This window comes from Haloferula rosea (assembly GCF_016595525.1).
GTDB classification, from domain to species: Bacteria; Verrucomicrobiota; Verrucomicrobiia; order Verrucomicrobiales; family Akkermansiaceae; genus Haloferula; species Haloferula rosea.
The window spans coordinates 113,867-229,209 of sequence record NZ_JAENII010000005.1 but is presented as its reverse complement, the minus strand read 5'-3'; the positions used below and the strand labels follow the sequence as shown (position 1 = coordinate 229,209).

At 61.0% G+C, this 115,343-nt stretch carries 95 protein-coding genes (2 of these 95 running past the window's edge); 60 read left to right on the top strand and 35 right to left on the bottom strand.

The window, feature by feature from the left end; genetic code table 11:
* Positions 1–171, bottom strand: the 5' end (the start) of a protein-coding gene (locus tag JIN81_RS08900) for a hypothetical protein (protein WP_200278581.1). The gene continues 255 nt to the left of window position 1, outside the view; only the first 171 of its 426 coding nucleotides appear in the window; the start codon lies at positions 169–171; the stop codon falls past the left edge of the window.
* Positions 172–234: 63 nt separating this feature from the next.
* Positions 235–4,077, bottom strand: a complete 3,843-nt coding sequence (locus JIN81_RS08895; protein WP_200278580.1) for a DUF7133 domain-containing protein — start codon at positions 4,075–4,077, stop codon at positions 235–237.
* A gap of 139 nt (positions 4,078–4,216) precedes the next feature.
* On the opposite strand from JIN81_RS08895, the gene ftsY reads away from it, so the two are divergent.
* The 4 genes from ftsY (at position 4,217) to JIN81_RS08875 (ending at position 7,712) form a co-directional block, all read left to right on the top strand.
* A complete protein-coding gene (gene ftsY / locus JIN81_RS08890) occupies positions 4,217–5,068 on the top strand; it encodes a signal recognition particle-docking protein FtsY (protein WP_200278579.1) in 852 nt (283 codons plus the stop codon).
* Positions 5,065–6,147 (top strand): beta-ketoacyl synthase N-terminal-like domain-containing protein, encoded by a 1,083-nt coding sequence (locus tag JIN81_RS08885; protein ID WP_200278578.1) that lies wholly within the window; start codon positions 5,065–5,067, stop codon positions 6,145–6,147. Before ftsY ends, JIN81_RS08885 begins: the two co-directional genes overlap by 4 nt.
* A complete protein-coding gene (locus JIN81_RS08880; RefSeq protein WP_234044607.1) occupies positions 6,140–7,246 on the top strand; it encodes an HAD-IB family phosphatase in 1,107 nt (368 codons plus the stop codon). Before JIN81_RS08885 ends, JIN81_RS08880 begins: the two co-directional genes overlap by 8 nt.
* Before the next feature lie 76 nt (positions 7,247–7,322).
* The gene (locus JIN81_RS08875; protein WP_200278577.1) at positions 7,323–7,712 is read left to right on the top strand and encodes a hypothetical protein; all 390 of its coding nucleotides are present in this window, start codon (positions 7,323–7,325) and stop codon (positions 7,710–7,712) included.
* 73 nt (positions 7,713–7,785) lie between these two features.
* On the opposite strand, the gene JIN81_RS08870 is transcribed toward JIN81_RS08875, so the two are convergent.
* The 7 genes from JIN81_RS08870 to JIN81_RS08840 form a co-directional block, all read right to left on the bottom strand.
* Complete coding sequence (locus JIN81_RS08870) at positions 7,786–8,292, bottom strand: 8-oxo-dGTP diphosphatase (protein WP_200278576.1); 507 nt, start codon at positions 8,290–8,292, stop codon at positions 7,786–7,788.
* Positions 8,293–8,319: 27 nt separating this feature from the next.
* The gene (gene gcvP, locus JIN81_RS08865) at positions 8,320–11,154 is read right to left on the bottom strand and encodes an aminomethyl-transferring glycine dehydrogenase (protein WP_200278575.1); all 2,835 of its coding nucleotides are present in this window, start codon (positions 11,152–11,154) and stop codon (positions 8,320–8,322) included.
* A gap of 83 nt (positions 11,155–11,237) precedes the next feature.
* Positions 11,238–11,618, bottom strand: a complete 381-nt coding sequence (gene gcvH / locus JIN81_RS08860) for a glycine cleavage system protein GcvH (RefSeq protein WP_200278574.1) — start codon at positions 11,616–11,618, stop codon at positions 11,238–11,240.
* A gap of 11 nt (positions 11,619–11,629) precedes the next feature.
* Positions 11,630–12,718 carry a glycine cleavage system aminomethyltransferase GcvT gene (gcvT, locus tag JIN81_RS08855; protein ID WP_200278573.1) on the bottom strand — a complete coding sequence of 363 codons (1,089 nt, stop codon included), beginning with the start codon at positions 12,716–12,718 and terminating at the stop codon, positions 11,630–11,632.
* 54 nt (positions 12,719–12,772) lie between these two features.
* A complete protein-coding gene (locus JIN81_RS08850) occupies positions 12,773–14,218 on the bottom strand; it encodes a hypothetical protein (protein WP_200278572.1) in 1,446 nt (481 codons plus the stop codon).
* Positions 14,215–14,949: a hypothetical protein gene (locus JIN81_RS08845; RefSeq protein WP_200278571.1), complete on the bottom strand. Its 735-nt coding sequence runs from the start codon at positions 14,947–14,949 to the stop codon at positions 14,215–14,217. Before JIN81_RS08845 ends, JIN81_RS08850 begins: the two co-directional genes overlap by 4 nt.
* A gap of 44 nt (positions 14,950–14,993) precedes the next feature.
* Positions 14,994–15,293, bottom strand: a complete 300-nt coding sequence (locus tag JIN81_RS08840; RefSeq protein ID WP_200278570.1) for an FmdB family zinc ribbon protein — start codon at positions 15,291–15,293, stop codon at positions 14,994–14,996.
* Between the two features lie 129 nt (positions 15,294–15,422).
* Between JIN81_RS08840 and JIN81_RS08835 the strand changes: the two genes are divergently transcribed.
* From JIN81_RS08835 to dtd, 3 genes are read left to right on the top strand one after another with little or no spacing between them, the layout of a single operon-like run.
* Positions 15,423–16,034 carry a L,D-transpeptidase family protein gene (locus JIN81_RS08835; protein ID WP_200278569.1) on the top strand — a complete coding sequence of 204 codons (612 nt, stop codon included), beginning with the start codon at positions 15,423–15,425 and terminating at the stop codon, positions 16,032–16,034.
* Positions 16,031–16,393 carry a rhodanese-like domain-containing protein gene (locus tag JIN81_RS08830; protein ID WP_200278568.1) on the top strand — a complete coding sequence of 121 codons (363 nt, stop codon included), beginning with the start codon at positions 16,031–16,033 and terminating at the stop codon, positions 16,391–16,393. Before JIN81_RS08835 ends, JIN81_RS08830 begins: the two co-directional genes overlap by 4 nt.
* A 7-nt stretch (positions 16,394–16,400) precedes the next feature.
* Positions 16,401–16,856 carry a D-aminoacyl-tRNA deacylase gene (dtd, locus tag JIN81_RS08825; protein ID WP_200278567.1) on the top strand — a complete coding sequence of 152 codons (456 nt, stop codon included), beginning with the start codon at positions 16,401–16,403 and terminating at the stop codon, positions 16,854–16,856.
* Between the two features lie 68 nt (positions 16,857–16,924).
* Here dtd and JIN81_RS08820 read toward each other — a convergent pair whose 3' ends face one another.
* The 7 genes from JIN81_RS08820 to JIN81_RS08790 all read right to left on the bottom strand — a co-directional run bounded on the left by JIN81_RS08820 (position 16,925) and on the right by JIN81_RS08790 (position 26,997).
* Positions 16,925–18,025: a DUF4332 domain-containing protein gene (locus JIN81_RS08820; RefSeq protein ID WP_200278566.1), complete on the bottom strand. Its 1,101-nt coding sequence runs from the start codon at positions 18,023–18,025 to the stop codon at positions 16,925–16,927.
* A gap of 58 nt (positions 18,026–18,083) precedes the next feature.
* The gene (locus JIN81_RS08815; protein ID WP_200278565.1) at positions 18,084–20,777 is read right to left on the bottom strand and encodes a valine--tRNA ligase; all 2,694 of its coding nucleotides are present in this window, start codon (positions 20,775–20,777) and stop codon (positions 18,084–18,086) included.
* A gap of 410 nt (positions 20,778–21,187) precedes the next feature.
* Positions 21,188–23,026, bottom strand: a complete 1,839-nt coding sequence (rho, locus tag JIN81_RS08810; protein WP_200278564.1) for a transcription termination factor Rho — start codon at positions 23,024–23,026, stop codon at positions 21,188–21,190.
* 37 nt (positions 23,027–23,063) lie between these two features.
* Entirely contained in the window at positions 23,064–23,816 is a 753-nt protein-coding gene (locus tag JIN81_RS08805; RefSeq protein WP_200278563.1) for a YebC/PmpR family DNA-binding transcriptional regulator, read from the bottom strand.
* A 306-nt stretch (positions 23,817–24,122) separates the two neighbouring features.
* On the bottom strand, positions 24,123–24,464 hold the full coding sequence (locus tag JIN81_RS08800; RefSeq protein WP_234044606.1) for a hypothetical protein: 342 nt from the start codon (positions 24,462–24,464) through the stop codon (positions 24,123–24,125).
* 42 nt (positions 24,465–24,506) lie between these two features.
* The gene (gene trpS / locus JIN81_RS08795) at positions 24,507–25,472 is read right to left on the bottom strand and encodes a tryptophan--tRNA ligase (protein WP_200278561.1); all 966 of its coding nucleotides are present in this window, start codon (positions 25,470–25,472) and stop codon (positions 24,507–24,509) included.
* A 58-nt stretch (positions 25,473–25,530) separates the two neighbouring features.
* Complete coding sequence (locus JIN81_RS08790) at positions 25,531–26,997, bottom strand: alpha/beta hydrolase family protein (RefSeq protein WP_200278560.1); 1,467 nt, start codon at positions 26,995–26,997, stop codon at positions 25,531–25,533.
* A 232-nt stretch (positions 26,998–27,229) separates the two neighbouring features.
* Here JIN81_RS08790 and JIN81_RS08785 point away from each other — a divergent pair, with 232 nt between their 5' ends.
* From JIN81_RS08785 to JIN81_RS08765, 5 genes are all read left to right on the top strand, one after another.
* Positions 27,230–28,165 carry a thioredoxin domain-containing protein gene (locus JIN81_RS08785; RefSeq protein WP_200278559.1) on the top strand — a complete coding sequence of 312 codons (936 nt, stop codon included), beginning with the start codon at positions 27,230–27,232 and terminating at the stop codon, positions 28,163–28,165.
* On the top strand, positions 28,162–28,869 hold the full coding sequence (locus tag JIN81_RS08780) for an SDR family oxidoreductase (RefSeq protein ID WP_200278558.1): 708 nt from the start codon (positions 28,162–28,164) through the stop codon (positions 28,867–28,869). Before JIN81_RS08785 ends, JIN81_RS08780 begins: the two co-directional genes overlap by 4 nt.
* Before the next feature lie 116 nt (positions 28,870–28,985).
* On the top strand, positions 28,986–30,173 hold the full coding sequence (locus tag JIN81_RS08775; protein ID WP_200278557.1) for an AraC family transcriptional regulator: 1,188 nt from the start codon (positions 28,986–28,988) through the stop codon (positions 30,171–30,173).
* A gap of 264 nt (positions 30,174–30,437) precedes the next feature.
* Entirely contained in the window at positions 30,438–31,940 is a 1,503-nt protein-coding gene (locus JIN81_RS08770; RefSeq protein WP_200278556.1) for a S10 family peptidase, read from the top strand.
* A gap of 163 nt (positions 31,941–32,103) precedes the next feature.
* Positions 32,104–33,366, top strand: a complete 1,263-nt coding sequence (locus JIN81_RS08765) for an alginate export family protein (protein WP_200278555.1) — start codon at positions 32,104–32,106, stop codon at positions 33,364–33,366.
* Between the two features lie 95 nt (positions 33,367–33,461).
* Here the strand turns inward: JIN81_RS08765 and JIN81_RS08760 are convergent, their stop codons facing one another.
* The 4 genes from JIN81_RS08760 to JIN81_RS08745 form a co-directional block, all read right to left on the bottom strand.
* The gene (locus JIN81_RS08760) at positions 33,462–33,749 is read right to left on the bottom strand and encodes a 4Fe-4S binding protein (protein ID WP_234044605.1); all 288 of its coding nucleotides are present in this window, start codon (positions 33,747–33,749) and stop codon (positions 33,462–33,464) included.
* A 153-nt stretch (positions 33,750–33,902) separates the two neighbouring features.
* On the bottom strand, positions 33,903–34,706 hold the full coding sequence (locus tag JIN81_RS08755) for a nitrate reductase cytochrome c-type subunit (protein WP_200278553.1): 804 nt from the start codon (positions 34,704–34,706) through the stop codon (positions 33,903–33,905).
* Between the two features lie 15 nt (positions 34,707–34,721).
* A complete protein-coding gene (locus JIN81_RS08750; RefSeq protein ID WP_234044604.1) occupies positions 34,722–37,115 on the bottom strand; it encodes a molybdopterin-dependent oxidoreductase in 2,394 nt (797 codons plus the stop codon).
* Positions 37,108–37,347 (bottom strand): hypothetical protein, encoded by a 240-nt coding sequence (locus JIN81_RS08745; RefSeq protein ID WP_234044603.1) that lies wholly within the window; start codon positions 37,345–37,347, stop codon positions 37,108–37,110. Before JIN81_RS08745 ends, JIN81_RS08750 begins: the two co-directional genes overlap by 8 nt.
* Positions 37,348–37,556: 209 nt before the next feature.
* Here JIN81_RS08745 and JIN81_RS08740 point away from each other — a divergent pair, with 209 nt between their 5' ends.
* The 5 genes from JIN81_RS08740 to JIN81_RS08720 are packed head-to-tail and all read left to right on the top strand — an operon-like array spanning position 37,557 to position 41,137.
* A complete protein-coding gene (locus JIN81_RS08740; protein ID WP_234044602.1) occupies positions 37,557–38,186 on the top strand; it encodes a hypothetical protein in 630 nt (209 codons plus the stop codon).
* Positions 38,179–39,138, top strand: a complete 960-nt coding sequence (locus JIN81_RS08735; RefSeq protein WP_200278550.1) for a 4Fe-4S dicluster domain-containing protein — start codon at positions 38,179–38,181, stop codon at positions 39,136–39,138. The genes JIN81_RS08740 and JIN81_RS08735 overlap by 8 nt, the downstream gene beginning before the upstream one ends.
* Before the next feature lie 4 nt (positions 39,139–39,142).
* Positions 39,143–40,417: a sulfate reduction electron transfer complex DsrMKJOP subunit DsrP gene (gene dsrP, locus JIN81_RS08730; protein ID WP_200278549.1), complete on the top strand. Its 1,275-nt coding sequence runs from the start codon at positions 39,143–39,145 to the stop codon at positions 40,415–40,417.
* A gap of 14 nt (positions 40,418–40,431) precedes the next feature.
* On the top strand, positions 40,432–40,821 hold the full coding sequence (locus tag JIN81_RS08725) for an RrF2 family transcriptional regulator (RefSeq protein ID WP_200278548.1): 390 nt from the start codon (positions 40,432–40,434) through the stop codon (positions 40,819–40,821).
* 4 nt (positions 40,822–40,825) lie between these two features.
* The gene (locus JIN81_RS08720; protein ID WP_200278547.1) at positions 40,826–41,137 is read left to right on the top strand and encodes a hypothetical protein; all 312 of its coding nucleotides are present in this window, start codon (positions 40,826–40,828) and stop codon (positions 41,135–41,137) included.
* Between the two features lie 311 nt (positions 41,138–41,448).
* Here the strand turns inward: JIN81_RS08720 and JIN81_RS08715 are convergent, their stop codons facing one another.
* Positions 41,449–42,366, bottom strand: a complete 918-nt coding sequence (locus JIN81_RS08715) for a LysR family transcriptional regulator (RefSeq protein ID WP_200278546.1) — start codon at positions 42,364–42,366, stop codon at positions 41,449–41,451.
* Positions 42,367–42,453: 87 nt separating this feature from the next.
* Between JIN81_RS08715 and JIN81_RS08710 the strand changes: the two genes are divergently transcribed.
* The 13 genes from JIN81_RS08710 (at position 42,454) to JIN81_RS08650 (ending at position 63,058) form a co-directional block, all read left to right on the top strand.
* The gene (locus JIN81_RS08710; RefSeq protein ID WP_200278545.1) at positions 42,454–43,485 is read left to right on the top strand and encodes a CmpA/NrtA family ABC transporter substrate-binding protein; all 1,032 of its coding nucleotides are present in this window, start codon (positions 42,454–42,456) and stop codon (positions 43,483–43,485) included.
* Positions 43,486–43,876: 391 nt separating this feature from the next.
* The gene (locus tag JIN81_RS08705; protein WP_200278544.1) at positions 43,877–45,220 is read left to right on the top strand and encodes a CmpA/NrtA family ABC transporter substrate-binding protein; all 1,344 of its coding nucleotides are present in this window, start codon (positions 43,877–43,879) and stop codon (positions 45,218–45,220) included.
* Positions 45,221–45,451: 231 nt separating this feature from the next.
* The gene (locus tag JIN81_RS08700; protein ID WP_200278543.1) at positions 45,452–48,841 is read left to right on the top strand and encodes a transglutaminase family protein; all 3,390 of its coding nucleotides are present in this window, start codon (positions 45,452–45,454) and stop codon (positions 48,839–48,841) included.
* Positions 48,842–48,896: 55 nt separating this feature from the next.
* Positions 48,897–51,422 (top strand): circularly permuted type 2 ATP-grasp protein, encoded by a 2,526-nt coding sequence (locus tag JIN81_RS08695; RefSeq protein ID WP_200278542.1) that lies wholly within the window; start codon positions 48,897–48,899, stop codon positions 51,420–51,422.
* Positions 51,423–51,431: 9 nt separating this feature from the next.
* Positions 51,432–52,304, top strand: coding sequence for a transglutaminase family protein (locus JIN81_RS08690; RefSeq protein ID WP_200278541.1), 873 nt, complete (start codon positions 51,432–51,434; stop codon positions 52,302–52,304).
* 12 nt (positions 52,305–52,316) lie between these two features.
* Positions 52,317–53,057 (top strand): sulfite exporter TauE/SafE family protein, encoded by a 741-nt coding sequence (locus JIN81_RS08685; RefSeq protein WP_200278540.1) that lies wholly within the window; start codon positions 52,317–52,319, stop codon positions 53,055–53,057.
* Between the two features lie 183 nt (positions 53,058–53,240).
* Positions 53,241–54,866, top strand: a complete 1,626-nt coding sequence (locus tag JIN81_RS08680) for an ABC transporter permease (RefSeq protein ID WP_200278539.1) — start codon at positions 53,241–53,243, stop codon at positions 54,864–54,866.
* Positions 54,867–54,899: 33 nt separating this feature from the next.
* Complete coding sequence (locus JIN81_RS08675) at positions 54,900–55,805, top strand: ABC transporter ATP-binding protein (RefSeq protein ID WP_200278538.1); 906 nt, start codon at positions 54,900–54,902, stop codon at positions 55,803–55,805.
* A gap of 22 nt (positions 55,806–55,827) precedes the next feature.
* On the top strand, positions 55,828–56,718 hold the full coding sequence (locus tag JIN81_RS08670) for an ABC transporter ATP-binding protein (RefSeq protein WP_200278537.1): 891 nt from the start codon (positions 55,828–55,830) through the stop codon (positions 56,716–56,718).
* Between the two features lie 131 nt (positions 56,719–56,849).
* Positions 56,850–58,616 (top strand): NirA family protein, encoded by a 1,767-nt coding sequence (locus tag JIN81_RS08665; protein ID WP_234044601.1) that lies wholly within the window; start codon positions 56,850–56,852, stop codon positions 58,614–58,616.
* Between the two features lie 89 nt (positions 58,617–58,705).
* Positions 58,706–60,268, top strand: a complete 1,563-nt coding sequence (locus JIN81_RS08660) for a DmsC/YnfH family molybdoenzyme membrane anchor subunit (protein WP_200278535.1) — start codon at positions 58,706–58,708, stop codon at positions 60,266–60,268.
* A gap of 4 nt (positions 60,269–60,272) precedes the next feature.
* Positions 60,273–62,465 (top strand): molybdopterin oxidoreductase family protein, encoded by a 2,193-nt coding sequence (locus JIN81_RS08655; protein ID WP_200278534.1) that lies wholly within the window; start codon positions 60,273–60,275, stop codon positions 62,463–62,465.
* Between the two features lie 107 nt (positions 62,466–62,572).
* Positions 62,573–63,058: an MOSC domain-containing protein gene (locus JIN81_RS08650; RefSeq protein ID WP_200278533.1), complete on the top strand. Its 486-nt coding sequence runs from the start codon at positions 62,573–62,575 to the stop codon at positions 63,056–63,058.
* Positions 63,059–63,111: 53 nt separating this feature from the next.
* On the opposite strand, the gene moaA is transcribed toward JIN81_RS08650, so the two are convergent.
* Positions 63,112–64,164: a GTP 3',8-cyclase MoaA gene (gene moaA, locus JIN81_RS08645; RefSeq protein ID WP_234044600.1), complete on the bottom strand. Its 1,053-nt coding sequence runs from the start codon at positions 64,162–64,164 to the stop codon at positions 63,112–63,114.
* 65 nt (positions 64,165–64,229) lie between these two features.
* Here moaA and JIN81_RS08640 point away from each other — a divergent pair, with 65 nt between their 5' ends.
* The 4 genes from JIN81_RS08640 (at position 64,230) to JIN81_RS08625 (ending at position 67,330) form a co-directional block, all read left to right on the top strand.
* Positions 64,230–65,402 carry a molybdopterin molybdotransferase MoeA gene (locus JIN81_RS08640; protein ID WP_200278532.1) on the top strand — a complete coding sequence of 391 codons (1,173 nt, stop codon included), beginning with the start codon at positions 64,230–64,232 and terminating at the stop codon, positions 65,400–65,402.
* 1 nt (position 65,403) lies between these two features.
* Positions 65,404–65,892 (top strand): cyclic pyranopterin monophosphate synthase MoaC, encoded by a 489-nt coding sequence (gene moaC / locus JIN81_RS08635; protein WP_200278531.1) that lies wholly within the window; start codon positions 65,404–65,406, stop codon positions 65,890–65,892.
* A 166-nt stretch (positions 65,893–66,058) separates the two neighbouring features.
* Entirely contained in the window at positions 66,059–66,877 is an 819-nt protein-coding gene (locus JIN81_RS08630) for an NTP transferase domain-containing protein (protein WP_200278530.1), read from the top strand.
* A 27-nt stretch (positions 66,878–66,904) separates the two neighbouring features.
* On the top strand, positions 66,905–67,330 hold the full coding sequence (locus tag JIN81_RS08625; RefSeq protein WP_200278529.1) for a molybdenum cofactor biosynthesis protein MoaE: 426 nt from the start codon (positions 66,905–66,907) through the stop codon (positions 67,328–67,330).
* Between the two features lie 135 nt (positions 67,331–67,465).
* Here JIN81_RS08625 and rplQ read toward each other — a convergent pair whose 3' ends face one another.
* Together rplQ and JIN81_RS08615 are read right to left on the bottom strand one after the other, a co-directional pair.
* Positions 67,466–67,918: a 50S ribosomal protein L17 gene (rplQ, locus tag JIN81_RS08620; protein ID WP_200278528.1), complete on the bottom strand. Its 453-nt coding sequence runs from the start codon at positions 67,916–67,918 to the stop codon at positions 67,466–67,468.
* Between the two features lie 19 nt (positions 67,919–67,937).
* Complete coding sequence (locus tag JIN81_RS08615; RefSeq protein ID WP_200278527.1) at positions 67,938–69,026, bottom strand: DNA-directed RNA polymerase subunit alpha; 1,089 nt, start codon at positions 69,024–69,026, stop codon at positions 67,938–67,940.
* Positions 69,027–69,453: 427 nt separating this feature from the next.
* Between JIN81_RS08615 and JIN81_RS08610 the strand changes: the two genes are divergently transcribed.
* The 4 genes from JIN81_RS08610 to JIN81_RS08595 all read left to right on the top strand — a co-directional run bounded on the left by JIN81_RS08610 (position 69,454) and on the right by JIN81_RS08595 (position 73,018).
* Positions 69,454–69,714 carry a hypothetical protein gene (locus tag JIN81_RS08610; RefSeq protein ID WP_200278526.1) on the top strand — a complete coding sequence of 87 codons (261 nt, stop codon included), beginning with the start codon at positions 69,454–69,456 and terminating at the stop codon, positions 69,712–69,714.
* A gap of 73 nt (positions 69,715–69,787) precedes the next feature.
* Positions 69,788–71,212, top strand: coding sequence for a cryptochrome/photolyase family protein (locus tag JIN81_RS08605; RefSeq protein ID WP_200278525.1), 1,425 nt, complete (start codon positions 69,788–69,790; stop codon positions 71,210–71,212).
* A gap of 51 nt (positions 71,213–71,263) precedes the next feature.
* Positions 71,264–72,151 (top strand): sugar phosphate isomerase/epimerase family protein, encoded by an 888-nt coding sequence (locus JIN81_RS08600; protein WP_200278524.1) that lies wholly within the window; start codon positions 71,264–71,266, stop codon positions 72,149–72,151.
* Between the two features lie 84 nt (positions 72,152–72,235).
* Positions 72,236–73,018 carry a tRNA threonylcarbamoyladenosine dehydratase gene (locus tag JIN81_RS08595; protein ID WP_200278523.1) on the top strand — a complete coding sequence of 261 codons (783 nt, stop codon included), beginning with the start codon at positions 72,236–72,238 and terminating at the stop codon, positions 73,016–73,018.
* A gap of 73 nt (positions 73,019–73,091) precedes the next feature.
* On the opposite strand, the gene ykgO is transcribed toward JIN81_RS08595, so the two are convergent.
* The 6 genes from ykgO to JIN81_RS08565 all read right to left on the bottom strand — a co-directional run bounded on the left by ykgO (position 73,092) and on the right by JIN81_RS08565 (position 79,568).
* Positions 73,092–73,256 (bottom strand): type B 50S ribosomal protein L36, encoded by a 165-nt coding sequence (ykgO, locus tag JIN81_RS08590; protein WP_200278522.1) that lies wholly within the window; start codon positions 73,254–73,256, stop codon positions 73,092–73,094.
* 278 nt (positions 73,257–73,534) lie between these two features.
* The gene (locus JIN81_RS08585) at positions 73,535–74,848 is read right to left on the bottom strand and encodes a TRAP transporter large permease (protein WP_200278521.1); all 1,314 of its coding nucleotides are present in this window, start codon (positions 74,846–74,848) and stop codon (positions 73,535–73,537) included.
* Positions 74,845–75,345: a TRAP transporter small permease gene (locus tag JIN81_RS08580; RefSeq protein ID WP_200278520.1), complete on the bottom strand. Its 501-nt coding sequence runs from the start codon at positions 75,343–75,345 to the stop codon at positions 74,845–74,847. The genes JIN81_RS08585 and JIN81_RS08580 overlap by 4 nt, the downstream gene beginning before the upstream one ends.
* Positions 75,342–76,373, bottom strand: a complete 1,032-nt coding sequence (locus JIN81_RS08575) for a TRAP transporter substrate-binding protein (RefSeq protein WP_200278519.1) — start codon at positions 76,371–76,373, stop codon at positions 75,342–75,344. The genes JIN81_RS08580 and JIN81_RS08575 overlap by 4 nt, the downstream gene beginning before the upstream one ends.
* A gap of 3 nt (positions 76,374–76,376) precedes the next feature.
* Complete coding sequence (locus JIN81_RS08570) at positions 76,377–78,785, bottom strand: glycoside hydrolase family 3 N-terminal domain-containing protein (RefSeq protein ID WP_200278518.1); 2,409 nt, start codon at positions 78,783–78,785, stop codon at positions 76,377–76,379.
* A 249-nt stretch (positions 78,786–79,034) separates the two neighbouring features.
* Positions 79,035–79,568 carry a cob(I)yrinic acid a,c-diamide adenosyltransferase gene (locus JIN81_RS08565; RefSeq protein WP_200278517.1) on the bottom strand — a complete coding sequence of 178 codons (534 nt, stop codon included), beginning with the start codon at positions 79,566–79,568 and terminating at the stop codon, positions 79,035–79,037.
* Between the two features lie 93 nt (positions 79,569–79,661).
* Between JIN81_RS08565 and JIN81_RS08560 the strand changes: the two genes are divergently transcribed.
* The 4 genes from JIN81_RS08560 to hpf all read left to right on the top strand — a co-directional run bounded on the left by JIN81_RS08560 (position 79,662) and on the right by hpf (position 82,335).
* Positions 79,662–80,414 carry a 7-carboxy-7-deazaguanine synthase QueE gene (locus JIN81_RS08560; protein ID WP_200278516.1) on the top strand — a complete coding sequence of 251 codons (753 nt, stop codon included), beginning with the start codon at positions 79,662–79,664 and terminating at the stop codon, positions 80,412–80,414.
* A gap of 59 nt (positions 80,415–80,473) precedes the next feature.
* Complete coding sequence (locus JIN81_RS08555) at positions 80,474–80,854, top strand: hypothetical protein (protein WP_200278515.1); 381 nt, start codon at positions 80,474–80,476, stop codon at positions 80,852–80,854.
* A 74-nt stretch (positions 80,855–80,928) separates the two neighbouring features.
* Positions 80,929–81,567, top strand: coding sequence for an HAD hydrolase-like protein (locus JIN81_RS08550; protein ID WP_200278514.1), 639 nt, complete (start codon positions 80,929–80,931; stop codon positions 81,565–81,567).
* Positions 81,568–81,741: 174 nt separating this feature from the next.
* Entirely contained in the window at positions 81,742–82,335 is a 594-nt protein-coding gene (gene hpf / locus JIN81_RS08545) for a ribosome hibernation-promoting factor, HPF/YfiA family (protein WP_200278513.1), read from the top strand.
* A gap of 80 nt (positions 82,336–82,415) precedes the next feature.
* Here hpf and JIN81_RS08540 read toward each other — a convergent pair whose 3' ends face one another.
* The gene (locus JIN81_RS08540) at positions 82,416–85,409 is read right to left on the bottom strand and encodes a UvrD-helicase domain-containing protein (protein WP_200278512.1); all 2,994 of its coding nucleotides are present in this window, start codon (positions 85,407–85,409) and stop codon (positions 82,416–82,418) included.
* On the bottom strand, positions 85,406–88,087 hold the full coding sequence (locus tag JIN81_RS08535) for a PD-(D/E)XK nuclease family protein (RefSeq protein WP_325100864.1): 2,682 nt from the start codon (positions 88,085–88,087) through the stop codon (positions 85,406–85,408). The genes JIN81_RS08540 and JIN81_RS08535 overlap by 4 nt, the downstream gene beginning before the upstream one ends.
* A gap of 557 nt (positions 88,088–88,644) precedes the next feature.
* Here JIN81_RS08535 and JIN81_RS08530 point away from each other — a divergent pair.
* The 9 genes from JIN81_RS08530 (at position 88,645) to JIN81_RS08490 (ending at position 102,158) form a co-directional block, all read left to right on the top strand.
* Complete coding sequence (locus JIN81_RS08530; protein ID WP_200278510.1) at positions 88,645–91,437, top strand: PSD1 and planctomycete cytochrome C domain-containing protein; 2,793 nt, start codon at positions 88,645–88,647, stop codon at positions 91,435–91,437.
* 113 nt (positions 91,438–91,550) lie between these two features.
* Positions 91,551–94,298, top strand: a complete 2,748-nt coding sequence (gene glnD, locus JIN81_RS08525) for a [protein-PII] uridylyltransferase (protein WP_200278509.1) — start codon at positions 91,551–91,553, stop codon at positions 94,296–94,298.
* 44 nt (positions 94,299–94,342) lie between these two features.
* A complete protein-coding gene (locus JIN81_RS08520; protein WP_234044599.1) occupies positions 94,343–94,687 on the top strand; it encodes a hypothetical protein in 345 nt (114 codons plus the stop codon).
* 155 nt (positions 94,688–94,842) lie between these two features.
* Positions 94,843–96,615, top strand: a complete 1,773-nt coding sequence (locus tag JIN81_RS08515) for a tetratricopeptide repeat protein (RefSeq protein WP_200278507.1) — start codon at positions 94,843–94,845, stop codon at positions 96,613–96,615.
* Positions 96,612–98,066 (top strand): UbiA family prenyltransferase, encoded by a 1,455-nt coding sequence (locus JIN81_RS08510; protein ID WP_200278506.1) that lies wholly within the window; start codon positions 96,612–96,614, stop codon positions 98,064–98,066. Before JIN81_RS08515 ends, JIN81_RS08510 begins: the two co-directional genes overlap by 4 nt.
* Entirely contained in the window at positions 98,063–99,358 is a 1,296-nt protein-coding gene (locus JIN81_RS08505; RefSeq protein WP_200278505.1) for an FAD-binding oxidoreductase, read from the top strand. The genes JIN81_RS08510 and JIN81_RS08505 overlap by 4 nt, the downstream gene beginning before the upstream one ends.
* Positions 99,355–99,756, top strand: coding sequence for a GtrA family protein (locus JIN81_RS08500; RefSeq protein ID WP_200278504.1), 402 nt, complete (start codon positions 99,355–99,357; stop codon positions 99,754–99,756). The genes JIN81_RS08505 and JIN81_RS08500 overlap by 4 nt, the downstream gene beginning before the upstream one ends.
* On the top strand, positions 99,753–100,493 hold the full coding sequence (locus JIN81_RS08495) for an SDR family NAD(P)-dependent oxidoreductase (RefSeq protein ID WP_200278503.1): 741 nt from the start codon (positions 99,753–99,755) through the stop codon (positions 100,491–100,493). The genes JIN81_RS08500 and JIN81_RS08495 overlap by 4 nt, the downstream gene beginning before the upstream one ends.
* Before the next feature lie 51 nt (positions 100,494–100,544).
* A complete protein-coding gene (locus JIN81_RS08490) occupies positions 100,545–102,158 on the top strand; it encodes a hypothetical protein (protein WP_200278502.1) in 1,614 nt (537 codons plus the stop codon).
* A 41-nt stretch (positions 102,159–102,199) separates the two neighbouring features.
* On the opposite strand, the gene JIN81_RS08485 is transcribed toward JIN81_RS08490, so the two are convergent.
* Genes JIN81_RS08485 through purM form a run of 3 tightly spaced genes read right to left on the bottom strand, consistent with a single transcriptional unit; the run spans position 102,200 to position 107,140 of the window.
* Positions 102,200–104,206, bottom strand: a complete 2,007-nt coding sequence (locus JIN81_RS08485; protein ID WP_200278501.1) for a sulfatase-like hydrolase/transferase — start codon at positions 104,204–104,206, stop codon at positions 102,200–102,202.
* Positions 104,207–104,211: 5 nt separating this feature from the next.
* Positions 104,212–106,137 (bottom strand): amidophosphoribosyltransferase, encoded by a 1,926-nt coding sequence (locus JIN81_RS08480; protein WP_200278500.1) that lies wholly within the window; start codon positions 106,135–106,137, stop codon positions 104,212–104,214.
* Positions 106,138–106,144: 7 nt separating this feature from the next.
* On the bottom strand, positions 106,145–107,140 hold the full coding sequence (gene purM / locus JIN81_RS08475; protein WP_200278499.1) for a phosphoribosylformylglycinamidine cyclo-ligase: 996 nt from the start codon (positions 107,138–107,140) through the stop codon (positions 106,145–106,147).
* Positions 107,141–107,473: 333 nt separating this feature from the next.
* On the opposite strand from purM, the gene JIN81_RS08470 reads away from it, so the two are divergent.
* The 9 genes from JIN81_RS08470 to JIN81_RS08430 all read left to right on the top strand — a co-directional run.
* Positions 107,474–108,124, top strand: coding sequence for an ATP-binding cassette domain-containing protein (locus JIN81_RS08470; RefSeq protein ID WP_200278498.1), 651 nt, complete (start codon positions 107,474–107,476; stop codon positions 108,122–108,124).
* Between the two features lie 15 nt (positions 108,125–108,139).
* On the top strand, positions 108,140–108,907 hold the full coding sequence (locus JIN81_RS08465) for a hypothetical protein (RefSeq protein ID WP_200278497.1): 768 nt from the start codon (positions 108,140–108,142) through the stop codon (positions 108,905–108,907).
* A gap of 34 nt (positions 108,908–108,941) precedes the next feature.
* Complete coding sequence (locus tag JIN81_RS08460; protein WP_200278496.1) at positions 108,942–109,973, top strand: hypothetical protein; 1,032 nt, start codon at positions 108,942–108,944, stop codon at positions 109,971–109,973.
* Between the two features lie 95 nt (positions 109,974–110,068).
* Positions 110,069–111,268, top strand: a complete 1,200-nt coding sequence (locus JIN81_RS08455) for a type IV pilus twitching motility protein PilT (protein ID WP_200278495.1) — start codon at positions 110,069–110,071, stop codon at positions 111,266–111,268.
* Positions 111,269–111,331: 63 nt separating this feature from the next.
* Positions 111,332–111,739, top strand: a complete 408-nt coding sequence (locus JIN81_RS08450) for a hypothetical protein (protein WP_200278494.1) — start codon at positions 111,332–111,334, stop codon at positions 111,737–111,739.
* 135 nt (positions 111,740–111,874) lie between these two features.
* On the top strand, positions 111,875–113,662 hold the full coding sequence (locus JIN81_RS08445) for a hypothetical protein (protein WP_200278493.1): 1,788 nt from the start codon (positions 111,875–111,877) through the stop codon (positions 113,660–113,662).
* A 4-nt stretch (positions 113,663–113,666) separates the two neighbouring features.
* Complete coding sequence (locus JIN81_RS08440; RefSeq protein WP_200278492.1) at positions 113,667–114,200, top strand: hypothetical protein; 534 nt, start codon at positions 113,667–113,669, stop codon at positions 114,198–114,200.
* On the top strand, positions 114,197–114,919 hold the full coding sequence (locus JIN81_RS08435) for a hypothetical protein (protein WP_200278491.1): 723 nt from the start codon (positions 114,197–114,199) through the stop codon (positions 114,917–114,919). Before JIN81_RS08440 ends, JIN81_RS08435 begins: the two co-directional genes overlap by 4 nt.
* Positions 114,920–114,939: 20 nt before the next feature.
* Positions 114,940–115,343 carry the beginning of a type II secretion system protein GspD gene (locus JIN81_RS08430; RefSeq protein WP_200278490.1) on the top strand. Its footprint extends 1,480 nt past the window's final position, so the window shows 404 of its 1,884 coding nt (coding positions 1–404); it begins with the start codon at positions 114,940–114,942; the stop codon falls past the right edge of the window.

The following is a 115,343-nucleotide window of genomic DNA, read 5'->3' as shown; positions in this document are numbered from 1 at the left end:
GTTCGCCCCATCGAGGCCAAAGCCATTCACCCATCCCATCAGCGCGTGATCGACGGGTTTCAGCACCCCGAGGTAGTCGAGCATCCACGCCAGTACCAACCCCATCATCGCGATCGCCAGACCGGCGATGCCGGGATGGGGTTCAGGCTTGGGATCGGTGCGTTGGGTCATGGGGACAAGGGCGAAGCTAGGGCTGGGTCGAGCCAGCGACAAGCCCCAGCCAAGCGATCGGGCTCATTCCTCGCTGAGGCTGGCCAACCATGCCACAAGGTCGCGCAATTCCTCGGGATTCAGCAGGGCTCCCATCGGCGGCATCGCGGAAACCGCATCGGTCATCGACTGGATCTCATCGCGCTGAACCGTCCGCAGCTCGCCCGCCACATCGATCACCACCCGATCGCCGCCCTCTTCACGCAGTATACCACCGAGGGTCGTGCCGTCCTTGAGCTCCACCGAAACGATGCCGTAACCCGCCGCGACCTTGGCCGCCGGCTGAACCAATGACTCAAGCAGGAACTTCCGGTCCCCCCGTTTCGCCACACCTGCTAGATCAGGCCCCGCCAAGGCCGCGCCGTGTCCACCATCCGCGACATGGCAGCGCATGCACTGCCCGCCAGGATGACTGCGGAACAGTTTCTTCCCGCGCCCGACGTCGCCTCCCTCGAGACTCGGGTAATGGACTGCGAGCGGGTCTTCCGATGCCGCAATCAACGCATCGAACTCGCCAACCACTTCCTGGATCACCGGCTCATCCCGTTTCCGCGCCGTGGCGATCAACTCGATCGCAGCGGGCCCGGCGCCCTTGCTTTCTAACAGTGCATTCATCCGCTCCCCGATGAGGGCTACCACATCATCCTTCACTTCGGCTGCAAGCTTCCATCCCGCCTGCTGGCGGCGCACGGAAGGAGAACCCACCGCCTTCTCGATCGCCGCGGCGGCAAACGAGCTGCCGGATTCCACCAGCCGGCGAAGTGCCGCGAGCGCGAGTTCGTCATCGTCCATCCCGGACAGTTCAACCAGGAAGGTCTCCATCTGCTGAGGGTTGCGGTCCAGATACAACTCGAGCGTCTTCGCTCTCGCATCACCCGGCAGGTCCGCATTGCGAATGGCGGATTCCAAATCCTTGTCGGGCACTGCCGTGGTATCGAGCCCGTGCGTCCGGATGGTCTCGATCGCCTGGGCCCGGAATGGTCCGGCGATCTTCATCAACCGCTGCAACGATCCACCCAGTGCCTCCCTGGCAACCTTCGGATCGCGCTCCGGCAACGGATCATGGCGCCCGATCGACTGATCGACCGGGTGAGGTTCATTCCACTGCGAGAGCAGGCGCAGCGCCTCCTTGCGGATCGCCGGCGGTACCTCATCATCCAATGCCACCTCCAACACCCGCCCGACCTGCTCCGCCGTGCCAAGCCGGTACGAGCTGTGCAGTAGCCGGACCCAGTTCATCGCCGACCACGTACGTCGGTCCTTCCGATCCAGCAACTTCGCCACGAGGGGCCGGACCGACTCCATCCCGCGATCGTGGATCGTACAGATGACTTCCTCCACGATCTTCGGCTCGGGGTCTTCCAGATACCAGGCGATCCCATCATCCCGCATCCGCCCGAGGGCAACCACGGCCGCGAGGCGGAGCGCCTTGCTCGGGTGACTGTGGAGCACCTGAAGTTGCCTTGGATTCGACAAGCGTTCGAGAGCGAATGCCCCGGCATGACGGAGGTAGGGATCCTGATCATCATTCTGGATGATCATCTCCCACAGATACGGCAGCGAACCGATCGCCTTGGTCCGCCCCGCCGCAATCGCCGCCAACATCCTGACCCGGGGCGATTCGTCGTTGAACAACGCGCCGAAATTGATCCGGTCACCCACCACTCCCGACTCACCGAGCACCTTCACCACCTGCGCGCGTACCTCCGCATCTTCATCGGCCAGCAGCGAGATGAGTCGGCCCCATGCCACTTCACTCAGCTTCCTGTCGGGGAGATCCACGAAGTCATCCCGCTCGACCACCGGCCGCGCCGCCGCACCCCGGCGCGCGATCACGCCGAGTCCCCAGATCGCATGCAGTCGGGCGAAGGCCTCGCCCTCCTCCGCAACTTCGATCAACTTCTTGAGGCCTTCTTCCTTCCGTGTGAGTGCCAGATGGGCACGCAGGCGGACCCGCATATCGGGATGCTCCAGCAGCTTCCCAAGTCCCTCGACCGAACGCTGGTCAAACCCCTCGCGGATCAGGACCGCTGCCTCCACGGCGGCCTCGGCGAGGAACGGCTCTTCCGCTTCGATCTGATAGATGCGCCCTGCTTCATGACTGCGCCAGCCGCCGATGAAATCACTGACCACCACCTTGCCATCCCATGAGTAGGTGATATCCGTCGCCGCCGTGCCCCACTGGAACTTGCGTGCGTCGGTCAGCTTCATCCCCCCACCCGCTGGCTCGATGGCGAACGACCAGATCCCGGAAGCCGCAGCCCCGCCACGGTAGTCGCAGATCAGGAAGCGGCCGACCTCATCTTCGAGGAAACCCGCCCCCGGATGATAGCTCAGACCGGAAGGCCCGGAAGTCAGGTTTGCGACAGGCGGCAGCAGGTAGGCCGGTTGATCTTCATTAGCGGGCTCCCACATCCTCTCCTCCATCCACCGGCCGAGCGGTCGTTCATCCAGTCCGATCTGGCGGTGAAAGGTGTGCATCGCCTGATGCTCCATCCTCCACCCCGAATCGGCACCATCCACGACATACACGATCCGTGCCTCGTCCCCCTGGTCGGAGTTGTTGTCCACGGAAAAGGCATTTCCATAGGCATCGAAGGCGATCTCCTTCGGGTTCCGGAGTCCGGTGTGGATCACCTCGAACTGGGTCCCATCCGGTTCAAACCGGAACACGGCCCCTTCGTTCGGCATCTCGTAAACAACACCCTCGCTGGTTCTCAGGTTGAATCCCCGGTCGCCCACCGTTCCATACAGCCGCCCATCCGGACCCAGGGCAAATCCGTTCAGATCATGACCGGAAAGCGAGAAACGCACTCCGAATCCATCCTGCACGACGCCGCGTTCCTCAGCGACACCATCGCCGTCGCGATCCGCGAGGCTGTGGATCTTCGGAATGCTCGCCAGATAGACGACTCCATCCATCGCAAATACGCCGGCCGCCGTACCATCAAGCGGGTCATTGAATCCATCCGCAAACACCGTCGACTTCTCAAACGAACCGTCTTCCTTTCGTCCGGCGAGGCGACGGAGCACCTCCGATTTCCGGGTGAAGTATCCATCGGGGAACTTTCCCTTCCACTTCTCAATCAAGGCGGAGCGGTCATCCACCGTCCGGGCCGCCAAGTCGTCGAGATACCAATCCAGATGATCGCGATCGTCCTCGATCCCATTCCTGAATCGATGGGTCTCACTCACATAGAGGTTCCCCTGCTCATCGAAGGCGAGCGCGGTGGGTGACGTCACCTGATGCGATGCATGATCCGCCAACACCGCGAGCCGGGTGCCGGCGGGAATGCTCGCACCGGGGATCACGTCCGTGGCGACCAAGGATCCAGCATCCGAATCCGTGCGACCCACCGGCATCACCGGAGTCGACGAATCACTGGCGATGAAATGATCCGCGGCAATGATCCCCCAAGTTTCAGCCGAGGCATCGATCAACCGCAATTGAACTTTCATTCCCTTCCACTTCCGCACATCCCACACGACCTGCCGGCACACCAGGGAGTTATCCCCCCTTGCCTCCAGCACGACCTCGCCGTCGACGAGCAACTGGACCGCGGTCTTCCCCGGATGATTCCCACCTGCAATGAGGAAGGCGAGATGGTCGCGTGAAACCACGATCGCTCCGGACGTCAGCGATCCCATCCCTGAATCTCCACCATGCGCAGAGCACACCAACGAATCGCCGGCGAAGCCGGTCAGGCGACCGTTCAAACCCTCCATTTCTCCAGGAACCGGAGCCGCCCCGAACGCAGACCCCTCGACTTTCCAATCGCCGAAGCCATCGCCCTCAAAGGTTTCCAATATGACGTCCTCGGAACCACCCCACAGCGGCGTCGCCACGAGCGTCATCCATGCCATCATTCGCAAGATCATTGCCGCGGAAACTAGCCGATTCCCGCCCCATGGCAACGCTCAGGGCTCGCCATCCACCGGGCTTCCCCGAAGCCAGTCGTGCGATTGGCTTGCCCAATGCCCCCGCCGCCCCTAGAAACCCCGCGCCATGGCAGGGTTCTTCTCCTCGCTCTACAACAAGATCGCCAACAAGGCGGAAGTCGACTGGGACGAACTCGAAGCCGAGTTGGTCGCCGCCGACCTTGGCCCACGTCTGGCGATGGAGATCGTCGATGAGCTCCAGTCGCTCGGACGCCAGGTCTCTGCGGACGACGTCATCGAAGTGGCGCGCGCCAAGGTCGCCGACCGGCTTCCGCCCGACGCCCCTCCGCCCCTGCCTCTGACTTCCGACAAACCCTTCGTCTTCCTGGTCGTCGGGATCAATGGTGTCGGCAAGACCACCTCATGCGCCAAACTCGCGCACTGGCTGCAAGGACGCGGCGCACCCACCGTTCTCGCCGCTGCCGACACCTTCCGCGCCGCCGCCACCGAGCAGCTCCAGCGCTGGGGCGAAAGGCTGGACATTCCCGTGGTCACCGGCGCGCCCAACTCCGACCCGTCCTCGGTCTGCTACAACGCACACCAGCAAGCGATCGCCAGTGGCGCACGCTATCTCATCTGCGATACCGCCGGCCGCCTTCACACACGGCATAACCTGATGGAAGAGTTGGCTAAGATCCGCCGCACTCTTGCCAAGCAGGACGAGTCCGCCCCGCACCTCACCCTGCTGGTCGTGGATGCCACCACCGGAACCAACGCCCTGCAACAGGCCAAGGAATTCCACAAGGCCTCCCCACTCGACGGACTCATCATCACCAAGATGGACGGTTCCGGCAAAGGAGGCGTGGCCGTGAACATCCACGATCAGTTGAAGATCGCTCCCCGCTTCCTCGGCACCGGCGAAGAACCCGAGGCCTTCCAGTTGTTCAACCGGAAGCGCTTCATCGACGAAATGCTTTGAAGCGGACCGTTCCAATCGGCATCACCGGATTGGGCTGCCTCAGCACGCTCGGCCACACTCCGCAGGCTCACCTCGAGGCCCTCGACTTGGCACCCGCGCCATTCAGGCAGCTGGGTTCGCTCACCGAGGTTCCCGAACCGCTGGCCGATGTTCTAGCAGCATGGATCGATCCTCGGTCCCTGCTGTGTCACCGAAAATGGTCACCGGCCACCTGTGCCACCCTGCACGTTGCGCGCCAGGCCGTCGCGGCGGCCGGATGGTCCGCCAGCGATTGCGATGAAGCCGCCATCATCTTCGGGACCAGCCGCGGGACGGCTGCCGGTTGGCTCGAGCCATGGCCCGAACGTCGCCCGTTTCCCATCATGGCGGCCAGCAACTCACTGGCCTCCGAGCCTGCCGCCGCCGTCAGCCATGAATTGGGGATCCACGGCGACTGGCATGTGGTTTCCAATGGATGCTGCGCGGGACTCGATGCGCTCACCACCGCCGCCATCTGGCTCAGGGCTGGCATCGTACGAAAGGTCCTCGTGCTCGCCTGCGACCTCCCGCTCGTGCGTCCGGTCCTCGATGCCTTTCATTCCACCGGCATTCTCGCCACGCCCGGGAATCCGGGCATGATTCCTGCCGAAGGAGCAGCCGCGCTCTGCCTCGAAAGCGATGCCCCGCCCCGCGCGCCCCGTCTGGTCACCCATGACAGCATCGCCGAGCCGAATGCCACCTTGGGATCCACCACCGACCTCCCCGCACTCAGGAAACTCCTGTCGCGCGTCCTCAACGCCCAAGGGTCACCCACCTTGTGCATCCCACACGCCAGCGGGACTCCGATGCATGCGCTCAGTGAGAACCAGATTCTCGACGACCTGCTTTCCTCCGACTCCGTCCGCCTTCCCCTGAAGCACCATACCGGTCACTGCATCGGAGCGAGCGGCCTGCTCGAAACCGTCATGGCCTGTGCCGCCTTGAAACGAGGAAGCCCGCTGCAAGGCACCGACCTCCCCGCCGGATCGACCATCCTCAAGATCGCCTCGGCCATGGGCGGCAAACACACCGTAGCCCTCATCCAATCTCCTCATGTCTGACTTATCCATCGAGATCTCCATCGACGATCAAACGCTCAGTCTGATTCGTGGAACCGAACGCATCCAGTCATGGCCCGTTTCCAGTGCACGCAAGGGCGTCGGAAACCAGCCCGAAAGCCACCGCACCCCCACGGGAACCTTCCGGATCTGCGAGACGATTGGAGCGGACGCCGATCCCGGGACGATTTTCCAAGGTAGACAGCCGGTAGGCGTCTGGTCTGGCGATGCCGACGATCATGACTTGATCCTCAGCCGCATCCTCTGGCTCGACGGCACCGATCCGGAGAATGCCAATACCCGGGAACGTTTCATCTACATCCATGGCACCAACCATGAATCCCTTCTCGGTCAGCCGGTGAGCTGCGGCTGCATCCGGATGAGCAATGAAGACATCATCGAGCTCTTCCAACATGTGGGTGTGGATACCGAAGTCCGGATCCTGGCACCGACCCGTCCCCGCCAGAACCTCATCTTCTTCGACTGCGACTCCACCCTTTCCACGATCGAGGGGATCGATGAGTTGGCGAGAGCCAAAGGCGAATCCGTATTCCATCAGGTTGAAGCGCTCACCCATCAGGCGATGAATGGTGAGGTTCCCGTGGAGGAAGTATTCGGTCGAAGAATGGAAATGATTCATCCCGATCGCGAACTGTGCGAGGCCGTGGCCCGACAATATGTGGAAACCCAGACCGAGGGAGCCAAGGAACTCATTGAACGATTGAAGCAGGCCGGTTGGCATCCGGTCATCCTGTCGGGAGGCTTCGCTCCACTGATCCAGCCACTGGCCGAGGAGCTTGGAATCCAGGATATCGAGGCCGTCCCCCTCCATCTGAACCCGGACGGGAGCTACAAGGGCTTCGGTGAGAATTACCCGACTACTAGAAACGGCGGAAAACCGGAAGTGATCCGCGAGTGGAAGCAGGCTCTTCTCCCAAAGCGTATTCTGATGGTCGGAGATGGTAATTCAGATCTCGAATCACGTAGTGAATGTGAAGCCGTGATAGGTTACGGTGGTGTGGTTTCCAGAGCGGCGGTGAAGGAGGGTGCGGACCATTGGATCACCTCACTTCGCGACTTTCCTGAAGAGTTGATAGGATGATTCATCATCCATCTCCAACAACTCACTTATAATTAACACTTGCCACTGGGTAGATATCTGAGAAAAGACCCGCGTTATGAGCACCAAGGCTAAAAAAACATCACGTGGCAAGCGCTACTCCGACCAGGAGAAGGCCGAGATCATCGACTTCGTCAACAAGATCAACAGCGAGAAGGGCCGCGGAGGCCAGTCCGCTGCATCGAAGAAGTTCAAGATTTCTCCTCTCACCATCTCCAGCTGGCTGAAGAAGTCCGGTGCACCGAAGAAAGCCAAGAAGGCCCCCGCAAGGAAAGCTGCCGCCAAGAAGCGCGGTGCACGCGCAGCCAAGGCACCAGCAAGCACCTCGTCCGCTCCGATCGGCCGCAAACTTGCCAAGCTTCAGTCGCTCTACAACAAGATCGAACGCGCTGAATCAGACCTGAACAAGATGAAGGCTGAGTTCGAAGCGCTGAAAGGCTCACTCTGATTTTCCACCAGGAAAAATCCCGAAAACATGCCCGCATCCCTACCAGGGTGCGGGCTTTTTCATGTCTCTGTCCTCAGCCTTCCGACTTCCAGAAGACGTCCTTCTCCATCTCGAACCACCCGACCTCTTCCCCGTCGAACACAAAGCGCCCAAGGAAGGTCCTGCGGTCCAGCATGAGGGGCAACCAGTGAATGTCGTCACTCCACATCCGGTCGTAGGGGATGTCATCAATCCGACACCACAGCGGCTTCGCCTCGTCGGTTTCCGTCGGACGACCGTCGAAGTCATGCGCCAGATAGACATGGCAGAGGATGTCCGGCACATCCGACATCGCGAAGTGCAGTTCCCCCATCTTGCGTGGACGCTTCACATGAATGTGAAGTTCCTCCTCGGTTTCCCGAACCGCGCATTCCAACGGCGTTTCGCCCGGATCGATCTTACCACCCGGCCCGTTGATCTTCCCCGCACCGAGACCCCGCTTCTTCTCGATCAGAAGGATCTCACCGTCGCGGACGACGAACATCAGCGTGGCATGCGTGGGCGCGGACCAACTGGCCCAGTCAATCGGTGAGGCATTCATGAGGAAATCGCCGGAACCCGACCACGCCTACGAACTCGCTGCAGCGTAGGCTTCCACGCTGTCGCAGGTGCAGACCAGGTTGCGGTCTCCGGCGACATTGTCGACTCGACCCACCGATGGCCAGAACTTGTGCCTGCGAAGTCCGGGCAGCGGATAAGCCGCACTTTCCCGCGAGTAGGAATGATCCCACTCATCGGCACAGACATCCTCCGCCGGGTGCGGCGCGTTCTTGAGCACATTGTCGACCGGGTCCGCCTCGCCATTCGCGACGGCCATGATCTCCCCGTGAATCGAAATCAACGAATCGCAGAAGCGATCCAACTCGCTCTTCGCCTCTGACTCGGTGGGTTCGATCATCAGGGTGCCCGCCACCGGCCAACTCATCGTCGGCGCGTGGTAGCCGTAATCCATCAGACGCTTGGCCACATCCTCGACGGTCACCCCGCTCTTCTCGGCTAGCGGACGAAGATCGATGATGCATTCGTGCGCGACCAGGCCCTTGTTGCCAGTGTAGAGAACCGGGAAGAAATCCTGCAGACGACGGGCGATGTAGTTGGCATTGAGGATCGCCATCTCGGTGGCCTTCGTCAGACCATCCGGCCCCATCATCGCGATGTACATCCACGAAATGGTGTTGATCGAGGCACTCCCCCATGGAGCGGAACATACCACTCCATCGGTCTGCTCGAGCGTTTCATGACCCGGCAGGAATGGCACCAGTTGCTCGGCGACACCGATCGGCCCCACACCCGGACCGCCACCCCCGTGGGGAATGCAGAAGGTCTTGTGCAGGTTGAGGTGGCAAACATCCGCACCGATCAGGCCCGGACTAGTGAGGCCAACTTGGGCATTCATGTTGGCTCCATCCATGTAAACCTGCCCACCGGCGGCGTGAATGCGCTCGCAGATATCCACGATCGTGTTTTCGAACACCCCGTGAGTGGACGGATAAGTCACCATCAAAGCGGACAAGCGGTCCTCGCTCGCCTCGATCTTCGCCTGAAGGTCCTCGACGTCGATGTTTCCGTCGTCATCACATCGCACACCCACCACCTTCATTCCGGCCATTACGGCGGACGCCGGATTGGTGCCATGCGCGGACAGCGGGATCAGACAGATGTCCCGCTGTTCATCTCCCCGGGATTGATGGTATCGGCGGATTGCGAGAAGCCCCGCATACTCGCCTTGTGAACCGGCATTGGGCTGCAACGACACCGCAGCAAACCCGGTGATCTCCGCCAGCCAGTTCTCCAGTTGCGACAACATCTCCCGGTAGCCGATGCTCTGATCGTCCGGTGCGAAGGGATGGATGGACGAAACTTCGGGCCAACTCAGCGGCATCATTTCGGCGGTCGCATTCAGCTTCATCGTGCATGATCCCAAGGGAATCATCGACTCGTTCAATGCCAGGTCCTTCGATTCGAGACGCTTGATGTAGCGCAGCATCTCGGTCTCGGTCTGATACTGGTTGAAGACCTTCTGGGTCAGGAACGCGGACTGCCTCGTGAGCCCGGCTTCCCAGTGGAAGGCTCCATCCTCCAGCGAAACCAGCGGTACCCCGAATGACCCACAGATCGAATACAGATCCGCTTCGGTGGTCGTCTCGTCGAGCGCGATTCCGACGTGATCCTTGTCGACCAGACGCAGATTCACCCCATTGAGGCAGGCTGTTTCACACACGCCGGCCGCGTCGTCCGCCACCTTGACGAGCAAGGCATCGAAGAACGAGTCACCGACCAGCTCAAAGCCTCCATCGCGCAATGACTTCGCAAGTCGCGCCGTGGCCCGGTGCACCCGTTTGGCGATGTGCACGAGCCCTTCCGGGCCATGATAGACGGCATACATCGAAGCCATCACCGCCAACAGAACCTGCGCCGTGCAAATGTTCGATGTCGCCTTGTCACGACGGATGTGTTGCTCACGCGTCTGCAGCGAAAGCCGCAGACCGGGCCGCCCTTTCGAGTCGGCGGATACCCCGATGATCCGACCGGGCAACTTGCGCTTCAGCTTGTCGGTGCACGCCATGAAGGCGGCGTGAGGACCACCAAAGCCCATCGGTACTCCGAAGCGCTGGCTCGAGCCCACGCAGATGTCCGCACCAAACTCACCGGGCGGCTTCAGCAATGTCAGCGCCAGCAGGTCCGCCGCCGCGATCGCCATTCCACGGGCCTCCTTCACCTTCGAGAAAAACGCTTCCACATCATCCACCCGACCGTGGGTGTCCGGATACTGAACCACCGCGGCGAAGAATCCCTCCGCCGTAGCGGGGTCATAACTCCGCCAGTCTCCGACCTGCACTTCGATGCCCAATGGCTCGGCCCGGGTCCTCACCACATCGATCGTCTGGGGATGACAATTCTCGGCGACAAAAATGACCTTCCCTTTCGGCGCACCAGCAAGGGCCAGACTCATCGCCTCCGCCACCGCCGTCCCCTCGTCGAGCAGGGACGCATTCGAAACCGGCAGACCGGTCAACTCAGCCACCATGGTCTGGAAGTTCAACAATGCCTCCAGCCGCCCTTGGGCGATCTCCGCCTGATAGGGTGTGTAGGCTGTATACCAACCCGGATTCTCCAGAATGTTCCGCTGGATCACCCCGGGCACATGGGTGCCATGATACCCCTGGCCGATGCAGTTCTTCTTCACCTGGTTCCGCGACATGATACCCCGCAGCCGATCAAGCGCCTCGGCTTCCGAAGCGGCTTCGGGCAATTCTAGTACTTCCTTCGAGCGGATCGCCGGAGGCACGGCATCATCAATCAATCCGGCAAGCGATTCGTAACCCACCTGTTCGAGCATGGCGGCGGTATCATCGCCCATCGTGCCGAGGTGACGGCTGAGGAAATCAGTGTGTAGGGACATGGCTATGGAATGAATGGGAATGGTATGAAGAAAAATGGACCCGGGGGCAGGCGCCCACCGGGTCCGGAAAGATTCGGCTCCGGTCAGCCGCCAAGGAGGGCCTTGTAGCCCGCCGCATCAAGCATGGCCTCGACCTGTGCCACATCCTTGACCTTCATCTTGAAGATCCAGCCTTCGGCATACGGATCAGTGTTCACCAAGGCAGGGTCGGCTTCGACGCCTTCGTTGGCTTCGACGATTTCCCCGGAAATCGGGGCGTAGATGTCGCTCGCCGCCTTCACGGATTCCACGACCGCCACCGGGTCTTCGGCATCGACCTCCTTGCCCACCGGCGGGAGCTCAACGAAGACCACATCGGTCAGTTCTTCCTGCGCGTGGTCGGTGATACCAACGGTGACCACGTCACCCTCGAGGCGGACCCATTCGTGCGAGGTATTGTATCGGAGATCGTCTGGAACATTCATGAACGGAAAACTTATGAATTTTTGGCAGCTGGTTTGTAAAACGGTTTCTTCACGACCTCGGCGGGGAATGGCCGTCCGCGGACGTCGACCTGGACCTTGGTGCCGATCTTGGCGTAGGCAACAGGAAGGTAGGCGAGGCCGATCCCCTTGCCGAGACTCGGCGAAGGCACCCCACTGCTCAGCTCACCGAGCACCTCCCCGGATTCGCTGAGGACCTGGTAGTGGGCACGTGGAGGAGCCCCCTTCCCGGTGTAGGCGATCGCGACCAAACGCTCCTTGAGACCCTCTTCCTTCTGGCGGGCCAGAACATCGCGTCCGACGAAGTCCCCCTTCTCCAAATCGACGAAGAACCCCAGTCCCGCCTCGATCGGTGTCCTCGCCGGGCTGAGATCACTGCCATTCAGCGGGTAACACATCTCCAGACGCAGGCTGTCCCGGGCACCCAGGCCGCAAGGCTTGGCGCCGGCATCGCAGAACTGCTTGAACGCCGTGATCCCGTCAGCCGATGGGCAGAAGAACTCGAAGCCATCCTCCCCGGTGTAGCCGGTCCGACAAACGATTTGCCCACCGCTCAGTCGGGCGATCCCATTCCTTGGCGGCAACGGCTCGTCGGGAAACAATTTCGCGAATGCGGCCGCCGAGTCAGGTCCCTGAACCGCCATGCCCGCCCAGCTTTCACTCTCGTCCAGAAGCTCGACGCCGTCAGGACGCTGCTTCTCAAGCCAGGTAAAATCCTCGGGGATCATCGATGCATTCACGACGAGGAAGAACTCGTTCGCACCGGTCCGATAAACGATCAGGTCGTCGATCACGCCACCCTGCTCGTTGAGCATGAAACTGTATTGGCCCTGTCCGTCGGCGAGCTTGGCCAGGTTGTTGGCAAGCATGCGGTTCAGCCACTCGAGCGCGCCCTCGCCCTTCACGATGAACTGGCCCATGTGGGAAATGTCAAAAATCCCGACCGATCCACGCACGGCCTGATGCTCGTTCAGGATGGAGTCATACATGACCGGCATGTTCCATCCCGCGAAGGGAACCATTCGCCCGCCCAGTTCGACGTGAAGCGGTTCAAGAGGAGAGTGCTGCAGAGGTTCGGACACGCGGGGAACCTGAGAACCCGTCATGAAAAAGTCAATTAAGGCAACGTTTTGTGCCTATTTTCGACTTCTGTTTCGCTCATACACCGCTTCCAGGGTGTCGAGATACTTGGAAACCGGATCATCCTTCACCACCCGCGGCTTCTCCTTCAGTTCCTGCTTGAGGCGCATGTAGTCGTCGAAGCTACCGCTGAGTTCCGTCGCCCCCGCGATTTCCATGTAGTCGAGGTAGTCCCTCCCTCGCGTGGCTCGCTCGAGCATTCGCGCGCGGAGTTCGTTCAACTCGACGAGATCCATCATCATCTTGTCATTCCGACCATCCCGAGCCCATTCCATGAGGATCAGTTGGTAGTCGGAAAGCAGCGACCGGTAGGATGGGAAACAACGGTAACTCAGACGATTCAGCGCATCCTGAGCCGGCCTCACCGCCGCATATCTAGCGCTCGCCTCTTCCGGGTCTGGTCCCTGCCACTCCTCCAGCGTTACATTCACATTGACCCCTTCCTCATCGCGGAAATGCAGCACCAGGGCATCCGCCAGCGCCCGTTCGGTCTCCAGGACGTTCATCACTTCCGTGATCGGCGCCTCCGCGAGCCGCGCCATCGTCAGGGCCCACCACTTCGCCAGGCTCTTCTCGGAAAGGTTCATCTCCGGGAAATGGGTCCGCAACAGGATCGGCATTTCCCCCTCGAAAACCGCCACCTCATCGCAGAACCCGGCAAAGGCCTCCTTCCCCTGTGGCTGCTCAATCAGGGCCATCACCATCGCCCCCGACTGCGCCCGGAACATGGCTCGTGAAACCCCATCCGATCGCCAGAATTCTTCCTCACCGACGGCGAACAGCTGGTCCAGCGTGAAGCGCCCCCCTTGCTGGAACACGCCCTCATACAACTTCCGGTCACCCCGACCCTGCCTCCAAGCATCGGCCTCGGTGATGCCCTGCACCAACCACACCGGCGCCTTCAACGCGGTCTGAACCGACCCGGGCTCCTTCCCGTGAAGCGCCCGCTGAAACAGCAAACCACGAATGATGGCGCCCTCCATGCGCTCCCGGTCGAGCCCACGCGAGAAGTCCACGTGGATCCGCAGAAGGTAGGTGTCGGCGGTATAGCGGAGCTCATGCGCCACCGGACGTGCACGCGGCGGGTCGCCGGGCTTCCCGTGCAGCAGGATCTCGATCGGCACGGACACCGGCGCATCCGGTTGATCGAGGAGCGCGTTGAACCGGCGCCTGATATCGTCGGCCTGGATCGCAATCGACGCCCGCTGCGCCCCTTGCCCCCCGTTGACTCCGAACTGGCCGCTTTCCGAACGCACCCGTTGGTCGCGGGGAAACTCGACCGCCTGCTCGGCCTCCACCTCGGTCCAGACCTCCGCCGTCCCTTGCTCGGTGGGATCGAGCGCCTCGAGATCCAAGAGCGGGATCGCTTTCCGGGGTTCATCGCCGACAGCGATCCCCAGCATCAGACACCCGCCCAGCACCCATGGACGGAAACCACTCATCCGCCGGGCATCAGCATTTCCCGCGTATTCGGCCGGGGATCGAGCAGCAACTTGCCGTCCGCGATCGAAATGCGGGCCATGTCCTCAATGAAATCCACTTCCTTGACCGGCTTCCCCCGTTTTCCCGACTCCGGGACCTCACGGTAGACTCCGACCAGTTGCTGGAAAGACGGCATCACCGTCAGCAGAAACCCCTCAGGCACCGGCAGTTGGCCGAAGCGTCCACCGATGCCCGGTTTCGGCAGCCATTCCTGATACGGTCCCCCATTGCGGAATATCCGCGTCGTGATGCGCCCGTCGGGCTGCTCGATCTGCTCGATCCGGATGTACATCGACAAGGTCAACGGGTATCCCGCGACCGACCTCACGATGACCACTTCAGCGCGATCCTCCTCCAGCCGCACAGCCACGTCCTCGATGTCGACCCACTCTCCGAGGAATCCGGCTTGCTTGAAGGCCAGGGTATCACGGAGATACAGATTGATCTCCTCCTCACTGAGTTTCAGCGGATACGCCCCGTCCGAAGAGTTCTTCAGCACCTCCTTCAAATTCCGGGAAGACTTCCCGACCGCCGCAGGTCCCCGACCGTCGATGTCCGACAGATCCTGAGGCTGGGCCACGAAATAGAGGGCCGCGCCGAGTCCCGCCAATCCGAGGAACACCACGAATGTCATCAGCTTGCCGAGGCAACTGCCCTTGGCTTTCGGCGGCGGTGATTCCTTTTCTCCCATGACCTAGCGCTATCAGAGATCCGATGACCTTGGAAAGCCCCGGATTATTTCGAATCCCCGCCGGATGGCTTGGCGGCAGGCTTCGAGTCTCCCGATTTGCTCTCGGACTTCGGCTTACCCCCCTCCTTGTCCTTCTTGGCCCCCTGCTTGTAGGAGTCCGAGCGGTAGTCGGTCTGATAAAAACCACCACCCTTGAAGATCACACCTGCGCCCGTTCCGAGCAGTCTCCGGACCGGGCCTGCGCACCCTTCTTCAGGACAATCGGTGAGTTTGGCATCGTTCATACTCTGGAACACCTCGAAGCGGTGTCCACATTGCTCGCATTCGTAATCGTATGTCGGCATGGCGTGTGGCGATTGAGATAGCAGTTCTTTCCGACTCTGCAATCCCTGTGTGAACCGCTCACCGAGCACCTCCCACCCTTGACCGCCGCCGACTCCGCGCTATCAATCCCGGTCATCGGATTGAACCTCATGACTCCACGCCTCATCGTCGCCCTGCTCGCTCCGCTGTCGTTCAGCGCCTGCTCCCTCGATTCCGCCTCCCAAGGTAGCGGGTACCTCTCCCACTACGAGAAGAGGCAGGTCCAGCGGGCATCCACCGATCCGGGAGCCGCCCTCCCTGACGACGTCTCCTACTGGGCAGGAGACGGAGTGAAAGGCTCACCGCAGATCACCATCGACCTCAGCCAGCAGAAGGCGTTCTTCTACAAGGACAGCACTCTGGTCGGTGTTTCCCGCATCTCGACGGGCAAGGAAGGCCACGACACCCCGGCGGGCACCTACAAGATCACCCAGAAGAACAAGAACCACCGGTCCAACCTCTACGGCATCATCGAGGACAAGACGACCGGCCAGGTCGTCAATGACGATGCCGACTCACGGGTCGACAAGGTGCCCCCCGGATGCAAGTTCGTCGGGGCCCCCATGTGGAACTTCATGCGCTTCAACGGCGGCGTCGGCATGCATACCGGCTACCTGCCCGGCTACAACGCCTCCCACGGCTGCGTCCGCATGCCGGACCACATGGCGAAGAAGTTCTTCGAGCACTCCAAGGTCGGAACCCCGGTGATTGTCGAGCGATGACCCCGGAGGACCTCCCGGATCCGGACACCTCGATGGAGGTCCTGCCCGGCGACGTCGCGGCACTGGCCGAAGCCATCGAACACGGCAAGTGCCTGCTCATCGACTGCCGGGAGGACGATGAGTGGAGGATCAACCGACTGCCCGGCGCCCGACTTGCGCCACTCTCCGCCTTCGCCACCGAGGCCGCCCGACTCCTTCCCGCCCCCGACATCCCGTGCATCATTTACTGCCACCACGGCATGCGCTCGCTGCGGGCCGTCGAGTGGCTCCGCAGCCACGGCCATCGCCCGTGCTGGTCCATGGCCGGCGGCATCCACGCATGGTCGGAGACCATCGACCCATCCGTCCCGAAGTACTAGGAACACCGTGCGAGCCGTCATCCAGCGAAGCGGACCTGCCGAGGTCACCAGCGACGGAGAGTCACTGGCGCGCATCGATGGCGGCCTCGTGATCCTCCTCGGCATTGAGGAGCGCGACACCCACGAAGACGTCGACTGGCTCGTCGGCAAGATCACGAAGATGCGGATCTTCGGAGACGACGAGGGCAAGATGAACGATTCCCTTCTGGACCAAGCGACGCCCCAGGCCCTCGTGATCAGTCAGTTCACCCTGCACGCGAATACGCGCAAGGGGAACCGCCCGTCCTTCATCCGTGCCGCCCGCCCAGAACAATCCGAGCCACTCTATCTCGCATTTTGCGAGGCCATGAGCGAAGTCATCGGCAACGCGGTCGGCCGCGGCAGGTTCGGCGCCGACATGCAGGTCTCCCTCGTCAACGACGGGCCCGTGACCATCACCATCGACTCCCGCGCACGGGAGTAGGACCTTCCCCTCGATTCATCGGTTGGCGCGAACCCGGACGGTCATCCCTCCTGCGGAAGCCCTCCCGGCTACTCCTTGATCCGCACCGAAGTCCCGCAGAAGGTGCAGTTGAACCAACGGAAAAGCAGCGTGTGGACCGCCAGTGGGAGGATGTAGCCAAGACCCGGCACATGGTGGGCCTTCACATTCTTGCGGCAATGCCTCGGCAACAGGACCTTCTGACCGCACACCCGGCATTTCACCCGGCAGGAAGTCATCAGACAGAGCAAACCCGCCACCGGCACCGCAATCGGGAAGGCGAGGATCCACGACGGAACCCAGCTGAATTCCTCCGGCTTCTGATCGGACAGGATCAGCAAGGGAGCCGAAACGATCGCAAGCGGCACCAGAAGCTGAAACAAGACCACGAAAAAGCACCCGAACCACACCTGCACCGGCAGGTCGTGCAGCACGCCACGAACAAAGGAACGGGATTCCGGGTTCTTGCCGCGGTTCGTCTTCTCCCGCGCGGTTCTCAACAACCGGATCCGATCGTCTTCGTCCGCAGGTTGGGGGGCCTGCAACGGCTGCACCGCCGTGGTACCGGACCGCGCATCCTCCAGGGACCGCACGCGCCCCGCATCAATGCCCCGGCGTTCCACATTCCTGAAATTGGCAACCTGCACCACACCGGACTCCTTCGCGCGCGGCGTCAATCCGGGGTCCGACTTTTTCTTCTCCGCCGCCCCCGTGGACACCCGGACATCGAGATCTCCCGCCGCCCGATTCAGCACCGGGGCAATCCCCACCTCGGTCGGTGGAATCCCGCGCTCCGCCAGCTGGCGGTTGGGAATCGGCAAGGCGACCGGTGCCTTCTCGATCATGTCCTGCACATCCGGGTCCGCCTCGTAGTTCACCCACTCGACCGGAGCATCAGGATCCGCAGCCTCCTCTTCCATCTCCTCCGCCGGCACCTCATCGTCGCCACGTGCGCGGGCCACCCACGTGCGCACCTCATCAAGGTCAGGTGCCTCGTCCAGAATCGCCAACATGTCGTTGGCCTTCTTCAGCTCACCATGCAGCACCTCGGGATCCACCTCCACCAGATGCCTCAGCTCGACATAGCCCGCCGCCTCGAGCAGCTCAAGCTGCCCGCTTTGGATCTCCTTGATGGATGTTAGCTCGCTCATGTCGTCCCACCCCGTGGAAAAAGCGGAGGATATCCCCCACCGTGTGACGCACAAGCCATCATCCGAGGGATGCCAGCATCTCTCCGAGTTGCTCGAGCTTGCTGTGCCACTCGGCGAGGCGCGCCTTCTCCTGCTCGACGACGGCCGCCGGAGCACGGTCAACGAAGCTGGCATTGCCCAGCTTGCCTTCCGACTTCTTCACCTCGATCTGGATCTTCTCGATCTCCTTGTTCAGACGGATCTTCTCGGATTCCACATCGATGAGCCCTTCCAGTGGCATGGCCACTTCGCCCACCGGCGTGAGCGATGCCGGGGTACCCCGCGGAGGCTCGAAGGAATCATCCAGCTCAATCGCACCGGCACCCGCAAGCAGGGCCAGGACCGGAAGCTCGGCCTCAAGCCACTCCGGTGCATCCTTGAACACGAAACGAACATCCTTGCGGCTCGCCACGCGATACTCGGCCTTCAGATTCCGCAGGCGGCTCGCAGTGTCATAGAGTGCCGAGGAACGGCTTGCCGCCGTCTCGACCGCCTCATCATCCAGTCCCGCAAGCAGCGGCTCGGACGGAAGTTCCTCTTCCATCAGGAAAGAACCTTCTTCGACAAATCCCATCCGCGCACTGAGTTCCTCCGTCACATGGGGCATGTAGGGATGAAGAAGTTGCAGGTAGCGGCTCATCACCGCGTCGAACACCGTGAGCGTCACCGCCCTCGATTCCGGATCCGCTCCATCACGCAGGTCGGTCTTCACCGCCTCAAGGAAACGGTCGCAGAACTCGGACCAGAGGAATTCATAGAGGCGCTGGGCGATCTCACTGAAACGATACTCACCGTAGAGACGCTCCAGATCGGCCGAGAGCACGTCCAGCTTGGCCATGATGTCCACGTGGAAACAACGGGCCTCGCCCTGCACGTCCTCCTCGTGAAGGGATTCAATATCGCCCGCCATCTGCCTCAGACGGCAGGCGTTGTAGAGCTTGTTGGCGAAGTTCCGGCCCTCCTCGATCTGGGTTTCATCGAACCGGATGTCGGCACCCACCGGAGCGATCCTGAGCAGACCGTAGCGCAAGCCGTCCGCGCCATACTTGTTCATCAGGTCGATCGGGTCCGGAGAGTTCCCGAGCGACTTGCTCATCTTGCGCCCCTTCATGTCGCGGATCAGCGCGGTGAAGTAGACATTCTTGAAAGGCAACTCGTCGGCAAAGCGATACCCGGCCATGATCATACGGGCGACCCAGAAGAAGATGATGTCCGGCCCGGTTACTAGATCCGACGTAGGATAGAATTTCTTGAGCGTCTCGCTTTCCTCACCCACTCCCGACATCGTGGCGAACGGCCACAGCCAGGAACTGAACCAGGTGTCCATCACGTCCTCATCCCGCTCCCAGTTGTCACCGTCTGCGGGAGGCTCCACGCCCACATGGATGTCACCCTTCTCGAAGTCGGACATGTCGAGTGCCTCCGCCCCCTTCAGGGCGTCCAGCTTGTCTTTGCGATACCAGACCGGGATCTGGTGACCCCACCACAACTGGCGACTGATGCACCAGTCCTGCAGATTGCCCATCCAGTGGGCATAGGTCTTGCGCCAGCGATCCGGACGGAAGGCGATATCGCCGTCCGCAACCGCCGAGGCGGCCTGATCCACGCAGGGATAACGCAAGAACCACTGCATCGAGATCCGCGGTTCGATCGGCACATCCGCACGCTCGGAGAAGCCGACATTGTTGTCGTATTCCTCCACCTTGAGCAGCAAGCCCATTTCCTCGAGCATGGCCGCCGCCTTCTTGCGCGCACGGAACCGGTCCAGGCCGTCCAATTCAGGACAATCCGGGCAGTTCACCGTGCCGTCGGGATGGAAGACATCGATGATCTCCAGATCGTGCTTCATGCCGATCTCGAAGTCGGCCTTGTCATGGGCCGGGGTGATCTTCAGCGCGCCCGTTCCGAACTCGATGTCGACGTGTTCGTCGGCGACCACGGGAATCTCGGCAGCGGGAAACGGACGACGCACCTTCTTGCCGATGTGCGCGGCATGACGGGGATCCTTCGGGTTCACGGCCACCGCCACGTCGCCCATCAGGGTCTCCGGGCGGGTCGTTGCGATCTCCAAAAACTCGCCCGGGGCATCCACCAGCTCATACTTCATCGTGTAGAGCTTCGAGCGCTGCGGCTTCATGATCACCTCTTCGTCCGACAGCGCGGTCAGCGAGACCGGACACCAGTTGACCATGCGCTTGCCCCGATAGATGAGACCTTCCTTGAACAAATCCACGAACACCTGGCTGACCCACTGCGTGTAGTCCGCGTCCATCGTGAAACGCTCACGCGACCAGTCACAGGAACAACCGAGTCGCTTGAGCTGCTTGATAATGATGCCGCCGTGCTTCTCCTTCCACTCCCACACCTTCTCCAGAAACGCGTCCCGACCGATGTCCCGACGTCCCTTGCCCTCCTCATCGCGGAGCTGGCGCTCGACCTTCGTCTGGGTGGCGATGCCCGCATGGTCCGTGCCCGGCAGCCACAGCACTTCATGCCCCGTCTGACGCGCCCGTCTTGCCAGAATGTCCTGCAGCGAATTGTTCAGCACATGGCCCAAGTGAAGAATCCCGGTCACATTTGGCGGAGGAATGACGATCGAGTAGGCCGGCTTGTCGGACGAAGGATCCGCTTCGAAACACCGACCCTCCAACCAGGCCTGATACCATTTCTCCTCAACCGCTTGGGGCTCGTATGCTGTAGGCAATTCGGACATCGCCGCGGAGGGATGCCAGAGCCCCCGGGTTTTGTAAAGAAGCGTGGATTCCCGATGCCCTCCTGAATTGCCAACGCCCTCCCGGACTGGAATTCGCGCATTCCCCCTTCCCTCATTCGCTGAGGAACACCCTTCCATGCTAATGCTTGGTCGCCGAGCACTCCCCCACGCCCTCGAAAGGCACCCCCGGAAAAAAAGCGAGGGCCCGGTCGAAACTCACCAGGAAAAAACCCAAAAACCTGACGAATTCGAAACCGAGCCCTCTACCTTTGGGCTTTGGGCCTTCAGGCGAAATCTTGCTGCCTTGCGGCAGTCGATCTACACCCCTAAAACGTCGCAGCGGCCGGATTTTTTCAGTAAAACTTCGTTTTCCCGAAGAGACCCTTCGGAAAAACCCATGACTCGAATCGCTACCCTTTGATTTCCAACAACATCTGAGGATTGTTGGGGAAGCGTTTCAGGAAGAAAAGAAGCCGCTCCATGGCCTCCTCAGGGCGGTGTCCTGATAGACCACGCCGGATCATGTGGATCTTGTGCAGCGTGTGCTCGGGAAGCAGAAGCTCCTCCCGGCGGGTCCCCGATTTGAAGATATCAACCGCCGGATAGATGTAGTTTTCCGCGATTTTCCGGTCCAGAACGAGTTCCATGTTCCCCGTTCCCTTGAACTCCTGGAAGATCGCCTCGTCCCCCCGGCTGTTGGTCTGAACCAGCGCGGTCGCCAGAATCGTCAGCGACCCGGCCTCCCGGGTGTTCCGCGCTGCCGCGAACAAGCGACGCGGCGTCTCAAGCGCCCCCACCATGATTCCTCCGGAACCCACACCACGGCCCTTGCTGCGCATGCCACCGTTGTAGGCACGGGCGAGGCGCGTGATGGAATCCATCAACAGGAAGACATGCTTCCCTGCCTCGACCAGGCGCTTGGCACGCTCGATCGCAATCTCCGCGATCCTTGTATGGTTGCGCGGATGCTCATCGTTCGAACTCGCATAAATTTCGGCCCCGGGCAGGGATCGACGGAATTCCGTCACCTCCTCCGGACGTTCGTCCACCAGGAGGACCATCAGGTGCAGGGTTTCATCGTGAAGCTCGCGCACCGCTTCCGCGACATGCAGCAGGAGCGTCGTTTTGCCCGAGCGCGGTGGGGAAACAATCAATCCACGCTGCCCCCGACCCACCGGAGAAATCAAATCGACCACCCGGGTCGTGTAGCGGTCCTGGGTCGTTTCAAACGAAATCCGCTTCTCCGGATTGATCGCCTTCAGTTCCTCGAAGGCCGGTGCCTTCCTCGCTTCTTCAGGCGGCAGGTCGTTCACCGTGGTGATGTCCACCAATTGGGGACCACGTGGCCCCTGCTGCGTGAATCCTTCAATCCACACCCCCACCCTCAAACCATGCTTTCTCACCAGATCGGGTGAGACAAAGGCATCATCCTTCGCCTGCTCGAAGTTCTTCTCGGGGAGTCGAAGGAAACCGAATCCCTTCGGGGCCATCTCCAACAATCCGCTGATTGCCTCCTTCGGCCCCTCAAGCACCACCGGTCGGTCCTCGTAGTCATCACGCTGATCGCCATTGCCGCGACCTTCCTCACGGCCACCACGATCTCCGCGATCTCCACGGCGACGACGACGACGGCGGCGCTTGTTGCGACCTCCACCCTCCTGACCACCTTCTCCACCGCGATTCTGTCCTCCTTGGCGATTCTGGCGGTCCTGACGATCCTGATTGCCCTGCCCGCCCTGACGGTCCTGATTGCCCTGCCGGTCTTGATTCCCCTCACGACGTCCCTCGCGACGATCATCGCGGCGGTCGTCGTCACCACTGCGGTCCACCGGACCTCCACCAGGCACGCGGCCATAGCGAACCTTCTCGCCCCCCTCTCCGGAATCCTGACGCCCCCTGTCATCCCTGGTCCGGCGCTCCTTCGGCGGAGCCGATGAGTCCCCCTTGGAGGATGGGCCGTCGTAGGTTGATGACTCCTTGGATTCGGGCTTCCTTGCCTTCACCTCGGTGGCCTCGGACTTGTTGGAGGCCTTCGGTTCATCCTTGGCGGCAACTTCGTCCGAACTCTTCGCGACGTTCTTGGTTGCCTGCTTCGCGGCCTTCTTCGCCACTTTCTTGGTCACCTTCTTGGCAGCCTTTTTCGCCACCTTCTTGGCGGCTTTCTTCGCCGCTTTTTTCGCAGTCTTCTTGGCCGCCGGCTTCGGAGAATCCGCAAAAAGTTCAGGCTGGTGAGTCGGGTCGTCGCTCATGGATAGGTCGGTTTGGGGAGAAAATGTTGGAGAGGGACTACGCGTTGAGTTGCTCAAGCACGGCGTCGCTGATTTCGAAATTGGTGAAAACGTTCAGGGTGTCCTGATACTCGTCGAGGCGCTCGTAGAGCTTCATCACCCGCTGCGCCAGCTCCTCGTCCTCCACCACACTGGGAGTCTGGGCGATGGAGATGAGCCGCTCGGACGTCGGCTCGAATCCAGCTTCCCGGAGCTTGCCGGCCACAGCCGCGAGTTCAGTTGGCGAGGTAAGCACGTCGTGTTCCTCCTCGTCGAAAAGCACGTCGTCGGCTCCTGCAAGGATCGCCGACTCCATCAGCGAATCCTGATCGACCCCGGCGGCGGGAATCCGGATCTCACCCTTGCGGTCGAACTGATAGGACACGCTGCCCTGGGTCGCGACACTGCCACCATTCTTGGTGAAGATTTCACGCATGTCGGCTGCCGTCCGATTGAGGTTGTCGGTCGCCGTCTCGATGATGAAGGCAATGCCCTCGGGACCGTAGCCCTCATAGGTGACCTCTTGGATCGCATCGCCCCCCAACTCGCCGGTCCCCTTCTTCACCGCACGTTCGATCTTGTCCTTCGGCATCGAAACCGACTTGGCGTTGTCGATGGCCGTGCGCAGGCGTGCATTCATGCCCGGATCTCCACCTCCATCGCGGGCTGCGATGGCGATTTCGTGGGCACACTTGCTGAATACCTTACCCCGGATGACATCCACCCGGGCCTTGATATGCTTCACCTTCGACCACTTGTTGTGACCTGCCATTGAAGTACTCTTGGGAAACGTGGGGTTGCTCCAGAAATCACCCGAATCATCCGGGTTCGCTCTGATGGAGCCGTTACGATTGCGTCAGGCCGGGGAAATCAGGGTTCCGGGCACACAAATCGGCCGATTGGAACTTTCAAAACCCGGAGTGTCTGGAAACCATCACAGACACGTCCTCGCTCGAACGGGGCCACTCTGCGTCCCCGGACCCTCCTTGGCAAAGGAATTCTTCGGCCACGGGAATCGCCCACGAGGACCCCATATCCTCCAAATCTCCCCCTTCCCGCCCGGCAGTCGCTCCCCGGGTCACTCACCCATCCGCGGTCGCACACCGGGAACGGCCCGCGGCCTGGAGGACGAGTCGTCATCCTCGGTGCCGAAGACCCGATCACGGCCCGCGGATGTCACCACTTCCTCCCCGATCTCCAGAGGAGTCCCCCAGACATCGACCAACTCTCCTGCATGATTCCGATCCACCAAGCCCCTGCCTTCGAATTCCTCGAGGAATGAATCGAGTTCGAAGCGACGGCCAACCGATTGGCGGGCACGCTCGATCTCCGCGGCCAGCACGCTGCATTGGGACCTCATCTTCGCCTGCTTCAGTCGGCCGGCAAACCACCATGCACCCGTTCCGAGAAGGACGGCCAAGACAACCAGGCAAGCCCCAAAATTGCCTCGTCCCTTCATCCGCTACTTGAGGCCGACCGCCTTCCTCACTCGATCAATCACCTTGGTCGCCTCCTCACGAGCCCGGGTCGCTCCTGCAGCCAACACGGAATCGACGTGGTCGATGTTGTCGATCAACTCGGCGCGGCGCTGACGCATCGGCTCGAAGTACTCCCAGTAGGCCTCGGCCAGGCGCTTCTTCAGATCGCCGTAGCCACAGCCACCTTCTTCGTGCGAGCGGATCATGTCCTGATAGGCGGCGTCATCCGCAAACAAACGGAACAGAGGCAGGATCAACGAACCCTCGACCGGCTTGGGATCCTCCACCGGCGTCGAGTCGGTCTTGATGCGCATGATGAGCTTCTTCGATGGCTTCTCATCACCGAAGAGCGGCAGCGTGTTGTTGTAGCTCTTGCTCATCTTCTGGCCGTCGAGACCGGGGATCACCCCCGACTCATCGCGAATCATCGGTTCTGGAACTACTAGAGTTCCCTCACCATACGCTTCGTTGATCTTTCCCGCCAGATCACGCGTCACCTCGAGGTGCTGCTTCTGATCCTTCCCCACTGGCACGAGGTTGGAATCGTAGAGCAGGATGTCAGCGGCCATCAGTACCGGGTAGGCGAACAACCCGTGGTTCGGGGAAATGCCCTTGGCCGTCTTGTCCTTGTACGAGTGACACTTTTCCAGCAGACTCATCGGACAGACCGTCGACAGGATCCACGCCAGTTCATTCACCTCGGGCACATCCGACTGGCGGAAGAAAACCGCCCGCTCGGGATCCAGTCCACAGGCGAGGAAATCCACTGCCAGCTCACGGGTGTAGTCCCTGAGGTCCTGGGGGTTTCGGACGCTCGTCATCGCGTGGTAGTTCGCGATGAAGTAGAACGCCTCTCCCTCATCCTGCAACTTCACCGCAGGCTCCATCGCCCCGAAGTAGTTGCCGACATGAAGTTTCCCGCTCGGTTGGAGACCCGTCAGAATTCGCATGCGGCGGACCATGGAAACTCCCGGCCTCCCGGTCAAGGGGGCTCTACCTCATCCACGACTACGGTGGAGAAACGGATGGCCCGGCGAGGCGATAGAAACGTCGTCCGTAGAGCGCCGTGTCGGGATCACTGAAAACCCAGTTCGCCGAACCCAGGGTCTGTGATGCCACCGCATCCCAGCCACTCATGTCCTCGCTGGCCTCGACCACCACCTCGGTGCCCGGAGTCCCGCTGACTTCGAATCCAAACAGCCCGTTCACCAATCCGGTGGTTCCCGCCACGATCTCCATCGGCATGGGAGCCGCAGTAATGACCACTCCCTCCGCCGCATGGAAGTGCCGCTGCCTGCCACCCTGAGACAGGGTCAACAATACCGCATAGGAACCTACTGGAACCCCCGTCGTATCCGCGCTTCTCACCTCGTTGAGCACGGCGAAGGCTCCGGCCGCAGGCACAGTGAATGCCTCGAGGGTGATCTCGTTCCCGTTCCACGGATTGCGGTCGGGATCCAGAGAGACCGTCAAACCAGGATCCAGGGCCGACGCACCGTCTTGATAGAACATCTCCACCTCGAGGTCCGATCCCGCCTCAAGCGGGCCTGCCGTCGTACGGCGTGCGATGATCAAGTTGGGCCAGACGTCGGTCTTCGAACCGAGCAACTCCCGGTTTACTCCACCCGACACACCGAAATCATAGGTCTGGTTCAAGCCGTCCCGAATCTGACTGCCTCCACCGGGCTGCGCCGTGCTCGTGCGGTCGCCACCGCCGATCCGGCTGTAGAGGAATCCCGTGTCCGCTCCCTGATTCTCTGCCGGCGTCCACCAGGACGTCCTTTGAGAAACCCCGATCGTCTCCTGCGTGTCGGTCGCCGGCGTCGAGAGATCGATCGTTCCATGATACCAGAGATGGGTATCACTGTGAGCTGAGGAGTAACCACCGCTCAGGCTGGTGAGCTTGCGGTTGTAGGCCCCGGAAATGTCAGAACCGTCCGGGAAATCCATGTCCTGCCAGTAGCTCTCCATGTACAGCACGTTCTCCCAACTTCTCGCTGGGACATCCCCGAAGAGGCTGACCGGGTAGGGATCCAAGGCCGTCACCTGATCCACCCAGACGCCCCGCTCCCCGAGATAGCGGGCGATCTCGCACACCACCGAGCCCCCCCGACTGTGCCCGATCAGATGCAGCGGCAGTTCCGCCAAAGCACGACCGTTTCCCGAATCAAGAAGGGTCGGATCGCGAAGCGCATTGGCCGCCACGGAGGCCACCTGACTTGCGGATGATCCGAACAGGCCCGCACGACTCGACCAATCCAGCTTCACCACGATCTCGCCGGACTCCACGGCATTCCAGACCGGACCACCAAGATGGATCATCGACACCTGCAAGCCACCCCCGCCGGAGGTCACCTCCATTTCATAGCAGGAAATGTCATCTCCATCGAAGCCGGGGTGGTCCATCATGACCTCCCCCATCGGGATCACCCAGTCTGTCACGTTGCCATTGAATCCGTGGGTGATCAGGGTCACGCCCCCGCCACAAGCCACCCCCGTGGAAAGACTGCAAGCCGCAAGGAATAGCGGGAACCTTCGCCATGGAGAATCATCGGAACCCGTCATTCCATGCAGCAAACCCCGCCGTCCCTCTCCGGTCAACCTGCAAGGACAGGACCGGCATCGCCACTTGCGCCGTTCTGAAACCGATCTAGCCTCCTCCATGCTTGATCGATGCAGCGAGGGAGCCTGCCGGGCGGCCAATTGGATGCCCCGCTTGCTTGTGGTTGCCGGTATCTACCACCTTCTTTTCTGCCTGTGGACCAATGCGTGGCCGCATCACTATTTCGACTGGTTCGGCGTTGAGCGTCCCCGGCACCCGATGATGTGGCGGGGTATGGGGCTCATCTCCGGGGTCTTCGGCCTCGGCTTCCTGATCGCCGCTCGCTCACCCGTGCGCCACTGGGCCATCGTGCTGGTGGGCTTCATCAAATTCAATCTGGTCCTCATCCTCTTCGTCCTCGCTGCCATCGAAGGCGCCGTGCCCATGGGAGTAGGACTGCTGGTCGGACTTGACGACCTGCTCTGGTGGTTCCCCTTCGCCGCCATCCTCTGGGCCGCGGCCCAGGCCCACGTCGGACGCCCCGCATCCGGCGCGCCGCCCCTCACCATCGATGAGGCGGCCGCCCACTACCGGCTTTCCTCGGATGAGACCCTTGCCGAGGCCTCCGAGAAAGGACTCATCGTGCTGGTGTTCCTGCGTCACTTCGGATGCACCTTCACACGGAAGATCCTCCGTGAACTGGAGGATCTGAAGCAGGAGGCGGAACGCCGGAACGGCCGACTCGTGCTCGTCCACATGCTGTCACCAGGGGGCGAAAATGAATACCTCCGGAACCAAGGAGACGTTTCCCGCATTGCCGATCCCATGTGCGAACTCTACCGCGCCTTCGGTCTGGGCAAGGGGGGCTTCTTTGAGCTATTCGGCCCCAAAGTCTGGCTACCTCTCGCTCTCGCCCTCGTCCGTGGCTGTGGCATCGGCCATGTTGCGGGTGACGGCCTGCAGCTTCCCGGAGCCTTCCTTTTCCACAAGGGCCGGATCCTCAGCTCACAGCGCGCCGAGACCCAGGCCCTTCTCCCGGATCTGCCAGGACTGTTCCGGGAGTTGCCAGTCGAAGACAAGCCTGAGAGCGTTTCCGCATGAGCAAACGATTGGTAGGACGCAGCATCCTCCTCACCGGGGCATCCAGCGGCATCGGCCGCGCAACCGCCAAGGCACTCGTCCAGTCCGGTGCCCACGTCATCGGCGTTTCACGGAGACCCGCTTCGATCCCGGAAGGCGTCACCGCATTGCAGGCCGACCTGACACGCCGCGAAGAGATCACCCACCTCTTCGATCGACTCGAGCAGATCGACGGCCTGGTGAACTGCGCGGGGATCGCCTACCTGTCCCGCCTGATCGACGGGAACCCCACGGATTGGGAAGAAATGTGGCGCGTCAATGTGTTTGCCCTCGCGCTGTGCTGCCAATCGGCCATCCGCAGATTCCCGAAATCCGGAGGGCGCATCGTCAACGTCTCGTCGATGAGCGGTCACCGCGTCCCACCCAGCGGCGGCTTCTACTCGCCCACCAAATTCGCCGTCCGCGCCATCACCGAATCCTTGCGCCATGAAATCAAGGCGGCAGGACTACCCGTCCAGATCGGCAGCGTCTCGCCCGGCTTCGTCGACACCCCACTGCTCGACGACTACTTCCGCGGCCGCGAGGACTCGCTGCAGAAAACCAAGGCCGCCATGACCATGCTCGAACCGGAGGATGTGGCACGCTGCATCCTCATGATGCTGGAAAGTCCGCCCCACGTCGAAATCGGTGACATCCAGCTCCGCAGCGCCGACCAACGGGTCTGAGCCCGACATGAAACTGCGGACATCCGTAGATCTACTAGGATAACCGGAGACACCGTGCCTCCCGGCGCCCGATTCGCCATTCGACAACTTGAGCGTGAGCATTCACGATACCAAGCGTGCGGCGCGTAGCGGTCATCATTGAAACCTCAACTCAGTACGGACGGAACCTCATCAACGGCATCGCCGGATTCGGTCGTCTGCACGACTGGCAACTCCTCTTCGAATACCGGGGGAAGAATACCGCGGAGCCCAACTGGCTCGAAGACTTCGATGGAGACGGCGTGATCACTACCTGCCCGACCCCGACCCACTCGGTCTCTCTCCGCGCCAAGGGAACCCCCGTCGTCGATCTCGGGTCGGGTCGACAGGCAAACGTCGAAAGCGAACTCCTTATCGACAGCGACCACCGCCACGTCGGTGAGCTCGCCGCCGAACACTTCGTTTCAAAGGGCCACCGCCACTTTGCCTTTCTCGGCTACAGCGACCACCCCGTCTCCAGAGAGCGTGAAGCCGGATTCGTGGCTGCACTCAAGAAGCACGGCTACACCCCCGAGCGGCACCACACTCCGGAACGACAGGAACGGAGCTTCGAAATCCTCCACAAAGGGGACGCCACCTTCATCGCCTCACTTCCACGCCCATGCGGGCTCTTCTGCTGCTGGGATGAAGTCGGCTACCGCGCCGTGCACACCGCCCTCGATCTTGGCATCGCCGTTCCCGAAGACCTGGCCGTGCTCGGAGTCGACAACGATCCCGTCTTCTGCGGCACCGCCCGCATCCCGCTCTCCAGCATCGATCCCGACATCACGCGGATGGGCTTCCTCACCGCCTCCTGGCTCGAGGCCCTCATGAACGGCAACAAGGTTCGCGACATCGACCTTCCGAGGCAGGTCCAATCCAAGGGACTGGTGATTCGTCAATCCAGTGCGCTCGAGGCGGTGGACGACCCCCTTGTCCGGCGGTTTCTCGAACTTCTTCGTCAACGACGCCCGGGCACCCTGACCATCGAAGCCCTGGCGGTTGACTGCCACGTCTCTCGCCGCCTGCTGGAACAACGCGTCAAGGCTGCCACCGGCAAGACACCCCGGCAGCACCTCAGCGCCAGCCTCGTGGAAGCAATCAAACGCTTCCTGACACAGACCGACTACACCCTCGCCCACATCGCCGAAGTCCTGGGCTTCGAGCACTCCGAGCGCCTGAGTCACCTCTTTCGCCGCGAAACCGGGAAAACCCCGGGGGAGTTCCGGAAAAACTGGCGGGAAACGGACTTCGCAAAATCGCAACCTCGATTCCCGTCTTCATAAGGTAAATACCAGAAAAGGAGAGTAGCTTGGTTTCAGTCAAGGTGAGCGACCGCTCCCCGCCTCACCGAAAAAAACCAAACACTGCTCCATACCATGTCTGTTCCAACTGCTATCAGCTTCCCGACCAATACCGGCACGACTCGTACCGGTCGCTAATCCAAGAAGCTCAGAACTTTACAAGCCGACATCCCCTCGCGGGATGTCGGCTTTTTCTTGTCCACACCCAGCCCTTGCCATCGCCTTCTGGTTCCCTAGTTTTCGTCCATGCGCCTACCTGCCGCCATCCTCACCCTCGCCGTCTGGTCACTCGCTCATGCCGCCGAACCGCCTGCAGATCCTGCCAACAAAAAGGACAAGGAAGCAAAGGTCGCCGAGCCTGCACCCCCTGTGACCAAGGAAGGATCCGTCACCATCGATGGCAAGGTCATCAACTACGAGGTGACGACGGCCAAGCTGCAGCTCAAGAAGGAAGATGGAACTCCCCGGGCTTCGATCTTCCATGTCAGCTACTTGAAGAAGGACGTCGAAGACCTCGCACAACGTCCTGTCCTCTTCGCTTTCAATGGCGGACCCGGCTCATCCGCAGTCTGGCTCCACCTCGGAATGCTCGGCCCCTATCGCGTCGACCTCCCGGGAGATGGCACCCAGCCACCCACGCCACCCGCCCGACTTGTCAGCAACGAATTCTCCATCCTCGACGTTGCGGACCTCGTCTTCGTCGACCCCGTCTCCACCGGTTACAGCCGTTCGGAAAAAGGGGCCAAGCCAGGTGACTTCCACGGCGTCCAGGAAGACATCGAGTCGATCGCCGACTTCGTCCGACGCTGGGTCAGCGAAAACGACCGCTGGTCTTCACCCAAGTACCTCCTCGGCGAATCCTATGGGGGCATCCGGGTCGCCGGACTCTCCGACAAGCTGCAGTCGCGCTACGGCATGTCGCTCAATGGAGTCGTTCTTCTCTCATCACTTCTCGATTTCCGCACCTTGCGCGGCAGCGACGGCGATGGCCTGATGAATGCCGTCTTCCTTCCCACCTACACCGCCGTCGCCCACCACCATGGAAAGCTCAAGGGCGATGCCGCCGCACTGATCGGGAGCGCACGCAAGTTCGCCTTCGGTGAGTATTCCACCGCGCTGCTCCAGGGGAACCAACTCGACGACAAGACGAAGAACGCCTTGGCCAAACGGCTCAGCGAACTCACGGCCATTCCGCAGGAAGTCTATCTCGACGAGAACCTCCGCCTCAGCCCCACCCGCTTCCGTGCCGAACTTCTGGCAGATGAGGATCAGGTCCTCGGTCGTTTCGATGGCCGCGTCGCCTGGCACGCCCATCAGGGAAGCTCCAGCTATCCCGAGTATGATCCCTCCTTCTCACTCGCCTTCGGAGCCTACTCGACCGCCATGCTCTCCTACCTCACCGAGGACCTCGGGTGGGAAGAGCACGCGCCCTATGAAATCCTCAGCCGCCGGGTGCACCCATGGAATTGGAGTGCCAACAACAGCATCGTCAACCTGACCGGCGCCCTGGCCGGAGCGATGCGAGACAACCCGCACCTGCGCATCCTCGTCATGAAGGGCGCATGCGATCTCGCGACTCCCCCCGACGGCATCGACTACTCGCTCCGCCAGATGGTCGACCTTTCGCAAGCCGCCCGGAACCGGATCTCCCACGCCGAATACGATGCCGGCCACATGTTCTACCTGAACCCACCCGACCTTGAAAAATCCCGCAAGGACCTGGTCGACTTCATCACCAGCAACCCGTGACCGGGAATTGTGACATCAGCTGACGAGGCCTGGGCCCGTTACCCGGGAACCCTTCCCGTCACATGAGCCGCCTTCATCACAAGCGTGCAAGCACTTCTTCCATGAGTTTGCCAGCTTGGCCGGGCTTGGCAGGGTTCCCGCTTCCATCCAGCACACCTGCATTATGAAATCATACCCATTGCTCGCTCTTGGTGCCACCAGTCTCCTCCACGCCGGAACCCCGGCCGAGGAACCCACCATCACTCCCGCTCCGGAACCCTGGATCAAACCCACCCTCGATATTCGGGCGCGGTATGAATACGGAAGCCAGAACACGAACACCCTGGATTCCTCCAACGCATTCACCACTCGTGAACGCGTCGGCCTCATCACCCGCGACTGGTATGGATTCAGCGCCATGGTCGAGGGAGAGTTCACCCAAGCCATCGGCGACGACTACGCCGTCAACGGCAACCAACCGAATGTGAACCCATTCAATCCGGGACAGACCTTCATCGCCGATCCGGAAACCAACGAACTCAACCGCGCTTGGATCCAGTGGAAGGGTTACGACACCACGGTCAAGGGAGGTCGCCAACGCGTCATCCTCGACAACGCCGCCTTCGTCGGAAACGTCGGCTGGCGCCAGAACGAACAGACCTACGACGGCATCGCACTCACCAACCAATCGATCAGCGACCTGACCCTCTTCTACTCCTATCTGAATCGTGCGAACCGGATCTTCGGGTCCGATGCCCGGGGTGCACTCCGCAGCTTCGCCGGTGACATCCACCTGTTCAACGCCCGCTACGAAGGCCTGAAGAACACCACGTTGACCGGATACGCCTACCTGATGGACTTCGATGAAACCGCTGCAAACCGCGGCTACATCAGCAACAACACCTACGGCGGCATCATTTCAACGAAGCTTGATAACTGGTCATTCCGGGCCGAAGCGGCCTATCAGACCGACACCGACAGCTCCCCTGCCAATGTCGATGACGCCGGCTACCTGCACCTGAATGTCGATTACTCATTCGCCGGATGCCACACCTTCGGATTGGGCTGGGCCTACCTCGATGAGGACTTCGTCCAACCACTCTCCACGGCCCACGCCTTCAATGGATTTGCCGACGTCTTCCTCGGGCGCCAGGTGGGTCTCGTTTACAACCCGGGACTGAATGATGTCTACCTGAGCCATAAATGGAAAACTCCGTTCTGGGGTGTCCAGTTCGCCCAGTTCTTCCACTTCTTCGGTGACAACGATACGGACTTCGATTTCGGCTGGGAATACGACGTCGTGCTCTCAAAGAAGTTCAACGACAACTTCACCGCCATCACCAAACTCGCCTTCTACGATTCACCGGGACCAACCGGCAAGACCATCAACTATGCCCCGGCCTTCGACACCACCAGGATCAGCGTCGAACTGAACTACAAGTTCTAAGGCTTCATCATTCTATTGCACATCGTTTGGCCTGTCGGCGGTTGATCCCGCCGGCAGGTTTTTTTTGTTTAACAACGACACGACTCCCCCTTGGCTCAGCTGCCGGCATCCGCGTCCGGCTCCGAACCCAGCTGCTCATCGAGATCCACTCGGTTTTCCTCCCAGCGGCCGATCATTCCTTTCTTTGGCTTCGAGGCCACGGTGAAGATCGCGTTCTTCGGCGCAGGACAAACCATCTGGCAGACCCTGCAGCCCGTACACAAATCCGGAACCACTCTCGGTTTCCCCTGCTCGGTCACGATCGCACCCATCTCGGGACACTGCTCGACACAGACGCTGCAAAACGAGCCCTGATGGGCGAGACAGAAGCGATCAAGGATCAAGGCAACCTCGCCACCATCCTCCACCGGATCAGGTTCCGACCCTCCACCAGCAACGGACTCGCGCTGACCGGGATCCCGCCCAGGTTCCGCCACTTCCTTTCGCCGCCCGAGGACGGAGCGGAAAAAATCTCTCCGGGAGGACGACATGACAACTCAGGGCGCCGGCGGGAGAATCGGATACCGCTCCCGGTTGTCCAGCTTGGCATTGGGTGCGTGGCACTGGAGGCAGTTCCCACGGGTCGGGTGGGATGTCTGAATCGCATTCTGGCGCCCCGGCCCGTGACAGGCGACACAGTTCTGCCGCATCCACAGTGCATGAGGAATGGTCGGTGGAGCACCTACGTAAGCCCTGCTACCTTGGCCGGCCATGACCAGACCCTGAAAGTCGTTCTCCACCACCAACCGTGACCGTTCCTCCTCCGTGAATCGACGCAGACCGTCCGCAGGCACGTGACACTGCGTACAGTTCGAGAAATACGGATGACTGATCTGTGACGGAATCACCCCACCAATCTGGATCCGGCTGTCGGGGCCATGACAGGTCATGCACGCCTCGGCACGCTGTTGATCGATCTCGTGGGGAATGACGGGAGGCGCTCCATCATAGGCCCGTCGCTCGCCACGTTGCTTGAGGATCGCCACCAGTTGGTCCGCGTCGAGCGGTTCCGCCGTGTCCGGCATGGCATCCCGACTCTTGAGATTGGTGAAATCGAACTGCCAGTGCTTGTTCGCAAGCATGTCCGAATCCTGAATATCTTCATATTTCGGGGCCGGAGGAAACTCCTTGCTGGCGGTCGGGACCACTTCCACCGGCTTGCGATAACCCGCCACCTCCGTATCTGTCTCCCTCATCCCCATGAAGAAGCCCGACATGGCCACGATGCCGAGGATGAATACCAGGACACCCAGCAACTTGCTGTGGTGCCTGAAGTAATCTTCTACGTCGCTGAACTTCATGATCGGGAGCTTGGGTCAGACCTTCCGGATCCGGGCAGCACACTTCTTGTAGTCCGGCTCCTTGGAAATCGGACAAAGGGCGTCAAGAGTCAGCAGATTGGCCAGACGCTTCTCGTCGAAGAACGGCACGAAAAGGCTGCCCCGAGGTGGACTGCCCCGACCATTGATCCACGCCGTCAGCTTCAAGCTTCCCCGACGAGTGGACACCTCGACCTCATCTCCGTTGCCGATCCCCGCCTCAAGGGCGTCGTCAGGGTGGATCTCCACGTAGGCATTCGGCATCGCACCGCGCAATTGCGGCACCCGCATGGTCATCGAAGCCGTATGCCAGTGCTCCAGCACCCGACCCGTGCAGAACCAATAGGGATACTCATCCGTTGGCTCTTCCGGATGACGCTCGAACGGACAGAACCAGATCTGCGCGCGGCCATCGCCACTCGTGGAGTGGTAGAACTCGAACTCATTCCCCTTCTTCACGAAGGGGTCATCGAACTCGGAAAAACGGAAACGCGTTTCGCGGTAGGACCCGTCATCCTGCTTCACCACCGGCCAGCGTAGACCGGTGTGTTTGACCAGCACGTCATACGGAGCGACATGCTTGTGCTTCATGTGGCTCAGGGGACGGTAGTCCTCGTAGAGCGAGCGGTCGACGTTGATCTCGTGGAAGCGCTCATACTCCCAGGCTGGGATCTCATTCCCCGAGTCGTCCTTGAACTGGAACAGGAAATTTCCGGAAGCATCCCGCATCCCGGGAAACCCGAGCTCATACATCCGACGGGCGATGGCAATCGTCATCCAGACGTCCTCACGAGCTTCTCCCGGTGGCTCAACCATCTTGAACCACTGCTGGGTCCGCCGCTCCGAGTTGCCATAGACACCGTTCTTCTCGACCCACATCGCAGCCGGAAGGATCAGATCGGCCAGCTCGGTCGTGGGAGTCGGATAGCAGTCCGAAACCATCAGGAACTTGTCCTCCAACCCCTTCTTGTTCTCGAACAGCTTGACCAGATTCGGAAGTGACTGCCCGGGGTTGGTCACCTGCACGAGCATCGAGCGGATGTCCCCCCCCTGATCGGTGGGCGTGCAGAATTTCTCCCATAACAAGGCAGTGTGGTATCCCGGCTTCGGGTTGATCCGACCCGCCTCCACCTTCCAGTGCTCCTCACACTGGGCACGGTGCTCATCCTTGGCAATGAGACGGCCACCTGGAAGCGCGTGGCACAGCGTACCCACTTCACGAGCCGTTCCACAGGCCGAGGGTTGGCCCGTTAGAGAAGTCGGGGCATTGCCCGGGGTACCGAAATGACCGCTCAGCAAATGAATGCCGTGCACCAACCGGTTGATCGCCGTTCCGCGGGTGTGCTGGTTCATCCCCATGCACCACGTGGAGGTGATCTTCAGCTTCGGATCCGCGAACAGATCAGCGAGCTGGACAAGCTCCTCGACACTCAGGCCGGAAACTTCCGAGACATGCTCGGGAGTGTATTTCGCGATGCGTTTCTTGAAATCATCGAAGCTGATCGCCACCCCCATCAGCGTGGGCTCGGCCTCATTCTCATCAGCCCGGAAGGCACAGTGCTTCTCGACGAAATCCTTGTCCCACTTCTCACGCGCGATGAGTTGCTGGGCAATGCAGTTGGCAATCGCCAGATCCGATTGCGGACGGAACTCCATGTAGTGGTCTGCAAACTCCGTCGTCCGCGTACGCCGCGTCCCGCAATCAATGATCGTCACCTTTTCGCCGCGTGTCCGTCGGTCGATCACGCGGGAGAAGAGCACCGGATGCATCTCCGCCATGTTGTTCCCCCACATGATGAGCACATCGCACTCATCGAGGTCGTCATAGCAACCCGCAGGCTCGTCCACCCCATAAGTCGATACGAATCCGGTCACCGCCGACGCCATGCACAGACGCGCGTTGGGCTCGATGTGATTGTTCGAAAGCCCGGCCCGCATGAACTTCTGCGCCGCATAACCCTCGGGGATTGTCCACTGCCCCGACCCATAAAAACCGAATGCCTCGGGGGCCTCCATGATCTTCCGCGCAGCCACGTCGATGGCCTCATCCCAGCTGATCCGTTCCATCACCCCGTTGCGGCGCAACATCGGATGCTTGAGCCTGTCCTTGCCGTAAAGAATGCCTCCGACATGGTATCCCTTCACGCAGAGAAGACCCTTGTTGACCTCCGCTTCCGGATGCCCGGCGATCGCCACCACCTTGCCCTCCTGCACTCCGACCTTCACATGGCAACCGGTGCCACAGAACCGACAAGGAGCCTTGTCCCATTTCAAACCATCCGGGACCGTCGGCACCGACGCCTCTCCCTTGGCCTTGCGCACCACCGCCGCACTGGCTGCAGCCAGCGCTGTGGACTTCAGAAACGAGCGTCGCTCAAGCGTGTCATTCATCGTTCTCGGAATTGGAATCTTCGTTCAGGGTCACACAAATCACTTCGACCTGATCGACCTCATCAAGCGACTCAAGCCAGCGGTGAAGCTCCTTGGCCTGCCCTTGGTTCGCCGCGTCGACAACCACCGACATCCAGCGATCTTCGATCAGGCCCACCTCGATTTGCGGACACTCCGCCAGGCGGGCACGCACAGTGGACGCACTTCGGGAGTCTTCGGTTAGAGTGAGCATGAGTCCGTTCACAGGCATGGCCTCTTGGGTTCGCCTTTCGGCAAGTTCGACTAGAGCTTGCCGCCCCCCGCAATACAAGAAAAGACTTTCTCTTTTCCTTGATTCCTTACCGCCGAATCCCTAAACGAGAGGTCGAAAGGTGGCATGAGGTCGCCCAAGCTAGTCGGATGGCGCAGAATAGACGAGGAGGAAACCTGGTGTTCTTTGGAGTGATTGCCGTAATCGGGATCGGCTTCGTGGCAGCCTTGGTGTCGACATGGATGAAATCGGACGACTGGAAGCCCGGACGGGTCACCACGGAAGCCTCGGGAGGCGGTGAGCTTCATCCGGTCACCATCCGCCAGCCCGACATCCAACCGCTTGTGGCAACCGGTGAACTGGATGCCCACGGCAAGCCGGTGATGGTCGCCTGTGCCACCTGCCACGACAACCGCGACCCCAACTATCAGGCCAACAGCGGCAGCGCCCTCGAGGAATTCCACCAGGGACTCAAGTATGACCACGGCAACCAGACATGCCTGAGCTGCCACAATTCCGAAGACTACAACACGCTCAAGCAGGCGGATGGGCGGGCGATCGCACTGAACGAAAGCATGACCTTGTGCTCGCAGTGCCACGCTCTGCAGCACCGCGACTATCAGAATGGAATGCATGGTGGGATGACGGGCTACTGGGATCTCACCCGTGGCGGTCGCACCCGGAACACCTGCATCGATTGCCACGACCCCCACCACCCGAAGTTCCCGACCGTCACCCCCGTTTTTCCTCCCAAACCCGTCATCGGCGAAAACCCAGCCACCCACGACACCCCATCTTCCCACCACGAGAACCATGAGTGATTCATCTTCCGGCGGATGCGGATCAGGCTGCGGATGCAAGTCATCCGGCGAGAGCATCCTGAACCGCCGCAACTTGCTGAAGGCGACCGGGGTGACCCTCGGTGCCGCGGCCTTCGCCAAGGCCCTGTCGCCGCTTGCCAACTGGACCCGCGAGGAGACATCGGTCGAGCAGTTCCTCCAGAATCACTACCGGGAACTCGACGAGGACGGACTCAAGCAGGTCCTCGCCCGACTCGAGGAGGACGCGCACAAGAATTACGGTGCCAAGGTCACCATCGGCGACCACCGCCCCCAGAAGGGCGTCAAGTTCGGCTACGCACTGAATCTCAGCATCTGCATCGGCTGCCGGCGCTGCGCCGAAGCCTGCCACCACGAGAACAATCACGATCGTGCATCCGGCAACTCCTACATCCGCGTCCTCGAAATGCAGAAAGGCTCGATGGACATGGAGCACGGCAATGCACACTACGACCACCCCGTCCCCCACCCGGACAAGTTCTACATGCCGGTGCAGTGCCAGCAGTGCGACAACCCACCCTGCGTGGATGTCTGCCCGGTCGAGGCGACTTGGAAGGAAGACGACGGCATCGTGGTCGTCGACTACGACTGGTGCATCGGCTGCCGCTACTGCGAAGCCGCCTGCCCCTACCATGCACGCCGCTTCAACTGGACCAAACCGGAGATTCCAAAGGAGGAAATCAATCCGAACCAAAGCTATCTGAGCAACCGCATCCGGCCCCAGGGTGTGATGGAGAAGTGCACCTTCTGCCTTCACCGCACCCGCGAAGGACAGATGCCGGCTTGCCTTGAGGCCTGCCCGACAGGTGCCCGGATCTTCGGCAACCTGCTCGACCCGAAGTCCGAGATCCGCAAGGTCCTCGACACCAAACGGGTCTACGTGCTCAAGGAGGAACTCGGAACCAAGCCGAACTTCTTCTACTTCTTCGATTGAGGCCATGAGTTCCAACAGCATCACCTCCGAGGAGGAGCCGCCGCACCACGACGCGAAGTTCCACGCCACCAGCTACCTCCAGTTCCTCAAGCTGGCCTTCAAGCTGTGCACGGAAGGCAGTTGGCTCTTCTACGCATGGATGATCGTGCTGACCGCCATCTCCCTCGTCGGAGTCCACGCGTGGGCCGTCCAGGTGGAGCAAGGCATGGTCGTCACCGCGATGAACGACCACGTTTCATGGGGACTCTACATCGCCAACTTCACCTTTCTCGTCGGCCTCGCCGCAGGAGGCGTGATGATGGTCATTCCCGCCTACATCTACCATGACCGCGACATGCACGATACGGTCATCATCGGCGAACTGCTGGCCATCGCCTCCATCGTCATGTGCCTGCTCTTCGTCGTCGTCGACCTCGGGCGCCCCGACCGCTTCTGGCACCTGATGCCATTTGTCGGAAAGTTCAACTGGCCTGTTTCCATGCTGACATGGGACGTCATTGTCCTGAACGGCTACCTGCTTCTCAACCTGCACATCTGCGGCTACCTGCTCTACAAGCGCTTCCTCGGAGAAACGCCCGAACGCAAATGGTATGTTCCATTCGTATTCATCAGCATCGCCTGGGCCATCTCCATTCACACCGTGACCGCGTTCCTCTACTGCGGTCTCGGCGGGCGCCCCTTCTGGAACACCGCGTTGCTGGCTCCTCGTTTCCTGACCTCAGCCTTCGTCGCCGGGCCCGCCTTCATCGTTGTCGTCCTCCAACTCATCCGCCGCCTGACCAAGTTCAAGGTCGGCGAAGGCTCGATCCGCACCCTGACCGGGATCATGAGGATCACGATTCTCATCAACCTCATCATGATGGCGTCGGAGATTTTCACCGCGTTCTACACCGGCGGAGCCCATGCCGTTTCCTCGCAGTATCTCTACTTCGGCCACGATGGACGGAATGCCCTCGTCCCATGGATCTGGACCTCGGCCGCGTTCATGGTCATCGGGGCCGTGCTGCTGCTGCGCCCCAAGGTCCACGAACACCTCTGGACCCTCGACATCGCCTGCGTGCTCGTCTTCATCGGCGTCTGGATCGAGAAAGGAATGGGCCTCATCATTCCCGGCTTCATTCCCTCCACCCTCCACGAGTGGGTCGAGTACGTCCCGAGTGCCACGGAGTGGAAAGTCACGGCCGGCATCTGGGCAGGAGGCCTGATGATCTACACCCTACTGTTGAAGGTTGCTATTCCAGTCTTCACGAAGAAGGTTTCGGGAACTCGCAACGGATGATTGGATACGGAAAGATGAGCGGCTGCGCCGTAAGTGCCTTGAGCGCTCTTGCGGAATGTCACACCGATGCCACCGCTCTATCCTCCACCGAGATCGCCAAGCTCCGCAACTACCCGAAGATGACCGTCGCCAAGGTGATGACCCTGCTCTCACAGGCCGGACTGGTCACCGGCAGTCGGGGTCCGGGCGGAGGCTACCGGCTGGCGAGATCCCCCGACAAAATCCAACTCATCGAAGTGGTGCGCGTGTTCGAGAGTGTCGATGACAGCCTCCGTTGCCCGTTCGGGCCGAACTACTGCGGTGAGAATCCGCCCTGTCCCCTTCACCACCGACTCGTCGCACTACGGGAGCAGTACCTTCAGGAGCTCGCCAATTGCACACTCGCCCTGTTCGTCACATCCTGAGATCATGTCCGACACCCCCCCGCTGCCCGAGCTCCACCAATCGGAAATCGACGAGAACACCCTCTCGCAACTGATCACCGACATCGGAGAACACACCCAGGTCATTGAGGTCATCCCGAAGTTCGGCCCCGGATACGTTGGCCAAGCTCCAACCATCCAGCTTGATGAAGCCTTCCAGTTCCTCACCAAGCGCAAGGTTCGTGGAGTGCAATTCCACTACCGGCACCAAGCCGCCCATTGGTGCGATACGGTCATGCCCCTGCCGGACGGCCGCTTCCGGATCGTCCGCATGGATCAGTCGCAGCCGGCAGGTTGAGACCGCCCTTCATTCTCCGTCACGCCACAGAAAGGCCAGCCTCACGGAGACCAGAGTCAGGGCCGTGAGCCCGACCCCCGCATAGACGCCGGCGAAGAACCCATTCATTCCGAAAGAGATGCCCAGCACCACGGCCATGGCTGCCGAGGGCAGGGACAGCAGGATTGGCCACCGATAATGCTTTCGGTGGGAAAAGCGCCTCCGGTTGCAGGATTCCGTGCCATCACCCATACCTCCTTCAATCGCAGGCGGGACCGGTGATTTCCAAATCACCTGCATGGCCGTCGGTGAAACCGGAAGCCTTGGTGGCCCTACTTCCCGGCCAGCGCTTCACCCACCATCCCCGAAATCCCCGCGAACGTCTCCTCGACGAGGCTCAAAGGACGCTCGTCGTTCCAGAAAATCGCCCACTCCCGTTCGATCTCGTGACCTTCCGAAGCCGGCAAGGCGACCAGCGTTCCTTCATCCACCTCGCGCTTCACCACCCAATCGGCGACGATCCCCACACCGATCCCGATCTTGGACATCTCCTTGATCGCTTCCATGTCCCCCAGCACCAGAGGAGCCTTGGGCCGGATCCCGAGCTCGGCGAAGTGGTTCTCCACCAGACGATGGGTGCCCGTCGCCCGCGCATAGATGATGAACTGCGTATGCTCGAAGTCATTCGTGTCAGGAACCCCGGTTTCCGCCCAGGGATGAACCGGTGGCACCACGAAGGTCATCCGATCGCGGAACAAGGCGCGAGCTCCCTTCTCCCGCGGCACACTGGGCTGAAGCCCCAGGACGACGTCCAACTCATGATCGTCGAGCCGTTCCAGCAAGGCGTCCGTGTCGCCCGCCTCGATCGACGGCTCACAGCGGGGAAAGCAATCGCGAAACTCACGGAGAACCGTCGGGAGCAAGAATTGGCACAAGGAATGGGGAGCCCCGATCCGAATTCGGCTTTGCCCCCAGCGCTTCAAGCCATCCAGCTCGCGTCCCACCTGCTCGAGCTCAGCGAGGATCGATCGGCATCGGCGCAACAGCACCGCCCCCTCTTCCGTAAGGACGGTCTTCTTCCCAAGGCGGGAGAGAAGACGGCAACCGAGACTGTCCTCGAGCGCGCGCATCGAGTGACTGATCGCCGACTGGGTCAGAAACAGCTTCTTGGCCGCAAGCGTGAAGCTTCCCTCGTCCGCCACAGCCACAAAGGCCCGCAACTGTCTCAAATCGGGAAGGACTTCACTCATGAACGATATTCATCTAATTCTGCCACAACCGAGCAGAGAACATGCCAATACCCCGGACTTGGCACTCTTTCCGCTTACGACTTCTTCATGGCACATACCGACTCGCGCTCATCCATTCGACTTGGATTCGTTCCTCTCAATGATTGTGCGCCGGTTGCCGTAGCCAAGGAACTCGGACTCTTCCGCTCCTACGGGGTATCCGTCACCCTCTCCAAACAACCTGGATGGGCAACCATTCGGGACATGCTCTTCTATGGCGAACTCGACGCCGCCCAGTCCATCGCCGGCATCGCCTTTTACCTCTCCATGGGTCTCACCAAACTCCGCCGGGAGATCTCGGTACCATTGGTCATGAGCGCCCACGGGAATGCGATCACCCTGTCAAATGATCTGCCTGCAGACAGCATCGGAGACGGATCCGGCCTCGCCCCCTTCATCAAACACCGGTGGAAGAAGCAACGACCGCTCACCCTCGCCGCCGCCCACCGCTACTCCTCGCACCACATCCTCCTCCACTCATGGCTACGCCGCCATGGCGTCGAGCCGGGCCGCGATGTGGAGATCGTCTTCCTCCCGCCACCGCTGATGCCCGCCAGTCTGGCCGCGAGCCATATCGATGGCTACTGCGTCGGCGAGCCATGGAATTCAGAATCGATCCTCAAGAACTACGGCTGGTGCCCCGCGACGTCCTCGGAACTGTCGACAGGCCACCCCGAAAAAATCCTCATCGTCGATGGACAACTGGTGAACGAACAGCGGGACGACGTGATCGCCATGGGCGCCGCACTCCTGCACGCCTGCCGTCTCTGCCAGCAACCGGATTTCCGCGATGAACTGGTGTCCATCCTCGCCCGCCCGGAATACACCGGCTGTTCGGAAGCCACCCTTTTCAATAGCCTCGGTCCCTCGTTCGTCAGTGGCAGGGGCAACCTCGACGCCAGCGACTTCCACCTCTTCTACGGCAACGACCTGAATCAACCCACCGCCGAAAAGGCATCCTGGTTCCTTGCCGGCATGCGCGGCACCGGACTCCTTCCGGAGACCACCTCACCTCCCCTCACCCGCCTTTACAGGCAGGACCTCTTCCGCGCTTCGGAAAAGATGCTCCTCCCGGCCTGAGGCGGCCGATTCAGGCACTCAAGCCAGTAAGAAACCGGCGGGACAAGCGGAACACGTAGGCTATCTCCGTCGCAGATCCCCAGGCCCGCGAGTGGGACGGCATCTCTTACCCCAGCGTTTCGACAGGAGAGCCGCACCCGTGCCATGAGCAGGACGGATCACGAGCGCAACAGTCGATGCCATTCACTCATGACCACCGGGCAATCCGACCATTCATCCTCTCAACGGACCGGATCCACCCGCTCGCGCCACACTGGGAACCAGTTGCTTTCGCTACCATTAGCAGCATTCACCCGGGCGATGAAAATCCAGCTTCGTCGTTCATGAGCCAGGACAAGACATGGCATGCCATCCGCTCGATGGGAGACGGAACGAACACTCACATCCAACCATGCAACTCAAGCACACCATACTTGCCACCAGCGTCGCCGTCGGCCTCTGCCACGCCGACCAACTCGATGTCGAAAAGGACGAACTGAAGTTCGGCTTCATCAAGCTTACCGACTGCGCCCCCATCGTCATCGCCAAGGAGAAAGGCTTCTTCGAGGATGAAGGCCTGCAGGTCGAGGTCATCGCCCAGCCCAACTGGAAGACCCTGCTCGACAATGTCATCTCCGGCGAACTCGATGGCGCCCACATGCTCTCCGGGCAGCCCATCGCCGCCACCATCGGATTCGGGACCAAGGCCCACATCATCACGGCCTTCACCATGGACCTGAACGGCAACGGCATCACCGTATCCAATGACATCTGGAGCCAGATGCAGGAGAACGACGCGAAGCTCGACTCCCCGACGCCTCCCCATCCAATCACTGCCGACTCACTGAAGCCCATCGTCGAGGAGAAACTCGAGGACGGCGAGAAACTTCAAATGGGCATGGTGTTCCCCACCTCGACCCATAACTACGAGATCCGCTACTGGCTTGCTGCCGCTGGCATCCATCCCGGCATGTATACCAAGACCGACATCGGTGGCCGTACCGATGCCGAAGTCGAGCTCTCCGTCACCCCTCCACCCATGATGCCCGCCACTCTCGAAGCCGGCAACATCCAGGGCTACTGCGTGGGTGAACCATGGAACCAACAGGCCGTCGCCAAGGGCATCGGTGTCCCGGTGACCACCAACTACGACATCTGGAAGAACAACCCCGAAAAGGTCTTCGGCGTGAGCAAGGAATGGGCGGACGAGAACCCCCAGACCTACCTCGCCGTCACCAAAGCACTCATCCTCGCCGGCCAATGGCTCGACGAAACCAATGAGGCCGGCGAACTCGTCAACCGCGAGGAAGCCGCACGCATCCTCTCCCGCCCGGACTACGTTGGAGCCGACTATGACGTCATCAAGAACTCGATGACCGGCTACTTCCTTTTCCAGAAAACCGACAAGCGGACCATGCCTGACTTCAACGTCTTCTTTAAGCACCAGTGCACCTACCCCTGGTACTCCGACGGCATCTGGTTCCTGACCCAAATGCGCCGCTGGGGCCAGATCACCGAGGCCAAGAGCAAGGACTGGTATCTCGAAACCGCCAAGGAAGTCTACAAGCCCGACATCTACCTCGCGGCCGCCAAGATGCTCCTTGAGGAAGAAAAGATCCAAAAGGAAGACATCCCATGGGAGACCGACGGCTTCAAACCGGCGACCAAGGACTTCATCGATGGCGTGGAATACGACGGCAAGGAGCCGATCAAGTATCTGAACAGCCACAAGATCGGGAACAAGGATCCGGAGTGATTCCTCGATCCGGGATCGCCCCCCATCCTTTCACGGTCCGACCAGCTCCTGGTCGGACCGTTTTGCGTCCACGGCGGTCGCACTCCCTCCAGAATGAGCCCAACTCATACCAACGATCTTACTGGCATCAACTCGACTCATCACACTCGGATCAACGAACCCGGACGAAGACTTTTCCATACTGCTTCTTGCTATTTCGGCCCGAATCCAGCTTAGGAGTGACGCACTCCCATGGCCATCCACTGCTCGCTTCATCACCGGACCTCCTATCAATACGCCAAGCCCGTCCAGCTCGGCCCGCAAACGATCCGGCTCCGGCCCGCGGCCCACTCGCGCACTGCCGTACCCGCCTACTCGCTGAAGATCACGCCGGAGAAGCACTTCATCAACTGGCAGCAGGACCCCCACGGCAACTTCCTTGCAAGGATCGTCTTCCCCGAGCCCGTGACCGAGTTCTCGTTCGAGGTCGACCTCATCGCCGACCTTGCCACGATCAACCCCTTCGATTTCTTCCTCGAGGACTACGCCGAGAAGGTGCCCTTCACCTATCCCGAGGAGATCGAGGACGACCTCGCCCCATTCTTCCGCAAGACGGTCAACGGTCCACGCTACCGGAAATTCTTCGAATCCCTGCCCGCCAAGCAGGAGATGCCGACGAATGACTTTCTCGTCGCCATCAACCAGGCCGTCGGCAACGCCGTGAGCTACAAGATCCGCATGGAGCCGGGCGTCCAGTCACCGGAACAGACCCTCGAGCTGGGCTCCGGGTCGTGCCGCGACTCCGCTTGGTTGCTGGTCCAGGTGATGCGCAGCTTCGGCATCGCCGCCCGCTTCTGCTCGGGATACCTGATCCAGCTCAAAGCCGACCAGAAACCCATCGATGAAGGTCCGGAAGGCCCGTCCGACGACTTTACCGACCTGCATGCCTGGGCCGAGGTCTATCTGCCCGGCGCGGGATGGGTCGGGCTCGACCCCACCTCCGGTCTCCTCACCGGCGAAGGCCATATCCCACTGAGCGCCACCGCCCACTACTCGAACTCCGCCCCGGTCAGCGGCTCGCTGATGACCCAGGAGAAGATCAAGACCAAGTTCGAGTTCGACATGCATGTCCGCCGCGTGCGGGAGACCCCGCGCGTCACCCTGCCCTACACGGAAGAGCAGACCGAGGAAATCGACCGACTCGGCCACTCCATCGACAAACGCCTGCGCAAGTCGGACATCCGCCTCACCATGGGAGGTGAACCCACCTTCGTTTCCGCCACCGACATGGATGCGGATGAATGGAACACCGATGCCCTGGGGCCGACCAAAGAACTCTACGCCGACCAACTCCTCAGAAGACTGCACCACAAGTTCTCCCCTGGAGGTTTTCTCCATCACGGCCAGGGAAAATGGTATCCGGGTGAACCCCTCCCTCGCTGGGCGTATTCATCCTACTGGCGGACGGATGGTATTCCCATCTGGAACGACCTCGACCTCATTGCCAACCACCGGGTGAACTATGGCTTCGGCGCCGCCGAAGCGGAGGCCTTCGCCAAGGAACTCGCGGCCAACCTCGATCTCCCAACCGACCACATCCGGGCCGCCTATGAAGACATCTTCTACTACATGTGGAAGGAACGTCGCCTGCCGATGAATGTCAGTGTCGACGACCCGAGGCTCGATGACGAACTCGAACGGAAAACCATCGCCAAGGTCTTCGATCAAGGGCTGGGCACCGCGGTCGGCTACCTCCTTCCGCTCGCCCGTGGAACGCATCCGGACGAATGGCTCACCGGCCCGTGGTTCACCCGCGACGAGGAGTTCTATCTGGCGCCCGGAAACCACCCGATGGGCTACCGGCTTCCGATCGACGGGCTCCCATGGGCCGAGCGCTCCGACCAGCCCATCCTCGAACCCTACGATCCCGCCATCCCGCGCGAGCCATTCCCGGAAAACCGCATCCTTCCACCCGGGGCCCACCGTCGCACGGGCACCCACTCCACCCAGGTTCGCGGACAGAGCCCCGGTCACGAGGCCGGAGACCGCCCCGGTGACCGCCCGATTTCCAAGCAACAGCTCGACGCCCTGGCCGAGCCGCAGCCCGGCGAATCCGCCTCAGGCCGGATCCGCACCGGCCTCTGCGTCGAACCACGCGACGGAAGACTCCACGTCTTCATGCCACCCCTGGTCAAGGCGGACCACTATCTGGAACTCATCTCCGCCATCGAGGAATCCGCCAAGTCCCTCGGCACCCCGGTCCGCATCGAGGGCTACAAGCCACCGTCCGACCCACGGATCGCCTCGTTCTCAGTGACACCGGACCCCGGCGTCATCGAAGTGAACATCCACCCATCATCGGATTGGAACCAACTCACCTCCCGCACCCGCGCCATCTACGAGGAAGCCCGTAGCATCGGACTCGGCACGGAGAAGTTCATGCAGGATGGACGCCACTCCGGCACCGGCGGCGGAAACCACATCGTGGTCGGCGGCTCGACTCCGCTCGAGTCCCCCTTCCTCCGTCGTCCCGATCTCCTCCCATCCCTGATCCGCACCTTCAACAACCACCCTTCCCTCTCCTACCTCTTTTCCGGACTCTTCATCGGCCCCACCTCACAGGCACCCCGCCTCGATGAAAGCCGCAACGAGACGCTCTACGAACTGGAGACCGCCCTCGATGCAGTGCCGAAGGGCGACACCACCCGTGAGAACACGCAGTGGATCATCGACCGCGTCCTGCGCAACCACATGGTCGACCTCACCGGGAACACCCACCGGGTGGAGCTGTGCATCGACAAGCTGTTCAGTCCCGACAGCTCGACCGGTCGTCTCGGTCTCGTCGAATTGCGCGGATTCGAAATGCCGCCCCACGCCGACATGTCGCTCGCGCAACAACTGCTCATCCGGGGACTCATCGCGCGATTCTGGGATGAACCGTGCACCCAGAAGCTCGTCCGCTGGGGCACCTCCATCCACGACCGCTGGATGCTTCCCCATTTCATCAAGGATGACCTCAACGAGATCATCACCGACCTCAACGAACACGGCATGGCATTCGACCCGGCCTGGTTCGAGCCCCACCATGAATTCCGCTTCCCCCTGATCGGCGAGCTGGAGACCCGCAACCTCCACCTCGAACTCCGGCAGGCCATCGAGCCATGGCACGTCCTCGGAGAGGAACAGGGAAGCGGGGGAACATCCCGCTACGTCGACTCATCCGTCGAGCGGGTGCAGGTCAAGCTGCAGGGCCTGACCGATTCCCGCCACATCCTGTGCTGCAACGGGCACAGCGTCCCGCTTCATCCGACCGGCAGGCAGGGCGAGTTTGTCGCCGGCATCCGCTTCCGGGCATGGGCACCCTACTCCGCCCTCCACCCGACCAAGCCGATCGACTCGCCACTCACCTTCGACCTCGTCGATTCATGGAACCAGCGATCCGTCGGCGGCTGCCAATACCACGTCACCCACCCGGGCGGCCGATCCTTCGAGGACTTCCCATTGAACGCCTTCGTCGCCGAGAGCCGTCGTCGTTCACGATTCACCGTTCTGAACCGCACGCCGGGACGCATCGAACCCCTGCCTGCGGTTCCCAGCAAAGACTACCCGATGACCCTAGACCTGCAGCGATTCAGCCACTAGAGTCCCGCCGCCCCGGGACCTCTACGGGAGTCATTGCACATCGATGTACCCGGAAATGCGCCAGACCCAGTCATCCGGCCCGCCGCCGAACCCCGCGGCTGCCCTGCTCTCATCCTACCGTCCCATGGCCGGCCGGTTCGATGAGATCCACTCAAGTGCCTGGAAGTCCGTCTTCTCGGAACTCAATCCCCTCGGATCCGAAGGCATCCAAACCGCGTGGAAGCGTGGTCAGGACCTCCTTCACGAGAATGGTATCGCCTACAACCTGCTCTCGAGTGAATCGAGCAGCGATCGACGGTGGGCGCTCGACCCCATCCCGCTGGCCCTCGACGAGGCCGAGTGGGAAAGCCTGAGCACCGCAGCCATCCAGCGCGCGCGACTCTGGGACGGGATTCTTCGCGACTGCTACGGCCCACGCAAGCTGCTGCAGAACGGAACCATTCCGCCCGCTCTTCTCTTTTCCCAACCGAACTACCAGCACTCGCTCCGCAATCTCCCCGAGACGAATGGGCCGCTGCTCTCCCTCTACGCCCTCGATCTGGCGAGGAGCCCCGACGGCTCCTGGACAGTCGTCGCCGACCGGACCGAGACCCCGAATGGTGCGGGATTCGCGCTGGAGAACCGGATCATCCTGAACAACGTCTTTCCCGGGGCCACCAAACGGCTCCACCTTCTACGGCTTGCATCGTACTTCCAGAAGCTGCGGGAATCCTTGTTCGAGAGGGCCCCCGCCGCCATCGAGTCGCCGCATGTCGTCATGCTCTCGCCCGGCACCGGCGACCCGACCTACTTCGAGGATGCCTACCTCTCCAGATACCTCGGCATCAATCTGGCCATCGGCGAAGAGCTCACGGTCCGCAACGACAGGCTCTACCTGAAGACCGTCAGCGGACTCCGCCCCGTCCACGTGCTCATCCGCAGGGTGGCAGAGAACGAAGCGGACCCGCTCGAGTCACCCAGCCAGGGAAACCATGGCATCCCCGGCCTCTTCCAGGCGATGCGCTCCGGTTCGGTCGTGGTGATCAACCCGCCCGGCACCGGCATCGCCGAGGCTCCCGCATTCCTTCCCTACCTGCCGCAGATCTCGCGCGACCTGCTCGGCGAGGAACTCCTCATCCCGTCCATCAACACCCGGTGGACAGGTCAACCGTCGGATCCGATCCGGCCGGGCGACCCGGCTGCCGTCGTCAAGAGCGCCTTCACGCGAAACCTCTTCCGCCCCCGTCTGACCCGGGACCTCACCCCCACGCAGTTGGAGGAACTCAATCAGGAGATCGCCCGCCAACCGGGTCGGCACGTCATCCAGCAGGAGATGCCATTCTCCTGCGCACCCTGCTGGAACGGCCAAGGCCTCGAAGCCCGACCCGTGGCGATCCGGATGATCCTCTTTTCGGACGGATCCGACTACCATGTGATGCCCGGTGGGCTGGTCCGCAGCGCCGCCTCCGCGGACACCCTGCCCGGACTGTCGCTTCACGAAAGCTCGTGCAGCAAGGACCTGTGGGTGATTTCGAGGAATCCGAAACCTGCCCTCCAAGCATCGAACCTCCCATCGCGTCTCACCATCCGGCGCGGCCAGGAAATCCTTTCAAGCCGGGCGGCCGACAACATGCTGTGGATCGGACGCTACTCGGAACGGGCCGAGTGTGCCTCCCGGGTCCTGCTGGAGATCGTCCAGTCGCTCATCGCCGAATCCGACGAAACCTTCCCCCCCGGCATCCACGCCCTGCTGCAATCCCTCGAAAGTCTCGACTACCTCAACGCCGAGATTCACGAAGCCATCAAACAGGCCAGCGATCGGGAACAGATCTTCCAGGCCCTGGTTCCGCTTTTCCACTCCGGGCCCGGAGAACCCTCCAGCGGCTTGGACACCCTGCCCGACAACCTCAACCGACTGCGGAATCTCGCCTCCCTGTCCCGGGAACGCCTGTCGAATGAAACATGGCGGATCATCTGCCTGCTCGATGACCTCGGGCGCCATGCCCCTCCTACGACCCTCTCGGAGTTCCGGAGCACCCTCCAACAGGCCATCCAGCTGCACTCAGCCTTCAACGGCACCAGCCGGGAAAACCTGACGCGGACCCAAGGTTGGCATTTCCTCAATATCGGCAGGAAGCTCGAACGCACTTCGTGGATCGTCACGATGGTCGACCATGCCCTGACCACCTATCCAGAACTCTCGTCCAGCACCTTGGACGCCATCCTCTCGGTGATCGACTGCACGCTGACCTACCGGTTCCGCTACCAAGGCGCCCCGCAGGCGCTTCCTGCCCTCGACCTGATCCTGTTCGACCCGGCCAACCCACGCGGACTGATCTATCAGCTTACGGATCTCAACCGCGACTTCGACCAACTGCCCCGCTCGTCGGAAAACACCCTGAGACGGCCTCCCCACCGGACCATCCTGAAGGCCCAACACTATCTGGAAACCGAGTTCCTGCAGTCCGGAGACAAGAAGTCGGAAGCTTCATCCATCAAGGAACTCCATCGATTCGTCGCGAGCCTCCGCAAGGAACTGCCTCATGTCGCCGAACAACTGGGCTGGGAGTTCTTCACGCACGTCACCTTCACCCGCTCCTGATTTCCGCCCATGCTCTACAGCATTCATCACCGGACGCGATACGTGTATGAAGACCACGTCTCATACTCCCACCACCTCGCCCGGTTGACCCCGTCGGACTCCCCGCTGCAGCGCCGGATATCATCGAGAATCCTGGTGAATCCCGCACCGGACATCCTCAGCGATCACAGCGACTATTTCAACAACTTCACCCACTTCTTCTCGCTCACCACCCCCCACCAAGAATTGGTCGTCGACAGCTACTGCAAGGTCCTCATCGAGCCACCACGAGATCTGAGTCTCAATCTTTCCCCGGCCTGGGAATCGGTCCGCGACCGGATGCTCCAACCTTCCGACCCTGGCTCACTGGAAGCCGCCGAATTCGTTTCGCCATCGCCGCTTTGCACGGTGCATCCCACCATCGCGGATTATACCCTGAAGTCGTTCCGTCCAGGAACCCCCATCCTTGAGGGCGTGACCGACTTGACCCACCGGATTCACGCGGACTTCGAGTTCAACCCATCCGCCACCACCGTCAGCACCCCGGTCATGGAGGTGTTCGAGAAGCGCGCCGGTGTCTGCCAGGACTTCGCCCACTTCCAGATCTCTTGCCTCCGGTCGATCGGTCTGCCCGCCAGCTACGTCTCCGGTTACCTGCGCACCGAACCCCCTCCCGGACAACCCCGCTTGATCGGTGCGGACGCCTCGCATGCATGGATCGCGGTGTTCGTCCCCGAGCTCGGCTGGGCGGAATTCGACGCCACCAACGACGCCATTCCTGAAACCGACCACATCCGCGTGGCCCGCGGTCGCGACTACCACGACATCTGCCCGATCCGGGGAACGGTCTACGGAGGCGGCGCCCAGAAGTTGGAAATCGGCGTCACCGTGACCCCCGAATAGCAGCCTGTTGCCGTGAGTGACTGGATTCTGCATGCCGCCATCATCACCCTCGCGTTCCTCTACTCGAGTGTCGGCCACGCGGGAGCCTCCGGCTACATCGCCGCCATGACCCTGGCAGGCATCGCGGTTCCGGACATCCGCCCCGCCGCACTCATGATGAATCTCGGCGTCTCGGTGTTCGGTGTGTGGCATTTCATCCGGGGAAAGCACCTCAACTGGAAGCTCACCTGGCCCTTCCTCGTGGTAGCCATCCCCTTCGCGTTTCTTGGAGGCATCATCGCGATTCCTCAAAAGCCGCTCAGCCTCATCCTCGGTGTCGTCCTCGCCTTCTCCGCCATCCGTTTTCTCCTCCCGTCAGGATCCACAGAGAAAGAACCAACACCCCCCTCCATCAAGATCAGCCTTCCCGTCGGCGCACTGTTGGGTTTGCTCGCCGGACTGACCGGGACCGGAGGAGGAATCTTCCTCACCCCCCTTCTCCTCATGGCCAGATGGGCCGGCCCGAAGACCGCCGCCGCCACCTCCATCGTCTTCATCGCAGGAAACTCGCTCAGCGGCCTGATCGGCTTCAGCGTCTCCGGGCAACCCATCCCGTGGCACCTTGCCTCGCTCCTGCCCTTCGCCCTCGTCGGCGGATTCGCCGGATCGCGCATGGGCAGCTACCACTTCTCATCCAGCACCGTCCGCAGGCTACTCGCCATCGTGCTGCTGGTCGCGGCGATCAAGCTGCTGACAAAGGTCTTTGCGTCTTAGCGCACCACTGGAACCCTCTGGTTGCAAAGGACTTACAATGATCGCAGTCATCGCCCACGATGACGAGATCGCCCGCCGATTCAGCTGAGGTCATCGAATGCATGAATCATCTTCATCGATGAAGATGAGTTCCGGCCAGTTTTGGTCATCGAATCGCTTTAGAAACGGTGACCTGAGCTGACCATGAATTTCCTGAAAACCATCAAGTACCCCATTCTCAAGGGGATCGACTTCTCCGGACTGACCTTCCTCTCCCCGGTCGTCCGTCTCTGCTACGGCGAAGAACCCGCCGTCCAGATCAAGAAGATCGTTCAGTGGATCATCATTCCGATCATCGCGATCCTGATCTTCATCTTCGCGTGGAACCAGGCGTCCGACAACATCCACACCAAGTCCGGCCGCCTCCCGTCGCCGAAAGAAACCCTCCTCGCCTACTCCGCCATCGACACCTTCGCGGAATACGAGGCCCTCAAGGAGGAAGCTTACCTCATGAGCGGCAACGAACGAATCTCGGAACTCGAGGTAACGGAGAAGCTCATCGCCGCCATTGAACCCATCGTGGAGTCGACCACCGAAGCCGTAAAAACCACGAAGGCCGCCTATGCCGAGAAGATTGAGGCCCGGATCGCCCCACTCGATGAGGAGCGCAAGAAGACCGACGCCGCGTTCAAGGAGGCCCAAGCGTCGCGCAAGGCCGCACTTGCTGAAATGTCGGAAGCCCTTACGCCCGGAGACACTGCTGCCTACGAAGCCTTCCTCGCCGCCGTCAAAGATGACGTAAGCAAGACCGATGAGGAAAAGGACAAGGTCCGCGCCCTGAAATCGGAAATCGATGACATCCGCGATGAGAAATCGAAGGATGTGGCCAAAGCCCTCTACGCTCAAACCCAGGCCGCTGAAGAACTGCAGTTCCTGCAGAAGAAGGTCGACCAGCTCACCCGCGACAACCGCAGCGAGAAGGTCGCCAGCGCCAAGGTCGAGATGAGCGAGGAATTCGCCACTCTGACCACCCTGACCGGTGCCGACGCGTTCAAGACCGCCAGGGGCATCGCCAAGGATGAGGCCCGACTCGTCAAAACCGAGACCTCCGACTATGCCGGAGCCAAGACGCTCTGGTATCAAACCCGCCGCAGCATCCTCTGCGTCTTCACCGGTTTCCTCCTCGGCTCCGCCATTGCCATTCCCATCGGCATCCTCTGCGGACTGAACTCCACCTTCATGGCGGCGATGACTCCATTCGTCGCCATCTTCAAGCCCGTGTCCCCCATCGTCTGGCTCCCGATCTGCCTGATCATCGCCAGCGCCTACGTGCCCGCCCCGGAAGACAGCACGCTCATGAACTGGATGTGGGAGGACGCATGGTTCCTCAAGAACTATGACATCAACCCCGCCTTCATCGCATCCGCCTGCACCGTCGCCCTCTGCTCACTGTGGGCCACGCTTGCCAATACCGCGCTCGGTGTCGCCAGCATCGACAAGGACCACATGAATGTCGCACGCGTGCTCAAGCTCGGCTTCTGGTCACGCCTCTTCAAGATCGTCATTCCTTCCGCCCTTCCGCTCATCTTTGCCGGCCTCCGCATCTCCCTCGGTGTCGGCTGGATGGTCCTCATCGCCGCAGAGCTCCTTTCCTCTTCGGAAGGCATCGGCAAGTTCGTTTGGGACCAGTTCAACAACGGAGCTTCGGACTCGTTCGCCAAGATGGTCGTCGTCGTCTTCATCGTCGGCTTCATCGGCCTGCTGCTCGACCGGATCATGATCGTCTTCCAACGCCTCGTCTCCTTTGAAGGCGGTGCCGCCGGGGTCTGATCCACTCCCGCCCAACTCCAACCCATCCAGCTCATGTCATTTCTCGAATTGAAGGACGTCAACGTCGGCTTCGGCCCCGCCTCCAGCCGCACCGAAGTCCTGAGCAACATCAACCTCTCCGTGAAGGAAAAGGAGTTCGTCGCCATCATCGGGTTCTCCGGTGCCGGCAAGTCGACCCTCATGTCGCTGCTCGCAGGTCTCCAGGCACCGAGCTCGGGCAGCGTGACCATGAACGGCAAGCCCATGCAGGGCCCCGGCCCCGACCGCGGACTGATGTTTCAGAACTACTCGCTGCTGCCCTGGCTCTCGGTCTTCGACAACATCAAGCTCGCCGTCGACCGCGTCTTCCCGGAACTCTCGAAAAGCGAGAAGGCCGACAAGATTCACCACTACATCAAGATGGTGAAACTCGACCACGCCCCGGACAAGAAACCCCACGAGTTGTCCGGCGGCATGCGCCAACGCGCCTCGCTGGCCCGCACCCTGTCGCTCGACCCGGAGATCCTCCTCCTTGATGAACCCCTGTCCGCGCTGGACGCCCTGACCCGCTCGGAGATCCAGGATCAAATTCTCAACATCTGGGAAACCGACAAACGCACCGTCGTCATGATCACCAATGACGTCGACGAAGCCGTGCTCATGGCCGACCGGATCATCCCCCTGACCATGGGACCGAAGGCAACGCTCGCCGATGAGTTCGAAGTTCGGATGGAACGCCCGCGGGACCGCCACACCCTCAATGACCACCCCGAGTTCATGCGACTCAAGTCAGAGATCACCCAGTTCATGATGGACCTCAACGAAGAGTCCAAGGGACTGCGCAAGAACGACATCGTCCCGATGCCCGACATCCGCCCCAAGGACTTCGCCCTTCCGACCGCCACACCCCGCCTGAAGAACCGCCACTCTCAGCCGGGAAAACCAAAATCGGCCGCTTGAACCAAGCCGCCTCGAAAGCACCATGAGCAGTCACGAAAACACGCGCTTCGTCGAGATCTCCAACCTCGTCAAAGAATACCCGAACCCCTATGGCGAAGACTTCCGCGTCGTCGAGGACTTCAATCTGAACATCCGCCAGGGCGAGTTCATCTCACTGATCGGCCACTCGGGATGCGGCAAGTCCACCATCCTCACCATGCTCGCCGGCCTGAACGAGATCTCCGACGGCGGCATCATCGTCGGCAACAAGGAGATCGACGGCCCCGGACCGGACCGCGCCGTGGTCTTCCAGGCACCTTGCCTGATGCCTTGGATGACGGCCTACGGCAATGTCATGCTCGGCGTGAAAAACATCTACCCTCACGCCGACAAGGCAACCCAGAAGCAGATCGTCGAGCACGCCCTCTCCGTGGTTGGCCTTGGCGATGCCATGAAGAAATACCCACGGGAAATGTCCGGCGGCATGCAACAACGTGTCGGCATCGCCCGCGCCATTGCCCTGCAACCTCGGGTGCTCCTGCTCGACGAACCCTTCGGCCGCCTCGACTCACTCACCCGCATGGAACTCCAGGATGTCATCATCGACATCCTCGCTCGCGAGAAACTCACCGCCATGATCGTCACCCACGACGTCGATGAGGCCGTCTTCATGGCCGACCGCTGCGTCATGATGTCGAATGGACCAAAAGCCGGCGTGGGGGAAATCATGGAAATTGATTTCCCCCGACCGCGGGACCGCAAGGAAGTCTTCTCCGACCCCGCTTTCTTCTCCTATCGCGAGCACCTCCTTGCCTTCCTTGAACAACGCGCCCACCTCAAGGGCGAGACCCGCATCCACAACCGAAAGAACCTCATGGGCTTCTGCGGCTTGGGTGAGAAGAAGAAAGATAACCAGGCCCACTCAGCGGCCTAAAACCAGAGTGGGATTCATGGAGTTCAGACACCTCCATGAATCCAATTCATGATTTGAATGATCCCTTTGGAGGAGACCATGAGGGGTTCTCCCCCGGATTGCACAGGGTCTGCTCATGATCATGCCAACCTATGCCAACTGCCATGAGCACCAGCGGATTCACCAACGAGCAGGAAACTTACCTCAAGGCCTTCATTTCCGGGCTGAACCAAGGACAGAATCTACCTCACCTCGGCCAGGATGCCGAGGGACGCTTCACTCACGAGGAAGAAGAAACGGTCCATGGAACGCCGGTCGACGAGCTCTCCCGTGAGGAACTCATCAAACATGAACAGAATGGCCTCGATTGCTGGGACGCCATCATGACCAACGGCCTCCGTAACGAGTTCCCCAAGGACGGCGACATCTTCCGCTACAAGTTCCACGGCCTGTTTTACGTCGCTCCGGCCCAGGATAGCTTCATGCTCCGTTGCCGGATCGCCGGAGGTGCCCTCAGCACCTATCAGTTTCGTGGATTGGCCGAGATGGCTCAGGACTGGGGACCGGGCCACGCCGATCTGACCACTCGCGCCAACCTTCAGATCCGCGAGCTGGAGCCGAAAAACTGCGCCAACGTGCTGATGAAGCTCGCTGACCTCGGACTCACCTCCCAGGGGTCGGGCGCCGACAACGTGCGCAACATCACCGCCACCCCGACGACCGGATTCGATCCGGATGAACTCATCGATGTGCTCCCCTACGCGCGGGCGATGCACTACTACATCCTCAAGAACCGTGACCTCTACGGCCTCCCTCGTAAGTTCAACATCTCCTACGACTCCGGCGGCGGCATCTCCACCTGCGCCGACACCAATGACATCGGGTTCTATGCCGTGCGCGTCGGCGAGAACGATGAAGGCGTGGAGCCCGGAGTTTACTTCCGCATGCAACTCTGCGGCATCACCGGTCATGAGCAATTCGCTTCCGACTGCGGCGTGCTCCTGACTCCCGCCGAAACCATCCCGGTCGCCGCCGCCCTGATGCGCGTCTTCATCGAGAACGGAGACCGCACCAACCGCAAGAAGGCCCGCCTCAAGTACCTCGTCGACGAATGGGGCTTCGACAAGACCCTCGCCGAGACAGAGAAGAAGATGACCTTCGATCTGCGCTACTTCCCCTTGGAGAAATGCGAACCCGCCAAGCCCAAGGACAAGCAGGGCTATCTGGGAATCCATCCGCAATCCGACGGACTGAACTACGTCGGCGTGCTCACCCCGGTCGGCCGCGTGACCGTTCCCCAGATGCTCGCCCTTGCCGACATCGCCGATGAGTTCGGACGGGGCGAGATCCGCCTCACGGTGTGGCAGAATCTCCTCATTCCCGGCATTCCCGACGACAAACTCCAAGACGCACTCACCGCGATCCAGGCAACCGGGCTCAGCCACCAGAACAGCACGATCAAGGGGGGCCTCATCGCCTGCACCGGTTCCCGCGGATGCAAATACGCCGCGGCTGACACCAAGGGCAACGCCGTCGATCTCGGCAACCACCTCGCCGACCGGATGATCCTCGACCAGCCGATCAACATTCACCTCACCGGCTGCCACCATTCATGTGCCCAGCACTACATCGGCGACATCGGCATGATGGGCACCAAGGTGAAAAGCGAATCCGGAGAGTCGCTCGATGGCTACAACATCGTCCTCGGCGGCGGTGTGGATGACCAACAGGCGATCGCCCGGGAAATCTGGAAGTCGATCCCTGCCACCGAGATCCAACCGCTGGTCGAAAAGCTGCTGTGTGCCTACCTCGCCAACCGCGAGGACAACGAATCATTCGCCGCCTTCAGCCGACGCCTCACGCCAGAGGAAATCCGATCGCTGACCGAAGAAGCCAAGACCGGCGAAGCAGCCGCCTGAATTCCTCCGAGTCCCCTCCCAGCCCGCCCCATCCATTGGTTTCCAATCTCCAACCATCCGATCCAACGGTTTCCGCCCCCTCACGCGAGGTGCGGACCCTGATTGACGATCTGCTGGCGGAGCAAGGACGACTCCAGACACCGGCGGCGAAGTTCGCGGAAGTCCACGACCGCGAGCCGGATCTCGCCGATCACTACCGGAGCCTTATCCCACTGACCAAGCCGGGCAAGGATGAGCAATACGCCTTCGAGGTCTCCCTCGATCGATGCACCGGATGCAAGGCCTGCGTCTCGGCATGCCACAACCTCAACGGTCTCGACGACGACGAATCGTGGCGTGACACCGGGGCCCTGTTGGGAGGTGAAGCCGCCCCGTCATGGCAACAGACCGTCACCACCGCCTGCCACCACTGTGAGTCGCCCGAGTGCATGCACGGCTGCCCGGTAGGAGCCTATGAGAAGGACGAAGACACCGGCATCGTCCGCCATCTGGATGATCAGTGCATCGGCTGCTCCTACTGCATCCTGAAGTGCCCCTTCGACGTCCCGAAGTATTCGGAGGCACGTGGCATCGTGCGCAAGTGCGACATGTGCCACCAACGTTTGGCCGAAGGCGAAGCCCCTGCCTGTGTCCAGGCATGCCCGACCGAGGCCATCCGCATCATCAAGGTCCCGACCAACATTCCGGCCATCCCGGAACGCCGCCGGACCGAGCACGAGAAGAACCTCTTTCAATCCACGATTCCCAACCCGCAATCCGGGCTGCCGTCGTCGAACATCACCTTCCCCACCACCCGCTACGTCGGCAGGAAGGTCCCCACGACCGCCGTTGCGGCAGATCGCGACCAACTGACCCCCGAGCATGCCCACTGGCCGCTCGTCTTCATGCTCGTCCTGACCCACGTCGGCATTGGCCTCGTCGGAAGCGCGGGTTTTCAACCCACCGCATCGAGCGCTCCTCTCTACCTTGGCACCCTCCTCTTCAATGCCGGCATGATTGCCGCCGTCTTCCACCTCGGACAACCTCACAAGGCCTGGAGGTTCTTTCTCGGCCTGAGAACCAGCTGGCTGTCCCGCGAAATCCTTGCCTTTTCCCTCTTCGCACCCATCCCACTGGTTCTCTGCGCGCTGCCATTGCTTCCCGATTTCCCGTTCAAGGAAAACGTCTCCATCCTCGTGCAGGCCTCGGTCCTTCCCGTCGGACTGCTCGCCGTTCTCACCAGCGTGATGATCTACGCCGATACCCGTAGGTCGCTCTGGGCCGTCCCACTTTCGGCTCCGCGCTTCTTCGGAACGGTCTTCGCCTTCCTCCTGCTCGGCGCATCCGTCGAGTTCCCGCTGCTTCGCCCGTTCGCGGCCGCCGCCATCGCCTTCAAGACCCTCCCGGAACTCTGGGTCCTGCGCCTCGCTGACATCGACACCGATTGGTCGCCACTCCGCCACAGCGCACGCCTTCAACTCGGACCGCTCGGGAACATCACCTTCTGGCGCTTCGCCCTTGCCGCACTCGCCATGGCAGCCGTCATCTTCTCACCCTGGTTCGCCCTTCCGCTGCTGCTCGCATCCGAGATCCTCGAACGCCAGCTCTTCTTCCAATCCGTCCAGGCACCCAAAATGCCCGGAACCTTCGGCCCTGCCCACCCCACCCACTGAGCCCATGATCGAGACCCTTCTCAAGCAAAGCTCCGGGCCACTCACCCGCGAACTCGTCCAGAGTCCGGGGTCATTCGGACTCGGCAACGTCCCGACACGACTGACCCCAAGCTCCACCACCACCTCGATCTGCGGCTACTGCGCAACCGGGTGCCAACTGAAGCTCCACCTCGATGAAGAAGGCAATGCGATCAACCTGAGCCCCCAGGCGAACTATCCGGTCAACCTCGGCATGGCTTGTCCGAAAGGCTGGCAGGCCCTTGATCCACTCACCGCAACCGACCGCGGAACCGTCCCCCTCCTGCGGGACCCTGCGACCGGTCGCAGACAACCCGTCGATTGGAACACCGCCATCGCCACCTTCACCGACCGCCTCAAAGGGATCCAACAGACACACGGGCGCGATGCCGCCGCATTCCTCTCCACCGGACAAATCCCTTTCGAAGAAATGGCCTTCCTCGGCCTGCTCTGGAAATCCGGCATGGGCTTCCTGCACGGCGATGCCAACACACGGCAGTGCATGGCCACTGCCGTGACCGCATACAAACAATCGTTCGGCTTCGATGCCCCGCCCTACACCTATGCGGACTTCGAAGAAAGCGACGTCATCATTCTCAGCGGCGCCAACCTCGCCATCGCGCACCCCATCCTATGGCAGCGCATCATGCGCAACAAGCGCAGTCCGGAGATCATCGTCATCGACCCCCGGGCCACCGAAACCGCGCAGGCCGCCACCGTTCACCTGCCGATCAAGCCGAAGGGCGACCTCGCCCTCTACTACGCCTTGGCCCACTGCATCATCCGCGACGGACGGATCGACTACGATGCGATAAAAAACACGGAAGGCTTCGACGACTTCGCCGCCTTCGTGCAACACCGCACCCCCGAGCAGGCAGCCCACCAGACCGGACTCGAAGCGGCCACCATTGAGAAGGTCGCGCGGCTCGTTTCGGAGCCCGGCAAGCGCGTCTCCTGGTGGTGGACGATGGGAATCAACCAGTCCTACGAAGGCGTCCGGGCCGCTCAGGCAATGATCAACCTCGCCCTGATCACGGGCAACATCGGCAAACCGGGAACCGGCGCCAACTCCATCACCGGCCAATGCAACGCGATGGGATCGCGTCTGTTCTCCAATACGACATCCCTCGTAGGAGGACACGACTTCGCCAACGAAGACCACCGGAACAAGGTGTCGGTGGGACTGGGCATTCCGATCGAACAGATCACCTCGGATCCCTCCCTTGCCTACGATGAGATCCTGCGCGCCGCGGAAGACGGGAAGATCAAGGCGCTGTGGGTCGTCGCCACCAACCCCTTCCACTCGTGGATCAACAGCGGACGCCTCTCCGCGCTGCGCGAAAAGCTCGATTTCCTCGTAGTGCAGGACATGTATCACTCCACCGAGTCCGCCGAGATCGCGGACCTCTACCTCCCGGCCGCCGGCTGGGGGGAAAAGACCGGCTGCTTGATCAACTCCGAGCGACGCCTCGCCCCCATCCGACCGGTTCGCAAGGCACCGGGGCAGGCCCTCACCGATTTCCGGATCTTCAGGTTGCTCGCGCAGTCCTGGGGCTGCGGCGGGATGTTCCAGCAATGGACCGATCCGGAGGCCGCCTTCAAGTTGCTGCGGGATCTCACCCAGGGCCGCCCCTGCGACATCACCGGCATCCGGGACTACGACCACCTGGACGAGTCCGGAGGCATCCAGTGGCCCTACCCGGAATCCGATGCGGATCCTCACCCCTCCGCCGAACGTCGCCTCTTCGAGAGCGGCCAATTCTATCACCCTGATGGCAAGGCAAGACTGCTCTTCTCCGCTCCCGCCCCGCTCCCGGAACCGACCGATGACGAGTTCTCCTTCACTCTGCTCACCGGACGGGGCACCAGCAGCCAGTGGCACACCCAGACCCGGACCGGGAAATCTGACATCCTCAGGAAACTCTATCCCGCCCAAGCCTACGTCGAGATCCATCCGCGTGACGCGCGACGGCTGGGCATTCTGAACAATCAGGTCATCACCGTGCGATCCCGCCGCGGATCCATGAAGGCCAGCGCCTATCTCGCCCCCACCGTGCAACCCGGCCAGCTGTTCCTTCCCATGCACTATCCGGAAGTGAATCGGCTGACTCACCCGTCCTTCGACAAGCACTCGCGCCAGCCGAACTACAAGGCCTGCGCCGCACGTCTGGAAGTCTGACACGGAACCGCTCGGGACCTTGACAGCCCGCCCTCACCGACAAAGCGTGGAGCGACCCGGCGCGCATCTGGAAATCCGCGCGGTCGAATCAGCGACCCAGAACGACGATGGCCACCATTCACCACCTGTTCACTTCACCCGGACACAACTACTATGGCCATCATGGCAAGCCCGCGGGAACCCACCCGATCGAGAGCCATGAACGCATCGAGTTGATCGCAGGCCGGGGCATCCAGGGTGATCGCTTCTTCGACTGGAAGGACGACTACAAGGGCCAGATCACCTTCATCGATGTGCGTATCATCGAGGCCGTGCGCGAGCATGCGGGCAAGAGCGATCTGCCAGCGGAAGCATTCCGCCGCAATGTCGTCATCGAAGGTCTCGACCTCAACACACTCATCGGCAGGCAATTCAGGATCGGCGGCATTCTTCTGGAAGGCAGCGAGGAATGCCGGCCGTGCTACTGGATGGATGAAGCATGCGGGAAACCCGGCACCGAAGAGCTCATGAAGGGACATGGCGGCCTCCGCTGCCGCATCCTTGAGTCCGGCAGACTCTCTTGCGGACCAGTCGAAGTGGAGCCGACCTCCTGACCCCATCGTCGGCTGGTGCAGCGCGGACCCGAGCGCTCGGCCGCCAGCAGTTCCTACCCTCCCAGATAGCTCATCTCCGCCTTCGGCTGGACGACTTTCCCCCTCAGTTCAGAGTATCGGTCATCCCGGTGGCCCCAGATCCCGGCGATCGCGCCAGCGATCAGATCATCATCCGCCTCCCCTCGAAGAAGCCCCCGCAAATCGTGTCCTTCACCGGCGAAGAGACAGGTAAACATCTTCCCCTCGGCTGAAATCCTCGCCCGATGACAATCCCCGCAGAATGGCTGGGTCACCGAGGTGATCACGCCAATCTCGGATGACCCATCGGCATGGCGCCACCGCTTGGCCACTTCCCCCCGATAGGCAGGATCCACGGGCTCCAACGAAAACTCCTCAGCCAGCTTTTGGAGGATCTCCCTCCCTCCGACGACCTGCGACATCTCCCAGCCGTTGGTTTCTCCAACGTCCATGTACTCGATGTATCGTAGATCGACCTGCTGTTCCTTCGCCCATCGTGCCAACGGCAGGATCTCCTCCTCGTTGACACCCCGCTGAACGACCGCATTCACCTTCACCGGAAGCCCGAAAGCCCGGGCACTCTCCACACCAGCCAACACCCGCTCCACCTTAGCTCCCACCCCATTCATCCGGGCGAACCGCTCGGGATCAAGGGCATCAAGACTAACGGTCACCCGGCTCAATCCGGCCAAAGCGAGTTCTTCGGCGCGGTGGGCGAGCAGCACGCCATTGGTCGTCATCGCCAGATCCTCGACCCCGTCGACCGCCGCGAGCATCGCCACCAGGTCTTCGATTCCCCGCCGCATCAGCGGTTCACCACCGGTCAGGCGGATCTTCCCCACACCCAATGGCACACTCAGCGTGACCAGACGCACAATCTCCTCGAAACTGAGCAACTCATCCCTGGGCACGAACTCATGGTCCGGCCCGAACTCCTCGATCGGCATGCAATAGCGACAACGGAAATTGCATCGATCCGTCACCGAGATGCGCAGATCCCTCAGGCTTCGGCCGAGTCGATCGTTGGGACGCTTCACGGCCATGAACATGCCTGAGAACCCGTCAGCGGGGAAATGAATTCCCGTCATGTTTTCCATCCACACCACGAACGAGGAAGCTTGGCGAAAGCCCGCCGAGACTCCATCCTCGCTCCGTGGCCGATCTCCTCTCTGTTGCCGAAGCGGATGCCTGCATTCGGGAATCCATGACTACCCTGCCTGCGGAACGGGCAACCCTCTCGCGCGCCATCGGAAGACGCCTGCTCTCCCCCGTCCTCGCCGACCGGAGCCTCCCACCCTACGACCGATCGATGATGGACGGGATCGCGTTTTCATCCTCTTCGATCAATCCGGACAAGATCGAGATTGCCGGGCTTCATGCGGCGGGAGATCCGCCACCGGATGCCCTGGAGGCCGGACAAGCATGGGAAATCATGACCGGAGCCATGGTTCCGGAGGACTGCGACACCGTCGTCCCCTACGAATCCCTCGCCGACGACCATTCCCGCATCACCTCGCGCTTCAAACCCGGCCAGTTCATTCATAAGGCTGGTTCCGATGCCAAGGAGGGTGACATCCTCATCCCCGCCGGAACCACCCTGGGTGCGCCGGAAGTCGCGATTGCGGCCTCGGTTGGCCAGAACAGCCTGACTGTCCCACGGCTTCCCCGCGTCGGCATCCTGACGACCGGAGATGAGGCCATCCACCCGGCCGCCACCCCGAAACCGTGGCAGATCCGCAGGTCGAATGGACCGACACTTGCAGCTCTCATCAGCATGCTCGGCTTGCCCCTCAATTTCCACCAGCATGGGCCCGATGACGAAGACGCCCTGACCACCCTCCTCGAGCAGGCCATGGAATCCGTCGATCTGCTCATCATCTCCGGCGGCATCTCGAAGGGGAAAAAAGACTTCGTCCGCCGCCTGCTGGATGCCCGTCTCGGAAAGCCCGCCTTCCACGGAATCGCGCTACGCCCCGGCAAACCGCTGGCCTTCTGGCCCGGCCCACCGGATGTCTTCGCCCTTCCCGGCAATCCCGTTTCGGCACTCGCCACCTTCGCGCGCTTCGTCCGTCCCGCACTTCATCAACTCCAGGGACTGGCACCCCCCACCCGCCTCCTGCGGGCCCCGGATTCACTTGAGCCACTCGAACACCTGACCTGGCTGGCACCGGTCGCCGTCGCCACGGGGAAGAAGACCACTCTTCACCCGCCGCAGAACTCGGGCGACTACATCTCGATCTCGCCTTCGACCGGCGTATTGGAAGTCCCGCCCGTCAGCAGTTTTTCCAGAAGCGCGGCTCTCACCTACTATCCTTACGCACTCTAACATGAACCCGGATTCCCTGTCCCACATCGACGACGCCAACCGTGCGTCCATGGTCGATGTGTCGGCCAAGAAAGTCACGGCACGTACCGCCACCGCCGAAGCGAAAGTCCATGTCAACGAGGCGGTTGCCGCCCAGTTCGACGGCAAGGACCTGGTCTCGAAGAAAGGACCCGTCTTCCAAACGGCCATCCTCGCAGGAGTCATGGGCGCGAAGCAGACCAGCAACCTGATCCCGCTGTGCCACCCACTGCCGCTGGACAGCATCAAGATCAACATCGAGTTCGAAGGGCGGACCGCGACCATCCAATGCACCGCGAAAACCACTGGAAAGACGGGCGTCGAGATGGAAGCCCTGACCGGCGTGAACATCGCCGCCCTGACGCTGTACGACATGTGCAAGGCGCTGGACAAGGGCATCACCATCACCGATCTGCGGCTGCTTGAGAAAGCCGGCGGCAAATCCGACTATCAAGCGGACCCCGAGCCATAGCCCCCAGCCCAACCCTTCATCCGGACCGCGAGCTTCAGCTCGCCCCTCAACCCCCAGCCCAACCCTTCATCCGGACCGCGAGCTTCAGCTCGCCCCTCAACCCCCAGCCCAATCCTTCATCCGGACCGCGAGCTTCAGCTCGCCCCTCAAACTCCAGCGACCCACCATGAAGTCTCTCATCCTCGCCGGCGGTAAAAGCAAACGCATGGGGCGGAACAAGGCACTCATCGAGCGCCCCGACGGCACCCGTCAGCTCGACCACATCCTCGCCCTCGCTCGATCGGTCGTCCCGGATGTCATCCTTTCCACCAACGACCCTGACACCGCACCCGACGGCACCCATACCCTCCCCGACCTCAACCCCGGGGACGGCCCGCTTGGCGCCCTCGCCAGCTTCTGTGCGCGCCACCCCGACGAACCCGTCTTGCTTCTCGGCTGCGACCATTTCCTGATCGACCGCCCCACTCTGGCTGCTCTGCTCGATGGCCGTGACCCCGCGGCCATGGCGACCGCCTATCCGAATCGCATCGATGGACGCCCGGAACCCCTCTGTGCCATCTACGAGGCTTCCAGCCTCCCCTTGGCCCAGACGAAGCTCGACGCAGGGGACTTTTGTGCCCGCCACTTTCTCGAGTCGCTGAGTCCAACCCTGCTGGAGCTCGGCAACCCGGTGGCCCTCGACAATGCCAATACGCCCGCCGACCTCGACGAAGCATTCGCCAAGCTGACCCACGGCAGCGCCCGCAAAACCGTGCGCACCCTCTACTTTGCCAAACTCCGGGAGTCCCGAGGGACCGACGAGGAAGAGGTTGAATCCTGGGCCCACAGCTGCGCCGGCCTTTACGAAGAGCTGCGCTTCAAACATCGCCTGCCCCTTGATCTCGATGCCCTCAGATGCGCCCGCAACGGCGACTTCTGCGACTGGTCGACCCCGATCCAGGACGGCGACGAAATCGTCTTCATCCCGCCGGTCGCAGGCGGTTGATCAACGCCCTCCGTTCATTCCCGACGCATGTTCACGATCACACCAGACCCCCTCGATCCAAGCGCCCTGCGAGATCAGGTGCTCGACCCCGCTGCCGGCGGGTTCTGCAGCTTCGAAGGATGGGTCAGGAACCATCACGAAGGCCATGAAGTCCAACACCTCGAATACGAAGCCTACCAACTGCTGGCGGAGAAGGAGGGCCACCGGATCCTTGCCGAAGCGACCGAGAAGTTCGAACTGCTGCACGCCGTGTGCAGCCATCGGACGGGCCCCATCGAAATAGGCGGCCTCGCCGTGGTGGTCTGTGTCTCCTCCGCCCACCGCGATGCCGCTTTCGATGCCTGCCGCTACATCATCGATGAGGTGAAATCACGCGTGCCGATCTGGAAGAAGGAGTTCTTCACCAGCGGCGATTCCGGATGGGTCCGCTGCGACCACTGCGCCGGCCATTGAGGAGCTGAGGACTCCGCCCCACAGACCCGTCTGGGCGGGACACCTCCGTCGGCACCCGGGTCACGGACTCCTCACGAAAAAAAGCACCCGCGGGTTTCCCCACGGGTGCTTGTAAATCGTGAATCGGCAGTCCGATTACTCGGCCTTGGCCTCAGCCTTCTCAGCAGTCTCTTCGGCAGCTGGAGTCTCCTCCGCTTCCGCGTCGACAGCTTCGATGTCCTCGTCGCCAGCAGGAAGATCAACCCACTCGATGAATGCCATCGGAGCCGCGTCGGTCATCCGTGCACCAAGCTTGGTGATGCGGCAGTAGCCACCCGGACGGTCCGCTGCAGCAGGAGCAACTTCCTCGAAAAGCTTCTTGGCGACATCCTTGTGGCGAAGGAATGCGACGGCCTGACGGCGTGCGTGAAGATCACCACGCTTGCCCAGGGTCACGAGTTTTTCAGCCACAGGACGCAGAGCCTTGGCCTTGCCAAGGGTCGTACGGATACGTCCGTGTTCGATCAGGCTGCAAGCAAGGTTGGCAAGCAGCGAGCGGCGGTGCTCGGCAGTGCGCTTGAGCTTGGCAGTTTTGTTACGGTGTCTCATTGGGATTCTCCCTTTAGGATTAGTCGTCGAGGTTTTGTGCGATCAGATCGGCAAGGCCCACCGGGGCCTCATCTTCCACGCCCAGGCGTGGAGCCGCACCACCGGCAACAGGGCCGGTCAGAAGTGATGGGTCAAGCGACATGCCGAGGCCCAGACCAAGCTCGGAGAGCTTGTCCTTGATCTCGTTCAGCGACTTCTTACCGAAGTTGCGGTACTTGAGCATTTCCGCCTCGGTCTTCATCGCCAGTTGACCCACGGATGTGATGTTGGCGTTGTTGAGGCAGTTGGCGGCACGGACCGAAAGCTCGATCTCGTTCACCGACATGTTGAGAAGTTTCTTCAGCGCAGCGTTTTCTTCGCTTGCTTCCGCAGGTGCTTCCTCGAAGTCCACGGCGTTCTCGTCGTAGTTGACGAACACGTCGAGGTGGTGACGAAGGATGGCCGACGCCTGAAGGAGTGCGTCCTGGGGAGTGATGCGACCGTCGGTCCAGATGTCGAGGACCAGCTTGTCGTAGTCGGTCATCTGACCCACACGAGTCGCGTCCACGGCATACTTCACACGGGTCACGGGCGAGAAGATCGAGTCGATCGCGATCACGCCAATCGGCTGATCCTTACGCTTGTTCTCGTCACCGGTGGAGAACCCACGTCCGACGCGGATTTCGAACTCGCAGTCGAACTTCACCTTCTTGTCGAGGTGGCAGATGACCTGATCCTTGTTGACGACTTCGTAGATGTTGTCGTCGTTGATGTCACCCGCGGTGACCACGCCTTCCTTCTCCACCTTGATGGTGAGGATGCGGGACTCCTTGTCGTGGTGTTTGAACTTCACCTTCTTGAGGTTGAGAATGATGTCAGTGACATCTTCAACCACACCAGGGAGGCTCGAAAATTCGTGCTGAACGCCGGCGATACGCACAGACGTGATGGCGGCACCTTCCAGCGATCCGAGAAGGACGCGGCGAAGGGAGTTACCGAGGGTGTGGCCGTATCCCCGCTCGAATGGCTCGGCGGTGAATTCAGCAAAAACGTCGGTAGCGGTTTCCTCGTTGCGGACGAGACGATTCGGGATCTCGAAACGAGACAGTTTGGTCGTGGATTCAGACATGGTTGGATTCGATTTGCCGGGTTTCCCTCCGACGAGCATGACAGTCCTGCAATGAAGCAGAGTGCCCGGAGGACCTACGGCGGTTCGGCAGGCTCGCGCGGGCGGGGACTAAAAGGGGTTCGAGGCCCGTTGGCAAAGCAAATTTCGCCAAAAACCCCCGATTTTTCCGATCGCCCGCGATCCCTTGTCCTTCACCTCCCCACCATCCCCCGCGCACCGGGTCGGGTAGGTCGATCGATTGAGTTCAAAAGGATTGGCGCTCCCCTCGGCCCGGGATTCCACGGCGCCCCAACAAGCGATGCGTAAAAACCCTAACAAATCCCAATGAAAAATCCTTCGCCAACCATCCCAACAGGTGCCACCCTACAATGTGAAGACAACGACTAGCAAACGAAAGACACCCCGGAAAACCAAACCAACGCGTTCGATGAAATCCAAACGGAATCTGACAAGATTCACCTACGAAAGCACTGCTTTCCAAGGCTGGCGCCTGTGCATCAGCCGAGGAGGAGCCACCTTCACCAAGTATTTTTCTGACAAACAATACGGCGGAGGACGGAAGGCTCTTGAAGCTGCCGAGCAGGCTCTTGAGGACATCAAGGAGATCATTGCACGTTCTCGTCGAGTGAACGGCAAACTGAACGATACTACCGTTCGGAAGGTCGAGAAACTCCTGAGAAGCGTCTGATCCCCCCTGCGATTCACACCGCACGAACGCCCCCCGATCGCGGGGGGCCGTGCGGTCTTTTGCTTTTCTGGCCATGTCATCATCTACCCCACCCGTCATCCATTGGTTCCGCAGAGACCTCCGAATCCTTGATAATACAGGTCTCCTAAAGGCCTCGAGGGAAAGACGACCTGTCATCCCGGCCTATATCGTTAGCGATTGGTCGGGCTCCCACAACTGGACCGGAGCCAAGCGCCAGCACTTCCTCTGCGAATCGCTGAAATCGCTGAACCGGAACCTGGAAACCATCGACGGCCGACTGATCGTCCGCGGCGGTGAAGCGGTCGATGCGCTCCTGACCCTCGCCGAGGAATCCGGAGCCAACGCCATCTTTTTCAACCGCGACCCGGATCCCTTCGGGAAGGCAACGGAACACCGCTTGCAGGATGCTTGCAAGGAGCGGGGAATCGAATGCCGGGGATTCCACGATCACACCCTCCACACGGCCGAAGAGATCCTCACTCAGTCGGACCAGCCCTATCGGGTTTACACTCCCTACAGCAAAAACTGGCTGGGTCGCGACAAACCGGAACCCGGCGGCAAGCCCAAAGCACTCCGGACACCCGCTTCCCTGGACTCGGATCCCCTTCCATCCTTGGATCATTGGTCCATCGAATTGCCTGAGGATTGCTCGATTCTCCCTGCCGGTGAACGGGCCGCCCACGACCGGCTCAAGCGCCTGATCAACGAGCGGGTGGAGAGCTACGCCGACCTGCGCGATGTTCCGTCCGCCGACGGCACCTCACGCCTGTCCCAAGATCTTCGCTTCGGCCTTATCTCGATCCGCACGGTCTACCAGAAGCTGGACAAGGCGAGGCAGTCCGCTGCTCCATCGGCGAGGGAAAGCCTCCAAACCTACGTCAAGGAACTGGCTTGGAGGGAGTTCTACATGGCCATTCTTCATCACTATCCGCACGTGCTTGAGCAGGAATTCATGGCCGATTGGCGGGGACTGCCCTGGGATGAGCCCGGAGATGACTTTGAAGCGTGGAAGCGCGGTGAGACCGGTTTCCCCATCGTCGACGCCGGCATTCGCGAACTGCTCACTACCGGTTTCATGCACAATCGGGTGCGGATGATCGTCGCCATGTTCCTCACCAAGGACCTGCACATTGATTGGCGCCTGGGTGAGTCATTCTTCATGCAGCATCTGGTGGACGGCGAGATTGCTTCGAACAACGGCGGCTGGCAATGGTCCGCCGGCACCGGCGCGGATGCAGCCCCCTACTTCAGGATCCAGAACCCATGGTCCCAGTCGAAGAGGCATGACCCGGATGGGAAGTACATCAAACGCTGGATCCCGGAACTCAAGGACATCCCCGCCAAGCGGCTCCACTCGCCTCCCGAGGGAAATGAGCCACTAGCCAAGGGCTACCCCCTTCCCTGCGTTGATCACTCGACCGAGCGTGCAGAAACACTGACGAGGTTCAAGCGACACCGCCAGCAAGGGGATCAATAGACCCTGTCACTTTTCCGCAAGGAATGAATCCATAAGCGCCGTATGCACCCCATGCAGCGCAGACATTTCCTTGCAGGGCTCGGTTCCAGCGCCCTGCTGCCGACCGCCTTCGGCTTGAACGAGGACGGGCCCCCATCACCCACGATCCAACTCGCACTCAAGGCGGGGATGGCCAAGTTCGGGACCAACCTGGAAGAAAAGTTCACGATCCTTAAGGGACTCGGCTACGACGGCATCGAACTGGATTCTCCCGGGGGTCAGAACAAGAAGGAGGCTCTCTCAGCCTCCGGGTCCACCGGGCTTCCCATCCATGGGGTGGTCGATTCCATTCACTGGAAAATCCGGCTCTCCGACCCATCTGCAGAGATCCGGGCCAAGGCCCTGGAAGGCTTGCGCACGGCCATCACTGAATGCGCTCAGGTTGGAGGCTCGTCGGTGCTGCTCGTGCCTGGCGTGGTCGACAAGCACACCACCCACGAGGAAGCCTGGAAGAGGTCGATCGAATCGATCCGTGCCGCCCTGCCGCTCGCCGCATCAAAAGGCATCCACATCCTCATCGAGAACGTATGGAACCGGATGTTCTACGACGAGAAGGGCGGCAACCGCCAATCCGCCGAATCGCTTGCCAAATACCTCGACGAAATCAATTCGCCCTGGGTCGGATCATACTTCGACATTGGCAATCATCAGCGCTTCGGAAAACCCGCCGACTGGATCCGCCTGCTGGGAAGGCGCATTGTGAAACTCGACGTGAAGGACTGGGGCACTCAGGCAGGGTTCTGCAAGATTGGTGATGGCGATGTCGATTGGCCAGAGGTCCGCAAGGCGTTGGAGGAGATCGGATTCACCGGCTGGGCAACCGCCGAAGTCAAAGGAGGAGACGCTGACCGCTGCGCCGAGATCCTGTCCAACATGCGACAGCACCTGCTCGACGCCTGAGTGCGAGTTCCATCGCCCAGCGGACTCATCCCAAGCGAGTTTTTTGGGTTTCAACTCAGCGGACCGCGCACTCATTCTCCCCCCATGTCCGTCACCGATCGCCTGTCCGGCATCGCGCGTTTGTATGGAAACGCTGCGTTCGAGAAATTCCAGCAATCCAGCGTCGTGGTCGTGGGAATTGGTGGAGTGGGATCGTGGGCAGCGGAAAGCCTCGCGCGCTCGGGCATCGGCAAGCTGACACTGGTCGATCCCGACGACCTCTGCGTGACCAACACCAATCGCCAGATCCACGCCATCGACGGCACCTACGGCAAACCGAAAGCCGGAGTGCTCGCCGAACGCCTCCGACTCATTCAACCGGGCATTCAGGTGACCGAAGTGCAATCCTTCTACTCAGAGCGGAACGCCGACGAGCTCCTCACTCCCCGACCCGATGCGGTCATCGATGCGATCGACTCACTCCGTGCCAAGTGCCACCTGCTGGCCGCCTGCCATGAAAGGGGCATCCCGGTCGTCGCATCCGGTGCTGCCGGGGGACGTCGTGACGTCATCCGGATTCGCGTCGCGGACCTCGCACACACCAGCAAGGACTCGCTCCTGGCCGCCGTCAGGAAACAACTGCGGACCAACTACGGATTCCCGAAAGCGCCGGAACGTGGTCAGGTTCCCGACTTCGGAATCGAGGCCGTCTATTCCGAGGAAACCCCGGTCTATCCGACCTGTGATGGCGACGTCAGCCAGGACCGCCCCGGAGACCTTCCCGGCGGCCTTCGTTGTGACGCCGGCTACGGATCCGCCACCCATGTCACAGCCACCTTCGGGCTCGCGGCGGCCGGGCGTGTGTTGGAATGGCTCGCCGCCAAGTAACCGCAGCGGCCATCCGAGCACAAAAAAGGCGACCCGAGGGCCGCCTTTCAAGGTCATGAAAAACCAGGATGTCTTACTTCACGCCCTTCTTGGAAAGACGCGTGCCCTTGGTCGCACCCTGACGGGCCTTGAACTTCGGGTTCGTCTTGCAGATGACGTAAGTCGTGCCCTTGCGGGAAACCACCTGACAGTCAGTGTGGCGGCGCTTGGCGGAGGAAAGAGAAGAAAGAACTTTCATGGTCGAAAAATGGTGATTCCCGTGTGGGGACGCGGAAAATAGGGACCAAAGCCCGCTTGTAAAGCCGATTCTGTTGCTTTTTCAGCTTCCAGGCATCGCTCCGGGGCATGTTGGAGCGCCGCGGCAAAGCGGAACATTTCGATTCAAGGACCATCGAGAAGAAAATCCCCATCTCCAGACGGACACAAGCCCCCAGAAACCCATGCTTGGGGGTCGGGCTTGAAGCCGATCCACCTCACATCGATCGGGTCGCATGAACCGCCCCCCTTGAAGTCCGATCAATCCAGCTCACCAAGCGCGCGCGGCAGCCAGAGCACCAGATCCTCCCAGTAGGTGATCAACAGCAGGGCTGCAAACATCGCCGCGTAGAATGGGATCATCGCCTTCGAGACCCCGGCGATCTTTGCCTTTCCCACACCACATCCGAGGAACAGGCAGGATCCGACCGGTGGAGTGCACAAGCCGATGCACAAGTTCGCCACCATGATGACACCAAAGTGGACGGCGTGAATGTCGATCCCGATCGCCACCGGCAGGAAAATGGGGGTGAACACGAGAATCGCGGGCGTCATGTCCATGAAGATGCCGACGGTCAGAAGAGCCAGATTGATCAGCATCAGGACCACCAAGGGGTTCTCGGAAACCGCCAGCAACGCCGCTGCCGCCGCCTGCGGAACCTGTTCAATCGTCAGAAGCCGGCTCATCGCCGCGCTCGTTCCGATCAACAACAGAACGATGCCGGTCGTCCGGGCCGAACTGATCAGGATCGATGGAAGCTGTCTCCAGTTCACCTCGCGGTAGCACACGCAGACCAGAATCAGGGACCACAGCACGGCGATCGCCGACGACTCGGTCGGGGTCATGATCCCTTGAATGATCACTCCGACCACCAGGAACAGCATGGAAAGGCTGGGCAAGGCCCTGAAAAAAGAACTCCAGAATGCCGGGACTTCCACGAGGGGCGCGGGACCGTCGCCGTCGGAGGCTGTCTTGAATCGTCGGCTCACCAGAAACGCCACCACCATCACCGCCAGCCCGGTCACCATGCCCGGCACCAGGCCCGCGAGGAACAGGGCGCCGACCGAGACGTTGGTCGCCACCAAGGCATACACGATCATCACGTTGCTCGGCGGAATCAACAATCCCGTCGTCGCCGCCGTTGCCGTGAGGGCCACGCTGAAATCACGCGGATATCCCTTCTTCTCCATCTCGGGGATCAGCGCTCCACCCACCGAGGAAATGGCCGCGGTCGCCGATCCCGATACCGCGCCGAAAAGCATGCAGGTCAGGGTATTGACCACGGACAAGCCGCCCGGCAACCGACCCACGATCGACGAAGCAAAGTCGATCAGTCGGCGGGCCAAGCCGCCGGTCGCCATCAACTCCCCCGCCAGAATGAAGAACGGGATCGCAAGCAGCGGGAAACTGTCCAAGCCGTTGGCCATGTCGCTCGCCACACTCACGAGTGATCCATCCCGCCCCAGAGCCAGCGCCCCCAGCAGGGTGGCCAGACCGATGACGAAAGCCACCGGCACCTCGAGCATGAGGAGCACCACGAAGGACACCAGCAATACCGCGAGACCGACACTCATTCGTCCCCCTTTCCGTCCACCGGCAACAGGAGCGCCAGAATCTTCTCGATGGAAAGCAGCGAAATCAACGCGCCACCGACAGGCAGCACGAGATAGAACCACGCCTTGCTGATCCCGAGCGTGGCCATCATCTGGCCGGATGCAAGGCGGTCACGGAACAAGTGGATTCCACCGACCAGCAGGACCGCCACCGAAAATCCGAAGACGCAAAGATGGCCGATCACATGAGCGTGTCGCCGGCTCGCCGGATGGAACCGGGACACCAGCACATCCACGCCGAGATGTCGGTCGCCGGAGTAGGCCAGCACGCCACCGAGGATCGCCAGCCAAACGAGAAGCAAGCGTGCCAACTGCTCGGTCCAGGCAGGCTGGGCATCCAGCACTTCGCGCGCAAAGACCGCCCACAGCACATCGATGACCAACACCGAGAACACGACCACACAGATCACCCCGAGCGTCTTCGCAAGGGCCTTCTGGAGCTGTTCGAAAAACTTCATTCCACGCCCTCGATACGGGTGACGAACTCCTTGCGTGCACCGGTCGCATAGGTTCCGACCACCCCCGCGGTCAGCTTGCGGAACTCCTCGGCATTTGCTTCACGGATGGTCACCCCAGCGGCCGCCAGTTCATCGAGGGCCTTCTGGTTCTCCTCCGCCCACAGTTCTCTCTGGAACTCACTCGAGTGCTTGGATGCCTGCTCCACCCACTCCCGCTCGCGCTCACTCAGGCTGTCCCAGAACTTCGCCCCGGCAACGAGCACATCCGGGATGCGGGAGTGCTCGTCCAACAGGTAGTGCTTGCAGACTTCGAAGTGGCGACTCGACAACAAGCTAGGCGGATTGTTCTCAGCACCGTCGACCCCGCCCTGCTTGAGCGACGTATACAATTCCCCGAACGACATCGTCACGGCCGATCCACCCAGTGACTTCACCGTCGCCTCGGCCACGGGATCCTGCTGGACCCGGATCTTCAATCCATCGAGATCCCCCGGACCCGTGAGCGGGCGGGTTGCGTAGAAACTGCGACTACCCGCATCGTAGTAGGCCAGGCCGACAAGCCCGCTCCGCCCACCTTCGTCGTTCACTCCCAGAGCGTCCAACAAGTCCAATCCGACCTCGCCATCCAGCACCCGCCAGAAGTGACCCTCGTCGCGAAACAAGTAGGGCAGACTGAACAGCTTGAACACGGAAACAAAGTTACCGATCGGGGCACAGCTGACTTTCGTCACGTCGATCTCACCCTGCTGTGTCTTCTCGAGGCACACCGTTTCGTCCCCCAGTTGCTCCCCGGGGAAGATATTCACCTTCATGGTGCCGCCGGACAGCCTGGTCAGCTCCCGACCGAACTCCTCGATGCCCTTGTGCACCGGGTGCGTCACCGCGAGACCGTGAGCGACGGTAATCTCACGCACCGAGCGGGCGCCATCCTCATCCTCGCGACCCTGGCCGAGCCACGCAAAGCCCAGGCAGCACAGCAACGCGCCAACGAGTAGGCCGAGAACAAACTGTGAGCTGGAAGACTTCATGACTCAACGAAGCGTAACTCGCCCCTTTTTCCTGATGCCGTCACTACCGGAGGCATCACCGACCATCAACTCAAAGTCGCCCGGTTCCACAACCCATTCGTTCGCGCGATTGAGCATCTTCAGGTCCCGACGCGGCTTCAGCTTGAAGCTCACCACCTTGCTTTTCCCTGCCTCCAATGAAACCCGCTCGAACCCGCGCAGCAGTTGTTCGAAGGGAGCAACCGTCGCGACCACATCCTTCACATAGAGTTGGACCACCGCATCGCCGGCCCGCTTGCCCGTGTTGCTCACCTCGCAGGTCACCGTGATCTCATCGTCGGCTGTCGGCTCGGCAGGCTCGATGTTCAGGTCGCCATACTCGAAGGTGGTGTAACTCAGCCCGTGCCCGAAGTGATAGAGGGGACCAAGCACCCGTGTGGTCCCCCACCCATTCGGATCGTGCCCGGTGCTCTGTCCGCCCCATGATCCGTTGCGGTGAGGAAATGCGAGCGGAATCTGGCCGACCGACTTTGGAAACGTGATCGGGATTTTCCCCCCAGGGTTGTTCTCTCCAAACAGGGTTTCGGCGATGGCTTGTCCGACCTTCTCCCCACCGTGCCAGGCACAAAGAATCCCGGGCACGTGAGCATCGATCCAGTTGATGGAAGCAGCCCGACCGGGCATGAGCACCACGATCACCGGTTTTCCCGTCTCCACCATCTTCTGCACAAGCAAGGTCTGATGACCGGGAAGGTCGAGATCGCTGCGTGAGCGTGACTCACCGCAGGTATCGTGATTGTCACCAAGCACCGTGATGATCAGGTCCGACTCCTTCGCCATCTCGATCGCCTTGTCGAGCTTCACCTGCTCGTCGTCATCCGGTGGCTCGGGCAGGATCCCGGAAAGCGGGAAACGTTGATCATGGTAATACACGCCCTCGGTGTAGCTGACCTCCGCACGGTCCCCGATGAAGTCGCGAATGCCGACAAAGGGGGAAATCACGTCGGACGCGCCCGGACCGTAGCGGCTGATCATCGGAACCACATCGTCGGCGGCCGGACCAGTCACCAGGATTTTCGAGTAGGCCGACGGATCCAGCGGCAGGATACCATCGTTCTTCAGCAGCACCATCGCCTTGCGCGCCGCCTCCAGAGTGGCCGCCTCATGCTCGGGGGTATACACCACCTTCGGGGCGGCCTTCGGATCGACGAATGGCTCGTCGAAAAGCCCGAGCTCGAACTTCACCCGCAGCACGTCCGCTACGCGCGAGTCGATCGTTTCCTCGGTGATCCTCCCCTCGGCAACCATCTTCCTCAGCGGCAGCACGAAGTCCTCCGTCTTCTTGAAATTCGTCCGCACATTGAGGCCGGCATTCACCGCCTGCACCACGGCTTCATCGAAGTCGGCAGCCACCTCGTGCTGCGCGTGCAGACGCGACACCGCGCCACTGTCCGACACGACATAGCCGTTGAAACCATATTCCCCGCGGAGCAGGTCGATCAGGAAATACGAACTACTGCTCACTGGAACCCCGTCATAGGTGTTGTAGGAACTCATCGCTCCTTTCGGCTTCGCCTCCTTGATCACCTTCTCGAAGGGATGCATCAGCAATTCATGCATGTCACGGTAGGGAATCTGCGGATTCGTCCGGGCATGACCATCACGCCCGCCATTCGGCGTGCTGTAGGCAGCGAAATGCTTCACCGTGGACGCCACATTCTGGGACTGGATTCCGAGTGCCTGTTGCAATCCCAGTTCACCCACGAGGTACGGCGACTCACCATAGCATTCGATCGTACGTCCCCACCGGGGATCCCGCACCACATCGAGAATGGGCGAGTAGATGTTGGAGTAACCCAAGGCCTTCGCTTCCTTCCCCGTGATCTCGCCGATCCGTCGGACAAGGTCGCGGTCCCAGGTCGCGCCGACACCAATCTGGGTCGGGAAATTGCTCGCGTGACTATGGCAAAGCCCGCGGATCCCCTCGTTGGTGAAATCCACCGGAATCCCCAGCCGGGTTTCCTCAATGAACCACCTCTGGATCGTATTGAGCAACTCGGCGTGCTCCTCATGCCCCGTCATGTCCATCACGCCACGAACCCCGTTGCAGTGCTCGTCGATGTTCCCGATCCCGTCCTTCCAAACACGTTCCTTCCACTTCGGCGTCGGGTGCGTGTCCTTCAGGACCCGCTTGTGACCGTAGATGGTCCCCATCTGCGCGGTCTTCTCATCCATGTTCATCCGGCCGATGAGGTCCTTCACCCGTTCCTCCACGGGAATCGATGGGTCCTCGTAGGGATCCTTCTGGCCATTCTTGTTCCGGTCGATCCAACCCTCCTGATAGATCTCCACATCGGCCTTGTCAGCCGCTTGCCCGTGAAGCAGGCCCACCGACAGGCAGCACCCCAGTGAAATCAAATTCCCGTATTTCATGAATCAAGTGTTGGTTGGCTCCGACCCTTTCGGTCCCCGGATGCCTCGCACTCATTAGAAGGGCATGAGCCACTCCGAAACCCGGGTTTTCTCGGTTACCATGGTGAGCCAGCACCCCACCCTCATCCATACTCCGGTCCCACGCACCATCCAATCCACCCCGCCTCCACGAACGGACTCGATACCATCCTCCAACAAATCAGGACGAGGCACCCGCCCTGCCCCCCTTGCCCCAGCACGGCCTCCCGCTCAATCCCTGTCGTCCACTCTGGCGAGGATCCACAGAAGGTCCGACACCCGGTTGAAATACAGTCGAACCGCCTCCGGCAGACCTTCTCCCGACTCGTGCAGATCCCACACCCGTCGCTCCGCTCGACGCGCCACCGCCCTCGCTAAATCCAATCCGGCTCGCGCCACCGAATGCTCGACCCCCGGACGTGCCCAACCCTCGAAGCGGATGCCCTTGCCCTCGAACTCCTTGGCTCTCGCTTCCACCCACGCCACATCCTCGTCGCCGAAAGGCGAAAAACCCTTCTCCCGATATTTCTCCGCATCCTCTGGCAAGCAGGCCAGCACTCCCATCAAGGCCACCAGCTTCTCCTGCACCCGATCAATCACCTCCTCCACCTCGGCCGCCGCACCCGCTGACCGAGCCAAGCCCAGGGCGGCATTCAATTCATCCACAGCACCGAGCGCTTCAACGCGTTTCCCGGTCTTCGCAGTCCTCCGCCCAAACAACAGATCGGTCTCCCCGCTGTCTCCCCGCCCCGTGATGATGCTCATGCCGTGAAACTCCGGTCAGCATTCGGGAAGATCAAATCCCAATTGCCTCGACAATCCGGATTCCCACCTTCGCAATTCCCCCCCCGACTACGCATGAAACTCGCCAAGCTCAACGACGGCCCCGAAATCTTCCACACCCTTCAGGGGGAAGGCGTCTCCGCCGGGCTGCCCGCCATCTTCGTTCGAGCGTCACGTTGCAACCTCCACTGCCGCTGGTGCGATACCGACTACACCTGGAACTTCGAGGGCACCCCATGGCCCCATGACCTGGACGGCACGCCGGGCTACCGGAAATACGTGCGCGACGAGGTCACACTGGAAATTTCTCCCGAGGAGATCGCGGAGGAGCTCAAGCGCTACCCGACCCGGCGGGTCGTGCTGACCGGGGGCGAACCGCTTCTTCAGCAGGACGACTGGGTCCGGCTCATCGACCTGCTGCGCGCCGATGACCCCAGCTGGACCTTCGAGGTCGAAACCAACGGCACCCGACTCCCCTCCCCGGAAATGGAGGCCCGGATCGATCAATTCAACGTTTCCCCCAAGCTCTCCAATTCCGGCATGGAGGAATCCACCCGGATCGTCGACGAGCCGCTCACCCACTTCGCCGCCAGCACGAAAAGCTGGTTCAAGTTCGTCGTCAGCAAGTCCCACGAAATCAACGAGATCGAAGCACTGGCCACCCGCTTCCAGATCCCCGCCGAACGGATTCTCCTCATGCCGGAAGGCAGGACCCCTGCCGAGCTCGACCGCCATGGAGAGGAAGTCGCGGCCCTTTGCCTCGACCGCGGGTGGAGATTCTGCGATCGTCTCCATGTCCGCTTGTGGGGAGAAAAAAGAGGGGTCTGAAATCCCGCAACTTTCTCCTCCCTCGCGGGTTACCACGCCAGATCACACCCCTGTCGTCCATGAATCACGAGCAAGACCCCATCGATCAGGATCCCGTCTGGGACCTCCTGCGCCAAACGCCCCGCAAAGAGGCGAGCCCTCGATTTGTCGATGACGTCGTCCGTGCTGCGCGCCTCTCCGGGCAGGAAAAACCCTGGTGGAAGCGTTTCGCACTGCCTCTCTCGCTCGGTGGCCTGACCACCGCCGCCACGGCTGCCATCGTCGCCATGGCCATCATGAAGCAGCCCACTGGCGTGACTTCGCCCGAAGTCGTCGTCACTCCCGCTGCCGAATCCCTCGAAGTCCTCGACGATATCGTGCGCTCCGAGGCCCTGCTGGTCGCCGCCGAGTATCCCTCGGAGTTTTCTGACGCGGAATTGGTCAGCTTGATCGTCTACTGAGACCGTCGCCGATCTCCGGGAAGAACGACACCCTCCGGGTTGGACCTCACCGTCCGGCTCGGCAATTCTTCCGCGTGCACCTCATCTTCGACCTCGACGGCACGCTCGTCGATTCACTCGCCGGCATCGCCTCCGCTCTGAACCGCGCCCTCGAATCCTTGGGCCTGCCCACCCATCCCGAGTCCGCGGTCACCACCTTCATCGGCAAGGGCTCCCTCGAACTCGCACGCCAGGCCATGCCGAGCGGCTCACCCGACCCACTCGCTCACGAATTGGACGCCGCATTCCAGCGCGAGTATGCCGATCAGTGGAAGGCCGGAAGCCACCTCTACCCGGGCATCGACACCCTGATCCACAGCCTCCACCTCGACGGACACCAGCTCGCCATCCTTTCCAACAAACCCGACGCCTTCACTCGCGAAATCGTCGACCACTTCTTCCCTGGAGACATCTTCACCCAAGTCCTCGGGAAGTCCGAGCGCTTCGCACGCAAGCCAGCCCCGGATGCCGCCTGCTTTCTCCTCGATCAGTGGGAGATCCCCCCCTCCGACGCCCGCTTCATCGGCGACTCCGACGTCGATCGTCAGACCGCAGAAAATGCACACATCCCCTTCATCGGAGTCGCCTGGGGCTACCACTCCGCCACCGGTCTTGGCGACACGGTCGCGGAGAACTCGGACCAGCTGGGCCAGCTGCTGAGGGGCTCCGCCTAGCAGTCGTCCCCACGATGTGAATACCCTCGCCGGCTCCATCCCTTGCCGCATCAATGATGCCGCATTTTTATCAAGAAGAGCATGGCACACTTCCCGATCTTGGTTCAGATTACGTAGTGGATAGAGCGGATAAAACCGATCATCCAATCACCATAACCAATAAGGAGAAATACGATGCAAACCGAAAACGTGAACCTGCCCATCACCGTGACTGTCCGTCACGAAGCCGTGACCGACTCATTGCGCGATTACGCCCAGAAGAAGATCGAAGGGCTGCACCTTGACTACCCACGCATCATCGAAGCCAAGGCCATCCTCGACGTTCAGAAGAACCGCCACATCGCGGAAGTTCTTCTCTTTTGCGCGAACCACATCGTCATCGAAGCACACACGGAAGGGCCGGACATGTATGCCGCCATCGACGAGACCATCAGCAAGATCGCCCGTCGCATGCGCAAGCAGAAGACCCGCCTCCTCAAGAAGAAGCGGCCGCATCGCAACGAGTCGATCCGCTATTTCGACGAAAGCTACTTCGACGAAACCGCGCTCGATCACCCCGAGGAGTCCGAGCAGGACCCCGAGCCATTCATCGTCCACAACGACCGCTTCCAACTGCGCACCATGTACAAGGAAGACGCCGTCATGGAACTCGAACTCACCGACCGTCCGTTCGTTCTCTACAAGAGTGCCCGGCGTGATTGCCTGACCATCCTCTATCGCCGGAAGGACGGCGAATACGCAGCGGTCAACATCGACCAACCGGAGTAATCCAACACTCCACGAATCTCACAAAGCCGGGGCCTCACCGCCCCGGCTTTTTCGTGTCTGCTTGCCTGTAGAATACCGACCTAACAATCAATCCATGTCGCAAGCTTGGTGGACAGTATCCGACACGAGATTTCATGATCAGGATACAGCTTCTGCATGACCCGCCGATACGCCGCCATCTGCCCCCGGTAGCGCTCGACGAGCACCTCCGCGGAGTCCACGGCATCGGTCTTGAAATCGATGATCTCGACGCGTCCCTCACCCACCACGAGGCGATCGACAATGCCACTCAGCCATTTCCCCTGATCGATCACTTCGACGGATTGCTCCCGATACAGCTGCAAATCCCCCCCGGCGCGCTCGAATCCCTGTCGGATGTCCGGAACCTCCAGTAGTTCCTTCACCAACTGGCCCGCCTCCGTATCCGGGAGCCCCGGCGTCGCTTCGTCGACCCAACCGACCTGCTCGAAGACTTCATGCACTTCGCTGCCGAATTTCTTGCCCGTCGGTGAATCAACCACCTCCCCCTTGGCTTCCGCCTTCGCCCCGCTGGGCGTGGATCGCCCGCGCATCGGCAGGGCTGCGCCAAGCGCCACATTCTCGCTCTCCTCAGTCACCACGCGGTCCTTGACCTCATTCAACCAGCCGGCATCGCCCGAGCCGAAGACCTCACCTTCCCCATCCGCACCCACAGCGCGTCGAACGAGATTTGCCGGAGACGCCCAGCCATCGTCACGCGATTTCTTATCCTCGGGCAGGAGCACATACAGCCCCCGCTTGGCGCGGGTCAGGGCGACGTAAAGCACACACATCGCTTCATAGCGTTGTTCCTCTTCCCACTTCGACTCCTCCGCCGCGAGCACCGGGTAGGCCTCCCGCACCCAGGAAGCAGGATTCTGAAGCACCCAGTTCGGTCCCCGCGAAATCTGGAACCGCCCACCATTCGGCACCTGGGCATCATCGATCTCCGGCAGGATCACCACGTCGAAACCAAGCCCCTTGGACTTGTGGACGGTCATGACCTGCACCGCTGCAGAGCCGGGACTCTGCGGGATTTCCAAATCGGTGATCCAGCGCAAGGCATCGCGCGCACTGCCGCCACCACCGCCATCGAAGGCTGCCAGCGCACCGATGACATCGCCGGCACGACGACGACCAAACTCCGAGATTTCCTCCCAGACCGGTTCAAGCAGCGACTCGACCATCGTGGCGAAACCTTCGGCTCCCGCTTGGGCAAGGAGCTGTTCCCACGCCTTGAGGGCGATGCCTTCGAAGCGCTGCTCGAGCACCGCTTCGAGGGGAGACATGGCCAGAACCTTGCGGGCGAAATCGTTCGATGGGTCCGCCAGCCACGCGATCAACTGATGGATGGCAACACCCACCGGGTGATCCGAGGTCGGCTTGCGCGAACCTTCTTCGATCACATCAAAACCTTCGGCACGCAGCAATTCAGCCAAGGAGGTCAGCTGAGCATTGGTGCGCACCAACACCCCACAGCTCAGGTCCTTCTTTCCGATGCCCAACTCGTGAAGCAGCTCCACCACTCGCCCGTAGCGTTCTTCGGACTTGCCGGCCACCACCTCGACCCGGGACTCCCCGGTGACGCCCTTCTTCGCCGCCACGTGCTCCTGCCACGGCCATCGGGTCGCCAAGCTGTCGCCAAAGAGTTCACCGATGGAATGCTTGTCGCCGCAAACCTGGTTCACCAGATCGAGCACCGCGTCGCACGACCGCCATGAGTCCGGCATGGAATCGACTTCGAGCTGACCCGCGTAGTGTTCCTTGATCTCATCAAAGAGCGCCACATCACCACCTCGCCAGCCGTAGATCGCCTGCTTCGTGTCACCGACGATGAAGACCGACTTGTCGAAGTCAGAGAAGGCTTCATTGAGAAGGGGTTCCATCCCACGCCACTCGGCGCGGCTGGTGTCCTGGAACTCATCGAGCAACCAGTGATCATAGCGGGCATCGAGCCGAAAATCGACTGCCTCCCGGCGAAGACGTTTTTCCTCATCCTTGACCCAGTCGCCCATCAGCAACTTCACGTCGTCAAAGCCAAGCATCCCCTTGCGGCGCAGCCTCCGCTCACATTCGTCGTCGAATCGCCGCACCAGATCGACCACGGCCTTCGTCCTCTCCACAGCGGCCGACATTTCACAGCCGCGGAGCAGGTCCAGCATGTTGCGGAAGACATCTTCGGCAACCGGGCCCGGTGTGAATTCCTTGTAGTGCTTGAGCACCATCGACCCACCGCCCAGCGACCACTCGCACACACCCTCAAACATCTTGCCCGCCTTGCCCAGCGAACCACTGCCAATGGTGTGGAATTCAAAGGCATCGATCAACTTCTCATAGGCCTTGTCCTGGCCTTTCCGGGTCCATTCGATCCCTCCCACGGTCTTGCGAAGGGATTGGGCGAACCCGCGCTTCTTCTCCTCCCACTCTTCCACCGCGGGAAGCGCCCCAAAAACCTCGTCCATGCCATCCAACTTCAGACCGCTCTTCCAGAGCCCCTGCCACTGCTTGAAAAAGTCCGACAGCAGATCCGCCACGCGGCGTTCCTCGCGACCCATCGTCGCCCGTTTGAAGGCATGGAGAAACTCTTCCGCCTCCCCACCCTCCAAGGCATCGACCAACAGACCGGAAAGGATGTCACTCACTGCAGCCTCAAGTTTCGGTCCCTGAACGAGATCGAACTTCCCCCCCGTCAGACCCAACTCATACTGGAATCCCCGTACAATCCGGGCGAAGAAGCCGTCCATCGTCCCCAATTGGAATCGAGGCAAGGCACGGACGATCTTCTGCAGCGTCGCCTCGACATCAATCGTTCGACGCAGGTCCTTGAACAACTGGTCCCGGTCCTTCGGGTCAGTCGATGCTTCCGCCAGCTTCGAAAGGACTGAATCCGCAAACTCCCCCGCTGCCTTGCGGGTGAAAGTCAGCGCAACAATGCGCTCCGGATCCACCTCCTCGGCCCCCACCTTGCCGATCACCCGGTTGCCCAGTTGATAGGTTTTCCCCGATCCCGCCGAAGCGAGAATCATCAGGTTCCTGCTCAGAATATCCTTTTTCATTTCACCCCTCCTTTCGCCAACAGCTCACCGAGTGGACGCCCCACGCCCAGCACTTCGAAATCATCGTAGAGAACCTTTTCCGCCGGCGGATCGAACACGCCCGCCTTCACCTGGCCGATGACCCAGCGCGCACACGCCACGGCCGATTCCTCGTCATCGGCGGAGAATCCGTTCCACAAGGACAGGCCGACCTGATTCTCCGAGGCACCGAGGACGAAGTATCCCGCCTCGGTCACGTCATCGATGGCCCACGAGTAGAGGGGCACCTGAAGATTCGTCCAGCGGGTCGGTTTGCCTTTGGCATTGGCGACCTGCACCTCGTCGACACCTTCCAGATGAGCCGGCAAGCGGGTGCTCGCCGTCACCGTCAGCCGGTGACTCTTCTCGACATCCTTCAGTTCATTGAAGGTCTTGTAGTCCACCACTCGTTTGCGACCGTCTTCATGCACATCGATGCGATCCACCGTGCCGACCACCGTGACTCCATCCATCTCGCGCTCAAATTTCTCCTCGGCCGCAATCACCCGCCAACCACTGGCGCGCTCGCAGGCCTGCTTGAGGGCAAACCACGTGAGCCGTTGCCTCAAACCTTCGATCTGAATGCGCACCGCCAGCGGAACCTCGCTTCCAAAGCGCTCGGCGACCACCCGATCCAGATCCTCCAACAGCCACTTCTCCAGTGCCTCCGACTTCGAATAATCACGGGCTTCCTCATCATTGGCCCAATTCTCCAACACCTTGTGACAGATGTTGCCGAAATCGCGCGCGTTCCATTCGACCCGCTCGGGTTCCCCTTCATACATGCGAACCACATGCTTCAGATAGAAGCGTACCGGACATGCCAGGTAGTCCGAGAAGGCGGTGACACTGAGCCGGCCAGGAGGTTCCACGACCGGCACTTGCCATTTCCAGTCCGGGGTCCAACTCATCCCGGCATCCGGCGGTTCCACCTCCGCGAAGAGCGTCTTCACCCGTTCGGGAAGCTTCTCGGCCGGAGCTGCCAACAACAATCTCGACGGCAACAGGGCATCACCATCGGCACTCGACTTGGCCAGGAGCAAATCCACCCGTCCCGCCGATCGGGAGCAAGTGATCGCGCTGAACACATAGGCATCGCGAGCTGCGCGGCGGGCATCGGTGGTCAGACCCAGCAATTGCCGAACTCCATCGGATAGCCAGGCGTCGCTACCGGCCGTCGAGGGCACCCGACCTTCGTTCAAACCACACACGACGAGGTGGCCCCCGGGCTCATGAAGCAACTCCAACCACCCTTGCACATCGACCGCCCGCCCCTCCGGAGCTTCCTTCGTTGGATCGGTCAACTCGCTCATCAGCAGATCCAGCCAGAAGACCGAATCCCGCTTGGTCCGCGACATCGCCCCTTCCATGTCGCTCAGCCACGTCCCGACCTCCTGCCAGGCGCCCTCGCGGTCGACCCGCCCAAGCAGGTCCGACATGGCGGGGCCAAAGGGACGACGCAGGAAGAGGCTCCGCGAGGTCTCCAACTTCTCCAACACCTCGGCCGCTTGCTCTAGGGATTCCCGGTCTCGTTCGCTCAACGCAGCGGCACGCACGATGTCCTCACGATCGCGGACCAACCAGCGGTCCCGCGCCTTCGACAGCGCAGTCACCCGCTGAGCACGCATGCCACCCGCGATCCCGACCGTCCCCGGATGACCGAGCAGGTCGATGGCCTGACCCACCGCCGGCTTGGAAATCCAGCCCCTCCACGCCGACAACCATGCCCGCGCCGGAGAGACCCCGGCTCCCGCCGGATTGTGCACGATCCATCCCTGCCGACCGAAGGCCCGCACCAATTCGTCCGCGGTTTCGTCGTCGGCCGAGCCAAGCGCCAACTCGGACGACTCGGTTTGCTCCCGAGCCACCCGTTCGACCGCCATCTCAGCCTGCTGCCGCGGATCGGCCGCCAGGCACACGTCGCCTTTCATCGGCCACGGAAGCTCACGCTCGGACCAGGCATCCGGGATCGGACGGCCGAAATGATCCAAGCCCTCTACCTCGCTTTCGGGCGCACCCACCAGCACCGTGCAATCGGCCCCTTCCAAACGTCGAACCACCGCCTCCGGTAAATCCGGAACCCCTGCCAGCACGATCCTTCCCTCGACCGGCTCCTGCAGCAGACTCATCAAAAGACGAGAGCGCCCGGCCATCTTCCAGTCGGAGAGCAGGCTCTCCTTCAGCCGCCATAACTCAGCAAGTTCCTGCCACCGCTCTGCCTCGATCGAGCTCTCCAGTCGTCGTGCCGCCCCTTCCAGCGTCACCGCCGCCTCCTGCATCGCCCGTTCCAAATCCATCAAGGACCGCGCCAGCGGCAGCGCCCACCCGGTAGCTTCATCCTTTCCGGGCTCGATCGGAAAAACCGTCTCAAATCGCGACCAATCCCCCACTCCCTCCAGCACCTCCACCCAAGCAAGCACCTCCGCCGAAGGTGGAGCCGCCTGCGAATCTGCCGAGACACAGCTCTCCGTGCGCAGGAAATACCCCGGCGTCTCGACCTTCGGAGCCAGGCATCCACCGCGCTCCGCCAGACCTTCCCGCAAACGCCGGCCGGCCTGAGCGGTCGGCACCACCACCGTCATGCCCGGCAACTCCTCCCGACGTTCCCAAAGCCACTCCAGCACCCGCTCCAAAAGCGGCTCGTCCCACCCCAAAAACACACGTCCATCCATCACCCCCATTCCTGCCCCGCCGGCTGATTCGGCGAAAGCAAAAGCTCACAAAAGTTCACTCGCCCCACGGATGTCCGAGGTCCCGTCGAGCGAAGCGAGACTTTGCAGTGCGGTGGCCTGACACCGCTTTGGGAGCAGCCCAGCCGCGTCGAATCGAGAAGACCGATGTCGACCCGTTTAAAGGAACTCGCGCGACTGGAAGTTCTTCAAAAACAGAGTCGGGAATGCAACGTGGCATGACCGTCTCGGTCACGAATCCGAGCAGGACTGGAGAATGCTGGGGACGCAAAGCGGTGTCAGACCACCGCACTCCAAAGCAGGCTACGCCTTTATCCTGCACGGCGCCCACGCACTCCTCAGATTTCACGCTCCTTTCGCGGTTGCAAGGGTTCTCCATTCCTCCCCGCCCGCTGATCCCGCGAAAGCAAAAGCTCACCTGCCCCACGGATGCCCCACGGGCCAGGCGACCCGTCCGGACCGACACCCCCAGCAGCAACTTCGCATCGAATGAAACACCCTTCCGGTCCGTCACGTAACCACACTTCATGACCTTTTCCTTGAGGATCAGCTTGATTCTGGCAGCGACACTACCGGCCACGGCAGATACCTTCCTCCCTGCCCGCGTGGTTTTGGAAACTCACTGCCTGTCCTGCCACCACCCCGGCAAGACGAAGGGCGACCTGCTCCTCACCACGAAGCAGGAAATGATCACCGGAGGGGACTCCGGCACGTCGCTGGTTCCCGGTGACCCGGCAAAGTCGCTGCTGATCGAGCGCGTGTGCCTCGAGGAAGACCACGACGACCTGATGCCTCCCAAGGGCGGCCCCCTCGACCCGGAACAGATCGACGCCCTCAAGGCGTGGGTCTCAGCCGGTGCCCCATGGCCGGAAGGCATCACGATGTCACCGCGACCCAAAACCGCCCTGCCGGAGTGGAACGCCCCGATCGATCCGTCCATCGACCGCATCGAGGCCTACCCGAAGCAAGTCACCCTCGAGACCGCGGCCGACTTTCACCGCGTGATCGTCATCGCGCACTTCAAGGACGCCGCCACCCATGACGTGACCCGACAAGCCAAAGTCACCCTGACCGACCCCTCGCTCGCCTCACTCAGCGACACCACCCTGCGCCCGCTGAAGGATGGCACCACCACCCTGAAAATCGAATACCGCGGACTCACCACCGAAATCCCGGTCACCGTCAAGGACGCGACCAAGGCTCGCCCCATTTCTTTCCAGCTCGATGTCATGCCGGTGCTGACCTCATCGGGTTGCAACACCGGCTCCTGCCACGGATCGGCGCGAGGACAGGATGGATTCCACCTCACCCTCTACGGTTTCGACCCCGAAGGTGACCACTTCCGGCTGACGCGGGAAATGGCGGGCCGACGCATCAATCTCGCCCTGCCCGAGACCTCGCTGCTACTCACGAAGTCGGTCGGCGACGTCCCCCACACCGGCGGCAAACTCTTCGACAAGGACAGCGCCAACTACGACACCCTGCTCAAATGGATCCAGGCAGGTGCCAAATACGACGAGGGAGAAATCCCCGAGCCCACCGGCATCACCATCGAGCCGCCCCAACTGGTGATGAAAGGCCCCGACCTCGAGATCCCGCTCACCGTCCGCGCCACCTATTCGGACGGCACCGATCGCGATGTCTCCACGCTTTCCTCCTACTCCACCTCAAACGACAACTCGGCGCCCATCGGCGAGTTGAGCGGCGTGGCGGAATCCAAGCACCGCGGCGAAGCCTTCCTGCTCGCCCGTTTCCACACCTTCACCGAGGGCTCGCAGGCCATCGTCATCCCCGAAGACCTGCCCTACACCCGCCCCCAGCTCGAGGCCTTCAACTACATCGACGAACACGTCCACGAAAAGCTCCACAAACTCCGCATCATCCCGTCCGACGTCTGCACCGACGAAATCTTCGTCCGGCGTCTCTTCATCGACGTGATAGGCCGCCTGCCAAGCGTGGATGAACGCGCGGCCTTCCTCGCCGACACCCGGCCCGACAAGCGCGCCCATTTGATCGACGACCTGATCGGCCGCAAGGAATTCACCGAAATGTGGGTCATGAAGTGGGCCGAACTGCTGCAGATTCGCACCTTCAATCAGGGCCAGAACCAGGTGTCCTACAAGGCGGCACTCGGATACTACGGGTGGCTTCGCGACCGCATCGCCTCCAACACCCCGTTCAACGAGATCGCGCGGGAACTGCTCTCCTCCGAAGGCGGCACCTTCGATTCACCCGCGACCAACTTCTTCCAGATCGAGTCCGACGTCCTCAAACTGACCGAGAACGTCGCCCAGGTCTTCATGGGGACCCGGATTCAGTGCGCCCAGTGCCACAACCACCCCTTCGACCGCTGGACGATGGACGACTACTACGGCTTCGCCTCGTTCTTCGCCCAGGTGAAACGCAAACGCGCCGAGGATCCCCGGGAACGGATCATCTTCGACGGCGGCGGCGAGGTCCAGCACCCCGTCACCAAGCAGAACGCCAAGCCACGGTTCCTCGGGACTCCGACCCCCGACGAACTCCCGAAGGACAAGTCGCGCCGTGAAGCCATGGCCGACTGGCTCGCCTCACCGGAGAACCCGTGGTTCGCCCGCAACGTCGCCAACATCACCTGGGCCCACTTCCTCGGCGTCGGCATCACCAACCCCGTCGACGACGTCCGGATCTCCAACCCTCCTTCGAATCCGGCCCTCCTCGATGCACTTGCCAAGCACTTCATCGAATCCAACTACGACATTCGCAGTATCGTTCGCGACATCTGCAACTCGCGCACCTACCAACTCGCGACCAAGATCAACGAAACCAATGCGACGGATGAAACGAACTTCTCCCACGCGCTGATCCGCCGGATGCGCGCCGAGATCCTGCTCGACTCCATTTCCCAAGCCACCGAAACCCCGAACAAGTTCAAGGGCCTGCCACTCGGCGCATCGGCGGTCCAGATCGCCGACGGCAACACCTCGTCCTACTTCCTCACCACCTTCGGCCGTGCCACCCGTGCCACCGTGTGCTCATGCGAGGTCAAGATGGAGCCGAACCTGTCCCAGGCCCTCCACCTGCTCAACGGGGACGCGACCCACAACCGCATCAAGCGCAGCACCATCATCAGCTCACGGCTCGAGAAGAAGATGCCCCCGATGGAGATTGTCAACCACCTCTACCTGCGGACCCTCGGACGCGAACCAACCGAAAACGAGCGCGGCCAATTGGAGAAATTCATCAAGGAAGCCGGCGACGAACCGAAGGAAGTCCGCGCGATCCTCGACGACATCTTCTGGGCCATCCTGAATTCCAAGGAGTTCATCTTCAACCACTGAACCCGCCCCCCGGCCCGTCTCAGCACTGAAAATCCGACTCCGCTGCTCACCCCGGCCATCTCGCCGCATTCATCGGTCGACAAGCAGGCGGCATCCATGGACATTTCCCCCGGATGTCCGCCCACCTCAAGACGCTCGCCGCCCACGCCAAGAAAGCCCTCAAGCCCGCCAGCCAGGGTCACCTTTCGCAGGCTGAACGCATCGCCCTCTACAAGCGGTTCCTGAAGATCGAGGAACACCGCATCAAACTGCGCCATGGAGCCGGTGGCGGCGGTCTCGAGATCGCGAAGGCACGGGCCGAACTCCTCGACGTCGTCCTTCGTGCCGTCTTCAAGACCGCCCTCGCCAAGCGCAAGGGGAAGGCGCCGGCCGCCATGACGCTGATGGCCATCGGTGGCTATGGACGCGGCACGCTCAATCCAGGATCCGACATCGACCTCCTGTTCCTCGTCCCCCGGGCTTCCAACAATCTGCCGAAGGATCTGGAAGCCGTGGTGCAGGAAGTCCTCTACCTCCTCTGGGACGTCGGCTTCAAGGTCGGCCACTCGTGCCGGTCGATCACCGAGTGCGTGCAGCAGGCGAAGTCCGACCAACAGAACAAGACCGCCATGATGGATGGTCGCCGGATCACCGGAGACCGCACCCTGTTTTCCACCTGGCGGAAGCGCTTCGAAAAGGAAGCCGTCGCGAAGAAGCAGGAAGCCTTCTTCGATCTGCGCCGCCGCGACCTCCGCGGAAGGCACAAGAAATACTCGAAGACCGTCTTCCTTCAGGAGCCCAACGTGAAGGAAGGATGCGGAGGCATGCGCGACTACCACAACATCCTCTGGGTCGCCCACGCCAAGCGGGGCATCCGCGACCTGAAGAAGCTGGTCGACGCCCGCCTCCTGACCCGCACCGCCCACCGCGAGATCTTGGAAGCCTACGACTTCCTCCACCGCGTCCGCAACGAACTCCACTACCAGGCCGGCCGTGGATCCGACCAACTCACACTCCGCCTCCAGGGCGTGGTCGCCACCAACTTCCGCTATCCGCAGCGCTCCATCCTCCGTCGCACGGAGGCCTTCATGCGCGACTACTACACCCACACGCGCCACCTCTACCAGCACACCAACTCGCTGATGGAGATCTTTGAGATCGAGGAGGAGGAAAGCCGCGATCAGGGGCTCGTCTCCTTCCTCACCCTGCGCAGACAGAAGCAAGAGAGCTTCGATGGCTTCATCGCCCGGGATGGACGCATCTACGCCGAGAACAACGACGTCTTCAAAGGGGACCCGCATCAACTCATGCGGATGTTCCAACACACCCAACGCCGGAATCTCAGGCTCAGCCCGCCCATGCGGAAACTGGTGAAGGCCCATTGGGAGGACATCGACCGGGCATTCCGCTACTCGAAGGTGAACCGCGATCTCTTCGAAGCCATGCTCAGCCGCAAGGGCGAAGTGGCCGAAGTCCTGCGCCGCATGCACCGGGTCGGATTCCTCGGCCGATACCTCCCCGAGTTCGGCGCGCTCGACTGCCTCGTGCAGCATGAATTCTTCCACCGCTACACCGCGGACGAACACACCCTGCGCTTCGTTGAGCACATCGACGCCCTCGTCGACAACCCGGATCCCTCCGTAGCCCTGTTCCGCGACCTGCTGCTGAACATCAAGGACCCCTATCCGCTCTACCTCGCGATCATCCTGCACGATACCGGCCGGTCCGAAAACGTCCGCGAACACATCGACGGCTCCGCCATGCTCGCCCAGCGCCTCTGCAACCGCCTGCAGGTCCGGGGAACCCGACGCCGGATGATCATGTTCCTCGTCGATCACCACCTGACCTTCTGGCGCTACGCGACGACCAAGAACATCGACGACCCCGAAGTGATCGCCGAATTTGCCGAGCTGATGAAGACGCCGGAGCGGCTCGATGCCCTCATGCTCTTCACCTACGCGGACTCGAATGCCACCTCCCCCGACTCGTGGACGAGTTGGAAGGAAACCCTCCACCGCCAACTGCACCGGGCCGCCCGCCAGTACCTGACCCAGGGTCGCGAGAAGTTCGAAGCCTCCGTCCTTTCCGAAAAGGATGAGCTGAAGGAAAAGACCCACAAGAAGCTGGGCGAATCCTACGCTCAGGAAATCGAAGAACACTTCGAGCGGATGCCCGCGAGCTACTTCCGATTCCGGGATCCGAACAGCATCCCTCGACACATCAAGACGATCCGGCAATTCTTCGAACGCGAAGCGAAGTCGAACGGCGCCTTCGAATGTGCAGGACTTGCCACGGACCTCACGGACCAGGGATACACCGAGCTGGTCATCGCCTCGCGCGACCGCCCGCTTTTCCTCGAGAAGGTCTGCTGCGCCATTGCCGCCCAAGGCATCAACATCCTCTCCGCCGATTTCCACACACGGACCGACGGAGTCGTGGTCGACATCTTCCGCGTCTGCACCACCGACTTCCAGCCGGTGACGGATCCAAAGCTGCGCGAACGCTTCCTCAAGACCCTCTACGAGCTCGGGAACATGGATGGCTATGACCCCTCCGCCTACCTCAAGCCGAAGAAGAACCTGCTGCGCCCGAGGGAGCAACAAGGCATCGACTTCCCCGTGCGTGCCACCATCTCCAACGACATCCTGCCGAACTGCACCACCGTCGAGATCCAGGCGATCGACCGGATCGGACTGCTGCACGACCTGCTCCACTCGATCAACAAGGCAGGACTCGATACCGTCCACGCCCGCATCTGCACCGAGAAGGGGGCCGCCATGGACACCCTCTACGTCACTCTTCCCGGAGGCGGACAGGCCACGGACGGGGGACAACTCCACTACCTCTACACCCAGCTTGAGGAGGCATTGGAACGGCGCTGAACCCACCTACGACGATGAGACGACTGATATTTACCGCCGGCATCATGACCACCGTTCTCGGTTTTGCCGCCGAATCGAAGTTGGGAGACCCGGCCTTGTTCCAGGGTGCCATCACGCTCGGAGGCGCATGGATCATTTGCGGGTTCTTCACCGGCAGCAAACAGTGGTACTGGCACGGGCTCATTGCAGCCGGAGTGCTCGCCCTCCTCGGAGCCGCACGCTGCGCTCCCGCCGTACTCGCGCTCGGCAAACCGGACGCTCCGGCCGCCCCCTATCAGGCAGCTGCTCTGGTCATCGCCTTCGTCGTTCTTGTCAGCACCGTCCGCACACTGCGCGCTGAGCGAGCACGCCGACAACTCGAGGAACTCCAGAAGGAAGACGAGGACTAGAGCCATCGCTTGGGGCCAAGACTCCTCGCACGGGAGGGCGACAGCGATCCTCAGGAACCCCGAATTGGATGGGTTTCATGCCGCATTGAGCCCGAATTCCAAGGATCTTTAGCATTTCCAAAATATCAGGTTCCTGTATGGAAGTTGGCAGCTCCATGGCAGAATCCGACTCTCCAACGACTGAAGTGCCCGCGGCTACCCGCTGGATCGCGATTGTCGGCCTCGTTGCCCTTTGCGCACTGCTGGTGGCGCTGTTTGCCCCGCTGTTTCATGCCCCCTTGTTTTCGGACGACACCTTTTCGGTCAATCAGGTCACCAAGATGGAACATTGGACCGAGGCCCTCCAACCTGACGCCTTCTCCTACTTTCGCCCGGTGAAGAACCTGTTCTTCTTCATCATGGTCAAGTCGGACGCCATGCACCCGGCCTACCACATGGCCACCGTCGCAGCCTACCTTCTCGCCACGGTCGGCGTATTCGTCCTTTGCCAAAGGCTTCTCGGTCATCCGCTGTGGGGTCTTGCCGCCGCTGCCCTCTGGGCCCTATCCGCATCGAATGTGACCATCGGAGCATGGGCCAGCTGCCTGAACATCAGCGTCGCCGCAGCAGCCATGACGTTCGGATTGTGGGCATGGGACAAGTGGCGGGAAACCAACGGCAGCCCTTCCTTTGGAATCCTGAGTTTCGTTCTCTTCGCCCTCGCCCTCTGCTCGTATGAGACCGCCGTTTCCCTTGCTCCGCTGGTCGTCCTCCTCGATCTCTATCGGGGACGCGAACTCTTCAAAAAGGGGGCGATGATTCGCTACGCAGGAATTGCCGCCTTGGTCATCTGCTACCTTCTGATCCGGGGACTGCAAGGGGCCGATGCAACAAGGGCGGACAACCCGAGTTATGCCCTGGACATCGAAACCTGGCAGGTTTCCGCCTCAGCCCCCTACTTTCTCTGGACCCATTTTCTCATGTGGTTGGCTCCATGGGGTCGGCTCGAATGCTTGGGCAGCTACCTCTGGGACCTGTCCATCCCCGCCATCATCCTTCCCTTCTGCTGGCTCCTGCTGATCGGCGCAGCCTGCCTGTGCATCCGATTCTGGAGAGCCGGTAACTTGGTCATATTCGGGCTCGCGTGGTTTTTCATCGCCAGCTTCCCGTCCAGCAACTTCATCCCCCTGAAAAACACACCCTACGCAGACTACTACATCCCCATCCCGGCCATCGGCCTAGCCCTCGTAGCTGTCGCCATCCTCCGAGGCCTGGTCAAGGTGACCCGTCCCAACAGTGGGCACGCCCAGGGATCCAGGCGTCTCGCGTGGGCCCTCATCTTCCTCATCGCCGGGAGCCGGGTCGTGAATCTCACCGCATTCCAAGGCTGGGTGCAGGCGTGGAGAAACCCGGTCATGATCCTCGTGCACACCGCGGCAGCCCGGCCCTATCAGTACCTTTCGAAGGCGATCCTGTCCGGAACCATGCTCGAGATCGGCAAGCGCGAACTGGCCGAAGACTACGCAGGACGCACCCTCCAGGACACCGAAGAACTCGCACTCCCCTTCACCACACTCGGCCAACTCCGCTACGACCAGGGCCAGTTCGATGAAGCAGCCGCACTCTTCCAGATCGCAGCAAACAAGCGACACCTGACCCAGGAAACAAGGCTCATCACCCACTTCTATCTGGGCCGGCTGATCGCGAGGGACCCGACGCAGGCGGATCGGGCATTCGCCGAGTTCATCGAAGTCCTGAAACACCACAATTCAAAGCTCCACTTCCAAACCATCCTCGAAGCCTCCGATCTGTTCGACCGCGCGAAGCGCCATCACGACCGGGTCAACACCTTGGTCCGGGGACTGGAGATCTATCCGAACAACACCCAACTCGAGGCTCAGCTGAAAGACGCGCGTGCCAAACTCTCGGAGGAAGTCGAAGCTCCATGAGTTCCGACAACCAGAATGGCAAGGCGACCGAAGTCCCGCTCTGCGTGGACCTCGACGGAACCTTCATCCGCTCGGATCTACTGATCGAGGGTGTGCTGCGACTCCTCCGCCACAAGCCCCTGAGCGCATGGCGACTTCCCCTTTGGCTCGCTCGCGGAAAAGCCACCCTGAAGGGAGAACTGGCCCGTGCCCTCGACCCTCCCGAACACGCCCCTCCGGTCAACACGGAGATTGAAGCCTGGCTCAAGGAGGAGAAGGCTGCAGGACGGCAGATCCTGCTCGTCACCGCTTCCCACGAAGAAGCGCTCGGCCCGGTTCGCGACCTCTTCCCCTTCGATGAAATCATCGCGTCGAACGACACCTTGAACCTCAAGGGCGAAAAAAAGGCCCTCTATCTGGTCGAACGATTTGGAGAAAACGGATTCGATTACGCAGGAGACTCCTCCAGCGATACCGCCATCTGGGACCACGCCCGTAAGGCCGTCCCCGTCTTCCATTCGAAGCAACGTCTCGCGTGGGCGGAGCGGACCTACGACGTCGATCGTACCTTCTGCACCAATTCCACCTCTTGGCCGGATTGGGTGAAGGCCCTGCGGATCCACCAGTGGGCGAAGAACCTCCTCATCGCCCTACCCTTTCTTGCAGGGCACCACTTCCACACCGGCTGGGAACTCGCCGGACTCTTCGCCGCCTTTCTCGCCATGAGTCTGTGTGCCTCGGGCACCTACCTGTGGAACGACCTGCTCGATCTGGAATACGACCGGGCCCACCCACGGAAGCGGAAACGCTTGGCGGCATCAGGCAAAACCAGCCTCCAGCGCATCATCCTCGCCTCCTGCACCCTCGTCGGCGCCGGCCTACTCGGAGGTTTCGCCCTCGACCCGACATTCGGCCTCCTGTTGCTGGCCTACATAGCCACCACCCTGTCGTATTCGCTGTATTTCAAGCGCGTCGCCATTGCCGACATCTTCATGCTTGCCTTGCTCTACCTCTCCCGGGTGGTCGGAGGCATCATCATTTCGGAGGCGGTCGTGTCGTTCTGGCTCTTCGCCTTCACCTTTCTCCTCTTCCTCTCTCTTGCCGCCGCCAAGCGCTACACGGAACTCCGCATGACGGTCGACCGCGGCGACGAAGGAATTCAAGGCCGGGGCTACAGCCGCGAGGACTTTCCGACCGTGTCGGGCCTCGGACTCTCCGCAGGCGTCGCCTCCTGCATCGTTCTCGGACTGTATTCCAACAGCGAGCAGGTCACTTCCCTCTACGTCCGCCCTCAGTGGTTCTGGGGCATCTGCGTGATCGCCCTCTACTGGATCACTCGGATCTGGTTCCTGACCCACCGTGGACTCATGCACGACGACCCGGTCGTATTTGCGCTCAAGGACCGGGGCACATGGATCCTCGGACTTCTTGGACTCTCCTTCGTTCTCTTCGCCCTTCCCAAGCCCGCATGAACACGACCCGCCAGATGCACTCCTGGGGTCGGATCCGACCCGTCACCGCAGACGTCGCCTCCCCCGCTTGGCCGGACCAGATCTCCCTGCATGAAACCAACAACCTCGCCTTCGGGCTGGGTCGCTCCTACGGGGACTCATGCCTCCTTGATGGTGGGCACATGATCGAAACGCGCTTTCTCGATCGCATCCTGTCCTTCGACACCACGACCGGACTGCTCCGCGCCGAAGGCGGAATCTCGCTCGATGCCATCTTACGCTTTGCCGTGCCCAAAGGCTGGTTCCTGCCAACCACCCCGGGCACCCGACAGGTCACCCTGGGTGGCGCCATTGCGAACGACGTCCACGGCAAGAACCATCATCAGGCAGGATGCTTCGGCAATCACGTCCCTTGTTTCGAACTCCTTCGCTCGGACGGCAGCCGCCACACCTGCCCGGAAGGCTCGGAACTCCACGCCGCAACCATCGGCGGACTCGGACTGACCGGATTGATCACCTGGGCCGAACTCCAGCTGGTCCCGATCCACTCAGCCTTGCTCGACGTCGAACTGGTCCGATTCAATGGGTTGGATGAGTTTCTGGAACTCTCGAAGGACTCCGCAGAGTCCTGGGAACACACGGTGGCGTGGATCGACTGCCTCGCCTCAGGCCGCTCGCTCGGCCGTGGGATCTACATACGCGGCAACTGGTCGAAGTTCGGTGATCTTGAACCGCACAAGACCGGCGGAGCATCCATCCCCTTGGACTTTCCGGACTTCGCGCTCAATCGATTCTCCATCCACGCATTCAACACCGCCTACTACCACCGCTTCCTCGGCAAAACCAACGAACTGCGACAACACTATTCGCCTTTCTTCCACCCGCTCGACTCGGTCCAGGGCTGGAGCCGGATCTACGGCAAACGGGGGTTCTATCAGTATCAATGCGTCACCCCCTTCGAAGCCGGCCCGGAACCGATGAACGAGATGCTCCAGCGCATCGCAAAGTCCGGGCAAGGCTCCTTTCTGGCAGTGCTGAAGACATTCGGCGACGTTCCTTCGCCCGGGATGTTGTCCTTCCCCTCCCCCGGCATCACGCTGGCACTCGACTTCGCCAATCAGGGCGCAAGCACGCTCAAACTCTTCGATGAACTCGATGCCGTCGTGCGCCAAGCCCAAGGCCGCTTCTACCCCGCCAAGGACGCCCGCATGAGCCGGGCGGATTTCGAGCGTTCATTTCCGCGCCTCGACGCATTCCGCCCGCATGTCGACCCGGGCTTCACCTCGGACTTCTGGAACCGGATGAACTCATGAAGATTGCGGTCATCTACAGTCTGTTCGCCGCCATCGCGATCGCCGCAAACCTGGCAACCCAGGCCGTGGTTGGTTGGATTGACCCGACCCCCTTCCGGTTCTGGACGGCCTTGATGGCCGGCACCGGGGCGGGACTGGTCGTCAAATATCTACTAGACAAGCAGTATGTGTTCGAGGCCCATCATTTGAAGGATGCATCCGACATCGGGAAGAGCTTCCTCCGCTACGCCGCCACAGGGCTGCTGACGACGGGAGTCTTCTGGGGACTCCAGATCGCCTTCCATCACGGCTTCCCGAACTGGACGACCGCGAAATACGTCGGCGGAGGCGTCGGCCTGATCATCGGCTACGTCTGGAAATACCGACTCGACCGCCAATTCACATTCTCCACCCCATGAGCACCGAACGTTATCATGCCGCCGTTTTCGGCGCCACTTCCGCAATCGCCATCGAAACGATGCGGGCACTGGCCGCCGAGCGCCCCGCCCATTTCCTACTGATGGGGAGGAATCACGATCGACTGGAGACCATCGCCAACGACCTGCGCCAACGTGGCGCGGAATGTGACGTCGCCACGGTCGATCTGCTGAACCCTGACGAGGATTGGAAGCAACGGTTGGACGGCACCCGATGGGATCTTTTCTACATCGCCCACGGATCGCTGCCGGATCAGGCCGAGACCCTGGCGGATCGCCATGCGATCGGCCGCGAGATCGACATCAACTTCATCAGCCCCGCCCGGATCATGTCGGTGTGCGCCTCGATCCTCGAGGATCAGCAGCAGGGCACGCTGGCCGTCATCGGCTCGGTTGCCGGAGACCGGGGTCGTCAATCAAACTATCTCTACGGATCCACCAAGGCAGCGCTCGCCACATTCACGGGGGGCATGCGCCATCAGTTTGCGGGAACCCCCACGGTCAAGGTCGTCCTGCTCAAGCCGGGCATGACCGACACCCCGATGGCTGCGGACCTACCGAAGGGGCCTCTGTTTTCCTCTGCCGAAAAGGTCGGCCATCTGGCATGGCGCGCGATTCGGAAGGGCAAGGCCGTCGCCTATCTCCCATCATGGTGGTGGGTCATCATGAACATCATCCGACATCTCCCTCGCCTGATCTTCCACAAAACATCCCTTTGATCGCCCCCCGGCCACGCAAGGAGCCCGGCATTCCCCATTCAAGAACCCGTCATGACCCAGACCAAACAAGACACACCCCCACTCGATCACCTTATCGTGCAGGGGCTGTGGTTTTTCGGAATCATCGGTGTCTACCTGATGATCCTCAGCATGAATCAGGGCACGTTCATCTACACCCTGGATGACCCCTACATTCACCTGGCGCTCGCTGAGCAGATCAGCCAGGGACACTACGGCGTCAATGCAGGCGAGCCCAGTTCGCCATCCTCAAGTGCGATCTGGCCACTTCTTCTGGCTCCGTTCGCCCGGCATGCCAGCGGCGAACTCGCCCCTCTCCTTCTCAATGCGCTTTGCGGTGCCATCACCGGGTTCGTTCTCGTCAGACGGTTCCGGCGACTGTCTCCGACACCGACCGACCACTCCCCGAAAGGCCATATTTTCCGTGCCCTTCTGGCCGTTGCGGTTCTGATTTCTGGCAATGCCCTCGGCCTGGTCTTCACCGGCATGGAACATACCCTTCAACTTCTCTGCGCCGTGGTGGTCGTGGACGCCATGCTCAACGTGGCCAGCGGAACCAACCGGGAACGCCCGCTGGAGTGGTGGCACTGGGCCGCCCTCATCGCCGGCCCACTGGTTCGCTATGAAAACCTTGCGCTCACGGTCGCTGGCTGTGGCTTCCTGCTGCTATCCCGCCACTGGAAACCCGCGTTCATCGCTGGGCTATGTGCGCTGACCGCCATCGCGGGCTACACCGTCTTCCTCCTCACCCTCGGATTGGAACCATTGCCGAACTCCGTTCAGGCCAAACTCGCCATGACCGGGCCAACCGGAAGTGACTCGCTGCTGGGTGGCATGTGGGCCCACCTCGCCTCGGCGCTGCAACTTGCCCGCGGGCAGGCTGTGGCATCGATGATTCTCGTCGCGCTAGGCTTTGCCTGCTGCCGACGACCCTTTGATGGACTGGCGAAGGTTGCAGCCGGGGTCGCCGCGGCCGGGCTGATGCACCTGCTGGTTGGCAAGTTCGGTTGGTTCAACCGCTATGAGGCATACGTGAGCGGCGCAGTCGCCTTCGGCGTTCTCGCACTTGCGCTGGCGGCGGCCACGACCAGCAAGCGCTCACTCCCGCTCTCAACCGGAATCTTCGCCCTCGTCGCCTCAGGTGTCCTCGCATTTCCTTACTTGGTCGGCCTACTCCAGGTCCCCACCGCAGCCAACAACATCTACGAGCAGCAGTATCAGATGCACCGCTTCCTCGCCGAACGGTGGCAGCGCCCCGTCGCAGTCAACGACCTCGGCCTGGTCGCCTACCGCAACGATCAGTACGTCCTCGACCTCTGGGGGCTGGCATCTCACGAAGCACTCGTTGCCCAGACCACTGGCACCGACCCGAACTGGATGCAGCGCCTGACCGAACAGCACGGCACCCAACTCGCCATCATCTATCAGGAGGCCTTCCCCGCGAAACCTGCCCACTGGGTCAAGGTGGCCGAGATGCGACTTTCGAAGCCTCGCATCACGCCGGCTCAAAGCAGGGTCAGCTTCTACGCGACTCATCCGAACCAAGCCGATGCGATCGAATCCCTACTGGCTGATTTCAAGACCACCCTCCCCGCCGGCGTCATCTTCACCACGAGAGCCGAACACCAAGCCAACCCAGAACAGTGAATGCCTGACACCCCACCCGGATACGACGAAGCGGGAGCGCACTACTGCTTCGGAGGGTAATGACTCGACCGCTTGCGTGACGAGAGGCCAAGGTAATAGCTCTTCTGCCTCCCTTCATACCGATCGAGTTTGAATTTCATCTCGTTCACGACATCAGGAAACTGCTGCGCCAGATTCTCCGCTTCGTCATTCTGCAGGCCGACACGCGTCAAGATCGGCCGTTGCTGCTTTGGAACGACAAGTTTCCATCCATTGGAAACCAATCCAGACATCGGCCGGACTCCATGCGACAGCAGGAACACAGGACCTTCACGCGGAGCCTCAAGCACTTGCTGCCCTTGGAAATTGGGATGATTGGGCAAGCCCAGGCCTTCGAGCACCGAAGGAGCGAGATCAACGCCTGAGACGATGTCGTCCCTCACCCGTCGACCTTTCGCACCAGGCAGCTTGAACATCGTCGCAACCCTGATCTGATCATCGTAGAGCGTGGTCCCATGCGTGGGGTATCCAGCTCCGTAGAAGGCTTCTCCATGATCTGAGGAAATCGCGATCAGGCTTTCATCGTAGATCCCCGCCTCTTTCAGGGCATCGAGAAGCCGACCCACCTGCCGGTCCACATTGCGCAATGCGTTGTCGAAGCGATTCTCCACATGTTCGTTGAAGCGCTGGTCGTAGCGGAAGAAATTGAACTCGAAGCCATCCACCGAACATGGTTCGAACACTTGGTCCGCACCCTCTTGAGGGGCATAGGGAAAGTGCGTATTCTGCAGATTGACGTAGATGAAGTCGGGCGACACCCCATCACCGGAAGCCAGGAATTCAAGCACCTCATCCACCACAACCGAATCCTCCAACTTGGCCTCGACCAGTTCCACATCGGTCACACTCTTCGAATGGAAGAAACGATCAAACCCGGAGTTGGCAAAAATGAAGTTCTTCATGCCCTGCCAGTCCTCATTCTGCGCGGAGAAGAATCCGGTCCGGTAGCCGTAGCCTCCAAGCACATCACTCAACAAGGTCGTCGGATAGTCGATCGCCTCAAACGAATCCAGCGCCTCACTACGCATGGGATACTGGGACGAATGGATACTTGTCTGCGCGTAGTTCGAGTGGTTCGCCGTCGCATAGGTTCTCGGGAACACGACGCAATCTTCAGAGAAGACATCGATCTGAGGCGTCACATCCTTCCCGCCCGAACCCAAAAATCCGAAACGATCCCATGGGACGGATTCAAGGATGATGACAAAGACCGGTGGACGATCGCGAAGCGGATGCGCTTCGACAAACGCGTTCAACGGTTTGGCTTCAACAAGATCCAGCGTGGTCGCTTCTTGAAAAGACAGCCCACCGCGCCCCAGAGCATTCCGAGCAACCGACCAACCGAGACTTGTCGTGGGTAGATACTGGTATCCCGCTTGGTTTCCCCTCTCCTCCTCGGCATAGGCGAACGTCACTGCCAACGACACAGGAAGAACCAGCAAGGCCACAGGAAGCAGGACCACTCCTATCAGCGAAAGCCTTTTCACTTTCGCGGTGCCCATGCACCAGAGCGCCAACCCCGTGGAGATGGCTCCGAGAAGAAGGATATCGACGCCATACCCCTTGACCATATCCGGGAGAACTTGTCTCAGGTTCGATAGGACGACCCCAAGGATATCCGGAGAAAGAAACACGCCCACGTCCGCCCGTAGGCGGTGGGAACCAGCATAGACCAAAAGAAAGGCTAAGATGACCAGCGCCCCCCAGCACAACTGGAACGCGCGCATCATCCTGATATTCATGCACCCCACGAGCACGAGTCCCATCCAGTGCACTGACGCAGCGCCAACCACGATGGGGATCTGCATGATCCACGCAGCCAGTAGGTTGACGAGATCGTCAACGACCGCGTGAGCCACCCAGGAGACGGCGAAACAGGAACAAGCAGCGACGAGCACACTGATGATCAGCCACTTCGACAGAACCGCAGTGAATGGCGGAGCACTTGGATGATTCCGCCCGGCGTCTTCTCGAGCAGGCTGATCGTCCCTCCCGAGAACCCCGCTCATCGCTCCTACAGGGGAAGATCGTAACTCCGACCACCGACACCGTCATACCAACGGATGTAGGCGGCATTCACCGTCGCATACCCTCCCGGGGTCGGGTAGTCCCCGGTGAAATACCAGTCACCGCACGGCCCGTTGATCGACTCATGCAGATTTTCAATCGTCTGGAAAATCACCTGGACCTCTCCCTTCCATTCGTTCTCCTCGGGAGTGACCATCCGGCTGATCTCGTCTGAGATCTCCTCAGGGGCGAAGGATGCGTAAACGCCTTTCACGCAGTTCTCCATCTCCCCGGCCGGCTTGCGGATCTCCCTACGACAAGCCTCGTAAACATCATCAAGCACCGACTGACGACCGGAGCGTTGCAGGAGGGCCACTGCCGCCTGGAAGGCGATGAACTTGCCCATCTCGGACATGTCGATGCCATAGCAGTCCGGATATCGGATCTGTGGAGCCGTCGAACAAACCACAATCTTGCTCGGTGAGGTTCGCGAAAGAATCTTGAGGATCGACTTCTTGAGCGTCGTTCCTCGGACAATGGAGTCGTCAAGCGCCACGAGGGCATCGCCTTCCTCGACCATGCCGTAGGTGATGTCATAGACGTGGGAGACCAATTGATCACGGCCCTTCTCCTGGGCAATGAAGGTCCGCATCTTGATGTCCTTGTGCGCGATCTTCTCGCCACGCGGCCAGTTCCGCAGGATCAAATCATCGACTTTGTCTTCGTCCAGATCCCCGCTTTCGAGTGCTTCGAGCAACTTGGCTCGCACGTTCTTGCGCCGATGCATCCGCAGACCGTCCATAAGACCATACCAGGCCGTTTCGGCAGTGTTTGGAATGAACGAAAACACGGCCTTCTCGGTCTGGCCGCCGATCGCATCCACCACCTGGGGAACCAGCGCCGCCCCCATCGCCTTGCGCTCGCGATAGATGTCCGGGTCGTTGCCACGGGAAAAGTAGATCCGCTCGAAGGAACACGGCTTGTACTCACCGGCTTCGGCGAACTGCCCGTCGTGCATCGATCCGTCGGATTTCACCGTGACCATGCCACCCGGCTCAAGCGCGACCACCTGATCCGCCTCGGCCTCGAAAACCGTCATCAGCGGCACCCGCTCCGACGCGAAGGCAATGACCTCATCGGTCACGAGCATGTGGCACGGGCGGATCCCGTGAGGGTCACGCATCACGAACATGTCGCCATTTCCCACCACACCGCAGATCGAATACCCACCGTCCCACGACGCCGCCGCTTCCTTGACGATGTTTTCGATATCCAAGCGCTCGGAAATCAGATCGGGGATCGTCGTTCCCGATGTCCCGGAATCGCGGAGCTGTCGATAAATGTCGGTGTGGGCCTCATCCAGATGGAATCCGATCTCCTCGAGGACGGTCTGAGTGTCCGTGCCGAAGACCGGGTGCTGTCCGCGTTCAATCAGAACCCGGTTCAACTCACCCGTGTTGGTCATGTTGAAATTCCCCATCACCATCAGCGTCCGGGTCGGCCAGTTGCTGCGGCGCAGATAAGGATGACAGGAACCATCATCGAACTCCCCCGACGTCCCGTAGCGCAGGTGACCGATCAGCACCTCTCCTCCAAAATCGAAATTCTCTTTGACGCTGCCCGGCTTGGCCGGATCGAGGCGCCCCTTTCGCGCCATCTTATGGAACCCCTTGATCTCCTTCCTGAAGATCGATGACAGAGCGTCCCGCTCACTGCTTCGGCGCCGGAAAACATAGGGATCTCCAAGCGGCATCCCCAGCTTGTTGCAGCCGATGCCGATCCCGTCCTGGCCACGGTTGTGTTGCTTCTCCATAAGGAGGAACAACTTGTTGAAACCCCACAGCGCGGTGCCGTAGCGGTCATGATAATACTCCAGAGGCTTGCGCAATCGAACCGCCGCGATCCCGCATTCATGCTTGAGGTCGTCACTCATGAGTCAATCACTCGCCGCTGACCTTCACCCGAACCCCTTCGGTTTCAACCATTTCGCCGATGACCACGCCGCCAGGCCCGGCCTGCAGGGCCGCATCGACGTCTTCTGGAGCCACAATCGCGACCCAGCCAATACCCATGTTGAACGTGTGGAAGCGATCCTCGGCATCGACATGCTTCAACAGTTTTTCGATGCCCGGCAGTTCCCAGCGAGGGATCTCAAGGTCCGCGCCGCAACCGCGGAACAATCGCTCGAGGTTTTCCGGCAGCCCTCCGCCGGTGATGTGGGACATGGCCTTGGGCTTCACCCCGGCCTGCTTCAAACCATTCACGGCGTCATGATAGAGACGCGTCGGACGCAGCAAGGCATCCAGTTCTGACTCCTCGAGCTCACCCGGGAACTCCTTGAGCACCCGGCGAACCAGACTGAATCCGTTGGCGTGGATACTGTCGGAAGCATACCCGACCAGCACGTCTCCAAGCGCAATCGTGGTGGGATCAATCAGGTCGGATTTCTCGGCGCAGCCGATGCAGAAGCCTGAAAGCTCAATCACATCCTCCGGGACGATCCCCGGCATCTCGGCCGTCTCCCCTCCAGCGAGGATGCAATTGCATGCCTCCAGATGATCGGCCATCCCCGAAATAAGGCGGGTGATTCGCTCCTCATCCAGAGCGGCGATCCCGATGTAATCCAGAAACAACAGAGGGTCGCCTCCGGTCGTGAGGATGTCGTTCACACTCATCGCCACGAGATCCTTGCCGGCCGTTTCCAGCAGATCCCGCTCGAGGAGTAGCTCCAATTTTGTGCCGACCCCGTCGCAACCGGTCACCATCACAGGCTCCCGGTAGTCACTCAGGTCGTAGGCCGCCGCGAACAACCCAAAGGCGCCCATCAACTTCCGTTGCTGCTGTGTTCTGGCCACATGGCCCCGAATGTCCCCAACAAGGGCGGCCGCTCGTCGCGTGTCCACCCCCGCCTGTTGATAGGTCAGTTTTCCACCCATGCGCTCGCTGCTGATGGCGGACTTGTAACAACCCGCACACCGCCGTCACGAAGAAAAGCCATTCTGGGCAAACTTACGCACCAGACGTCCCCCCATCTCACCAAAAAGCCTCAAAAGATCCGAATCCAAAGGAGCAACCTAACACTTTGATTCTCATGAATTTCAACAAATCCTAAAAACCTTGAGCGGGGAATGTTACACAAACCTAAAAATTTTATTGCCAAGGAATACCTGGAACCCTAGGTATGGAGCCGAACCAAGGAGTATTTATTTAATTTTTCTTGAATAATTGCCTCTGTTCAAAGAAAACCCAGCCAACCTATTTCCCCGTCGATGTCCACGACGACTCCCCAACTAGAACTCAGTGCAGATCTTTCCATCGGTTACACCCAACCGCTGGCTCGCACCGACTCCTCCATCCGACTCAGCCATGGGACCCACTTCCTGCTGGCCCGGAACGGTCGCGGGAAGACGACTCTGCTCCGCACGATTGCCCGCACTTTGAAAAGCCTCAGCGGCACAGTGAAGCACCGGGGCAAACTTCAATACATCCCGGAGAACCTGGCTTTTGACCGTGAATTGCCGCCTGTCGCCATTTTCAAGGCCATGCTCCACAAGAGCCGTCTGGCCGACGCCCTAGCACTGGCAGAGCGCATCGAACTCGATGTCAAGAAGCCCTACGGCAAGCTTTCAACAGGAAATCGCAGGAAGACGAATCTGATCGTTGCCGAGTTCTCCATCGATCCAGGCAGCGCGAATGTCCTCCTCCTTGATGAGCCCTTCAGCGGCTTGGATGCCTACGCCCGCGAACAATTTGAAGCACTCTGGAAGGAAAGCTCGGAACAAACCCTGCGCCTTGTGAGCTGCCACCCGGACTACGATTCCATGGGAATCCCAAGCGCCCTGATGATTCAGGACGAATCCATCGAACACGTCACCGATTCCTCACAGACCTGGAGTGAACTCAAAGGCCGATTGAACTAACCCTCCCAACCGACCATGCGACTCTTCAAGCTCACCCTGACCACCCTGTTCCGCCAGAAAACCTGGCTGATCAGCGCCTTCCTGGTGCTTGTCATGCCCTTCGTCCTGCCGATGATCTCCTCCGCATCGGAGAACCCGGGGGCCACCAAGCCCGCACTCGCTCAAGCAGCATGGAGCATGGCCTGGCTCAGCGCCATTCTCTGGGGATTCTTTGCCGCCGCCCGCGCGGGTGAGAACCTCTCCCGCTCCGGCCTCGGTGAATACTTTCAAACCACCGGCCTCTCAGCCACCCGGCAACTCGCTGAGATCTGGGCTGCCATTCTTGTCTACGTCGCCCCACTCGGCATCGCTGCAGCGCTGATCACCATCTTCGCCGCAAGCCCCGCCAAACCCGACGAACGCAGCATGTGGCTCGCCAACAACCTGCAATACGCCATCCTGTTTGTTGTGGTGATCGCGCCACTCATCGCCCTGGCAATCGCAGTGGCATCCCGCTTTGGAGGCATCACCGGCTTCCTCACCACCGCAGGCATCTGCGTCTACGGGCTATACGGCGTCGGCTACATGAAAATGCTACTCCACATCGAGCACAACAGCGTGCTGGCGTGGATCTGGAGCGCCTCACCCCACTACCACCTGGCCGACCCCACCGAGCGCCTCCGCTATAAGTTGGGAGCCATCGAGTGGAGCCAGTTCCCCACCCTTCTCGCCTACTTTGTCGGCATTTTCCTGCTCTACGCAGCCCTCTCCCGAGCCATTTTCCGGGTCAAGGCAGCCGCTTGAGTGAGATCTGAGTTTTCCCACCCGTCTACGAACCATGCTGTCCCGCACCACGATCACAACCCTCGCCCTGGCACTTGCCGGAGGTGGACTGTGGACGCTGTCCGGCACCAAGCTTTCCGAGACACGGGGCTTTGAATTCCAGCCCAACCCGCTGGGAATCAAACGCAGCCCCTACGGACAAGTCCTCGCGATGGCCATTCAAACGCCGATTGATGCCGACTGGCATGGCGGGCTTGAAATCCATGACCACGCGGAAGGCGGTTGTGGTGGATGCGGCGATCACGATCACGATCACCACAGCGCTCCGGAAACAGCCGAGCATGATCACCACGACCACTCGGATTGCGATCATGGCGACTGCGGCCATGATCACCACTCCCCCGAAGTGGCCGAGCACGATCATTCCGACCATGAGGACGGTAGCGGCGGTTGCGGACATGACCACGGCACCGACAAGCACGCCGACGCAGACAACAAGCAGGTCGCCCTTTTGGACCGCCTGCAAAGCGCCGTCTCACAGAGAACCAATCCGAACGCGCCGACCGAAGGACACAAGCTCTACCTCCGCAAAGAGATCGAGAAAAAGCTCCGCTTCGCCTACGAGTTGGATCCGTCGCACTACGCGAACTACAACTGCTACCACCTCTTCATCACCCAACGCCAACTCGGCACCCACGGCCTTCCTGACGAGCAGGTGTTTGAGATGGTCCAGAACTTGGCGGACTACACCATCCGCTACTGTCTGACCGAGAAGAACGACCCCCGTCCGGCCCTAACCGCATCTTCCGCCGCCTACAACGTGTTGGAGCGCATGCTGAACACCACCGACGGCGAATATTCGTTCGACACCATGCGCAAACAACTTGCGACCATGGACTTCTGCATCCAGCGCCACTTCGAATTACTGGATTCATTCATCAATGACGGATCCTTCGCCAACCTTTCGTCGATGCGTCAGGAGGAGATCCTGACCCGCTCGAAATTTGCCGTAAAGCTGCGAGATAGCGCCCAAGAGGCCATCAACCGCAGGGAAAGGGACCAAACCTCAACCGCGGACGCATCATGAGTGTATTCACGGCAGTTCCGGAGAATCCTCCACCACCACCCCTCCCGGGAACACCTCAAGGTGCCCCGAGTGCCCCGGTGCATTTCCGTCCAGGCATGTCCGGAAACGAACTGCTGGGCGTCATCTTCCGGGTCTGCAAGGAACTCCGCGTCTCCGACATTCAGATGCGTGCTGACCGCCCCGCCTACATCCACACCAACAAGGGTGTGGAGAAGCTGGAGCATCTCGGCATCCTGACCCCCGCCCATATGGATGAGATCCTCAAGGAGCTCATCTCCAACCGCGAAAGTGGCAGCCATGGATTTGGTGAGAAGGAGAGCATGGATACCCGCGTTCAGGACAAGATCGACTTCGCGATCAAGGACTTCGCCGAGCGCAAGGTCGCGGACTTCTCCTGTGACGGTATTCCCATGGGCGACAATGGTGAACGGTCCGGACGCCTCCGGATCCAAGCCCACTTGAGCTCCTCGGGCCTCGGCATTACCTGCCGTATCCTCAACGATTTCATTCCGGAACTCGAAAGCCTCGGCATCGATCCGGACACCACCACCGTGCTCCGGCAAGCCGTCCAGAAGCGCGCCGGCCTCTGTCTCGTCACAGGCCCCACCGGTTCCGGTAAATCCACTACCCTCGCTTCTTTGATCGATTGGCTTCGCCGCCATCACATGAAGCATATCGTCACGGTCGAGGACCCGATCGAGTACCAGTATCCCGACGACATGGAGGATCCCGAGTTCCCCGGACGTCGGACTGCCTCTCCGTCCATCGTCACCCAACAGGAAGTCGGACGGGACGTCCACTCCTATCGTCAGGGACTCAAGGACGTGCTCCGGAAGGCACCTCACGTCATTCTCCTCGGTGAGATTCGGGATCGTGAGGCCATGGAAACCTGCATGGAGGCCGCCCAGACAGGTCACCTCGTGCTCTCGACACTCCACACGACGGGTGCGGTCAAGACCATCGGCCGGATCCTGGAGCTCTATCCTCGGGAAAGCCACGCGGCCGTCCTCAGCCGCCTTTCGGAGATCCTGGTCTTCATTCACTCCCAGGGACTTCTCAACGGCATCAACCGCAGGGTCCTGACCTACGAATTCCTTCAAAACAACGATGACGCCGTTTCCAGCGCCATCGGCAACTACGACGGCGGTGCCCGCTCTCTCGAAGATGTCATCCGCCGCGCCGGAAACATCGAATGGGACACCAACCTGAAGCGACTGCATCGCCAAGGCCTGATCGACGAAACCACTCTCGAGAACGCGCGAATGAACCGTGAAGAGGATACAGACCTCATCTGATTCGTTCGCAAGATCTCCCGCTAGAAAAACACACATACAAACACACCCAACACACACCAACACATGAAACTGACTAATAACACCAAGCGCGCAAAGGGTATGACCCTCCTTGAATTGACTGTTGTCATTCTGGTCCTCCTTTCGCTCATCTCCATCCTCTTCATCGGCGCTCGTGCGTGGAAGAAGGGTTCCGACCGTGCAGGTTGCATCATGAACATCCGCAATGCTCAGCAAGCGGTTCGTTCGTACGCCAACATGTACAACATCCCGAACGGCACGAACACTCAGGTTCCTGCAGGCGAACTCGTCGGAGCTGGCAAGTTCCTCGAAACTGCTCCTGTCTGCCCAGCAGGCGGCAGCTACACCGATCTGACCGGTGCTATCACACCTCCAGCCGTTGGCACGCTTGCGATGACCTGCTCGCTCGCCACTTCTGAGAACCACGTGCCGGACGACCTCCAGGGTTGGTAATCCCAGTCTTCCGGATACACATCCTGTAGCCGGAACACACTCAAAGCCTCCCGCCACCCAGGCGGGAGGCTCATTCCCCCTTCCCAGACACCCGTCTCTCCCCCACCCCCATGCACCCTTCATCCCTGTCCCACCTTGGTCGCCTACCAACATCCATCAGAGCTCAATCCGCTCCAGCGCTACCGCCAGGCTTCTGCCATTCTGCGCGGCACGAGCCGTGCCTCGAATGACGGCTGGTATGACAATCCGCTGGACCACGAGTTCCAACTGCATCTGCACATCGACGGTACCCGCGTCGAGTCCATCACTTTCCACCGTCCCACCGACACCTGGGCCCCTGGCCCGCAGATCGATGAGGACCTGATTCTTGATCCATCAAGAGTCCCCGACTTCGCCGAAGAAGTCATCACCCTGGCAAAACAGGTCGATGCAAAGTCCGTCGGCATCATTCTCCATATCGCCGACGAATTCGCGACGACCGAGATCAAACCGGAGCTCGACAATCCGGGTGCTCTCAACGAGTTGCAGGAAGCGATCCAAACGGACCCGAAGTCCGTGTTGGACGACGGCTCCCTCTCGGCCGAGGACCATTCCTGGCGACTGATCCCCTATCCTGCGGCAGGGAGCGACACCATCGCTACGGCCGTCACGCTGTCAAAACACGCCGCGGACTTTGCTGATGCCTTGCGCAGCCATGGCGCCGCCAAAAACTTCCCGGTCGCGACCCTTTCGGTCAGCGCTCCCCTTCTCACTCTCATTGCCCTTCCTGAACTCAGACCAAACAGCAACGGCAAGTCGTTCCTCACGGTCCTGAACTATGCCCGGTTTACCGTCCTGGCGTTCTTCAATGAACACGGAGACCTCAGACTACTGCGCACCTTGCAGCATCGAGGTCAGCGCCGACCATCCAATCTCCGACATGCAGCGGCCACCACCGCGGCTGCCATGGAGATGTCGGCTCCTGACATCCTGATCTTCCCACTCGCAGGCGAACCCGACCCCCAGATGACCTCGGATCTCGAACAGGTTTTCGAGCACTCTGAAATCGTCGAGATCGATTGGACGAAGACCCCCTACCACAATGACAAGCTGGCAGGCTCGACTCCGGAAATGCGGATCGCCACCGAATACAAGAAAGAGATCGATTCGCCACTCGCCCAAGCCCATACTTTCGTCACCCTGCGCAACGATGGATGGGCGCTTCAGGACTTCCTGCCGATGGATTCAGTAAACGCTGAAACATTTCCGTCGCGCAGCGAGATGAAACTTCTACGTGCCAGCAAGTATGCAAGACATGGCCTCATCGTAGTGACCATTCTCGCCCTTTTCTGGGTCGGGCTCGGACTTCTGGGCATGGTCCGCCAACCGGAGTGGACCTTCAAATCGAATGAAGCCACCGTGCTCAACAATCGACTCGCTGCACTCGGCAAGGAGCGCCAACGGATTCTTCACTGGGACAACCTGCTTGAAGACCGGTCGAAAGGCTGGACTTCCATGGAAATGCTATCCCGCTTCTTCCCGGAACGCAGTGGATTCATCATCACCGGTTACAGCCACACCGCAACGCCAGAGAAAACCGCGGGACAAGCGAGGATCGGGTTCATCAAACAGTGGAGGTTCACCGGTCTCGCCCTTGAGGACAGCCTCGAGACTCTCGCGGATCTGAGGTCAAGGGACGGAATCTCCTCCGCATTCTCGGAAATCGCCCGCGTCACCGGAAATCAGGCGTTCCAACCTGACCTTCCCACCCGAAGCGTCTTCATCAACGTCAAGACCCAGGAGAACGGCGCTTACAAGCCACTGCCTCCTGAATCGATGGTGGTCACCGACCCCTCCCACTACCCCTATCAGTTCGAATTGACCATCACCCAGCGATTCGAGGCGGACGACCCGCTCGCACTGAACGTCACCGCAGCTCCCTGAATCGATGAACCTTTACCGACAAGCGATTGCCCTATTCGGGTTTGCCCTGCCGATCATCCTTTGTCTGGTGGTGATTGGTGGTGCCGTCATGACCAAATCCAAGATCCAGACCTCCTTCGAGGCGAAGCGGAGCCAGTTCAAGGGATTTAGGCAAAACAAGCTTCAGGCGCTGGCCCTCGAGGCCGAGATCAACAACAAACGTGAACACTTCGCACAGTGGGAATCCCTGCTTGCCAGGGAAACCGCCAGTTCGGTCACGTCCACCCTGCGCAAGATCGAGGACAGCCTTCCGTCCAAGGAATTCCAGCTCACCGAACAGGAAACCCCGACCGCACGCGGAGGATTCGCCGCCGCCTCGGCCCAGCAATCCGCCCAGGTCCGTCTCGGTTTCCGTGCAACCTACCGGTCCATGCAACGAGCCTTGCTCGAACTTGAGACCCGCATGCCACAACTCCAACTCCAGGAGCTGCGAATGGACCCGAGCAGCAGCTCCAACAGCCTGAACTTCAGGATCACCTACACTGCCTGGGAACAATGAAACTACACCTAACCACTCTCCTGCTCGCTGGACTTTCATTGTCGGTTTCCGCCCAATCGATCGGCAGCCTGACACCCGAACTCGAGGATTCCCCAACAACCGGAGGAGAGGCCACGCCTGCTCCAGAAGAAGTCGCAACCGCCGAGTTCGAGCAACCCGTAGTGGCGAAGACCAATCCTGAGTTGATCAACGAGCCGTCCCGTTATGCCGGGATCGACCTTGAAACCTACCTACAGACGATTTCGTCCACCTTCAGCATGCGGACCCGCGAGCGGGACCCCTTCGGACGACATCAGGATCCGAGCTACAAACCTCCGGTTCCCAAAGCTCCTACCCGCAAGATTCCGAAATACAAGCCGGCCCCGGTGACCCCGTTCGAAGATATCGTGGAAGCCATCCGCATCACCACCATCATCCCATCCCAAGGGGCGTTCCTGGTTGATGGCCGGTCCTTCCGCGTAGGCGACGAGATCAAACTGAATACCGGAAATGGGAAGATCATCTCCGTCCACGTGGTCGGGGTGAATTCCGACAGCGTCCGGTTCCGCCACGGAACGACCAACGAGACCGCCGAGCACTCGCTTCGACTGCTTCCCGGCGGCATGCAACGCGGAGGAGGCGGCAGCATCCGCCCGCGTGGAATCACTTCCCCAGACGACCAAGCTCCCATCGACATCTCCGGTTCAGGCGCCGGGACCTCCCTGTCTTCCAGCCGCTAACATAAAAAACCATACGGATCATGAAACATCTCTCAGCGACTATTGTTCTCTCACTAGGGCTCTCCGCCCCTATCTCTTTGGGTCAGGGTGAACTCGATGCTCCTCTCGACGCGACCCCGATCGCCAACGACGGAGTTCCGGCAGTGGATGACGGCCTGCCAAACCTCCCACCTCCTCCTCCAGCTCCGGATGCCGACCCGGCTCCAACCCCACCGGCAGGAATCCCGGATCTACCACCTCCGCCGCCACCTGCCGGTCTTCCCAACGAGACGATGACCGAGACGGCTCCCGGCGTCGACCCGGTGGCACCGCCATCCGAGGAAATCACCGCGACAGCAGCAGAACAACCTATCCTCGAGTCGGATGAAGGCTACCTGATCAAGGATGCGGCACTGAATGACATCTTTCAGTTTCTCGCCAAGCA

Excerpts from the sequence above, each read along its gene's own strand:
- JIN81_RS08895 (WP_200278580.1), bottom strand. The coding sequence starts at position 4,077 with ATGATGGCATGGATGACGCTCGTGGCGACGCCGCTGTGGGGTGGTTCC.
- ftsY (WP_200278579.1), top strand. The coding sequence starts at position 4,217 with ATGGCAGGGTTCTTCTCCTCGCTCTACAACAAGATCGCCAACAAGGCG.
- JIN81_RS08880 (WP_234044607.1), top strand. The coding sequence starts at position 6,140 with ATGTCTGACTTATCCATCGAGATCTCCATCGACGATCAAACGCTCAGT.
- JIN81_RS08875 (WP_200278577.1), top strand. The coding sequence starts at position 7,323 with ATGAGCACCAAGGCTAAAAAAACATCACGTGGCAAGCGCTACTCCGAC.
- JIN81_RS08870 (WP_200278576.1), bottom strand. The coding sequence starts at position 8,292 with ATGAATGCCTCACCGATTGACTGGGCCAGTTGGTCCGCGCCCACGCAT.
- gcvP (WP_200278575.1), bottom strand. The coding sequence starts at position 11,154 with ATGTCCCTACACACTGATTTCCTCAGCCGTCACCTCGGCACGATGGGC.
- gcvH (WP_200278574.1), bottom strand. The coding sequence starts at position 11,618 with ATGAATGTTCCAGACGATCTCCGATACAATACCTCGCACGAATGGGTC.
- JIN81_RS08850 (WP_200278572.1), bottom strand. The coding sequence starts at position 14,218 with ATGAGTGGTTTCCGTCCATGGGTGCTGGGCGGGTGTCTGATGCTGGGG.
- JIN81_RS08845 (WP_200278571.1), bottom strand. The coding sequence starts at position 14,949 with ATGGGAGAAAAGGAATCACCGCCGCCGAAAGCCAAGGGCAGTTGCCTC.
- JIN81_RS08840 (WP_200278570.1), bottom strand. The coding sequence starts at position 15,293 with ATGCCGACATACGATTACGAATGCGAGCAATGTGGACACCGCTTCGAG.
- JIN81_RS08835 (WP_200278569.1), top strand. The coding sequence starts at position 15,423 with ATGACTCCACGCCTCATCGTCGCCCTGCTCGCTCCGCTGTCGTTCAGC.
- JIN81_RS08830 (WP_200278568.1), top strand. The coding sequence starts at position 16,031 with ATGACCCCGGAGGACCTCCCGGATCCGGACACCTCGATGGAGGTCCTG.
- JIN81_RS08820 (WP_200278566.1), bottom strand. The coding sequence starts at position 18,025 with ATGAGCGAGCTAACATCCATCAAGGAGATCCAAAGCGGGCAGCTTGAG.
- JIN81_RS08815 (WP_200278565.1), bottom strand. The coding sequence starts at position 20,777 with ATGTCCGAATTGCCTACAGCATACGAGCCCCAAGCGGTTGAGGAGAAA.
- rho (WP_200278564.1), bottom strand. The coding sequence starts at position 23,026 with ATGAGCGACGACCCGACTCACCAGCCTGAACTTTTTGCGGATTCTCCG.
- JIN81_RS08805 (WP_200278563.1), bottom strand. The coding sequence starts at position 23,816 with ATGGCAGGTCACAACAAGTGGTCGAAGGTGAAGCATATCAAGGCCCGG.
- trpS (WP_200278561.1), bottom strand. The coding sequence starts at position 25,472 with ATGCGAATTCTGACGGGTCTCCAACCGAGCGGGAAACTTCATGTCGGC.
- JIN81_RS08785 (WP_200278559.1), top strand. The coding sequence starts at position 27,230 with ATGCCCCGCTTGCTTGTGGTTGCCGGTATCTACCACCTTCTTTTCTGC.
- JIN81_RS08780 (WP_200278558.1), top strand. The coding sequence starts at position 28,162 with ATGAGCAAACGATTGGTAGGACGCAGCATCCTCCTCACCGGGGCATCC.
- JIN81_RS08770 (WP_200278556.1), top strand. The coding sequence starts at position 30,438 with ATGCGCCTACCTGCCGCCATCCTCACCCTCGCCGTCTGGTCACTCGCT.
- JIN81_RS08765 (WP_200278555.1), top strand. The coding sequence starts at position 32,104 with ATGAAATCATACCCATTGCTCGCTCTTGGTGCCACCAGTCTCCTCCAC.
- JIN81_RS08755 (WP_200278553.1), bottom strand. The coding sequence starts at position 34,706 with ATGAAGTTCAGCGACGTAGAAGATTACTTCAGGCACCACAGCAAGTTG.
- JIN81_RS08750 (WP_234044604.1), bottom strand. The coding sequence starts at position 37,115 with ATGAATGACACGCTTGAGCGACGCTCGTTTCTGAAGTCCACAGCGCTG.
- JIN81_RS08745 (WP_234044603.1), bottom strand. The coding sequence starts at position 37,347 with ATGCTCACTCTAACCGAAGACTCCCGAAGTGCGTCCACTGTGCGTGCC.
- JIN81_RS08735 (WP_200278550.1), top strand. The coding sequence starts at position 38,179 with ATGAGTGATTCATCTTCCGGCGGATGCGGATCAGGCTGCGGATGCAAG.
- dsrP (WP_200278549.1), top strand. The coding sequence starts at position 39,143 with ATGAGTTCCAACAGCATCACCTCCGAGGAGGAGCCGCCGCACCACGAC.
- JIN81_RS08725 (WP_200278548.1), top strand. The coding sequence starts at position 40,432 with ATGAGCGGCTGCGCCGTAAGTGCCTTGAGCGCTCTTGCGGAATGTCAC.
- JIN81_RS08720 (WP_200278547.1), top strand. The coding sequence starts at position 40,826 with ATGTCCGACACCCCCCCGCTGCCCGAGCTCCACCAATCGGAAATCGAC.
- JIN81_RS08715 (WP_200278546.1), bottom strand. The coding sequence starts at position 42,366 with ATGAGTGAAGTCCTTCCCGATTTGAGACAGTTGCGGGCCTTTGTGGCT.
- JIN81_RS08710 (WP_200278545.1), top strand. The coding sequence starts at position 42,454 with ATGGCACATACCGACTCGCGCTCATCCATTCGACTTGGATTCGTTCCT.
- JIN81_RS08705 (WP_200278544.1), top strand. The coding sequence starts at position 43,877 with ATGCAACTCAAGCACACCATACTTGCCACCAGCGTCGCCGTCGGCCTC.
- JIN81_RS08700 (WP_200278543.1), top strand. The coding sequence starts at position 45,452 with ATGGCCATCCACTGCTCGCTTCATCACCGGACCTCCTATCAATACGCC.
- JIN81_RS08695 (WP_200278542.1), top strand. The coding sequence starts at position 48,897 with ATGCGCCAGACCCAGTCATCCGGCCCGCCGCCGAACCCCGCGGCTGCC.
- JIN81_RS08690 (WP_200278541.1), top strand. The coding sequence starts at position 51,432 with ATGCTCTACAGCATTCATCACCGGACGCGATACGTGTATGAAGACCAC.
- JIN81_RS08680 (WP_200278539.1), top strand. The coding sequence starts at position 53,241 with ATGAATTTCCTGAAAACCATCAAGTACCCCATTCTCAAGGGGATCGAC.
- JIN81_RS08675 (WP_200278538.1), top strand. The coding sequence starts at position 54,900 with ATGTCATTTCTCGAATTGAAGGACGTCAACGTCGGCTTCGGCCCCGCC.
- JIN81_RS08670 (WP_200278537.1), top strand. The coding sequence starts at position 55,828 with ATGAGCAGTCACGAAAACACGCGCTTCGTCGAGATCTCCAACCTCGTC.
- JIN81_RS08665 (WP_234044601.1), top strand. The coding sequence starts at position 56,850 with ATGCCAACTGCCATGAGCACCAGCGGATTCACCAACGAGCAGGAAACT.
- JIN81_RS08655 (WP_200278534.1), top strand. The coding sequence starts at position 60,273 with ATGATCGAGACCCTTCTCAAGCAAAGCTCCGGGCCACTCACCCGCGAA.
- JIN81_RS08650 (WP_200278533.1), top strand. The coding sequence starts at position 62,573 with ATGGCCACCATTCACCACCTGTTCACTTCACCCGGACACAACTACTAT.
- moaA (WP_234044600.1), bottom strand. The coding sequence starts at position 64,164 with ATGACGGGAATTCATTTCCCCGCTGACGGGTTCTCAGGCATGTTCATG.
- moaC (WP_200278531.1), top strand. The coding sequence starts at position 65,404 with ATGAACCCGGATTCCCTGTCCCACATCGACGACGCCAACCGTGCGTCC.
- JIN81_RS08630 (WP_200278530.1), top strand. The coding sequence starts at position 66,059 with ATGAAGTCTCTCATCCTCGCCGGCGGTAAAAGCAAACGCATGGGGCGG.
- JIN81_RS08625 (WP_200278529.1), top strand. The coding sequence starts at position 66,905 with ATGTTCACGATCACACCAGACCCCCTCGATCCAAGCGCCCTGCGAGAT.
- rplQ (WP_200278528.1), bottom strand. The coding sequence starts at position 67,918 with ATGAGACACCGTAACAAAACTGCCAAGCTCAAGCGCACTGCCGAGCAC.
- JIN81_RS08615 (WP_200278527.1), bottom strand. The coding sequence starts at position 69,026 with ATGTCTGAATCCACGACCAAACTGTCTCGTTTCGAGATCCCGAATCGT.
- JIN81_RS08610 (WP_200278526.1), top strand. The coding sequence starts at position 69,454 with ATGAAATCCAAACGGAATCTGACAAGATTCACCTACGAAAGCACTGCT.
- JIN81_RS08605 (WP_200278525.1), top strand. The coding sequence starts at position 69,788 with ATGTCATCATCTACCCCACCCGTCATCCATTGGTTCCGCAGAGACCTC.
- JIN81_RS08600 (WP_200278524.1), top strand. The coding sequence starts at position 71,264 with ATGCAGCGCAGACATTTCCTTGCAGGGCTCGGTTCCAGCGCCCTGCTG.
- JIN81_RS08595 (WP_200278523.1), top strand. The coding sequence starts at position 72,236 with ATGTCCGTCACCGATCGCCTGTCCGGCATCGCGCGTTTGTATGGAAAC.
- ykgO (WP_200278522.1), bottom strand. The coding sequence starts at position 73,256 with ATGAAAGTTCTTTCTTCTCTTTCCTCCGCCAAGCGCCGCCACACTGAC.
- JIN81_RS08585 (WP_200278521.1), bottom strand. The coding sequence starts at position 74,848 with ATGAGTGTCGGTCTCGCGGTATTGCTGGTGTCCTTCGTGGTGCTCCTC.
- JIN81_RS08580 (WP_200278520.1), bottom strand. The coding sequence starts at position 75,345 with ATGAAGTTTTTCGAACAGCTCCAGAAGGCCCTTGCGAAGACGCTCGGG.
- JIN81_RS08575 (WP_200278519.1), bottom strand. The coding sequence starts at position 76,373 with ATGAAGTCTTCCAGCTCACAGTTTGTTCTCGGCCTACTCGTTGGCGCG.
- JIN81_RS08570 (WP_200278518.1), bottom strand. The coding sequence starts at position 78,785 with ATGAAATACGGGAATTTGATTTCACTGGGGTGCTGCCTGTCGGTGGGC.
- JIN81_RS08565 (WP_200278517.1), bottom strand. The coding sequence starts at position 79,568 with ATGAGCATCATCACGGGGCGGGGAGACAGCGGGGAGACCGATCTGTTG.
- JIN81_RS08560 (WP_200278516.1), top strand. The coding sequence starts at position 79,662 with ATGAAACTCGCCAAGCTCAACGACGGCCCCGAAATCTTCCACACCCTT.
- JIN81_RS08555 (WP_200278515.1), top strand. The coding sequence starts at position 80,474 with ATGAATCACGAGCAAGACCCCATCGATCAGGATCCCGTCTGGGACCTC.
- hpf (WP_200278513.1), top strand. The coding sequence starts at position 81,742 with ATGCAAACCGAAAACGTGAACCTGCCCATCACCGTGACTGTCCGTCAC.
- JIN81_RS08540 (WP_200278512.1), bottom strand. The coding sequence starts at position 85,409 with ATGAAAAAGGATATTCTGAGCAGGAACCTGATGATTCTCGCTTCGGCG.
- JIN81_RS08530 (WP_200278510.1), top strand. The coding sequence starts at position 88,645 with ATGACCTTTTCCTTGAGGATCAGCTTGATTCTGGCAGCGACACTACCG.
- glnD (WP_200278509.1), top strand. The coding sequence starts at position 91,551 with ATGTCCGCCCACCTCAAGACGCTCGCCGCCCACGCCAAGAAAGCCCTC.
- JIN81_RS08520 (WP_234044599.1), top strand. The coding sequence starts at position 94,343 with ATGACCACCGTTCTCGGTTTTGCCGCCGAATCGAAGTTGGGAGACCCG.
- JIN81_RS08515 (WP_200278507.1), top strand. The coding sequence starts at position 94,843 with ATGGCAGAATCCGACTCTCCAACGACTGAAGTGCCCGCGGCTACCCGC.
- JIN81_RS08510 (WP_200278506.1), top strand. The coding sequence starts at position 96,612 with ATGAGTTCCGACAACCAGAATGGCAAGGCGACCGAAGTCCCGCTCTGC.
- JIN81_RS08505 (WP_200278505.1), top strand. The coding sequence starts at position 98,063 with ATGAACACGACCCGCCAGATGCACTCCTGGGGTCGGATCCGACCCGTC.
- JIN81_RS08500 (WP_200278504.1), top strand. The coding sequence starts at position 99,355 with ATGAAGATTGCGGTCATCTACAGTCTGTTCGCCGCCATCGCGATCGCC.
- JIN81_RS08495 (WP_200278503.1), top strand. The coding sequence starts at position 99,753 with ATGAGCACCGAACGTTATCATGCCGCCGTTTTCGGCGCCACTTCCGCA.
- JIN81_RS08490 (WP_200278502.1), top strand. The coding sequence starts at position 100,545 with ATGACCCAGACCAAACAAGACACACCCCCACTCGATCACCTTATCGTG.
- JIN81_RS08485 (WP_200278501.1), bottom strand. The coding sequence starts at position 104,206 with ATGAGCGGGGTTCTCGGGAGGGACGATCAGCCTGCTCGAGAAGACGCC.
- JIN81_RS08480 (WP_200278500.1), bottom strand. The coding sequence starts at position 106,137 with ATGAGTGACGACCTCAAGCATGAATGCGGGATCGCGGCGGTTCGATTG.
- purM (WP_200278499.1), bottom strand. The coding sequence starts at position 107,140 with ATGGGTGGAAAACTGACCTATCAACAGGCGGGGGTGGACACGCGACGA.
- JIN81_RS08470 (WP_200278498.1), top strand. The coding sequence starts at position 107,474 with ATGTCCACGACGACTCCCCAACTAGAACTCAGTGCAGATCTTTCCATC.
- JIN81_RS08465 (WP_200278497.1), top strand. The coding sequence starts at position 108,140 with ATGCGACTCTTCAAGCTCACCCTGACCACCCTGTTCCGCCAGAAAACC.
- JIN81_RS08460 (WP_200278496.1), top strand. The coding sequence starts at position 108,942 with ATGCTGTCCCGCACCACGATCACAACCCTCGCCCTGGCACTTGCCGGA.
- JIN81_RS08455 (WP_200278495.1), top strand. The coding sequence starts at position 110,069 with ATGTCCGGAAACGAACTGCTGGGCGTCATCTTCCGGGTCTGCAAGGAA.
- JIN81_RS08450 (WP_200278494.1), top strand. The coding sequence starts at position 111,332 with ATGAAACTGACTAATAACACCAAGCGCGCAAAGGGTATGACCCTCCTT.
- JIN81_RS08440 (WP_200278492.1), top strand. The coding sequence starts at position 113,667 with ATGAACCTTTACCGACAAGCGATTGCCCTATTCGGGTTTGCCCTGCCG.
- JIN81_RS08435 (WP_200278491.1), top strand. The coding sequence starts at position 114,197 with ATGAAACTACACCTAACCACTCTCCTGCTCGCTGGACTTTCATTGTCG.